We start from the raw sequence: 111,934 nt of genomic DNA on the forward strand, positions 1-111,934 counted from the left end.
GGGGGGGGGGGGGGGGGGGGGGGGGGGGGCCCCGGGGGGGGGGGGGGGGGCCCCCCCCCGGGGGGGGGGGGGGGGGCCGGGGGGGGGGGCCCCGCGGGGGGGGGGGGCCGGCCGCCCCCCCCCCCCCCCCCCGACCCCGTTCTCGCCGGGCGCGGGGCTCAGCCCGCGGTCGGCTCGTCCGTGTGCTCGACGACGTAGCTGCGGCCGTCCGGACCCGTCACGTACTCGAAGCGCGTCTTGAGCTCGCGGTCGCGCTCGGCCTCGGCCGCGGAGACGCCGCGCCCGGGAGAGCCCTGCTTCCCGACCTGGGCGGGGCCGAAGATCGGCAGGAACGTCTCGGTCATGCGCAGGCCCAGGGGGCGTCGTCGCTGCTTGTCGGCCATGCGCCTCTCCTCACGAGAACGGTGCAACTGCATGGTGCACCAATGATTGGTGTACCAAGCATAGGCGAGATCTGGCTACCATGGCGACATGACCACCTCGACCGAGAGCGCCGCAACGCCCGCCCGCAGCGGCCACGACCCCCTCGCTCTTGAGTCGCAGGTCTGCTTCGCGCTGTCCGCGGGGGCGCGTGCCATGGTCGCCATGTACAAGCCTCTGCTCGAGCCCCTGCGCCTGACTCACCCGCAGTACCTCGTGATGCTGGCCCTGTGGCAGGACGCGGCGGCCGGTGAGCGCACCACGGCCACGTCGCTCGCGGACCGGCTCCACCTGGACCCCGGCACGCTCTCGCCGCTCGTCCGCCGTCTGGAGACCACGGGGTACCTCACCCGGTCGCGCAACGAGCACGACGGCCGGGTCGTCGACGTCACGCTGACCCCGGCCGGTCGCGAGCTGCGCGACCAGGCCGAGCACGTCCCGCCCGCGATCACCGCCGCGACGGGCCTGACCCTCGACGAGCTCGTCGAGGTCCACGCGGCGGCCTCGAAGGTCGTGGCCGCGGCCCTGCGGGCGGGTGTGATCTAGCAGGCTCGGGCGGTCGCGCCCTCGGCCTCGCCGCTGCGACCAGGTCCACGGCGTGCCTAGGGTGCGGTGATGAGTGCACCTGCTGTCCCCGACCGTCCGACGCGCGTGAGGACCATGGTGACCGCGGCTCTGAGGCAGTGGCATCTCCATCCCCGATGGGCCATGGCGGTGCGCGGAGCCGTCGCGGCTGCCGCGGCATGGCTCGTGGGGATCGTCATGCCGGAGCCGTTCTCGGACTACCCCTACTACGCCCCGCTGGGTGCGGTCGTCGCGACGACGAGCACCGTCGCCCGGTCCGTCCGGGAGTCCCTTCAGGCGGTGGGCGCGATCCTGGCGGGAGCCGTCATCGCTCGTCTGGCCGACCTGCTCCTCGCCCCCAGCGCGCTGTCGATCGCACTCGTCGTCGCGATCGCGATCCTGGTCGCAGGCTGGGGCGTCCTGGGTGACATGGGTTCGTGGGCCGTCACCTCGGCCTTGTTCGTCCTGATCATCGGCAACGCGGACAAGGTGGGGTACGTCGGGGCCTACGCGGGGCTCGTGGTCGTCGGGGCCCTGGTGGGGATCGGGATCAACCTGCTGTTCCCTCCCCTCCCGCTCGCTGCCTCGGACGTGGCCCTCGGCAGGCTGCGCGAGGCGCTCGCCGACCAGCTCGACCACCTGGCCGACGGCCTCGACCGGGGCGCAGCCCCGTCGCCCGAGGAGTGGGACGAGCGGCGCCTGACGCTGGGGCCCGTGATCGACGTCTCGCGGCAGTCCGCGGCGCGCACGGAGGACGCGTTGCGCGCCAACCGTCGGGCGAGGCGGTACGCCGAGACGTCGCGCACGCAAGGAGTCCAGGCCCAGGCTCTCTCGCTCACGTCGTCGGTCGTGGGAGACCTGACGCGCCTGATCACGAGCTGGGAGACGCAGGACCGGGACGACCTCGCCTTCGGAGAGCCGCTGCGCCCTCTGGCGAGGGACGCCCTGCGCGCCTACGCGGACGCGGTCCGGTCCATGACAGGGGCGGTCGCGGACCCCGAGCGCGTGTCGCGCGTCGAGCGGACTACCGACGCGTTGCGGCATGCGGTCCGCGACGTGCGGAGCGGCTCGGAGGAGGACTACTTCGTCGCGGGAGCGACGGTCCTCGCGATCCGGCGGGGTGTCGCGGTGGTCGCGGGGGAGTAGTCCGTGCGTCAGGCGTCGGTCACGCTGATCGACCCGTCCTGCCCGACGGCGAAGCGCACCTGGTCGAGCCCGCTCGCCCCCGCGTCGGGGGCCACGGCGGCACCGGCGAGCTGCTCGAGCGAGTGCGTGCCCTCGACGACGAGCACCGCGCACCCGGCCGCCCGTCCGGCCGTGACCCCGGCGGGCGCGTCCTCGACCACGAGGCACCGCGACGGGTCGACGCCCAGGCGCTCGGCGCCCAGCAGGAACGGGTCGGGGTCGGGCTTGCCGTGCGTGACGTCGTCGGCCGTGACGACGACCGCGGGCGGCACCAGGCCTGACGCCCCGATGCGCGCCGCGGCGAGCGGCCGCGTGCACGACGTGACGATCGCCTGGCGCGTGGCCGGCAGGGACGCGAACGCGTCGACCGTGCCGGGCAGGATCCGCACGCCCTCGTTGTCGTTGAGCTCGAGGTCGTGGATCCGTTCGTACGCCTCCTCGACCTGGTCGGCCGGCAGGAGCCGCGCGATGAAGGTGCGGGCGGGGGTGCCGTGCTCGATCTGGAACGAGTCGGCGTCCGGCAGCCCGTACTCGTGCGCCCACCGGCGCCAGTTGCGGTCCACGGCGGGCACCGAGTCGATCAGGGTGCCGTCCATGTCGAACAGGATCGCGTCGAACGTGCGCCCGGCGAACGCGTCGCCCGGCGTCGGGAGCGCGGGAGGCTCGGGGAGGTCGGGGCTGGGTACGGGGAGGACGGACATGCCCCGAGGCTACCGGCCGTGCCGGGCTGCCCGACGGGTGTCAGGCGGCCCGACTATCGTGGGCGCGTGAGCACACCCGGTTACTTCATCTCGTTCGAGGGCGGCGACGCCGTCGGCAAGTCCACCCAGTCCCGCCTCCTGGGGGAGTGGCTGGGCGAGCTGACCGGCCGCGAGGTCGTGCTGACGCGCGAGCCCGGGGGCACGGAGCTGGGTGTCGAGCTGCGCCAGGCCGTGCTGCACGGCCGGGACATGGACGCTCGCACCGAGGCCCTCATCTACGCCGCGGACCGCGCGCACCACGTCGCCCACCTGGTCCGCCCCGCGCTCGAGCGCGGCGCGGTCGTCGTGACGGACCGCTACCTCGACTCGTCGGTCGCCTACCAGGCGGGCGGGCGGGAGCTCGGTGTCGACGAGGTCGAGCTCATCTCGCTGTGGGCCGTCCAGGGGCTCATGCCCCACGTGACCGTCCTGCTGGACCTGGACCCGGCCGTCGCGGCCGAGCGTCTCCAGGGGAAGCCGGACCGTCTCGAGAGCGCCGGTCTCGACTTCCACCGGCGCACGCGCGAGGCGTTCCTGTCGCGTGCTGCCGCGGACCCCGAGCGGTGGGTCGTGATCGACGCGACCGCCTCGATCGAGGACATCCAGGCCCAGATCCGGGTGGACCTCGCGGTCCGGCTCGAGCTCACGCCCGTGGTCGAGGAGGCCGAGGACACGGTCGAGGCGCTGCCCGACGACGGGTTCGACGACTCCGACTCCGCGATCGGCTACGCCCCGGACCTCGCGGACCTGCCGGTCACGTCTCCCGTGACGCACCCCGCCCCGGGGCCGGCCGAGCGGACGAGCGCCCCGTGACCGTCTGGGACGACGTCGTGGGGCAGGAGCACGCGGTCGAGCTGCTCTCGGCCGCGGCGACCGACCCCGCGGCCATGACGCACGGCTGGCTCTTGACGGGACCGCCCGGCTCGGGCCGGTCGAACGCCGCGCGGGCCTTCGCGGCCGCGCTGCAGTGCGAGCAGGGCGGGTGCGGGGTGTGCCAGGCGTGCACCACGACCCTCGCGGGCACCCACGCGGACGTGACGATCGTCGCGACCGAGAAGGTGACCATCGCGATCAGCGAGGTGCGTGACCTGGTGGGCGTCGCCAGCCGCCGCCCCTCGCAGGGGCGCTGGCGCGTCATCATCGTGGAGGACGCCGACCGCATGGCCGAGCGCACCACCAACGTCCTCCTCAAGGCCATCGAGGAGCCGCCGCCCCGCACGGTCTGGATCCTGTGCGCGCCCAGCCCGCAGGACGTCCTGGTGACGATCCGTTCGCGGTGCCGCGGCGTGGCGCTGCGGGTGCCGCCGGTCGAGGCCGTCGCCCGTCTGCTCGTCGCCCGTGACGGCGTGGACCCCGTCGTGGCCGAGGCCGCTGCGCGCGCCGCCCAGAGCCACATCGGCCTGGCGCGCCGGCTGGCCCGGGACGGCAAGGCGCGCGAGCGCCGCTCCTCGGTCCTGTCGATCGCGCGTCGCATCCGTGGCGTCGGGGATGCCGTGGTCGCCGCGGGCGAGCTGGTCGAGGTCGCCCAGGCCGAGGCCAAGGCCGCGACCGAGGAGCGTGACGCGGTCGAGAAGGCCGAGCTACTGCGCGCCCTGGGGGTCGAGGCCGGGGGCGTCATGCCGCCCAAGCTGCGCTCTCAGCTCACGGACCTCGAGAAGGACCAGAAGCGCCGTGCGACCCGTCACCAGCGCGACGTCCTGGACCGCGCGATGCTGGACCTGCTCTCGCTCTACCGCGACGTGCTCGTGGTCCAGCTCGGGGCTCACGTGGACCTCGTGAACACCGAGCTCGCGGAGACCGTGCAGGCCCTTGCCGAGGACTCGACCCCCGAGCAGACCGTGCGCCGCATGGACGCGATCGGGGTGGCCCGGGAGCGCCTCGACGGCAACGTGGCGCCGCTGCTCGCGCTCGAGGCCATGGCGATCGCCCTGCGCCCGCAGGGCTGAGCGCCCACCGCTCAGACCGTCGACGCCTCGCGCGCGGCGACGATCCGCTCGCCGTTGGCCTCTGACCAGGCGCGGATCGCGTCGACCGGGCCCAGGAGCGAGCGGCCCAGGCCCGTGAGCGAGTACTCGACGCGCGGGGGGACCTCGGCGTAGACGGTCCGCGTCACGATCCCGTCGCGCTCGAGAGAGCGCAGCGTCTGTGTGAGGACCTTGGGGGTCACGGCGCCGATCTTCTCGCGCAGCTCCCCGAACCGCAGCACGCCGGTCCGCAGCGCCATGAGGACGAGCAGCGTCCACTTGTCCCCGAGACGCTCGACCACGAGCCGCGAGGGGCAGGTCGGGGAGAAGACGTCGGGGACTTCGTCGACCGATCCAACAGTATCCACCAGGTAATAATGGCACGTTGAAGTCATTGGTACCCGTTGGATACCGTCAGGTCTATCGCGACGCACCGGGCGTCGTCGGCGCCCCGTCGGGGCGGGTACGAGGAGGCTCACATGAAGGTTCTGCTGACGGGCGGCACGGGATACATCGGGTCCGCGGTGCTCGCCGCGCTCGTGGCTCGCGGTCACGAGGTGACGGCCCTGGTCCGCAGCGAGGGGTCTGCGCGCACGGTCGAGGCCGCGGGAGCGACGCCGGCCGTCGTCGACCTCACGGACACCACGGCGGTCGCCACGCTCCTCGCGGACGCCGACGCCGCGGTCCACGCCGCAGCCGCGAGCGACGGCTCGAGCCCCACGATCGACGCCTCGGTCGTCGACGCGGTCCTCGCGACGTTCGACGGCACGGCCCGGCCGTTCGTCCACACGAGCGGCATCTGGGTCTACGGGAACGGGGAAGCGATCGACGAGGACTCGCCCCTGGACCCGCCCGCGATCGTCGCGTGGCGCCTCCCGATCGAGGAGCGGCTCCTCGCGGCCACGGCCCAGGGGCGCGTGGCCGGGTCGGTCGTGGTCCCCGGCGTCGTCTACGGCCATGGTGCGGGCATCCCGGGGATCGTCGCGGGTGCGCCGCGCAGCGAGGGGCCCGACGGCGCATCCCTCACCCTCGTGGGCAGCGGCACCCAGCGCTGGGCGACGGTCCACGTCGACGACCTCGCCGAGCTCTACGTGCTCGCGGTCGAGCAGGGCCTGACCGGCCGCCTCCTCGGCACGGCCGACGGGTCTGCTTCCGTCATCGACCTGACGCGTGCGGCGAGCCGTGCCGGGGGGCTGGGTGGCGCCGTCGGGCCAGAGGACGAGGGCGCGACCCGCGAGCGCCTCGGCGCGCCCTTCGCCGACGCGCTGCTCCTCGACCAGCGGGTCGCGCCCGTGACGCGTGCGCGCGCCCTGGGCTGGAGCCCGCGCCGCCCCTCGCTCGTCGAGGAGCTCGAGACCGGGAGCTACGCGCCTGCCGTGTCTGCGCACCGAGACCCGACGGCCGGGGCGATGGACTTCACCCCGGCCTTCCGGGAGGATGTGGCGACCTGCCCCGCGACGAGAGCGAAGCAATGGCCGACAACGGTTCCACCCGGACGACCGACCGACGGGGAGCCGACGGGCGTCACGGCGAGAAGGGCGGCGCTCTTGCGCTGACGGGCGCGGTGATCGCCTGGGGCGTCGCCCTGATCCATCTGGTCAACGGCTTCACCCGGCCGCTCGGGATCATCGATGTGCGGTCGATCTCCCCGACCGGTGCCGCACAGGAGCGCGAGAGCATGTCCGTGAGCGCGGTCGAGGGCACCTCGATGCCATGGACGGACGTCTATCTCCACCGCCCGCTCGACAAGATCGACCTGATCCTGTTCTTCGCGCTCGTCGGGACGGCATGCTTCCTCGGGTACCTGCTGGCTCGCCGCAGGGGACGCGGAGCGCAGGCCGTCCTGGACGGCTCGTCGACCTCCCGCTGGCTCGGGATCGTGCTGATCGCGGTGGGCGTCGTGCCCGCGCTCGCCCAGCAGCAGGGGTCCCTCGCTCGGCTCGCGGACGCCGGGCTCGAGGAGGTCCTCACCCCCGTCGACCCGGAACTCGGCTGGGGGTGGATCGTCGCAGGGCTCGGACTCATAGTCGTGGTGCCGGCCCTGCAGAAGGCGGCGCGGCGGCGTCGGGACTGAGCGCTGGTGGCACTCGACGTTCACCTGATCGTCGGACGGACGGCCCGCAGTGGTCGTCGACGTGTAGCGCGGCAGCGCTAGTGTCGCGAGCGACAAGACACCGGACCACCGGAAAGGGCACTACGACGATGACCCTCACGCTCACGCTCGTCCGCCACGGGCAGACCGTCCTCAACGCACGCCGCCACCTCCAGGGGGCGTGCGACTCCCCGCTGACCCGCACGGGTCGCGCCGGGGTGCGCGTGACCGCGCAGCACCTGGCGCGGCACGACTTCGGCACCGCGTACTCCTCGCCCCAGGGCCGCGCGGTCCTCACGGCCATGGAGATCCTGCGCCACCACCCCGACCTGCCCATCACGGTCGACGCCGACCTGCGCGAGCTGTCGTTCGGCTCGTTCGAGCGGCGTCCCGAGCACGAGCTCGACGCGGTCGTGCCGTGGTCGGTGCTCGTGCCCGCGGTGCTCGCGGGCACGCACCCCGGGGTCGGCGGGGGCGAGCCGGGGGGCGAGTTCATGGCCCGGGTGCGCGGGGTCTTCGGGCGCATCGTGGCCGCGCACGACGACGCCTCGGGGCCGGGGGCGGGCCACGACCGGAACGTGCTCGTCGTCGGGCACGGGCTGACGCTCGGTGCCTACCTCGCGACGATCGACCCGTCGGGGCTCGCGGCGCTGCCGAACGCCTCGGTCTCGACCGTCGAGGTCACGGACGGCGTCGCGCGCGTCGTGGCCGTGGGCGTCGACGTCGCGGGGCACGGCGCTGTCGCGGCGCGGCCCGCACCCGTCTCGGCCTGAGGCCCGCGCCCGCCCGGCCGGCCGGCCGGCACGCGGCGCGTCACGGCGCGTCAGGCTGCTGCGGGCGGGGTCGGGTCCGGCACGACCACCGGTCCGCCGACGATCGCCTCGATCTCGGCGCGGTAGTACCGGCGCTGCCCACCCAGCGTCCGGATCGCGGAGAGCCGCCCGCGCGACTCCCACCGGCTCACGGTCTGAGGGCCGACACGGAAGACGAGCGCGACCTCTGCGGGGGTCATGAGCTGGTGGGGTCGTTCCGGCCGGTCCATCGTGTCTCCCAGGTTCCTGGCGCGCGTCGCGTGCCCGCTCGGTCGGGCCGCAGGTCGGCGACCCATTTCTCCCCGATGCTGGTGCACCACAGGTCCACTCACGTGCCAGGGTCCGTTCGGGTGAGTAGGGCCACGGCGGAATCACGGGGTGCTCAGCAGGCTCCGCCGAAGGCCTGAGTAGCCGGGTGAAGTGCTCGCGCGCAGTCGGTCGGATCCAGCGCCTCGTGGCACCCTGGAGTATTCGGCTCATCGCGACGCACTGGGGGAGTGGTGCTGTGACGACAAGGAACGAGACCGACGGAGATCTCGAGGCGGTGCTCGACGCCGTCCTGCGCGGCGACGGACCGCAGCCCGTCGGTCGCTACGTGCTCGACGTCCCGACGGGGAAGTGGTGGTGGTCGGACGAGCTGTTCGCGATGCACGGGTTCGTCCCGGGCGAGGTCGTCCCGACGACCGAGCTCATGCTCGCGCACAAGCACCCCGACGACCTGTCGCGCGTGCAGGGGGTGCTCGCCGAGGTGACCAGCCGTGGGACGCCGTTCAGCTGCACCCACCGGATCATCGACGCCCACGGCCGCACCAGGACCCTGGGCGTGGTGGGGCAGGGGGACCTCGACGACGAGACGGGGATCGTCACGCGGGTCACGGGGTACTTCATGGACCTGACGGAGACCCACGGCGCGCGCGTCCGGGAGGAGGCCTCGGCCGAGATCAGGGCGTCGGCCTCGCACCGGGCCGCGATCGAGCAGGCCAAGGGCGCGGTCATGGTCCTCTACGGCCTGAGCGAGGACGAGGCGTTCGCGCTGCTGCGCGACCACTCGAGCATCACGAACGAGCCCGTGCGGTCGATCGCTGCTCGACTGATCGCGAGCATGGCGGATCTCGGGGGGAGCACCGCGACGCGGGAGGACCTCGACGCGTTCTTCGCGCCGCCGACCCCGACGCTCCCTGCCGATCTCAGGCTCCCGACGGCGCCGCTCGCCGGGAGCGCGCCACGTCACCGAGGATCACGGCGAGCAGGACACCGTTCGAGATCCAGTTGATCGCGAGCGGGGACAGCACCGGGTAGGTCGCGTAGAGCAGCCCGAGGGCCCCGACCCCCGCGACGTGGGGCAACGACCAGGATCCGCCGGTCGCGCGCCGGAACAGGGTGTTGCCCGCCAGGTAGACCATGCCCGCGCCGCAGATCAGCCCTGCCGTCCACGGGTCGGCGTGCCCTGAGCCCTCGTGGCCGAGCGGGTGCAGCAGCACCAGCTCGTCGGCCACGGCCGTGAGCACGATCCCGACCACGAGCAGGTACGGGACGTACGTGTAGGCGGTCTGGGCGATCATGCCGGTCGAGGCCGAGCCGGCGAAGTACGCGGTCGCGCGCCGTTCGGAACGGTCGAAGTACAGCAGCCACATGAGCACGGTCGAGGCGAATGCCGCGAGGAACGCGAGGACCACGGTCGCGCTCAGCTCGAGGTCGCCGAACGCGGTGCCCGTGACGATGATCGACTCGCCCAGGCTGATGATGATGAAGAGGCCGACGCGCTCGGCCATGTGCTCGCCGCGCACGACCCACGTCGAGGGGTCCGTGGGTCCCAGCACGGGCACCCGGAAGAGCGCCCGCGGTCCGGCGTAGTCGACGAGCACCGCGACGATCCACAGGATCAGGCGCCACGAGTCGTCGGGCACCAGGGCGCCCGCGACCCAGAAGATCCCCGAGGTGACCTGCCAGACCGTGATCCGCACGAAGTTCGTGCCGTTCTCGGGCCAGTGCCGGTGGAGCGCGTACGTGGTCCAGGCCGAGCGCCCCACCTGGATGGCGACGAACGTCCCCGCGAACAGCAGGGCCTTCTCACCGAACGCCTCGGGGATCGCGCTCGACATGAGCAGGCCCAGCAGCATGAGCACGAGGAGCAGGGTCCGCACCGGCAGGCGCTCGGGGTCGAGCCAGTTGGTGACCCAGGTGGTGTCGATCCACAGGTACCAGACCGCGGCCCCCAGGATGAGCGTCTGGACCAGGGTGGTGCCGTCGGGGTGGGCGATGAGCGAGTGCGAGAGCTGGGTGACCGCGAACACGAACACGAGGTCGAAGAACAGCTCGATGTAGCCGACCTTGTCCGAGTCGTGCCCGTGCCCGTGGCGCAGGACGTCGGTGCGCATGCCCCACGTGCCCGGTGTGCGGGCCGTGGGCTGGCCGGTCGGGGGAGCGCTCATGGGCGCGATCCTCGCACGCCGGGCGAGCGGCGTCGCGCGCTCACTCCACGGTGAACGCCTTGCCGGGCCAGTAGGCCCATTCCTCGAAGTCCGCGACGCGGCCGTCGTCCGCGAAGCGCAGGATCCACAGGTCCCGGTACTCCTGAGGTTCGGGGCCGCCGTAGCGGACCTCGAGCCGCACCACGGCCGTCGTGCCCTCGACCGCGACGGGCGCGGCCCGCAGGGTGAACGTCTCCCCGGAGTCGACGAGCCAGAAGTCCCGGATCTCGCCGTGGCCGTGCAGGGGCTCGTCGTAGGGCGAGCGGGCGTAGCGAGCGTCCTCGGTGAACAGGGTCTCGACGGCGCGCAGGTCCTCCTCGCGCCAGGCCGCCTCGTACGCGGCGACCCAGGTCATGACGGCCTCGTGGTCCATGCGTGCCTCCGCTCGTCGGTCCCTCGACCGTAGTCCGGGCCGCGCGCGCCCGCATTCGCCTGGTCGTGCGGGCTCCGCCCCCGGCACAATGGCTCTCGGCGGGCACGATCGTCGCGACGCACGCACGCCACCCGACGACAAGGAGGCCCGGCATGGTCGGCACGGCAGCGGTCCTGGGCATGACGGCGGTCGCCCTGGGCATGGTCCTGACCCCCGGACCCAACATGGTCTACCTGGTCTCGCGCAGCATCAGCCAGGGGTGGCAGGCGGGCATGGTCTCGCTCGCGGGGACCGCGGCCGGGTTCGTGGTCTACATGACCCTGGCGAACGTGGGCCTCGCAGCGGTCTTCGTCGTGGTGCCGTGGCTGTACGTCGGCCTGAAGGTCGCGGGCGCGTGCTACCTCCTCTATCTCGCGTGGAGGACGCTGCGCCCGGGTGGGCGCTCTCCGTTCGAGGCGCAGGACCTCCCGCGCGACTCGCGCGCGACCCTCTTCCGCATGGGCCTGCTCACGAACCTGCTCAACCCCAAGGCCGCGATCATGTACCTCGCGCTCATCCCGCAGTTCATCGACCCGACCGCAGGCAGCGTCATGGGGCAGGGGTTCGTGCTGGGCGGCGTGCAGATCGGGGTGAGCGTGCTCGTCAACGCGGGGATCGTGCTGGCCGCGGGCAGCATCGCGGTGTTCTTGCGCTCGCGCCCCACGTGGATGCGCTGGCAGCGGCGCGCGACCGGCACGCTGCTGGGCGCGGTGGGGGTCAAGCTCGCGATGGACGCGCCTGCCCCGGCGACGGCATGAGGACGCGCCGCGACCGCTCCGTCCTCGTACTCCGCGGACCTCTACGGCCCGTAGGGCGGCGCGCCGATCGTCTCGCTCGCCCACGAGGCGACGTCGTCGGGCGTCCGGGCGACAGAGGGGCGGGTCGCCCAGGTCGAGCGGGTCGGCGGCAGGGACCGGTTGGTCCCCTCACGGAGTGGCACGCCCGCCGCGAGGCCCGACGGCGCCGCTCACCGCACAGGTCGGCCTCACCCGGGTCCTGACCGGGGGAGAGGCGTGGTGACGTGCGGGTGGTGCGCTCCGCCGTCGGGCCGAGGCCCGTGCCCTGACGACGAGCCGCGGGCGCTGGTACGGTCGGCGCGCAGCCGGCACCGTCGCGGGCTCGGGGGCTGGAGGGGGCACGAGATGGAAGAGGCCGATCGGGGGATGTGGACCCGGCTCGCGGTCCTTGCGGTCGTGGTGCTGGGGGCGGCCGTGTGGTGGACGACCTCCGACGCCGCGCTCGTGGCCCGCGGAGGTGAGGAGCTCGATCTGATGTACGACTACTCGTCGCTCGAGGAGCTGGCGGTCGAGACCACGGACGTCGCCGTCGTCGAACCGACCGGGGAGACCTGGACCGAGCACGTCAGCGAGGCTCCCTTCGTCGTGACCGAGCTCAGGGTCGTGAGCTCGGACGACGGCCCGCTGGTCGCCGACGACCTCATCACGATCCGTCAGGACGACGGGCGCTATGTCAACGCCGCGCCCGTCCCGCGCGCGGGGGAGCGCTACGTGATCTTCCTCGACCGGTCCGAGAACGACCCGGGCGGGACGAGGTACGGGATCGTCGGCGCTCAGGCGGTATGGCACCTCGACGGTGCGAGGGGCAAGCTCACGACGCCGAAGAGCTCCTTGCCGCGACGGGTGACGGTGTCAGGTTCTGAGGGTGGGCTGCGCGTCTCGTCGCGGTAGCGGGCTCGTGCAGGGACCGCGACCCCAGCGCGAGCAGCGGTGCCGCGAGCGTCGCCCCGGCGACGAAGAGAGCGACGCCCGTCCACCCCGCGTGGACCCACGCGACGCCCCCGAGCCAGCCGAGCAGGCTCGACGCCGCGTAGTAGAAGACGTTGTAGAGCGACGTCGCCTGCGCCCGCCCCACGACCGCCCGGTGCCCCACCCACCCCGACGCGACCGCGTGCGCCCCGAAGAACGCCGCCGTCAGGACCACAAGACCCAGCAGGATCACGGGCAGCTGCGGGGCGAGCGTCAGGAGCGCCCCCGCGCTCATCGCGGCCCCCGCCGCCGCCAGGACGCGGCGGCGCCCCCACCGGACCGTGAGGCTGCCCGCGAGCCTCGACGAGACCGTCCCGCCCAGGTAGGCGAAGAACACGAGCGACGTGATCGCGGGCGACAGCAGGTAGGGCGGGGCCTCGAGGCGGAAGCCCAGGTAGTTGTAGATGGTCACGAACCCGCCGATGACCAGGGCGCCGTTGGCGTACAGGACGAGCAGGCCGCGGTCGCGCAGGTTGGCGGCCACCAGCGCGCCCACCTCGCGCAGTCGCGCGCCGCCCGGCGAGAAGCCCCGTGCGCGGGGAACCAGCAGCACGAACGCCACGGTCGCGACCGCGCACAGCGCCGACACCGTCGCGAGGCCCACGCGCCACCCCGCGAGCTCGGCGACCGGCGCCGCGAGCACCCGGCCCGCGAGCCCGCCCACCGACGCCCCGCCCACGAACAGCCCCGCGACCACGGCCGTGTGCGCGGCGTGCACTTCCTCGTGCAGCAGCGTGACGGCGAGCGCCGGCACCCCGCCGAGCGCGGCCCCCTCGAGGAAGCGGCCCGCGACGAGCAGCTCGGTCGTGGGCGCGAACGGCACCAGGACGCCCAGGGCGCTCGCGGCCACGAGCGCGGCCCGCATGGCGCGCACGCGCCCGACGCGATCGGCGACCACGGACCAGGGCAGGACCGCGAGCGCGAGGCCGAGCGTCGCGGCCGAGACCGTCAGGGACGCGGTCGGGGCCGAGACCCCGAGGTCGGCCGCGACGACCGGGAGGATCCCCTGAGGTGAGTAGAGCTGCGCGAACGTCGCGACCCCTGCGCACACGAGCGCGACGACCGTCCGGCGGTATCCCCGGGAGCCGCGCCGGTGGCCCGTCCACGCCGCGGGTGGGAGGGGAGCGGGCACCAGGGTCGTGGTCATGCGCTCGACGCTAGGAATCACCGACTCTTGCGTCCAATGCATGTTTGACGGTCAACACATACGCTCGGCGCATGGATGTCACCCTCGACGAGCAGACCCGCCGCCTCCTGCACCTGCTGCCCGCGTTCGTCGCGGTCGCCGAGGTCGAGCAGGTGACGCTCGCCGCCGCGATGCTGCGGGCCCCGCAACCGACCGTGTCCCGGGCGGTCGCCCGGGTCGGGGAGGTGCTCGGCGTCCCGGTCGTCGAACGGCACGGACGCGGCATCCGCCTGACCGACGCGGGCCGCGCCCTGCTGCCCCACGCTCGCCAGGCGCTCGCGGCGCTGGGCGCGGGCGTCGACGCGGTCCGCTCGGCCGAGGCGCTCGCGCGCGGCACCCTGTCGGTCGCGTTCCAGACGTCCCTGGGCGAGTCCGTGGTCCCCGCGCTCATCAAGGAGTTCCTCGCGGGGCACCCCGCGGTCCGCTTCACCATGACCCAGGGCGCGCGCCGGACGTGCCTCGACGCGCTCGCCGCGGGCGAGGCGGACATCGCCCTGGTCTCGCGTCTGGTGCCGGCCCCGGCCGGGCTCGACACCCTCACGCTCTTCCAGGAGCCGCTGGTCCTCATGGTCCCGGCTGGGCACGAGCTCGCGGGGAGGACGGGCGCCACGCTGCGCGACGCGGTGCGCTCGACGTTCATCACGCTCAAGCACGGGTACGGCCTGCGCGGGACCGTCGACGCGCTGTGTGCCGCGGCGGGCGTGCGCCCGACCATCGGGTTCGAGGGCGAGGACCTGCACACCGTCCGGGGGCTCGTGGCCGCGGGCCTGGGCGTGAGCGTCTTGCCGCCCGCGCGCCACCCCGTGCACGAGGGTGTCGAGCTCCGTCTCGACGAGCCCGTCACGACGCGCGACATCGGCGCGGCGTGGTCCCCGCAGAACACGTCGCCCACGCTGGCCGCGTTCGTCGCGATGCTCCGCGCGGGGACGTCGGTCGCGAGGGTGCAGGCGGTGGGAGCGCGGGCCGGTGGGGTGCCCGACGCCGGAGCGTCCGTCCGCTGAGCCTGCGTCCCGGTCATCGGTCGCGAGGGCCGCGCCCGGGTGAACTGCCGCGTGTGATCCGCGTCGCCCCCGGTGTCGCGGGGCAAGAACGACGGGCCTCGCGACATGATGAGGGTGACGGGTGACGCCACCGCGGACCCGCGACGATGCCTCGAAGGAGTACCGCCCATGACTTCCCTGCGCCGCCTCGCCCCCGCCGTCTCTCTCGTCGCGCTCCTGGCGCTCACCGCGTGCGGCACCGACACCGACTCGGGCGGCTCGTCGCCCACCGCCGAGGAGAGCAGCAGCGCCGAGGAGACCACGCCGTCCGAGGAGACGCCCGAGGCGCCTCTGAACGCTGCCGACCTGCCGATCGAGGCGGGGGCCAACGGGGTCGACCTGCCCGACGGGATCGACCCGCCCTCGAACGGTGGCACGGGGGCGGCCTGGACCGCCGAGGACGGCTACCTGTACGTCGTGACGTTCGGGTCGAGCACGTGCCCGACCGTCGCCGAGGGCGAGGCGACCCTCGAGGGGAGCGACGTCGTCGTGACCTTCGAGAAGGTCGAGGACGACAAGCCCTGCACCATGGACATGCGTGGCTGGACCACGGTCGTCAAGGCGCCCGAGGGCGTCGACGAGTCGGCCGACGTGACCGTGAAGCTGGACGAGGCGGGCTCGGTCGTCCTGACCCCGCGTGCGGCCGCGGGCCAGGTCGGCGAGGCCGCGTGGGTCGAGCAGTCCTGACCTCCTGACAGCGCTGGGCGGCGGCACGGGGCGCCGCCCGTGAAGTTCACGTGAAAGGGCTGGGCCCGGAGACCTCGAACGAGGTCCCGGCCCAGCCCGACCCGTTACCGTTGCCGGGTGAAGACGCCCTCCCGCCGCACGTCAGCGCTGTCCGCTGCGACGCTCGCCCTCGCCCTGCTGCTCGGCGCGTGCGCCCCCTCGCCCAAGGTGCAGAGCCCAGCGCAGACTGCGTCGTCGGGTTCGACGGGAACCGGTGAGGAGGTGCCGGTCGAGCTCGCCGAGTTCTACGGCCAGACCCTCCAGTGGGAGGACTGCGGCGGCGGGTTCGAGTGCACGACCGCGATCGCACCGCTGAGCTGGAAGGACCCCGCGCAGGGCACGATCGAGCTCGCGCTCAAGCGGCTTCCGGCCGAGGGCGAGAAGATCGGCTCCCTGCTGACGAACCCCGGAGGGCCGGGCGGGTCGGGCGTCGAGTACATCACGAGCGCCGCCGCCGGGATCGGGGAGCCCGTGCGCGAGGCCTACGACCTCATCGGGTTCGACCCGCGCGGCGTCGGCTCCTCGACCCCCGTGGTCTGCCTCGACGACGCGGCCAAGGACGAGTCGCTCTCGCGCTCGTTCGAGGACAGCGACGAGGGGCGCGCGGCGATGGCCGCCGACCTCGAGGCGTGGGCCGATGCGTGCGCCCAGAACACCGGGGACCTCCTGGGCAACGTCGACACCCAGAGCGCCGCACGCGACATGGACATGCTGCGCGCGGTCCTGGGGGACTCGACGCTCAACTACCTCGGCTTCTCCTACGGGACCCAGCTCGGCGCCACGTACGCGGGCCTGTACCCGGAGAAGGTCGGGCGCATGGTGCTCGACGGCGCGATCGACACCACGCTTTCCTCCGACGAGATCGGGGCGCAGCAGGCCGTCGGCTTCGAGAACGCCCTGCGCGCCTACGTCGAGGACTGCCAGGGCGGCAAGGACTGCCCGCTCACGGGGACCGTCGACGAGGGCATGGCGCAGATCCGGGCGTTCCTGGACCAGGTGGGCGAGCGGCCCCTCAGGACGAGCAGCGACCGTCGCCTGACGCAGACGCTCGCGTTCTACGGGATCGCGCTGCCGCTCTACAACAACGAGAACTGGTACGCCCTGACGGCGGCACTCGACGCCGCGATGAACGGCAACGACGGCACCATGCTGCTGAGCTTCGCGGACCTCTACAACAGCCGCAACGCCGACGGCACCTTCAGCGACAACTCGGCCGAGGCCTTCCGGGCCGTCAACTGCCTCGACGCGCGCGGCAACCCCGACCCTGAGTTCATGAAGGAGCAGGCCGCCCAGATCGAGGAGGCCGCCCCGACCATGGGCTCGTTCTTCACCTACGGCGGCATGGCGTGCGTCGACTGGGCCTACCCGGTCGCGGACCAGGAGTTCGACCTGCACGCCGAGGGCGCCGCGCCCATCGTCGTGATCGGGACCACGAACGACCCCGCGACCCCGTACGTCTGGGCCGAGGGCCTGGCCAAGGCGCTCGACTCGGGCGTGCTGCTCACGTGGGAGGGTGAGGGTCACACGGCCTACGGCCGCTCGAACGCGTGCCTCGAGGACGCCGTGGACGCGTACCTGGTCGACGGGAAGGTCCCCGAGGACGGGAAGGTCTGCTGAGCGCCGGCCGCGTCCGGCGGCGGGTGCGGCCGGCTCGGGGGGCGTCCCCTGCGGCCTCCGGCGGGCTCTGACGGGCTCCGTGAGGAACCTGCCCGACGCCGTCACGGAGGTCGGTTTGTCTCGACGCCCTCGCGTTGGGTACAGTAGCGACGCTTGCTGAAACGGAGCGCCGCAAGGCGAGACGTCCAGTACGCGCCGCCTTAGCTCAGTCGGTAGAGCGTCTCACTCGTAATGAGAAGGTCAACAGTTCGATTCTGTTAGGCGGCTCAGACAAGAAGGCCCGGAACCTCGATGGTTCCGGGCCTTCTGCGTCGTCCGGGTGAGAAGCCGATGGCCTGCTCGAACTACAGGCAGCCGCCCGCGACCCAGTCGGAGTTCGCGGTCGCGAAGTCGGGGTCGGCCGTGGGGGACAGGACCCGCATGAGGATGACCTGCTCGGGTGTCCCGGCCGGCTGCAGCCCGTCCTTGTCGCCCTGGGTCTCGAAGACCAGATAGCCGTCGGGGCCGGCGAGCCACCAGACGTTCGACACCGGACCAGGGGTCCCCGCGACCAGGTTCGGGTAGGTGGCCTGCAGCGTCGCCAGGTCCGTGCCGATGCCGACGCCCTCGGCGGTGCGCGGTCCAGCCTGGAGGACGTCGATCCAGACGACCCCGGAATCGGTGACCTCGACGGCCATCGGATACCCGCCGTCGGCCCCGGGGTAGGTCGTGACCCATCGGCCGGGGTCTCCGTCGCCCATGTCCGCGCACTCGTCGGGCGACCACCGGATCATCGCAGCCCCGGGGTTCGACTCCGGAGGGACGCCGATCGCGAGAGGGCCGAGGCCCGAGGTGCTGACGACGAGGTCCTCGAACGCAGGAAGCGCTTCGGCAGCGGGTGCCTCGGTCGATGCCGGGGCATCGGCGCTCTTCGGGGCTTCCGCCGTCGGTGTGGGGGTCACGTCGCGCGGTGTGGTGGCGCTCTGGGACGGGGCGCTCGACGAGGGGTCTTCTGCCGGGGAGGGGCTCGCGCAACCGGCAAGCACCAGGGCAACGACCGCCGCGCTGACGAGAGCTCGATCGCGGAACCTCATGTCGCACCACCCTTGACGCTTCCACGTTCAGCGTACGCGCAGCGCTCGGCCGCGCGACGGAACGATGCAGGATCGCAACCTCGGGTGGTGCGCGAGGTGCTCCGGCTCCCGTGGTCGTGCACGGCATCCTCGGTAGGAGCGGAGTCTCGGACCGACCCCCGCGAGCCACCACCTAGGCTTGTCCCATGTTCACCTTCGGCCGTCGTCGCCCTGTCACCTACGTCCTGGGCCAGCCGGTCAAGAGCTTCCCGGAGATCGCTCCCCAGGTCGAGCGGGGCAACATCCTGCGCATCACCGAGATCGGCGAGCCCGTCCTGCACACCCCGTGCCGTGAGGTGACCGAGTTCGGCACTCCCGAGCTCGCGCAGCTCGTCGACGACATGTTCACCACGATGTTCGTCGCGGAGGGCGTGGGCCTTGCCGGGCCGCAGGTCGGCGTGGACCTGCGGATCTTCGTCTACGACGTCGAGGACGAGAACGAGGACCGCCACGTCGGGCACGTCGTCAACCCCGTGCTCGAGGTCTTCGACGGACCGGGCGACGAGATCGAGGAGAGCGACGAGGGCTGCCTCTCGATCCCCGGCGCCTACTCGCCGCTGGCCCGCCCGGTGAAGGCGGTCGTCCGGGGTCTCGACCAGCACGGCAACCCCGTCGAGCTCGTGGGCACCCACTTCTTCGGCCGGGCCCTCCAGCACGAGGCCCAGCACCTCGACGGCACCCTCTACTTCGACCACCTGGCGCCCGCAGCCCAGGAGGCCGTGATCGCCGAGATGCACCAGGAACGCCCCGGCGTCCTCGAGGAGCGACGCGAGCTGTCCGACGCGCTGGGCAAGGCGCCCGCCGAGTACCCGGCCGAGCCCCTGCGCTGAGACAGGGCTGGCCGGGCGGGCGCCGCCCAGGTCGCTCGGCCGGTCGGGCCCACCCCGCCCTGGACCCGAAAGCACGAGAGCCCCCGCCCGGGAGCCGCAGCAGGTGCTCTGCGGACGGCTCCCGGGCGGGGGTCTTCGTACGTTCGAGGTCAGCCGCGCTGCGCGCGACGGCTGACGAGCACCGCGCCGACGCCGGCGGCGAGCAGTGCCGCGGCGCCGACGGCGATGAGCATCGCGTTCGAGCCCGTGGCGGCCAGGCCGTCCTTCTCGGCGGCGACGGTGTTCGAGACGGCCACTGCGCCCTCGACGGTCACGGGATCGGTGCCCGCAGGACTCTCGGCGCCCTCGGGGACCGTGGTCTTCGGCGTCGTATCGGGCACCACGGTCGTCGGGTTCTCGGCGTCGTCGCCGCTTGCCGGAGGCGTCTCGACGGCTTCGTCCGGACCCCTGGGGGTGCCGGGGACCGCGGGGGTCTCCTCGTCGGTAGGGAGCTCGGCACCCGGGACCACGGGGACAAACGGGGTGCCGGGCGTCTCGGGTGTCGACGTGGTCGGCGTGCACACGGGCTTCTGCCCGCCCTCGCCGAAGTGCTCGTCGTACTCGGCGACCTGGACCCAGGTCACGCAGTAGCCGTCGGGGAACGCGGCAGCGGCACCGCTGAAGTCGTAGAAGCTCGTGCCGATGTACTTGCCGGACGGCTGGTTGTTGAGCGACTCGAAGTGGGTGCCGAAGCTCCGGGCCCCGGTCCCGTCGAGCGCGGTCGCACGGTAGTTCACGTGGCCGCCGTCGACGTAGGCGGTGCCCGTCGGCAGGGTCACGCCCCCGGCGGTCACGGTGTAGGGGGTCGGGGCGTCGGAGCCGCCGGCGGACGCGATCGCGGGGGTGGTCGCGAGGATCGCTGTCGTCAGGAGGGCGACGGGTACTGCGCGCATCAAGGAGGACCTTTCCGGGGGAGGGGTGCCCTCGGCTCAAGGGTGCGAGCGGGGCTGGCCAGATAGTGAACTGGACGGTTGTTCAGTTCACCGTACTCTTCCGACATGCCTGTCTCCACCACCCAAACCGGACATGTGAGCGCTAAACGTACCGCCCTCCGGGTGAATGTGGAAGCGCTACCAAACTGTTGCCAACCCTTCCGGTTCCAGGCCCTTCGCCGCCGACGCGGAGGTGGTCGAGACCGGGGTGCCGCCGCGTGCGGGACGGCGGCCGCGCCGTCGGGCAGGTGCTCCGGATCCTCCCGGTAGCGGCCCGCAGCGAGCGACCGGTCACCCCCGCGCGGGGCGGCTCAGAGCGTCGCCAACCACTGCACGACGGCGTCGCTCACCGCCGCGTGGTCGTTCCGGACGTCGTGCGCCCCGGGCAGGCGTACCTGCGTGACAGGGCCGGGGATCGCGGCGACGTGCTCGTCGAACTCCTCGGGCGAGCCGAACGGGTCGGTCGTGCCCGACACGAACAGCACGGGGACCGTGAGCTGCGGGAAGTGGTCGACGCGCAGCTTGTCGGGCTTGCCCGGCGGGTGCAGGGGGTAGCTCAGCAGCACGAGCCCGGCCGCAGGCAGCCCCTCGGCCACGGCGATCGAGCACATGCGCCCGCCGTACGACCGGCCGCCGAGCACGAGCCGGTCCGGCGCGAAGCCCTCCTCGGCAGCGAAGCGCCCGGCCTCCTCGACCAGGTGCGCGACGGCGACCGGCGCACGGTCGGGCATGCGCTTCCCGGCGATCCGGTACGGGAAGTCGACCCGCCGCACGGGCAGCGGCGCCACGGCCTCCTCGACCGCGACGAGCGTCGGGTGGTCGCGCCCGGCCCCGGCGCCCGGGGTGAGGAGGAGCCCGCCGACCGCTGGAGCTGGGGATCGCGTCATGGGTCCAGTGTTGCAGCGGCGGGCTGGTCGGTGCCGAGCATGCGGTCGCCGTTCCTCGAGCATGCGGTTGTCGTCCGTCTCCTGGGGATTTCGGACGACAACCGCATGCTCGGCCATGAAGGGCGGGGCTGCCGACGACCACGAGGTTCCGTGCGGTCGAGCACGAGGTTGCGGTCGCGGACGTGCTCAAATCGACCGCAACCTCGTGCTCGGCACCCGTGGCCGGTGCGCAGCCAGGCGCTCGGCACCCAGCAAGCGCCGCCCCGCGGCCGCCTACAGCCCCGCGAGCAGCTCCTGCATCTCAGCGATCTCGGCCTCCTGCGCGTCGATGATGGCCTGCGCCAGCTCGCGCGCCTCGGGGTTCTCGCCGTCGGCGAGCTCGGCCTCGGCCATGTCCACGGCACCCTGGTGGTGCGCGATCATGCCCTCGAGGAACAGTCGCGAGACCGTCGTGGCGTCTGCGTCCTCGAGCGCCTGGATCTCCTCGTCGGTGAGCATCCCGTCCATGGAGTGCCCCGAGTGGTCGCCTGTCGACCCGGCTCCCCACTCCTCGAGGAACCCGTTCATGCGCTCGATCTCCGGCGCCTGTGCACCCTCGATGCGGGTTGCGAGGTCGACGACCGCTGGGTCGACACCGTTGGTGTCGAGCACGATCCGTGACATCACGAGCGCCTGCTCGTGGTGCGGGATCATCATCTGCGCGAACATCACGTCCGCGTCGTTCGCCGAGGCGTCGGCTCCTGCGTCCGGCGTGCCCTGCGAGGTGTTCTCGCCCATGTCGTGGCCCTCCATGTCTCCCGTTGCGCCGTCGCCCCCGTCGGTGCAGCCCGCGAGGAGCAGCGTCGAGCCGAGCGTCAGACCGATCGTGGCCCTGGTCAGGGTGTGCTTGTTCATCAGTGGTCCTTCAGGTGTGTCGGTGTGCCGCGAGCCCTCGCGGCGGTGATGGCGTGCTGCGGCCCCGTCCGGGCCGAGCTCCTATCTCCGACTGATCCCGAGCGCGACGAGAGACGGCGGACGCAGCGCCCACCCGGGCCGCGACCAGGGTGCGACGACGCGCGCGAGGTGCGTGACGCCGTCGGGCAGGCGACGCCACAGCGCCGGGCCTGCGAGCGACACGAGCGCGACGAGCACCATGAGGCACATCGCCTCGAGCTCGCCGTGCCCCGTGCCCGACGGCGCCCCCTCCTCCGCGCCGACGTCGCCCACCGTGTGGCTCGCCGGGCTCGTCGTGCCTGCGGCGGCCGTGTGCGTCGTGCCGTGCGTCACGGGGCTGCCCGACATCTGGTGCATCCCGACGAACCCGCCGAGCAGCACCAGCATCCCGAGCAGCACCGCGAACCGCCGGACGGGGCCGGAGGTTCGCGGGGGCCGCAGCGCGGACGACAGGACGGGCACGGGGCTCAGGACGCGGCCACGCGAGCCGGGTCGAGGTCCAGCCGGCGCAGGAGCTGCGCGTTGAGGGCCACGATCACGGTCGACAGGGACATGAGCAGCGCGCCCACGGCCATGGGCATGACGAACCCGACCGGGGCCAGGACTCCCGCCGCGAGCGGCACGGACACCAGGTTGTACCCGGCGGCCCACCACAGGTTCTGCTTCATCTTGCTGTAGCTCGCCGTGGACAGCTCGATCACGGACAGGACCGATCGAGGGTCGTCGCTCGCGAGGATGACCCCTGCCGACGCGATGGCGACGTCGGTGCCCGCGCCGATCGCGATGCCCACGTCCGCCTGCGCGAGCGCCGGGGCGTCGTTGACGCCGTCGCCGACCATCGCGACCTTGTGCCCACGGGCCTGGAGCTCGGAGACCTTGGCGCCCTTGTCTCCCGGGCGCACACCGGCGAAGACCTCGTCGATGCCGAGCTCGTCCGCGACCGACTGCGCCACGGCCTGGGCGTCACCCGTGATCATGACGACGCGGATGCCGCGACGGTGCAGGGCGTCGATCGCCTCGCGGGACTCGGGCCGGATCTCGTCGGCCAGGGCGAACGCGCCGAGGATGACGGCGCTGCCCGCGGACCCGCCGGCTGACCCGTCCGAGAGGGCGAGCGCGTGCAGGACCGTCGCGCCCTCGCTCTCCCACGCGGCGACGTCGGGCAGGGGAGACAGGCCATGCTCGCGCAGGAGCGAGGGGCCACCGACCGCGATGCGGCGACCGTCCACCAGGCCCGAGACGCCCACGGCCGTCGACGACCGGAAGTCCTCGGCGCGCGGGACCCGCACGCCCCTGTCCGCGGCAGCGCTCACGATCGCGCGGGCCAGCGGGTGCTGAGAGTCGGCCTCCACGGCCGCGGCCAGCGCGAGCAGGTCCTCCTCGGTGCCCGACGCCACGGTCACGTGCGTCACGACGGGCTCGCCCTTGGTCAGGGTGCCGGTCTTGTCGAACAGGACGGCGTCGACCGTGCGCATCTGCTCGAGCGCCATGCGGTCCTTGACGAGCACGCCGGCCTTGGCCGCGCGCTCGGTCGAGATCGACACGACGAGCGGGATCGCGAGACCCAGCGCGTGGGGGCACGCGATGACCAGGACCGTGATGGTCCGGATCAGGGCGTCCTCCGGTGTGCCCCAGATGCTCCACGCGACCAGGGTCAGGACCGCGGCGCCCAGCGCGAACCAGAAGAGCCAGCCCGCGGCACGGTCGGCGAGGCGCTGGGCGTGCGACGACGAGGCCTGAGCCTCGGCCACGAGGCGCTGGATGCCCGCGAGGGCCGTGTCGTCGCCGACCGCGTCGACCTTCACGCGCAGCGCCTGGTCGGTCGCGACCGTCCCGGCCACGACGTGGTCGCCGACCGTCCGGCGCACCGGGCGCGACTCGCCCGTGATCATCGACTCGTCGACGTCCGCGGTGCCCTCGGAGACCACGCCGTCGGCAGGCACGCGCCCGCCAGGGCGCACGACGACGACGTCCCCCACCACGAGGTCCGTCGGCGACACCGTGGTCACCTGGCCGTCGTCGCCCACGCGCTCGGCCTCGTCGGGCAGCAGAGCCGCGAGCGACTCGAGGGCCGACGACGACTGCGCCAGCGAGCGCATCTCGATCCAGTGGCCCAGCAGCATGATGACGACCAGGAGCGCGAGCTCCCACCAGAAGTCGAGCTCGTGCGACAGGATCCCCAGGCTCGCGCCCCACGACGACACGAACGCGACCGTGATCGCGAGCGCGATGAGCAGCATCATCCCGGGCTTGCGGGCCCTGAGCTCGTCGACCGCGCCCGTGAGGAACGGCCTGCCGCCCCAGACGAACATGATCGTGCCGAGGACCGGTGAGACCCAGGCGATGCCCGGGACGTCGGGCAGCGAGTAGCCGATGATCGACGCGAACATCTCGCTCGCGAGGACCGTGGGGACCGCGAGGGCCAGCATGATCCAGAACAGGCGGCGGAACATCGCGACGTGGCCCGAGTGGCCGCCGTGGCCTGCATGACCTGCGTGACCTGCGTGACCTGCGTGGGCCGCACCATCGGTGCCGGGCATCGCGGTCATGTCGTGGCCGGCGTGTTCCGAGCGGTCGGTGTGCGTGCCGGTCACGTCGTGGCCCGCGTGGCCCGCGTGCTCGTCGTGGTCCATGGGATTCATCGTCCCGTCCTTCCTCGTATCGCGCCGGGCGAGCCTTCGCGCGGCAATACCCCCCTGGGGTATCGATAACTCATGATCCTGCCGCAGCATTCCCGGTCCGTCAAGAGGAGGACCGCACCCCGTCGGTTGCCGAGCACGAGGTTGCGGTCGCTCTGAGCTCGAGAACGACCGCGACCTCGTGCTCGGCACCCAGAGGTCAGCCCCGTCCCACGATTCATAGCCTCCCCATAGGTTCGTGACAGCACGACCCCAGTACCGCTCCCTACCGTCGCCCCCAGTGACCGCCGCGCCCTCGTGCGCGCAGGACGTGAGGGAGAACATGAGTCAGCTGCTCAGACGCACGAGCACCAGGACGCGGGTGGTCGCCGGGGCGCTCGTCCTGGTGCTCGTGGCCGGTGCCGTCTACTGGTTCGTGCTCCGCCACCCCTCGTCGGCCGCTGCCGCTCCCGAGGCGACCACGCAGTCGGTCGCCGCGAGCCTCAGCACGGTCCAGCAGAGCGTCACGACGACCGCGACCCTGACGCCGAGCATCCAGGAAGAGGTCGCCTTCGCCGGGTCGGGCACCGTGACGGCCGTCGACGTCCAGGCGGGCGACACGGTCGAGGAGGGACAGGCGCTCGCGACGATCGACACCCTCCAGCTCGACGCCGCGGTCCTGTCCGCGCGGGCCGACCTCGCCGAGGCGCAGGCGACGCTCGCCGACAGCCAGGACGCGTCCGACGGATCGGCCGCCGACCTCGCGCGCATCAGCGCGGACCAGGCGCAGGTCGAGGTCGCGCAGTCCGCGGTCACCGCGGCCGAGGCGGCGCTCGCGGGCGCGACGCTCACCGCTCCGGCTGCGGGACTCGTGACCGAGGTCAACGTGTCGGTCGGGCAGGCCGTCACCGGGTCGACGTCGAGCGCGTCGGGTTCCGGCAGCAGCGGCGGCACCGCCGGCACCGGCTCCGGCGCGACGGGCGGGACCGGCGCGAGCGGGGCCGCACCTGGCGCGACGAGCAGCGCCACGACCACGTCGTCGGGCGCGGCTTTCGTGATCGTGGGCACCGACGCCTGGGAGGCGATGGCCACGGTGGGCGACGCCGACCTGCCGCACCTCGCGGTCGGCAACCAGGTCGAGCTCACGGTCGACGGGCTCGAGGACACGGTCTTCGGGACGGTCGCGACGATCGGCCTGCTGCCCTCGACGACGTCGGGCACCGCGACGTACCCGGTCACGATCTCGGTGACGGGCTCGCCCGAGGGCCTGCACGACGGCGTGAGCGCCGACGCCGAGATCATCTACGAGCGTCGCACCGACGTGCTCACGGTGCCGACCGCCGCGGTCCGCACGGTCGACGGCGAGTCGGTCGTGACGCAGGCGGGCGAGGACGGCGAGGAGGTCACCACGGTCGTGACGGTCGGCGAGACGACCGGGAGCCTGGTCGAGATCACGAGCGGCCTCGAGGAGGGCGACGAGGTCCTGGTCCAGGTGGTCCAGCGGACCGAGACCGGCACGGGCGGCGACGAGTCGGGCCAGACCGGGCAGATGCCCGGCGGCGGGAGCTTCGACCCGAGCCAGCTCCCCGAGGGCTTCGACCCGAGCCAGATGGGTGGCCCGGGCGGCCAGGGCGGGGGACCGCGCAATGGCTGACCTCTCCGGCCCGACGGCGTCGCTCGCCCTGGGTGCCTGGTCCCACCACCGCGAGGGCGAGCCGCGGGAGGCCGGGAGCGGCGTCGTCGGGCAGAGGCCTGTCATCGAGCTGCACGCCGCGGGCAAGACCTACCGCACGGGCTCGGTCGAGTTCGAGGCGCTGCGCGGCGTGGACCTCGCGATCCGTCAGGGGGAGTACGTCGCGATCATGGGCCCCTCGGGGTCCGGCAAGTCGACGCTCATGAACATCCTGGGCTGCCTCGACGTCCTCACGACCGGGCAGTACCGCCTCGCGGGCGACGACGTGGGCGACCTGGACGAGGAGGACCTGGCCGCGATCCGCAACCACCAGATCGGCTTCGTGTTCCAGCAGTTCCACCTGCTGCCCTCGCTGTCGGCGTGGCGCAACGTCGAGCTCCCGCTGACCTACCGGCGCGTCCCGGCCGACGAGCGCCGCGCACGGGCGACCGCCGCGCTCGAGCGCGTGGGCCTGGGCGACCGGCTCGCGAACCGGCCCGGCGAGCTCTCGGGCGGCCAGCAGCAGCGCGTCGCCGTGGCTCGCGCGTTGGTGGGCGAACCGGCGATGATCCTCGCGGACGAGCCGACCGGGAACCTCGACTCGGCCTCGACCGAGGATGTCCTGGGGCTGTTCGACGACCTGCACGCGCAGGGCCGCACGATCGTCCTCATCACGCACGAGCTCGAGGTCGCCGAGCGCGCGCGCAGGATCGTGCGCGTCCGGGACGGCCTGATCCAGAGCGACACCCTGACGTCGGGGGTGGTCGCATGACCTGGCGCGAGACCCTCCTCACGGGCTGGACCGCGGTGCGGTCGCACGCGATGCGCTCGCTCCTGACCGTCCTCGGCATCCTCATCGGGATCGCCGCGGTGATCCTCACCGTGGGCCTCGGGCTGGGGACGCAGAAGGACGTGAGCGAGCAGATCAGTGCGCTCGGCTCGAACCTCCTGATCGTCACGCCCGGATCCAGCACGGACAGCGAGGGGATGCGCGGCGGGTTCGGGTCGGGCGCGACCCTCACGCGCTCGGACGCCGAGGCCCTCGCCTCGGACGTCAACGCGCCCGACGTCGCCGGGGTCGCCCCCGAGAAGACGTCGTCGCTCTCGGTCGAGACGAGCGAGACCAACTGGACCACCCAGGTCGTCGGGACGACCGAGGACTGGACCGACGTCCGCTCGCGCGACCTCGCCCTGGGCGAGTTCTTCATGGCGGAGGACGAGGCGGACCAGGCCACGGTCGTGGTGCTGGGTGCCGAGACCGCGACCGAGCTGTTCGGGTCCCCCGACGCCGTCGGGCGCAGCGTCACGATCGAGGGCACGGTCTTCTCCGTCGTCGGTGTCCTGGCCGAGGCCGGGGCGGACTCGTCGAGCGACCTCGACGACATGGCCGTCATCCCGCTGAGCACCGCGGCCAACCAGGTCATGGGCGGCACGTCCCGCTCGTCGGTCTCGACCATCTACCTCAAGGCCGCCTCCGAGGACGTCCTGTCCGCGGCCTACCAGGAGGCCGAGGCGGTGCTGCTCAACCTGCACGGCATCACCGACGCCGACTCGGCCGACTTCTCGATCAACAGCCAGGACGCCCTGGTGTCCACGGCGACGTCGGTCTACCGGACGCTCACGGTCCTGCTCACGGGGATCGCGGCGCTCTCGCTGCTCGTCGGCGGGATCGGCGTCATGAACATCATGCTCGTGTCGGTCACCGAGCGGACGCGCGAGATCGGGCTCCGCAAGGCGCTGGGCGCGCCGCCGTGGGCGATCCGCCGCCAGTTCCTGGTCGAGGCGTCGATCCTCGGCCTCGCGGGCGGGGTGATCGGCGCGGCCCTGGGGATCGTCGCGGCCAAGGCCCTGCCCGGCGTGCTGGGCACCTCGATCGTGGTGCTCCCCGCCGCGGTCGTGGGGTCGATCGTGGTCGCCCTGGTGATCGGCGTCGTGTTCGGCGTCTACCCCGCCGTCCGGGCGGCGCGGCTCGCGCCCATCGACGCCCTGCGGTCGGAGTGACCGTGCCGCTCCCGTCCGTGCTTCGTCCCAGCGCTCGTCCGGCCACGCCGTGCCGTCCGGGCGCCCTGAATCCGTCCGTCCCGCGCGTCGTCGCGGAACCGTCGAGGAGAGACTCATGAACACCACCACCGTCCGCACGAGCCCTGCGACCCGGTCGACGCGCTCGCGCCGCCTGCTTGCCGCCCCTGCGGTCCTCCTGGGCGCGAGCCTGCTGCTGAGCGCCTGCTCGGGCGGAGACGCGGGCAGCGCCTCGGACGCCGAGAGCACCGCGACCGACAGCGCGCAGGACGGAGCCAGCCGCGGAGGGCAGGGCGGCCAGAGCGGGCCCCGGGGGATCTCCGGCGAGATCGCGGCGATCTCCGACGGCGTGCTCCAGGTCCAGTCCTCCGACTCACAGACCGCGGTCGCGTACTCCGCCGACACGACGGTCTCGCGGACCACGACCACGACGCTCGACGCCGTGACCGAGGGGTCGTGCGTGTTCGTTGTCACGGGGAGCGCCGACGGCTCGGCAGCGGCCGCTGCCACGAGCGTGGCCGTGACCGCGCCGGTCGACGGTGAGTGCTCGGGCGGGTTCGGCGGGGGCGGTCAACGCCCCTCGGGCGATGCCCCGGCAGGGGAGGACGCTGCGGGCGACGCGGGGGATCGCCCCGAGCGCCCGGAGGGCGCCCCGACCGACCTGCCCACGGACATGCCCGACGGCGCCGATCGCCCGAGCGGAGGCGGGTTCGGCGGGATCGTGGTCGGGAAGGTCACGGCCGTGGCCGGTACCGAGATCACGGTCGAGTCGAGCGGCTCGTCCGGACCGGGGGCGGGCGACGGGGCGAACGACGCGTCGACCGCCGGGCCGACGAGCTCGACCGTGACCGTGGACGGCTCGACCACCTACACGACGACCACAGCGGCGGACACCTCGGCGCTCGCTGTCGGGCTGTGCGTGAGCGTCGGGACGCAGCCGGCGGGAGGTACGTCCGGCGGCTCGTCCGACGGCTCCACGTCGGGGGCGGCGACCGACACCTCGGGCACCGTGACCGCGACGAGCCTGACCCTGTCCGACGCCGTCGACGGCGAGTGCTCGACCGGCTTCGGTCGTATGGGCCAGGGCGGCCCCGGTGGCGACGGCGGGCCCGGACAGGGCGGTGGCCGCGGCGGGCAGGACACGTCGAGCGAGAGCGGGAACGACGATGCGTGAGCCGACGCCGCGTGCCCGCCGGGCGGACCGGGGCACGACCGAGCGGGGCGTGGCCGACCAGGACCCGACGGCCGCGACCGAGGCAGCCGTGACGGCCGACGAGCCGGTGCGGACCTCTGCCTCGGTGCGGCGGGCAGCCAAGCGTCGCCGCAAGCTCGTCGTGTCGGGGGTCTCGGCGGTCGTGGTCGTGAGCCTCGTCGGGGCGGGGGCGGCCTTCGCCGCGAACCGGGGGAGCGCCGGGACCTACCGGACCGCGACCGCGGCCACAGGAGAGGTCACCCAGACCGTGGACGCGGCCGGGACCGTCGCGTCGGCCGCGCGGGCCGACGCCGCGTTCTCGGTCGCGGGCACGGTCGCGACCGTGGCCGTCGGCGTGGGGGACTCCGTGAGCGCGGGCGACGTGCTCGCGACGCTCGACCTCACCGAGCTCGAGGACGCGGTCGAGTCCGCGCAGGAGACCCTGGCGCGGGCCGAGCAGACGCTCGAGGACGACCTCGCGTCGCAGACGTCGTCGAGCAGCACGGCGGCCGGCCTGTCTTCCAACGCGTCCTCTTCCACCGGCACGTCGACCCGGACGTCCGGCACCTCGGCGTCGATCGCCTCGACCTCGTCCGCCGGCACGTCCGGGGTGTCGCAGGCCGTCGCGAGGGTGACGGGTTCGCCCACGGTGGTGACGCAGGCCGTCGCGACGACGACTCCGTCAGCGGCAGCGACCTCACCGTCGCCGGGAAGTGCGTCACCTTCGGCCGAGGTCGCACAGGCGCTCGAGGCCGTCGAGCTCGCCCAGCAGGCACTGCTCGACGGGTACGACGCCGCGACCGCAGCGCTCGAGTCGAGCTCGACGAGCGTCGTCGGCTCGCAGGAGGCGTGCGCGGCGTTCCTCGCGGCGACCGACGAGGACCTCCCGTCCGCTCCGGCCGGGGGCGAGGCCGACGATGCCGACGACGACACAGGCGCAGGGGCACCCGCCCAGGACGAGACCTCAGCAGCAGGCGTCGACCTCGCGGCCGCGCTCACGACCTGCCAGGAGGCCATCACCGCGGCCCTCGGTGCGCAGACCGACGTCGACGGCGCCCAGCACTCGCTGCTCGACCTCGCGGCCCAGCTCGACGCCGCGATCCAGACGGCGCAGGAGGCGCTGGCCGCCGACCAGGCGGGCGGGTCCGAGGGGCAGACTCCGGGCAGCAGCGGTGACAGCGGCACCGGAAGCGGCGGCAGCGGCACGAGCGGTGGATCCTCTGGCACTCCGGCAGGCCCCTCGAGCGGCGACGGAAGCTCAGGCTCCGGCGGCTCCGGCGGCTCCGGCGCGACCGGCCCCGGCGGCGCGAGCGGGACAGGAGGCAGCGGGTCGGGCGCCACCGGCCCCACCTCGGGCGGCAGCGCGACGAGCCAGCAGGCCGCGTCGGCCCAGCAGGTCCTGGCGGACCGTGCTGCGATCGACCTCGCCGAGGCCCAGGTTGCGATCGCCCAGGCCGACGCGCAGCGCTCGACCCTGACGAGCCCGATCGCAGGCACGGTCGCGCAGGTCGCGCTCGCGGTGGGCGACCAGGTCGAGGCCTCGTCGACCTCTGCCGTCATGACGGTCCTGGGCGCCGACGGCTACGTCGTCGAGACCACGGTGCCGTTGACCGCGGTGGTGAGCCTCGCCGTCGGGCAGGAGACGGCCGTGACCGTGTCCGACGACCCGACCGTGCGCACGGGCACGGTCAGCAGCATCGGGGTGCTCAGCACGAGCACGTCCTCGACGCCCGAGTACCCCGTGACGATCGCGCTCGACCCGCAGGACGAGACCCTGTACGAGGGGTCCTCGGCGCAGGCGTCGATCACGGTCGCGGGTGGAACGGACGTGCTGGTCGTCCCGACGTCGGCCGTGCGCGCGACGGGGACCGCGCGCACCGTCGCGGTCCTGCGCGACGGGACGGTGACGGACGTGACCGTGGAGGTCGGCGCCGTCGGGCAGGAGACCACCGAGATCACCTCGGGGCTCGAGGCGGGCGACGAGGTGGTCCTCGCGGACCTGACCCAGGAGATCGTGACCGACGAGGAGTCCTCGACGGGCCTCACGGGCCTCGGGAACAGCGGCAGCACGCAGCAGCGCGGCCAGATGCCGCGCGGCGGGGGAGGTCAGTTCCCCGCCGGGGGCACGGGAGGGCCGCCGAGCCGGGGCTAGCCGGCCGCGGGCACGGGTGTCACTGCGCCGCGGGCACGCTCGTCACTGCGCCGGGGGCACGCTCGTCACGGTGGTCAGGAGGAACGCCGAGTCCTCGAGCGCCGTGACGGCGTGCCGCTCGTGCGTGATCACGCGCAGCTCGCCCGTCCCGACCTCCTCGTCGCCACCCAGCGCGGTGACCCGCACGCGCCCGCGCAGGACCTGGATGCTCGCGGCCGGGGGAGCGTTGTGCTCGCCCAGCTCGATGCCTGCGAGGATCGCGATGATGGTCTGGCGCAGGACGCCGTCGTGCAGCACGACCTCCGCGCTGCGGCCGTTGTCGCCGTCCCGGGCGCGGGTGAGGTGCGCGTCCGTGAGCAGCTCGAGGTTCGTCATGAGGGGCTTCCGTTCGGGTGGGGGACGGGTGTCGGGGGCCCTCCCATCATGGCCGCAGGGCGTCCGGTTCGCCCGGTGTGCGTGAGTGCCCGACGGCGTCGCGCGCCTCGTGCGGGCGTCGCGCCCGGGCTTGCCCCCGTGCCGTGCTCCGCGCCGGCACCTGCCTGTGACGGCCGTCACTCGATGCCCGACCGGCGTGCGCTCGGGCGGCGGGTACCTGAAACTGGGTGGATGCACGCTCCCACCTTCGTCGACGTCTGGCAGCTCCTCGACGACGCCGACCGAGCACGACTGGCCGAGATCGACGAGACGCAGAGCGAGATCCTGACCTTCCTGCGGACGACGCCCATCGAGGACGTCGACGCGCCCATGTTCTCCGAGCTCCAGGTCGAGCGGCTGCGGGTCTACCGGGGCGCGCTCGAGCGCTCGGGAGCCGCGGAGGAGGACACCGAGGACGCTGCGTCGGCCTAGCCGACCGCGAACCGGCGACCCCGCTGGCCGAGGTCAGAGCCCGAGCGGTCGGTCGTAGTACACGTTCAACCGCACCTCGTCCCCCGCCACGGTGACGTTAGAGCAGACGCGGCGCGCGGTGATCCAGCTTCGTCCGGTGCACGTCTGGCCCGCGGGGGCTGCACTCGCGGCGAGGTCGGCGGGTGACTGCCCCGGCGGGCCGGACAGGGTCAGCTCGCGCCAGCAGCCACCCGAACCGCACCCCATCCCGTCGGTCGTGATCGTGACACCCTGCGGGAGCGCGGGGACCGCGGAGGCGGGCGGGATCCCTCCCTCGTCGGACTCGGCCAGGAGGATCGCCCCTGCCTCGTAGGTCAGCGCGAGACCCACGAGCGTGACGCACGCGACGACGACGGCCTTGGTCCGGGACACCTGAGCATCGTAGGGCGCGCTCCCCGACGACTGCGTGAGGGCCGGCTCGGTCAGGCGGTCGAGGCGCCGGGCCCATGGGCGAGCGCCCCCGCCCGCGGCGAGCGTGTCCGCCTGCGCCCCCTCCCGGTGCGCGGGAGAGTAGGGGGCATGCAGATCCTCTCCTCGATCGCGACGGCGCTGTTCACGGCCGTCGCGACGATCGTCATGGTCCTCCTGCTCGCGGCGACGGCCCGCAGGGTCCTGGGGGTCCCGGTCGGGTGGATCCGCTCGATCCTCATGACGGTCTTCGTGGTCTCGATCGGGTCGTGGGGGCTCACCGAGGGGTTCCAGCAGCTCGGCGTGCAGGAGGCCGACGGGTCGCTCACGGTCCATCCCGGGGTCGTGCTCGTGATCATCGTCCTCGCGTGGGCGTGGTCGTTCGTGATCGGCCTCGGGCTGCTGCTCGTCCTGGAGCTCCTGGTGCCGACGGGCAGCATCCCGACGCCCTGGCGCGCTGTCGTCGAGCTCCGCAGCGGGTCCAAGGACATGTGGCGCTACGCGCAGATCATGGGGATCATGCTGCGGCACGGGCTGGGCGGGTTCTTCGGCCGCGGGGCGCGCCGGCGCAGCCACCAGCGGACCACGGACACCGAGGAGCGGGCCGTGGCCCGCGAGCTGCGGGCCGCACTGAGCGACGCGGGCGTGACGTTCGTGAAGCTCGGCCAGATGCTCTCGACGCGCGCGGACCTCCTACCCGCGGTGTACGTCGAGGAGCTGTCCCGGCTCCAGAGCCAGGTCCCGCCCGCCCCCTGGGCGCAGATCGAGGGCATGGTCACGCGGTCGATCGGCGCCCCCGTGGACACGGTGTTCGCGCACTTCGACCCGGACCCGATCGCGTCGGCGTCGGTCGGCCAGGTGCACTGCGCGACGCTCCTCGACGGCCGCGAGGTGGTCGTCAAGGTCCAGCGGCCCGGGGCCCGCACCCAGGTCCTGGGCGACCTGCGGATCGTGCTGCGGATCGCGCGCCGGCTCCAGCGCGACACGTCCTGGGGTCCGTCGCTGGGCATCATGGACCTCGCCGAGGGATTCGCGGCCTCGTTGCGCGAGGAGCTCGACTACACGACCGAGCTCGAGAACACGCTCAACGTGCAAGGGGCGCTCGCGACCGTCAGGCGCTCGCGGCGGCACCCGCTGCCCGGCCTGCACCAGGGCGAGGACCCCGACGCGAACGTGCCCCTCGTCGAGATCCCGCGCGTCTACCCGGAGCTGTCGAGCTCGACGCTCCTGGTCATGGACCGCCTCGACGGGACGCCCGTCGGGGACGCGGCCGAGCTGCTCACGACGTTCGACGACGACGCGCGCCACGACATCGCGGCCCGCCTGCTGCGCGTCACGCTCGACCAGATCGTCGTGACCGGGGTCTTCCACGCCGACCTGCACCCGGGCAACGTCCTGCTGCGCGACGACGGCTCGCTCGGGCTGCTCGACTTCGGGTCGGTGGGCCGGCTCGACGAGGCCGAGCGGGTCGCGCTCGCGGCCGTGCTGCTCGCGGTCGAGGCGGACGACTCGATCGCGGCGACCGACGCGCTCATCGAGCTCCTCGACCAGCCCGAGAGCTTCGACGAGCGCCGGTTCGAGCGCTCGGTCGGCCAGCTCATCCTGCGGTTCCGCGGCGGAGGGGCCGCGAACAGCGGGTCGCTGTTCGCCTCGATGGTCCGGCTCGTGAACGACGCGGGCATGGGCGTGCCGCCGCAGGTCGCCGCGGCGTTCCGCACCATCGCGTCGCTCGACGGGACGCTGCACGTCCTGTCCCCGTCGTTCGAGCTGGTGTCCTCGGCCCGCGACGAGGGCGAGGAGCTGCTGCGCAACATGGTGAGCCTGCGCAAGATCCGGGCCAAGGCCGGGTCGCAGCTCCTGGCCTTCGCTCCCTCGATCGAACGCCTGCCCCGGCGCCTCAACAAGATCACGTCCGACCTCGAGGCGGGGAGGTTCACGGTCAACGTCCGGGCGTTCTCCGACCCCGGTGACAGGAAGTTCGTCACGAGCCTCGTGCAGCAGGTCATCTCGACGATCATCGCTGCGGCGAGCGTCGTCGGCGGGGTCTTCCTCCTGATCGCCGAGAACGGGCCTCAGCTCACGAACGACCTGAGCTGGTACTCGGTCTTCGGCGCCGTGATGCTGTTCGTCGGCGCGGTGCTCAGCATCCGGGTCCTGATCTACGCGTTCCGCGGGGCGCCGGGGGACCGAGGTGCCAGGGACTGGTAGGTCGCGGACCGGCGGCCCGGGGCTCCGCGGGCGGGAGACGTCGTGCTGATGCGTCCCCGGGCGGCTAGCGTGCGCTCATGTCCCGCCGCGAGCTCGTCGTCCTCGGCACCGCCAGCCAGGTGCCCACCCGGACGCGCAACCACAACGGCTACGTCCTGTTCTGGGACGACGAGGCCGTCCTGTTCGACCCGGGCGAGGGGACGCAGCGGCAGATGCTCCGCGCGGGGGTGTCGGCGACGGACCTGACGCGGATCGCGATCACGCACCTGCACGGCGACCACAGCCTGGGGCTGGCCGGCGTCGTGCAGCGGATCAGCCTGGACGGCGTGCCGCACACGATCCCGGTGTCGTTCCCGGCGTCGGGCGCGGCGTGGGTCGACCACCTGATCGACGCGACGTCCTACAACCACCGTGCGGACCTGGAGCTCCAGCCGCTGGCCGAGGACGGGGTCGTCTGGCCCGTGCGCCCGGAGCAGGTCTTCACGCTGCGCGCCGAGCGGCTCGAGCACGGTGTCGAGGCGTTCGGTTACCGGCTCGACGAGCCCGAGGGGCGGCGCATGGTGCCCGAGCTCCTCGCCGCGGCCGGCGTCTCGGGCCCCGAGGTCGGGATGCTCCAGCGCGAGGGGACGGTGGTCACGGGCGACGGGCGGACCGTCCGGCTCGAGGACGTGAGCGCCCGGCGCCCGGGGCAGTCGTTCGCGTTCGTCATGGACACGCGCCTGTGCGACGCGGTGTTCTCGCTCGCGCGCGGGGTCGACCTGCTCGTGATCGAGTCGACCTTCCTCGACCGGGACCGCGACCTCGCGCACGCCTTCGGTCACCTGACCGCGCTGCAGGCGGCCACGGTCGCGGCCGAGTGCGGCGTCCGGTCGCTCGTCCTCACGCACTTCTCGCAGCGCTACCAGGACGCGGGGGAGTTCTGGGCCGAGGCCAGGACCGTGTTCGACGGCGAGCTCACGGTCGCCGAGGACCTCGACCGGGTGCAGGTCCCGCCGCGCGTGCACTGAGCGACGGTGCGGTGCCCCTGGCAGGTACCCGTGACCGCTACCCTCGGACGGTGCCCGACCTGCCTGGAGTGCCCGACGACGACCGCACGCCCCGCCGCATCGGCTGGGGCTGGTTGGCGCTGTCGGTGCTGGCGGCGGTCGTGGCCTTCCTGGCTGTCGCGGTCCAGGTGCGGCGGTGCGTCGAGGACCCGTCCGGTGGCGAGGCCCTCTGCACGACCGGCCCGGCGCTGGGTACGGGCGGCTGGATGGTCGGTCTCGCGGGCGCGTGCCTGGCCGTCTACTGGTTCCGCCGGGCGTTCTCGCGTCGCTGACCCGCCGCGCGGCCCCCGACGGACGGGACGAGCACGGGACCGAACCTCGTCCTCGAACCCGGACGAGGCGCCGGCCGTCTCCGCGAGCGCACCCGTTCCCGGTCGACCATGCTGGGAGCACATCGACCGGGCGGTGCGTGGCGCTGGTGCGGTCGGCAGGGCGGGCGCTGGGGGGCGACGTGATGGGGGCCGAGCTGTCAACTGCTGTCCTGACGGCCGAGACGGAGCTGTGGGCGCGTGTCCAGGCCGGGGACGAGGAGGCGTTCGCACTCCTCTACCGGCGACACTCCGCACGGGTCCTGCGGCGTTGCCGGGGGTTGATCGTCACGGACGGCAGGCACGACGACGTCGCGGGGCGGAGCGAGGACCTCGCGTCCGGGGCGTTCCTGCACGCGTGGCGTCGGCGCGGCGACATCGTCGTCGAGTCGTCGATCCTGCCGTGGCTTCTCGCCACGGCGGCCCACCTCCACGCGAACGACCGTCGGGCGAGGATCCGCGCCCACCGGCTGCTCCGACGCGTCGCGGGGCTGCGGGAGACCCTGGGCGGGGCTCAGCACGAGGTCGAGACCGCCGCCCAGTCGAGCGTCTTCGTCGAGCGCGTCCGTGCCGCGGTGAGGACGCTGGCCCCGCCCTACCGCTCCGTCGCCGACCTGTGCATCCTGCGGGACCTGTCGGTCCGGGACGCGGCGACCAGGCTCGGCGTCCCGGAAGGGACCGTCAAGTCCAGGCTCCACCACGCGCGGGGACGCCTCCGGGCAGCGCTCGGCTAGGCACAGGCGCCGCCGTCGGCGTCGTCGGTGCCTCCCGGTACGGTCGCTCGCATGGCTGATCAGGCGCACGGAGACCCCACCCCGCCCACCGACTCGTCGGTCGACCGCGAGGACTGGTACGGGCGTGATCTCGACGGCGAGACGTTCGAGCGCGTGGCGTTCGGCGACTGCGACTTCTCGGAGATCACGACGACGGGCGCCACGTTCACCGGGTGCACGTTCCGCAACGTGCGCTTCAACGCGTCGACCCACACCGACTCGGCCTTCGCGAACTGCACGTTCTCGCGGTGCTCGTTCTTCGACACCACCTTCACGCGCTGCAAGGCGGTCGGTTCGGTGTTCACCGAGTGCAGCTTCGACCTCCTGAAGGTCGTGGGCGGCAACTGGTCGTTCGTGGGTCTCCCGGCAGCCGACCTGCGCAGCGCGACGCTGACCGGCGCGCGGTTCCGCGAGGCGGACCTGACGGGTGCGCGCTGCCAGGGCGCGGTGCTGCGAGACCTCGACCTGTCGGGTGCGTGGCTGCACAAGGCCGACTTCACGGGGACGGACCTGCGGGGCAGCGACCTCCGGTCCCTCGACCCGCTGTCGAGCACCGTGCAGGGCGCGATCGTCGACCCGGCCCAGGCGCTCGTCCTCGCCGAGTCCCTGGGGCTGGACGTCCGGACCCACTGACCGGTCGCCGGCCGCAGCACCGGGATCCCGCTGAGAGACACGTCACCGTCGCGTCATGATCGCGTCCCGGGCGTGTCTCTCTTCGTGACGGGCACCTCGTGGCAGGCACGGGGCGCCCCCGATCGTGCGCCCGGCGTCATCCCGGGACGCCGGAAGGACGCCCATGGCGACGACGAGCGAGCAGAACCTCGAGGCACTGGCCGACGAGGAGCTCGTCGACGCCGTGCGCCAGGGCTCGCGGGACGCCTACGGGGTCCTGTGGACCCGGCACGCGGGCGCCGGTCGCGGCGCGGCCCGCCGGGTCACGTCGTCGTTCGACCCGGACGACCTGGTCCAGGAGTCGTTCGCGCGCATCCTGAACGCGATCCAGGGCGGGCACGGGCCGACCGGTCCGTTCCGGCCCTACCTCTACCAGACGGTCCGCAGCGTCGCGATCTCCTGGTCGCACGCGCCGCACCCGATCGCCGTGGAGGAGGTCCCGGAGGTCGCGGACCCGGTCGACATGGCCGACGGGGTGATCGAGGGCTCGGTCACCGTCACGGCGTTCAAGGCGCTCCCCGAGCGGTGGCAGGCGGTGCTCTGGTACACCGAGGTCGAGGGCATGGACCCCCGGGAGGTCGCCCCGCTGCTCGGGCTGAGCGCGGGGTCCGTCTCGGCGCTCGCGTACCGGGCGCGCGAGGGCCTGCGTCGGTCGTGGCTCCAGGCGCACGTCAACGCCGCCGCGGTGCCCGAGGAGTGTCGCTGGGCCGTCGAGCTGATGGGCGACTACAACCGCGGTGCCCTGAGCGCGCGTCAGAAGGACCGGTTCGAGGAGCACCTCACGGGGTGCCTGTCGTGCTCGATCCTCGTCGAGGAGGTCGACCAGGTCGCCTCCCGCCTGGGCCTGCTGCTGGTCCCGCTGGTCCTGGGGGTCCCGGCGGTCCTGGGCGGAGGCTCGTTCGCGCTGGGCGGTGCGGCGAGCGCGGCACCGGTAGGGACGTTCGTCGGCCCGACGGCGGAGCTCGCCTCCTCAGGTCCCACCGGCTCGGGCGGAGCGTCGGGCGGGTCGGGCCCGCTCGGTGCGGCGGCCTCGGGGGCCGGGGCGACCGCGGGTGGCTTCTCGGGCGGGCTCGTGCTCGCCCTGGTCGGTGCGGGCGTCGCGGTCGCGGCCGGTGTGCTGGTCGTCGCGCAGCCCTGGGCCGCGGCGCCGCCGGCGGTCGCCGAACAGCTCATCGCCGAGAGCGACTCGCCAGGATCGGCCGACGGGCCGACCGTCGGCACCCCCGGGACGACCGACCCCGCGGACATCCCGGACGACGGGGCGGCCGAGCCCCCCGAGGCGGGCCTGCCCGAGGTCCTGGGCCAGGGGCCCTCGGGTGGGACCGGCTCGTCAGGTTCCCCCGGGACGGGCTCCTCGCAGCGACCTCAGGGCGCCGGCGCCGGACCCGAGGCGCCTGTCGTCACCGAGCCGCCCGTCGGGCCCGTGCCACCCGACCCGGTGGACCCTGTGGATCCGGTCGACCCCGTCGACCCCGTCGACCCCGTCGACGTCCCGCCCGTCGCGCCGACCCTCGTCGCCCCGACGCCGGGCGAGCTGGTCTTCCTGCCCGAGCTCTCGGGCACCGGGGAGGCCGGTGCGACGGTCACCCTGACCGGCACCGACCCGACCGGGGCGTCCTCGGTCCTGGCCACCGCGGAGGTCTCGCCGGCCGGAACGTGGCACGCGACGCCGTCGGGCAGCGGGGGAGGCTGGGACAGCCTCACCGTGACCCAGGAGCGCGGCGGGCTGGCCTCCGAGCCCACCACCGTCCAGGGGCCGTTCACGTTCGCGCTGCCCACGATCCTCACGCCCGCCGACGGGTCCGTCCTGGACTGGGCGCCGTCGATCGACGTCCGGATCGAGGGACGTGCCGGGATGACCCTGCAGGTCTTCGTGGACGGAGACGCCACGGGCAACCTGCACGGCGCGAACGGCCGCCCGCTCGACCGCGTCGTGTCGGGGCTCGCGCCCGGCGAGCACTCGATCGGGCTGCGCTACGTCCGGGCGAACGGTGGCAGCGTGGTCGAGGCAGGGCCGACCGTGACCTCGACCTTCACGATCGCGGGCTGACCCGCCTCAGGACTCCTCGGCGGGGCGACGCACGACCGTCACCGGGCACGACGCGTACTCGACGGCCTGCCGGCTGACCGAGCCGAGCAGCAGCCGGTCGAACCCGCCCGTGCCACGGTTGCCCACGACCAGCCGCTCGGCGCCGCGGGCCGCGTCGATCAGGCCCTTGGCGGGCTGCGCGTGCACGACGCTGCGGCGCAGCTGGTCCTCGGGGAGGTCCGCGCCCGCGGACTCGAGCGCGCGGTCGAGCTGCTCGCCCGCGAACTTCTCGTAGTCGTCGATCGGTGGGGTCCAGCCCCACGAGTCCGGCAGCGGGGCGAGCGTGACGATCTGCCAGCAGAACACGGCATCGAGCACGGCGCCCGTGCGGCGGGCGACCTCGAGGCCGTGACGCAGCGCGTGCACCGAGGTGCGCGAACCGTCCACGCCCACGACGACGCGCGGCACGCTGCCGTCCGTCTCGGGGGCCTCGTCCTCCTCGTTCGACCGGACGACCGTGACCGGGACCTGAACGGCCCCCTGCACGACGGCCGAGGACACCGACCCCAGCACCAGCCGTCCCAGGCGTCCCAGCCCGCGACGCCCGACCACGAGCATCTCGGCGTGCTCGGCCCGAGCCAGCAGCGCGGCAGCGGGCGACCCCTGGACCTGCTCGGCGTGCGTGATCGTCTCGACCCCGGTCCGGTGCCGGGCCTCGTCCAGGAGGGTCAGGACCTGCTCCTGCTTGAGGTCCGCGAGGTGGCTGAAGTCGGAGGGCTCCGACGGGCGCGGACCGTCCTGCCACGAGGGCTCCCACGCGAGGACCGCGGTGAGCGGCACCCCTCGTGAGCCCGCCTCGACCAGGGCCCAGTCGAGGGCCTCCTGCGACTGGACCGACCCGTCCACACCGACGACCACGTCACGCATCGACGTCACCTGCTCTCTTGCTCGACGACCGTCCAGTGCGACTGTGCACCGTCCGCACCACCCATCTTGGTCGTTCCCGACGGCCACGTCACGCCTGGGCGTGTCTGCTTGATCACGCCTCGGCGTCAGCACCGGACGACGGGCGCGGACGGGTCAGAACCGAGGCCCGTCGTCGCCGTGCAGGAGGTTGCGGATCGGGGCCGTGGAGATGTCCAGACGGTCCACGAGGTCGGTCGGGCCGGAGACGATCACGGCCCGGTCGCCGATCGGGACGTACACCGCGACCGTCCCCCGGACCGCGACCCGCACGCACGGGTGCGAGACGTCGTCGAGCACGAAGGCCGTGCGCTGCAGCGCCGCGAGGTCGACCTCCTCGACGATCGCCCGCATCGCCGAGCGGTAGTCCTGGTAGGCGTCCGCGAAGTCCGCCCCCGTCGGCCCCTCGGCACCCTCGGGGACGTCGTTGTGCAGGGGCGAGGCCAGCGCCCCGCTGAGCGCGGCGCGCACGATGTCGTCGATCTGCTCGGGGTCGTCGGTGCCGACGCGGAGCGTCTCGACGTCGACCGCCTCGCCCACGAACGACACGTAGGCGCGCAGGAACCGCTCCTCGGTGGGGTCGCGGTCGTCACCCGTCCCGGTGACGGTCTCCTCCTCGAGGTCCAGCCCCCACGTGAGCGGGTCGGAGATCTCGCCCACCACGCCGCTGAAGCGCGCGAAACGGGCGACGATCTGCTCCCACGACTCATGGGCGCCTGCTGGTTCGTCCGGCTTGTGCATCGTCCTCCCTCGGACTGGCGGGTGCCCCTGCCACGAGCCTGCCCTCGCGGTGCTCCCGGGTCAACGATGCTGGCGGCGCGCCGGGAACGCACGTCGGGGACCGGGTGAGTCCACCGGCCGGGACGCCTGGTCCGCCCGCCGGGACGTCCCCCTGGGCTGCACGGACGCGTGCCAGTCTCTGGGCATGACCCAGGGGAGCACGCGACCTGAGCGGCGTCCGGCAGGACGTCGACGACGCCGCGGCCCGGGCTGGGTCCCCGACCAGCACGGCGCGTGGGCGATGCTCGCGGTGCCGCTGCTGGTCGGCCTCGTGCTCGGCGGTCCGGCCTGGGTGCACGTGCCGCTCACCGTCCTGTGGTTCGTGGGGTACTTCGCGTTCTTCGCCGCGGGCCTGTGGCTCAAGTCGCGCTTCAGGGCGCGCTACCTGCCGCTCGTGCGGGCGTACGGGATCGCGACGGTCGTCCCAGCCGTCGCGGTCCTGGCCCTGCGGCCCGACCTCCTGGTCTGGGTCCCGCTGTTCCTGCCGCTGCTCGGGGTGAGCCTGTGGTGCTCGTACCGGCGGCGCGAGCGTTCGCTGCTCAACGACGGGGCCACGGTGCTCGCGGCGTGCCTCATGCTGCCGGTCGCGTTCGTGGCCGGGACGGGTCCGGCGCCGGACCTGTGGCCGGGTGTCTCGCTGCCCGACGGCGTCACGGGCCTCGCGGGGATCGGCTGGCCCCAGGTGTGGGCCGTCTTCGTGCTCGTGCTGGCCTACTTCGCGGGGACGATCCTCTACGTCAAGACGCTCGTCCGGGAGCGCGGCGAGCGCTCCTACCTGGTCGCGTCGGTCGTCTACCACGTGGCCGCAGGGGTCGCCGTGAGCGTGACGCTCGCAGCGGCCGGGCTCGCGTGGTGGCCCGCGGTGCTGCTGTTCGCCGGCCTGACCGCCCGGGCGGTGTGGGTACCGAGGACCGGGGCGAAGCCCCTGCAGTTCGGGATGGGAGAGGTCGCCGCGAGCGTTCTCGTCCTGGTGGTCGCGCTCTGGCTGCCCTCGACCCTGGCGGTCGCGGGCGCCGCCTGACCTGGCCCGACGCCCCTGGAGACGAGGGCCCGAGGGGCGTGGCGCCGTCGGGCCGGACGCCCCGCGGGGGTCTGTCCAGGCTCCCCTCCGAGGCTCGGCCGAAGGTCACGGAGCGACCCCCTCGTCACGCCCCTGGCGAACAAGGGCATATCCGTGGGGTCGGCCCCGTTGGTCACGGATAGAGTCGTTGCGGTCAGGCCTGAGCACCACCGGTGCGGGTGTACGCCGCTCGTGAGGAGCAGCACATGTTCGAGAGATTTACCGACCGAGCCCGTCGGGTCGTCGTCCTTGCCCAAGAAGAGGCACGGATGCTCAACCACAACTACATCGGCACCGAGCACATCCTGCTCGGCCTCATCCACGAGGGAGAGGGAGTCGCAGCCAAGGCGCTGGAGTCCCTGAACATCTCCCTCGACGGTGTGCGCTCGCAGGTCACCGAGATCATCGGCGAGGGCCAGCAGGCCCCCAGCGGGCACATCCCGTTCACGCCGCGCGCCAAGAAGGTCCTGGAGCTCTCGCTCCGCGAGGCCCTTCAGCTCGGCCACAACTACATCGGCACCGAGCACATCCTGCTCGGGCTCATCCGCGAGGGAGAGGGTGTCGCAGCCCAGGTCCTCACCAAGATGGGTGCCGACCTCAACCGCGTGCGCCAGCAGGTCATCCAGCTGCTGTCCGGGTACCAGGGCAAGGAGCCCGTCGCTGCGGGCGGCCCCGCCGAGGGCCAGCCGTCCGGCTCGGCCGTGCTCGACCAGTTCGGCCGCAACCTCACGCAGGCCGCACGCGAGGGCAAGCTCGACCCGGTCATCGGACGCACCTCGGAGATCGAGCGCGTCATGCAGGTCCTGTCGCGCCGCACCAAGAACAACCCCGTCCTCATCGGCGAGCCCGGTGTCGGCAAGACGGCCGTCGTCGAGGGCCTCGCCCAGGACATCGTCCGTGGCGACGTGCCGGAGACGCTCAAGGACAAGCAGCTCTACACGCTGGACCTCGGCGCCCTGGTCGCCGGTTCCCGCTACCGCGGTGACTTCGAGGAGCGCCTCAAGAAGGTCCTCAAGGAGATCCGCACGCGCGGCGACATCATCCTCTTCATCGACGAGATCCACACGCTCGTCGGTGCGGGTGCCGCCGAGGGCGCGATCGACGCGGCGAGCATCCTCAAGCCGATGCTGGCCCGTGGTGAGCTCCAGACCATCGGTGCGACCACGCTCGACGAGTACCGCAAGCACATCGAGAAGGACCCGGCCCTGGAGCGTCGCTTCCAGCCGATCCTCGTCTCGGAGCCGAGCCTGCCGCACGCGATCGAGATCCTCAAGGGTCTGCGCGACCGCTACGAGGCGCACCACCGCGTGTCCATCACGGACGCCGCACTGGTGGCCGCCGCGACGCTGGCCGACCGCTACATCAACGACCGGTACCTGCCGGACAAGGCGATCGACCTGGTCGACGAGGCCGGTGCGCGTCTGCGCATCCGTCGCATGACCGCACCGCCGGAGCTCAAGGAGCTCGACGAGCAGATCGGCGAGGCGCGTCGCGACAAGGAGTCCGCGATCGACGAGCAGGACTTCGAGAAGGCCGCGCGCCTGCGCGACACCGAGAAGCAGCTCACGCAGCAGCGCGCCGACAAGGAGAAGGCCTGGAAGGCCGGAGACCTGGACACCGTCGCCGAGGTGGACGAGGACCTGATCGCCGAGGTCCTGGCCATGTCGACCGGCATCCCGGTGCTCAAGCTGACCGAGCAGGAGTCCGCACGCCTGCTGAAGATGGAGGACGAGCTGCACAAGCGCGTCGTCGGCCAGGAGACGGCCATCAAGGCGCTCTCCCAGGCGATCCGTCGCACGCGGGCAGGCCTCAAGGACCCCAAGCGTCCGGGTGGTTCGTTCATCTTCGCCGGCCCCACGGGTGTCGGTAAGACCGAGCTGGCCAAGGCGCTCGCCGAGTTCCTCTTCGGGGACGAGGACGCGCTCATCCAGCTCGACATGTCCGAGTTCTCGGAGAAGCACACGGTCTCGCGTCTCTTCGGCTCGCCTCCCGGCTACGTCGGTTACGACGAGGGTGGCCAGCTCACGGAGAAGGTCCGTCGCCGTCCGTTCTCCGTGGTCCTGTTCGACGAGGTGGAGAAGGCGCACGCCGACATCTTCAACTCGCTCCTGCAGATCCTCGAGGACGGTCGCCTGACCGACTCGCAGGGACGCGTGGTCGACTTCAAGAACACCGTCATCATCATGACCACGAACCTCGGTACGCGGGACATCGCCAAGGGCCTCCAGACCGGCTTCAACGCCGGTGGCGACCTGGTGACGAGCTACGACCGCATGAAGGCCAAGGTCAACGACGAGCTGAAGCAGCACTTCCGCCCGGAGTTCCTCAACCGCGTCGACGACGTGGTGGTCTTCCCGCAGCTCTCGCAGAAGGAGATCGTCCAGATCGTCGACCTCATGGTCGCCAAGCTGGACAAGCGTCTGCAGGACAAGGACATGGGCATCGAGCTCACGGACGCGGCCAAGACGCTCCTCTCCGAGAAGGGCTACGACCCGGTCCTCGGTGCTCGTCCGCTGCGCCGCGCGATCCAGCGCGACATCGAGGACGTGCTCTCCGAGAAGATCCTGTTCGGCGAGCTCAAGGCCGGCCAGGTCGTCCTGGTCGACGCCGAGGGCGAAGGCCTGCTGGGCGAGTTCACGTTCCGCGGCGTCTCCAAGGACGACCACGAGCGTGGCCCGGTGAGCGTGGCCGCGACCGCGGCGCTCAACGCGCCGACGGGCATCTCCACGGCCGACCTCCCGCCGACCGGCGAGCTGCGAGCCGGAGCCGAGTGATCCTTACGGCAGCCACCGGCTGTCGATCCCCGGTCGTCTGACGCCGACCGGACGAAGGGCCCCGATCCTCACGGATCGGGGCCCTTCGTCGTCTCCGAGGTCGGTCGGGCCAGGGGCACCGGGACCGGAGGCGACCGGACCGAGGAGACCTAGTCGTGCCCGGCGAGCGAGGCGAGCGCGGTGCGCCAGAGCTCCTCGGAGTGCTCGACCGCCTCGGGGGTGTCGTTGTTGTCCTGCCGGATCGTCACGCGCGTGCCCTTGGGGTCCGGGGCGAGCGTGATCGCGACCTCGTGGTGGTTCTCCGGGACGTCGGGCACGCCGCTCGCGGGGGAGTAGTGCGTGAAGCGCAGTGTCTTCGGCCGGTCGACCTCGAGGACCGTGCCGTGGTCCTCGAAGTGCCTTCCCTGGTACTGGCCCTCGAACGTGATGGTGCTGCCCGGCTGGTAGTCCGTCTCCACGTTCGCGCCCAGCATCCAGGTCGCGGACGGGTGGACGAGCTCGGCCCACACCCTCTCGGGGCGGGCAGCGATGTGGATCGAGGCGGTGGCGACGAGTCCGGTCATGGGACCTCTCCTCCTTGAGCGGTTTCCTCGACCGTAGCGCCTGGGGTCAGGTACGGCATGGTGGCGCGCAGCGCTCCGGGATCGCGGCAGGCCGTCCGGGGTCGGTGCGCCGCCCGTCAGCGGACGCCGGTCAGCCCTGGCCGCGCTGCGTGACGAGCCTGTCGAGGAGGTCGACGAGACGGCGGCGGTCGCGGTCGTCGAGCGGAGCCAGGAGGTCCTCCTGGGCTGCGGCGAGCACCGCTCCGAGCTCGTCGAGACGCTTCGCTCCCGTGGCGGTCAGGGTGATGATGTTGCGGCGACGGTCCGAGGGGTCGGGGTTCCGTTCGACGTGGCCGTCGGCGACCAGGCGGTCGACCAGCGCGACCATGTCGCTCCGGTCGATCCCGCACCGGCGGCCGAGCGCGGCCTGGCTCGCGGGCCCGAACTCCTCGAGAGTCGTGAGCACCGCGAAGTGGGACCGGTGGGCGCCGACCCCGGCGAGCCTCTCGGCCACCCGCCGGGAGGCCTCGAGCGCGGCCTGGGCGAGGAGCCAGCTCGGCAGGGTGCGAAGGCGCGTGGGGGCGGTATCGATCTCCATCCCCCGATCCTATCGTTCGTGGGGCCGCCCTATTGTGGGTGGCGCCAACAATCTGTATCGTTGGCCTCACCAACGAAAATCGTCGACGAGGTCAACTTCCCCCGGAGGTCAACATGTCCACGCCCCACCCTGCCGCAGCCAGCGGAGCGGCCCCGCTGGACGAGCTCGCTCGTTCGCTCCGAGCGCTGGTCGATCGTGACGAGATCACCCGCCTCGTCTTCCGCCTCGGGTACGCCCTGGACGCCGGTGACGCCGAGCAGCTCCGCGACCTGTTCGTCGAGGACGCGACCGCGCGCACCCCTGGGGGGACTGCCGAGGGGGTCGAGGCAGTGGTGAGGCAGGCCGCACGCAACCATCGTCCGGAGGACGGCATCCAGCATCACGTGAGCAACGTGCTGGTCGACCTCGACGGTGACCAGGCCACGGTGCGCTCGAACCTGCTCGTGACGTTCGCCCAGAGGGAGCCCGTCGCCGACAAGCCCGTCACCCTGGGGGAGGTCTACAGCTTCGAGGTTCGCCGGACCGTCGACGGGTGGCGCTTGGCGAGCGTCGTCGTCGAACCGGTGTGGGCCTCGCGCTCTCCGGTCACGCTCCTGCGTGCCGGGTGAGCCGAGCACAGCACTAGCGCACCCCGAGCGCGGCCCGCTGCCCCCGGTGGAGGCGTTCGATCACGGTCGAGTAGGCCGCGATCATCCGCGTGTGGCTGAACCGCGGTCGGCTGCGCAGGAGCGCGAGGCCCAGCTCGTCCCGTCGTCGGGCCGCCTCCTCCCACGCCGCGCAGATCGCGGCGGGGTCCCTGGACGTGACCAGGCCGATCCCGTCGACGATCGACGCGGCGTCGCCCACGTCGGTCGTGACGGGCACGGCCCCGCACATCGCGCCCTCGATGAGGCACAGCGGGGCCGCCTCGCCGAACGACGAGGTGAGCGCGACGACGTCGGCCGCCGCGTAGACCGACTCCATGTCGCGGCGCACGCCCAGGAGGTGGACCCGCGCGAGCAGGTCCGGGCGATCCGCGAACGAGGCCCGCAGGTCCTCGAGCAGGGCCGGGTTCGCCGGGCTCATCCCCGCGCCGCACATCAGCACGTGCCGTGTCGTCGCCCGCGCGAGGAACGCCCGGGCCGCTCGCACGAACAGGGCCACGTCCTTCATCTCGTCGTAGCGCGCTGCGAACGCCACGACGGTCGCGTCGAGCGGCACGCCGAGCATCCCGCGCCGGGCGGCGCGACGGCGCGGGGCCAGGGGACGGAACCGTGCGAGGTCCACCCCGTTGGGGATCACGTGGAGGAGCGAGGCGGGCACCCCGGCGGCACGGTAGGCGTCCCGGGTCGACTCGGCACAGCAGACCGCGCCGACGAGCCGTCCGTTCTCGACGGTCGCGAGCAGGTCGTCGAGGGCAGGTCCCTGGTGCTGGGGGTCGGACCGGTGCAGGCACGCGATCACGGGCCGCTCCGGGAAGCCGTCCTGGTTCACGAGCCGCAGCGGTTGCTCCTTGAGCGAGAGGACCACGTCGGACTGCGCGGCGAGATCCGCCGCCGTGGACAGCTCCGCCTCGGTGAATCCTCGCGGCGCGGCCGCGCCTGCGGGAGCCCCCGGGCGCCGGCCCAGCGAGGCGACCTGGATGCCCGCTGCGCGGAGCGCCTGGTACCTCGGGTCCTCGGTCATGGGTTGGAGCAGGCCCTCGCGCAGGACCGCGTGGTGGATGCTCAGGACGGAGTGCGTCTGCCGGCCCCCGCCGTGCAGGCCGGTGATGACCGCGCTGTGCAGCACTCGTGCCCCGCCGCTGAAGAAGCCCTCGTAGATCGACTGGACCCGCAGTCCGTCTCCTGCTGACATGGCGTCACCTCCGTCGCCAGGATCGGGCACCACGATGTCCGACGCGTGGCGATCCTGTGACATCGGCATGACGCGTGCCGTGCGGCTCCGGGGACGAGGTGAGGGGTCAGCGGACGCTCTCCCATGCCGCCGCGAACCGCGGCAGGCTGGCCTCGAGGGTCTCCAGGCTCGCGGTGAGCGAGATGCGGAAGCGGCCGGGGGTCTCGAAGTACTTGCCGCCCAGGACCAGGACGTCGTGCTCGGCCAGGAGGGACTCGAACGCGCGGTCGTCGGGCACGGGCGTGCGGGGGAAGAGGTAGAACGTGCCCTCGGGCGAGTGCACGTCGTAGCCGATCTCGCGCAGCCCGGACACCATGAGGTCCCGCTTGCGCTCGTAGAGCGCGACGTCGAACGGGATCCGCTCGAGCAGCGGCAGCGCGTGCTGCAGCACCGCGTTGGGGAACGCATACCCGATCGCGATCTGGAGCGCCTCGATCGCGGGACGCAGCTCCTCGCGGCCGGGCAGGGTCGGGGGGACGGCGAGGTACCCGATGCGCTGGCCCGGCGCGAGCAACGTCTTGCCGTAGCTGTACGCGAGCAGCGACCAGGGGTACACCTCGGTGGGGCTGTGGAACGTGGTGCCGTCGTAGACGATGCGGTGGTATGGCTCGTCCGAGACCACGAAGATGCGGCGTCCGGTGCGTGCCGACGCCTCGTCGAGCAGCGCCGCGAGGCGCCGCAGCTGCTCGACCGGGTAGACGCGACCCGTCGGGTTGTTGGGCGTGTTGACCAGGACGACGCGGGTCCGCGGGGTGATCGCGCCCGCGATCGCATCGAGGTCCAGGTCGAACGTCTCGGGGACGATCGGGACCTTGACGGGGACCAGCCCGGCCTCGCGCACGATCACCTCGTACGCGAACCACGGCGGGATGCTGAAGACCACCTCGTCGCCGGGGTCGGCGACGAGCTTGAGCGCGAGCGCGAGGGCCGTGAAGCCACCCGTGGTCAGGTGGACGTCGTCGGGCTCGAACGCCACGCCGACGACGCCGCGCAACGCGTCGGCCGCCGCCGCGCGGGCAGCGGGCTCGCTGACCTTGTAGCCGAACCAGTGCTCGTCGCGCGGGACGGCGCTCGCGCGCAGCGCCTCGACATACTCGGCCGGGGCGGGGTCGTGCGGGTTCCCGAACGTGAGGTCGAGGACGCCGGGCCGGGCGCGCCGCTCGGGGTAGACGTGCGCGAAGAACCCGAGCAGGTGGTCGAACGGGGTGGACCGCGCGAGGTCCGCCGCGCGTCGGGAGATCGTCTCGTCGGCCATGGGAGCTCCTCGCTCGGGCGACGGCAGTGCCGGGACGTGGGTCGCCAGGGCGGTGGTCGGCTGGCGACAGGGTGGCCGGAGGCCACGCGGGACAGGCGATTCCACGCTAGCACCGGGCCGGCGGACCGGCCGGGGGACGGGGAGGCCCGACGGCGCCGCTCACCCTGCGGCAGGCAGCGTCCCTCGCGGGGACCGCGCTCGGGCAGGAGGTCGATCACGGGCACGCGTGCCGTCAGCGCGTGCTGGACTCTCGCGCCGTGCTGGTGCGCGCCCGGTCGAGCAGGTAGTCCTGCTCCACCGTGTTCTGCGTGCGGGCCGCTGCCGAGCGGAAGGCGACGGCCGCGTCGGCATGCCGGCCCAGGTCGTCGAGCAGGTGGGCGCGTACCGCGGGCTCTCGCGCGCCTGCGAGGGGGTCGTCGGCGAGCCCGTGCTCGCGGTCGAGCGCGTCGAGCAGGTCGAGCCCGCGCTGCGGGCCGAATGCCCGCGCGACGGCCACGACGCGCGACAGGCGGACCGGGCCGGTCGGTGCGAGGCGCTCGAGCCAGAGGTAGAGCGCGGCGATCTGCGGCCAGTCGGTGCCGGCGTCGCTCGTCGACGTGGCGTGGACGGCGGCGATCGCGGCTTGCGCCTGGTACGGCCCGACGGCCCGGAGCGGCCACACGGCATCGATGATCGCGCGGCCCTCCTCGATCATCCGCTGGTCCCAGCGCGACCGGTCCTGGTCCTGGAGGGGCACCAGGTGGTCGTAGGCGTCGGTCCGGGCGTCACGTCGCGCCTCGGTGAGGAGCATGAGGGCGAGGAGCCCGGCGACCTCGGGGTCCTGGGCGCTGTGGGACCGGGCGAGCCGGGTGAGCCGGATGGCCTCGTGGGAGAGGTCGACACGGCCGAGGCTCGTCCCGGAGGAGGCCGTGTAGCCCTCGTTGAACACGAGATACAGCACCCGCAGCACGGAGGCGAGGCGTGCGTCGCGGTCGGCCGAGGTGGTGGGGACGAAGCGGGTCCCTTCCCGGCGGAGCTGCTGCTTCGCACGACTGATCCGCGTCCCCATGGTCGCCTCGCTCACGCCGTAGGCATGGGCGACCTCCGCCGTCGTCAGGCCGCCCACGGCGCGGAGCGTCAGCGCGACCTGCGAGGTCGGGCTGAGGGACGGGTGGGCGCACAGGAGCAGCAGGGTGAGGCTGTCGTCGTCGTCGATCACCTCGCGGCCCGACGCCTGCTCTGCGAGCGCCGCTTCCCCGACCGTCCGCTCGCGGCGATGGCGCGCCTGCTCGGAACGCAGGAGGTCGATCATCCTGCGGTACGCCACCCGCACGAGCCAGGACCTGGGCTCGACCGGAACGCCCTCGACGGGCCACCGGGTGCTCGCGACGAGCAGCGCTTCCTGGACGGCGTCCTCGGCGACGTCGAACCGGCTGAACCGGCGCACGAGCGCACCGAGGACCTGGGGTGCCTCGGAGCGCAGCAGGTCCTCGATGCTCGGATTCACACGCGGGTCCACCTCTGGTGAGGGCGTCATGGGCGTCAGGCCGCGAAGTCGTCGCCCATGATCGGTCGGATCTCCATGGGCTCGCCCAGGACCGCGACCATGCGGCTGACGACCTCGACGGCCCGCTCGTGGCTCGCGCAGTCGATGACGGCAAAGCTCGCGAGGACCTCCTTGAGCTCGGCGAACGGGCCGTCGGTCGCGACGACGCCGGAGTCGGTGCGGCGCACCGTCGTGCTCATCGCGGGATGGCCCAGGCCCTCGCTCGACACGAACTCTCCGGTCCGGCGAAGCTCCGCCTCGAACTCCTGGTAGGCCGCGAAGGCCGCGAGGGCCTCGTCGGACGGCGTGTCGGCGGAGCCGGCGTCCCATGCGGCGGTCGGGGTGTATCCGAGCAACAGGTACTTCACGTGGTTCTCCTTCGAAGGTTCGCTGGTCGGCTCGAGACCAGACTCTCAGCCGAGGGCACGGGCCCGCAGCCGCAGGGCGAGGACCGTGGTCCAGGTGAAGGCGATCAGCCCGTTGGCCGCGACCTGGAGGCTCGCGGTCTCGGGCGAGACGGGTACGAGCAGCACCAGGCCCACGATCCCGTGGCCGATCGCAGCCGACACCTGACGGGCACGCACCGCACGGACCGTGAGGACCACGGCCGCGGCGGCGAGCGCGGTGAAGGCGACGGCGGCGGCCACCGAGTGGGCGACGCCGTGCCACGACACCGAGTCCGCCGGTCCGTCGGGCGTACCGACGGGAAAGCCGTTCTCGGGGTCCATGACGAAGACACCCGCGAGCACGAAGCCCACCCCGGCGATCCCCAGCAGCACGGGGACGGCGCGCCGTCCGACTCCCTCGGTGACGATCCGTCGGTGCGTCACCGCCAGGGCGAGGAGCCCGAGGCCGGTCAGGGCGAAGGTGAGGATCTGGACCCAGCCGAGGTCTCCGGTGGAGAGCTGGCTGAGCGGGTGGACCCGCAGGTCGAAGCCCTCCCGGGCGACGGACTGCACGCCTGCGGAGACGACGAAGAGCGGACCCGCGGCCGCGGCCGCGACCAGCAGGCGTCGGGTGCTCGAACGGTCCGCCGCCGCCGTCTGCGTGCGGTCGGCGCCGAGCGTCGGTGGCTTCGGGGACGGTGGGAGCGGGATCTGCCGTGACATGAGGTTCTCCTTCGGTGGCGGGGCGGTTCACGGCTACCTCGTGACCGCAGCCCGGGCCTTGACACCCTTGAACTGTGATGTGCATCACAGTCTCCGGATGTCGAAGCGTGCGGAGGCGTGACGAGGTCTCCACGACTGCGGCCGACCGGACGTGGCGCCGAGACGAAGGAGAACGACCATGGACAGCACGAGCACCCCCGCCGAGACGACGGGCGCGAGCGCGACCGTCCCGACCGGATCAGCGGAAGTCGACGCCTACGGGCTCGACGGCCAGGCGCCGCCCAGCGCAGGGCTCCGCGCCCTGGAACGACTCGTCGGGACCTGGCGTGTGACCGGCGGCGCCGAGGGCGAGGTCACGTACGAGTGGATGGAGGGTGGGTACTTCCTCCTCCAGCGCGTGCGACTCGACCAGTTCGGGCAGGAGATCAAGGGACTCGAGGTGATCGGCAACCTCCACCCGTTCGGCGAGCCCGTCGGTGTGGACGTCGTGTCCCGCTTCTACGACTCCCTCGGCAACACGCTCGACTACGTGTACGACCTCACCGGCGACACCCTGACCATCTGGGCAGGGGTCAAGGACAGCCCCGCGTTCTTCGAGGGGACCTTCGACGCCGACGACCGTGTGCTCGTCGGCGAGTGGGTCTATCCGGACGGAGGCGGCTATCCGTCGACGATGACCCGGCGCTGACATCCGCGTCCGCGCGGCCGCGGTGGTGGTCGCGCGGACGTCGGTGGTGAGTCCTCGTGGGGGAACTCACACCGCTTCCTGACGTGCTGACACGTTAAGATGGTCCGTCTGTCCGACTTCGAAGTTGGGGCGGTCGAACGGTCCGGCACCTCGCGGACGCGTCTCGATCCGGGCTGGAAACCCCACGATCCCCGCTGCGTCCCCGAAGGTCGGTCATGCCCGCTTCTCCTCCCTCCACCACTGCGCCCTCGGCCCAGGTGGTCCCTCCCTCGGCCGAGCCCCATGGTTCGGCGTCGGCCGAGCACGACGCGCCCGGCGCGTCGGGGCCTCGTCGCTGGTGGATCCTGCTCATCCTCGCGCTCACGCAGCTGCTCGTGGTGCTCGACGGGACGATCGTGAACATCGCCCTCCCGCAGGCCCAGCTCGAGCTCGGCCTCACGGACACCCAGCGCCAGTGGGTCGTCACGGCCTACGCGCTCGCGTTCGGGGCTCTCCTGCTGCTCGGCGGGCGCATCGCGGACTACTGGGGGCGCAAGCGCACCTACCTGCTGGGGATGGTCGGCTTCGGCGTCGCGTCGTTGCTCGCGGGCCTCGCGCGCAACGGCACCGAGCTCATCGCGATGCGTGGTCTCCAGGGGGTCTTCGCAGCGCTGCTCGCCCCCGCGGCCCTCGCGCTGCTCACGGTGTCCTTCCCACGCGGCAAGGACCGCAACACGGCGTTCGCCGTGTTCGGTTCGGTCGCGGGTGTCGGGGCCGCGGTCGGCCTGGTCCTCGGTGGCGCGCTCACCGAGTTCGCGGACTGGCGCTGGTGCCTGTGGGTCAACGTCCCGGTCGTCGTGGTCGCGCTCGTCGCGGGGGCGCTCCTGATCCGTGAGAGCAAGGCCGAGGGGGACAACAGGTACGACGTGCTGGGCACGGTCGTGGTGGTCCTCGGGCTCGGTTCGCTCGTCTACGGCTTCACGCTCGCCGAGCACAGCTGGGTCGCGCCCGAGACCATCGGGTGCCTGGCCGCCGGCGTCGTGCTCATCGCGCTGTTCGTCTGGATCGAGTCCCGCGTCGCGCAGCCGCTCCTCCCGCTGCGCGTGCTCACGAACAAGGTCCGGGCCGGCGCGTTCCTGCTGCAGGCCATCTTCGGTGCGCTCATGATCGGTGCGCTGCTGTACCTCGCCCTCCACCTGCAGATCGTGCTGGGCCTCTCGCCCCTGCACGCGGGCCTGGGCACCCTGCCCATGACGATCATGACGCTCGTCCTGGCCCCCGTGATCACCCAGCTCCTCCCGCGCTTCGGCCCCCGTCCGCTCATGATCGGCGGGCCCCTGGTCGCGGCCGCTGCGCTGCTCTACCTGAGCCGCATCACGGTCGGCGGGTCGTACGCGGTCGAGATCCTGCCCGCCCTGATCGTGCTCGGCGTGGGCATGGCGATGGTCCTGGTCCCGCTCCAGAACGTGGCCCTCTCGGGCGTCGAGCCGCACGACGCGGGCGCCGCGAGCGCGACCGTCAACGCCTCGATGCAGATCGGCGGCTCGATCGGCCTCTCGGTCTTCACGACCATCTACGCGGGCGTCGTCGCGGGGGCGGTCGTGACGGACGAGGCGTCGCAGCTCGCCGCGTTCGTCGACGGCTACTCGGCGGCGTTCGTCGCGACGGCCGTCACCCTGGTCGTGGGCGCCGTCATCGCCGCGGTGCTGATCCGCGGTCCCAAGGAGCAGCTCCTGCCGCAGGGCGACCAGGTCGCCGTGCACCTGGGCTGAGCGCGTCCCCGGAGCCGGGGACGCGGTTCCGGAGCACGTCCAGGCCGCCCGCTGACGCCACGCGCGTCGTCGGGCGGACTTCGTGTCGGGTCTCCGTCCCCTTCCGGCAGCACGCGCCCCGTGCGGTCGCGTCGCACGGGGCGTCCGGTGCCCGACGGCGTCGCGCGCCCCGGGCGGTCGTGGCTCCTCTCGCGGAGCTCGGGTCAGCCCGCGAGGAGCGCGCGGACGTCCCTCTCGGCCTGCCCGGGCGACGCGGTCCGGCAGCCCTTGTCGACCCAGCCCTGGACGAGCCGCGGCTCGTCGCGCAGCAGCCCCCAGCCGCGGCGCAGCAGCGTGAGCGGGGGCTTGCGCGACTCCCCGAGGTCGCGCAGGAGCCGGAACCAGAACGTCATGACCCGTGGGCGTCGCAGGCAGATCGCGTCGGCCAGGATGCCCTCGGCCCGGCAGGCCTCGACGAGCTCGGCCGCGAAGATCCCCTCGGCGATGACGATGCGCGAGCCCGTGACGTCGAGGTGGGTCGTGCCCGTGCGGCGCGAGGTCGGGATGTCGTAGACCGGGACGTCCGAGTGGCCCGTCGTGGCGAGCGAGAGCAGCGCGTCGAGCGCACCGGCCGCGTCCCAGCTCCCGGGCGAGTCCCAGTCGACGATGCCGAACCGGTGCGGCATGTCCGGGTGGTCGACGTCGTGGTAGAAGTCGTCGAGCGCGACGACCGGGAGCCCCAGTCGTCGGGTCAACGACGTCTTGCCCGAGCCCGACGGACCCGTCAGCAGGACGATCCGTCGGGGTGGGACACGCGTGCCCTCGGGCAGGTCGAAGAGGCCGTTCGTCACCCGACCATTCTCCCAGCCCGCGGACGCACCCTGGTGCGTGGCGCCGTCGGGCCGGTGAGACGTACGCCCGGGCGCCTGGGTTCGTGCGGGAATCACGTACGTAGCGATCGTGTGGCAGACCCTGATGTGAGGCCTCGGGCCCCGGCCTAGCGTGGCCGCACACGATGCTGCGGCAACGGTGCCGCAGCCGTGCTGGGGAGGGTCGATCATGCAACGAAGCAGACGGTCCGTGAGTCGATGGCTCGCAGCAGCCGCCGCCACGGCAGCAGTGGCAGTGCCCCTGACGGTGCAGGTGCCCGCGGCGCTCGCGGCAGAGGCGTGCGCGCCCGCCTGGGCGGCCTCGTCGGTGTACACGGGCGGTGCGACCGCGTCGCACGCCGGCTCGAACTACAAGGCGTCGTGGTGGACCCAGGGCGAGGTCCCCGGGACGCAGCAGTGGGGCGCGTGGAAGGTCGTCGGGCCGTGCGGGACGGTCGACCCGACGGGGACGGACCCGACGGGGACGGACCCCACGGGGACCGACCCGACGGGGACCGATCCGACGGGGACGGACCCCACCGGCACCGACCCCACCGGCACCGACCCCACGGGGGACCCCACCGGCGGGGACCCGGGCACGCCCATCTCGACGAACCCCCAGGAGAAGTGCCGTCCTGACGGGCTGGCCGTCAACAAGACCGTCGACGTGCCCTACTGCGACGTGTACGACGAGGCCGGCCGCGAGAAGCTGCCGAACGGCCTGGACCGGCGCGTGATCGGCTACTTCACCTCGTGGCGCACGGGCGAGGGAGGGACGCCGGCCTACCTGGCGAGCGACATCCCGTGGACCAAGCTGTCGCACATCAACTACGCGTTCGCGCACGTCGGCCCGGACTCGAAGATCTCGGTGAACGCCGAGTCCGCGACGAGCGAGGCGACGGGCCTGACGTTCGCGGGGGCGGAGAACGCGCTCGACCCGACCGTCCCCTACAAGGGGCACTTCAACCAGCTGACCAAGTTCAAGAAGCAGCACCCCGGCGTGCGGACGCTCGTGTCGGTCGGCGGCTGGGCCGAGACGGGCGGCTACCTCGGGGCCGACGGGAACAGGGTCGCCTCGGGCGGCTTCTACACCCTGGACACCCAGGCCGAGTACGACGCGTTCGCGGCCTCCGCGGTCGCGATGGTGCGGACCTACGGGTTCGACGGGATCGACATCGACTACGAGTACCCGACCTCGAACGTCAAGGCCGGGAACCCGGACGACTTCGCGATCGCCGACGCCCGACGCGGACAGCTCTGGAAGAACTACGAGCAGCTCATGAAGACCACGCGCGAGGCCCTCGACAAGGCCGCGGCGCAGGACGGCGAGTACTACATGCTGACGATCGCGGCCCCCGCCTCGGGGTGGCTCCTGCGAGGCATGGAGGTCTTCCAGATCATGCCGTACCTCGACTACGTCAACGTGATGTCGTACGACCTGCACGGGACGTGGAACGACTTCGTGGGTGGCAACGGCGCCCTGTTCGACGACGGCAAGGACGGCGAGCTCGCGGCCGCCGGGGTGTACGGGGCCTACGACGGGATCGGGTACCTCAACGCCGACTGGGCCGCGCACTACTTCCGCGGAGCAGTGCAGGCCGGGCGCATCAACATCGGCGTCCCGTTCTACACGCGCGGCTGGACCAACGTGCAGGGTGGGACCAACGGACTGTGGGGCAAGGCCGCGCTGCCCGACCAGACCAAGTGCCCGCCCGGCACCGGGCCCTCGCTGGGCGGCACGTCCAAGTGCGGCAACGGGGCGGGCGGGATCGACAACGTCTGGTACGACGTCGACAAGGCCGGGGCGAAGATCCCCGCGGGCGGCAACCCGATCTGGCACATGCTCAACCTGCAGAACGGCAAGGTGGGATCGTACGCGGCTGCGTACGGCGCGCCGACCGGTCCGCTGACCGGGACCTACCAGCATCACTTCGACCTGGTCACCAAGACCGAGTGGTGGTGGAACGCGCAGACGAAGTCGTTCATCTCGGGCGACTCCGACCAGGCGATCCAGGCCAAGGCCGACTACGTGGTCGCGGGCGGCTACGGCGGTCTGATGATCTGGGAGCTGGCCGGGGACTATGGCCTGGACGCGGCGAGCGGCGAGTACGGCATGGGCGACAGCCTCGTGACGCGGATGCACTCGACGTTCGCGACCGCGGCACCGTACGGCGCCGCCAAGTCGAAGTCCGCGACGCCCGCCGAGGCGATCGACCTGGGGGTGTCGTTCTCGGAGTTCGCGCTCGGCGACAACAACTACCCGATCAACCCGCGGGTGACGTTCGCCAACAGGTCCTCGGCCGCGATCCCGGCCGGAGCCACGATCTCGTTCGACTTCGCGACGACCACGTCCGCGACGATCGGCGAGCAGAACGGCTGGGGCATCACGACGGTCGCGGGCCACACCGGCAACAACGTGGGCGGGCTCGAGGGGGACCTGCACTCGGCGACGCTCAAGGTCCCGTCCGGGGGCATCCCGGCGGGCGGCTCGGCGTCCACCAAGCTGTCGTGGCGCCTGCCCATGGCGCAGATCTCGAACGTCCGCGTGACGATCGGGGCCACCACGTACGCCACGACGTACGACCACCCGCGCGGCGTCATGGTCGTGAACCCTGTGGTCTCCGGTGGGACGACGGGTGGGACGCCCGGGGGGAACACGGGAGGGACGACCGGTGGTGCCGGTTGCTCGGCCGCCGCGTGGCTCGCCGGGACGGCCTACAACGGTGGCGCACAGGTCACGCACGCGGGCCACAGGTGGTCTGCCCGGTACTGGACGCAGGGCAACGCTCCCGTGGTCAGCGACTGGGGCCCGTGGAAGGACGAGGGGGCCTGCTGACCCCCTGACGCCTGCGTCGAGGTAGAGGGTTCGCGTCGAGGTAGAGGGCTGGAGCCCTCTACCTCGACGGCACCCCTCTACCTCGCGGCGCGTCCCGGCGGTCGTAGGCTTCCGGGGTGACCTCCGCCGAAGCCCTCGCCGCCACCGCCCTCGACTCGATCCGGTCCTGGGCGCCGCTCAGCCCTGCACAGGCCGCGCTGCGCGAGGAGTACGTGGCGTTCGTCGAGGAGGGCCAGGGGGACGTGATCTTCCGCGGTGGCCCCGAGCACCTGACCGGGAGCTGCTTCGTGCTGACCCCGGACCTGCTGCACGTGCTGCTGTGCTTCCACCGCAAGGGGCAGTTCTGGGTCCAGGTCGGCGGGCACGTCGAGCCGGGGGACCGGAGCCTCGCGGCAGGGGCGTTCCGTGAGGCCCGCGAGGAGAGCGGGATCGAGACGCTCGAACCCTTCGAGCCCGACGGCGCCCCCGTGGACCTGCACCGGCACGCGCTGTCCTCCCGCTTCGGTACGTGCCTGGTCCACTGGGACGTGGGCTACGTCGCGTTCGCGGACCTCGAGGCGCTGCCCGTCGTGAGCGACGAGAGCGAGGCCGTCGCGTGGTTCCGGGTGGACCGGCTCCCGCCCGACACGCCCGAGGACTTCCCCGTGCGGCTCCGGACGGTCCTCGAGGAGATGACGCACCGCCGTCGGGCCTCCGCCTGACGGGGCGCCCCGCGCCCATGTGTACGCTTGTACACATGACCTTTCCCGACCCCTCCGACCAGCGCCCCATGCGCGAGCGCATGCTCGCCGGCGACCTCTACCTCGCCGACGACCCGCAGATCGCCGCAGACTCGGCGCGCGCTATGTCGCTCAGCCACCGTTTCAACTCCCTGGACCCCACCGAGGGCGCAGCCCGTCGCGAGGTCCTGACCGAGCTGCTCGGCGCGTTCGGCCAGGACAGCGACATCCGCCCGCCGTTCCGCTGCGACCTGGGCTACCGGACGACGATCGGCGCACGTGTGTTCGTCAACTTCAACCTCGTGTGCCTCGACGTCGCGCCCGTCACGATCGGTGACGACGTGCTGATCGGCCCCAACGTCCAGCTCCTGACGCCCACGCACCCGATCGAGCCCGGCCCGCGCCGCGACAAGTGGGAGGGGGCCCAGCCCATCACGATCGGTGACAACGTGTGGCTCGGCGGCGGCGTGACCGTGTGCCCGGGCGTGACGATCGGCGAGAACACCGTGGTGGGCGCCGGGTCCGTCGTGACGCGCGACCTGCCCGCGAACGTCGTGGCCGTGGGTAACCCCGCGCGGGTCCTGCGGCACATCGACGCCGAGGGTGCCGAGAGCGCCGCGAGCACCCAGGGGGCCGAGGGCACCGCCGGTGCCGCTGCCGGCGGCGACCCCGCGTGACCTCGACGCCGCGCCGCGTCGATCCAGACCGCAAGGCCCGGATCGTCGACGCGGCCCTCGACGTCATCGCCGAGCACGGTGTCGCGGGCACCACGCACCGCGTGGTCGCGGCGGCCGCCGACGTGCCGCTCGGGTCCATGACGTACCACTTCGAGAACCTCGACGAGCTGCTGCGGCTCGCGTTCGAACGGCACGCGGTCCAGGCGGCTGCGCGCTTCGAGGCCGCCATGGCGACCGTCCCCGAGGGCGGGGACCCGGTCGAGGCGATCGTCGGGCTCGTGTGCGACGAGTCGGGGAACTACCGACGGGACCTGCTCGTCGCGCTCGAGCTCTACGTCCTCGCGGCGCGCAAGCCCGCCTTCCGCACCGTCACCCAGCGGTGGATGGCCGCGAGCCGGGCCGCCCTGCGGCGGCACGTCGACGCGGAGGTCGCGCCCGACGTCGACGCGCTCATCGAAGGGCTCGTGCTGCATGCGGCGCTCTCGACGGGGCCCGACGGCCGACCGCTCGACCGGCCGCTCGACCCCGAGCGCGTGCGCCGCGCGGTGCGGCGCCAGGTGGGCTGAGCGCCGGCCGCTGGTGCCGAGCATGCGGTGGCCGACCGCATGCTCGGTAGCGAGCGTGTGCTCAGCCCAGCAGGATCACGTGCAGCGTGCGCGGCCCGTGCACGCCCTCGACGCGCGAGAGCTCGATGTCGCTCGTGGCGCTCGGCCCCGAGATCCACGTCTGCGGGCGCGTGGGGTGCGCGGCGAGGATCGTCACGGCCTCGGGCAGCGTGTGCACGACGTGCTCGGTCCGCACCACGCACACGTGCAGGTCGGGGACCAGGGTGATCGCCCGGCGCCCCTGGTCGTCCTCGCCGTCCAGGACGATCGTCCCGGTGTCCGCGACGGCCAGCCGGGACGCGGTCAGGACGGCGTCGACCTGGTCGAGCTCGGCCGCGGTCCGGCGGTCCTCGCGCGAGTCCTGCACGACGGCGGTCGCGTCCCCGAGCCCGCCGGTCCAGCCCGGGGGCAGCGCGGGGGGCACGACGACGGAGCGAGCGTCCGCGAGCAGCTCGCCCACGGTGCGGGCCAGGTCCTCCTCGGTCGCGGCCCGGTGCACGATCGCCCGGTAGTCGACGAGCCGGTCGACGAGGACCTCGATGGCTGCGGGGGACCCGGGGGAGTGCTCGCCCGTGGTCCGGTACCCGCGCGAGACGGGCGCCTGCTCGGCCACGGCGTCACCGAGGTGCGCGCCGTCGTTGATGACGGCCGCGCGCACGCGGGCCAGGATGTCGTCGCGAGCGCTCATCGGGCGTCTCCGGTGGTCTCGGGGGAAGCGGGGGAGGGCGGCGCCTCCGGGGTGACGTGCTCGTCAGCCCACCACTCGCGAAAGCTCTGCCGGGGCAGCACGGGCAGGTCGCGCGCGTCGGTCCACTTCGAGCCCGGGAACGGCAGCGACGTGATGCGGCCCTTGCTGCCGCCCAGGACGCGGGTCACGCCGCCGGCCTTCTCGGCGAGCTCGAACCGCCCGGGCGTGGCCATGACGAACGACGCGGCCTTCATGGCGGCGCCCCAGGCCGTGGGGCGGCCCCGGTCCTGGTCGACCTCGCGCGCCCGCAGGTGCACGAGCAGCGACGGGATGTCGATCTTCACGGGGCACACGTCGTAGCACGCGCCGCACAGCGTCGAGGCGTACGGCAGCGAGTTGTTGGGGTCGGACCTCCCCGTCGACCCTGTGAGCTGGGGCGTGAGGACCGCGCCGATCGGGCCCGGGTAGACCGAGCCGTACGCGTGCCCGCCCACGCGCTCGTAGACCGGGCACACGTTGAGGCACGCCGAGCAGCGGATGCAGTGCAGGGCAGCGCGGCCCACGTCGTCGGCCAGGGCCTTGCTGCGACCGTTGTCGAGCAGGACCAGGTGGAACTCCTGCGGGCCGTCGCCCGGTGTGACGCCCGTCCACAGCGACGTGTACGGGTTCATGCGCTCGCCCGTCGACGACCGGGGCAGGAGCGCCATGAAGACCTCGAGGTCCTGGTACGTGGGGATGAGCTTCTCGATGCCCATGACGGTGATGAGGGTCTCGGGGAGCGTGAGGCACATGCGGCCGTTGCCCTCGGACTCGACGACCGCGAGGGTGCCCGTGTCCGCGACGGCGAAGTTCGCGCCGCTGATCGCGACCTTCGCGGAGAGGAACTTGCGGCGCAGGTGCGCGCGGGCCGCCATGGCGAGCTCGCGCGGCGCGTCGGTCAGGTCGGGCGGTGCGTCGCCCATGCGCTCGAGGAAGATCTCGCGGATCTCCGAGCGGTTGCGGTGGATCGCGGGCACCAGGATGTGGGACGGCATGTCGTCCGCGAGCTGCACGATGAGCTCGGCGAGGTCGGTCTCGAACGCCGCGATGCCCTCCTCGGCGAGCGCCTCGTTGAGGCCGATCTCCTGCGTGACCATCGACTTGACCTTGACGACCTCGGTCTCGCCCGTGGCCTTGACCAGGTCCGTCACGATCCGGTTGGCCTCGGCGGAGTCCCGGGCCCAGTGCACGACGCCGCCGCGCGCGGTCACGTTGCGCTCGAGCTCTTCGAGGAGGTGCGGGAGGTCGCTCATGACGTGGGCCTTGATGGTCGAGCCCGCGTCGCGCAGCTCCTCCCAGTCGGGCACCTCGCCGACGACCGCCGCTCGCTTGGCACGGATGGTCGAGGTCGCGTGGGCCAGGTTGCGCCGCAGCTGAGTGTTGCCCAGCGCCTGCTTGGCGGCCTCGGGGAACGTCGCGCCCCAGCGCAGCGGGGCGTCGGGGTGGGGCACGTCGTCGGCCCAGCCGGGCTCCGCGCTGGTGCCGGGCGCGCCGTGGTGCGTGCCGCCGTCGGGCAGGGCCTTGGCGCCGCGCCGGGTGGGGAAGCCGAGGAAGGTGCTCATCGCGCGGCCCCCGCCGACGAGTTGTCAGAGCTGGGGCGATGGATATCCCGGTGTGCTTCTGACAACGGATCTGTCTCTGACGAGTTGTCAGAGCTGGGCCGGGGGATACCCCGGTGTGCTTCTGACAACGGATCCACGCCCCGATCAGGGGCCTCGGCGGAGGCGCCCCGCGACGAGGACGCGGGCGTCGCGGCATCGGGGTCCACGAGCGTGGGAGCCGACTGCGTCGAGGCGAGGATCTCCGCGAGGTGCATGGTGCGCACCCCGGAGCGCAGCTTCGAGAGCCCGCCGCCGATGTGCATGAGGCACGAGTAGTCGCCCGCCGTGACGACCTCCGCGCCCGTCGACTTCACGTTCGACATCTTGTCGCTGAGCATCGCGGTCGACGTCTCGGAGTTCTTGAGCGCGAACGTCCCGCCGAACCCGCAGCAGCTCTCGGCCCCGGGCAGCTCGACGAGGTCGATCCCGTCGACCGCCCGCAGGAGCTGGAGCGGCTTGTCGCCCACGCGGATCATGCGCAGCGAGTGGCACGTGGGGTGGTAGGTGACGCGGTGCGGGAAGTGTGCGCCGACGTCGGTCACGCCGAGCACGTCGACCAGCAGCTCGGACAGCTCGTAGGTCTTGGCGGCGAGGGCCTCGGCGGTCGCGCCCAGCTTCTCCTGCCCCGCGCGGCGGCACACCATGGCCTGCTGGTGGCGGATCGAGCCGGTGCACGAGCCCGACGGCACGACGATCGCGTCCCACTCGCCGTCGAGCGCGGGAGCGAAGGTCTCGACGTGGTTCCTGATGACGGGCACGGCCTCGTCGAAGTAGCCCGTGTTGACGTGCATCTGTCCGCAGCACGTCTGCTGCTCGGGGAAGTACACCTCGTGGCCGAGGCGTTCGAGGAGCTGGACGGTGGCCCGGGGGGCCTGGGGGAACATCGCGTCGGCGATGCAGGTGGCGGCGAGGGCGATGCGCACTGGGGACTCCAGCCGGGCAGGGGGCGGTGGGATTCAGTCTGGTCCCGGCGGGCGGCGAGTGCCCGTCGGAGGTACCGCGCGGCCCTCCCGGCCCCTGCTCGGCGCCGAGCAGGCTGTGGTCTGACCACACGATGTCCGAGCCACTGTAGACCATCGAGGGCGTGTGGTCAGACCACATGCGGACGGCGTGTCAGAACGCGGCTGGTCCCCCGAACGCCAGGGCGGAGCCGAGCATGCTGCGAAGTGGCCCCCGTCACACAGGAAGGCCTCTTATCCTGCGGATTGCCGGCCCGCCGTGGGCTGAGTCGACGAGCCCGCCATCCTCGGGCTCGCGCTCTTCTCGTTGCTGGAGGTTCATCTCGTCATGCCTGTCCCGACACCGACACCCCCGCGTTCTCGGAGGCTCGTCGTCGGCGCCGTCGCTGCACTGACCGTCCTCGTCGCCGCGACCGGAGGGCTCGCGGCGACCGCACCGGTCGCCACCGCGGCATCCACCACTGCCACCACTACCGATGACGGGCTCGCGGTGACCGCACCGGTCGCCACGGTCGACGCTCCGGCGTCCCCCGTGGGCGAGTTCTCTGCCGCCATGTGCCCTGGCGCCACGCACCACGACCCGAGGTGGTCCGGGCCCGAGTACTACACCGACCTCACGCTCGTCTCCGGCGAGCGGCTGGAAGCGTACAACGCGGGACGGCTCGTCCCGCTCTACGACGTCGACGGGACGGCCGACGCCGACTCGCACCCGCCGCTGTGCGCCGTCCGGTACGACGCCGCGACCGGCGGCCCGGTCTCCGAGTGGGCGTTCTGCACCGACGCCCTGCTGAACACGTGCAACAACCTGCTGCCGGGTGGTGTGCTCGCGGAAGGGGACGTCCCGATCCCGTTCCCCACCCTGGCCAGACCGCAACGTCTGAACGAGCAGCAGCTCGCCGCTGTCGACACGATGATCCGCGACGGCTACACGTCCCCCCTGGGCCTCGTCGGCCGAGCTGACGGGGCGGTGCCGGAGCGGCTCATGCTCCAGTCGATGATCTGGTGCGTCACCGACGGGATCAACTGCGACATGTTCGGACTGGACCACGCGGAGATCGCCTGGCTCGCGGACATGGGCCGCGAGTGGGTCGACGTGACCGCGACGAACCCGACGGTCTTGCCCGGGCAGGAGATCTCGTGGGACCTCAGGACCACTGCCTTCGGGAGCCCCATCGCCATCAGCTCGGACGTGCCCGTCCGGGTGTGCGAGGAGTCCGCCGGGCACGCGGAGCTCGCGACGGACGGCGTCCTCGTCATTCACGACGCCCCCACCTACCCCGCGGAGGTCAGGCTGTGTGCTGACGCCGTCGCTGACGAGGGATCCGTCATGCTGACGGCGCGCGGCGGTGGGGACGGCACGTCCTACCATCAGAGCGACGTCACGAGCACTCCCCTCGGCGAGGACTGCCAGATCTACGCGACGTGGGAGCAGGCGCCGTTCAAGGACAGCGAGACGGTCACGGTCTCGTCGGAGCCGTCGGAGCCGTCGGAGCCGTCGGAGCCGTCGGAGCCTCCGACCGACGAGCCGGCTGACGAGCCGGCCGACGAGCCGACCGCCGACGCACCGGGCGACGGGTCGAGCACGGGCTCGTCGACGGGCACCTCGACGTCCGGCGCGACGACGGAGGGCGAGCCCTCCACGGCGTCGGTCCCGTCGTCCGCCGACGGGGCCCGGGAGTCGCAGAAGCCCGGCCGGCTCGCCACGACGGGAACCGCGCTCGGAACGGCGGTCGGCGCGGCGGCGCTGCTCGTCGTCGGCGGAACGGTCGTCCTGCTCCTGCGGCGCGGGCGCCTGACACCGACTGACTCTGCCTGACACCGACTGACGCCAACTGACGCCAACTGACGCCCCAGCCGGTCTCCCGCAGGGCGTCGTCAGGACGAGCGTGACCGAGCTGCCGTGCTCGTCCTGCCGACGCCCCACGGCACTACGCTGACCTCGTGCGCACCCACGAGATCGTCCTCGCCCGCATCGAGGCCGACCTGGCCGCAGGCCGCTGGGGCCTCGGCGAACGGCTCCCGGCCGAGCGTGCGCTCGCCGAGGAGCTCGGCGTCTCGCGCCCTTCCGTCCGTGAGGCGCTGCGCGTCCTGGAGGCCATGGGCATCGTGCGCACCGCGGTCGGTTCGGGGCCCGACGCCGGAGCCACCGTCATCGACCGGCCCGCCGCGGGCCTGGGGGCGGCCGTGCGTCTGCACGTCGCCTCCGGGACGCTCGTGGTCCGCGACGTCGTGGAGACCCGGGTGCTCCTGGAGACCTGGGCGGTCGGGCAGGCCGCCACGACCGCCGGCGGCGCGGGACTGTCCGAGGCCGTCGCGCTGCTCGACACCATGGACGATCCCTCGCTCGACCCGGCCCGCTTCCGCGAGCTCGACGCTGCGTTCCACGTGGCCCTCGTCCGGCTCGCGGGCAACGTCCTGGTGGAGGCCGTCATGACGGGCCTGCGGGGCGCGATCGAGTCCTACGTCGAGGCCGGCACGGAGCGGTTGGAGGACTGGCCCCGCACCGCGGTGCGCCTGCGCGCCGAGCACCGCGCGGTCCTCGACGCGGTCGCGCGCGGCGACGGTGCCGGGGCTGCGGACGCGGTGCGCGAGCACATCGAGGGCTTCTACCGCGAGGCGGGGTTGTGAGCTGCGCCCCACGGCCCGCGGCCCACAGGTAGCGAGGTAGAGGGTTGCCGTCGAGGTAGAGGGCTGGGGCCCTCTGTCTCGATGCCGACCCTCTACCTCGGTGACGACCCTCCACCTCGACGACGCCCCGCCCGGGGAGCCCCCGACGTAGGGTTCCCCTGAGCCCACCGGCTGCGCTCGCTCGCCCTGCCCGGTGGACGGCGCTCGACCTCTTGCCGCACCACCAGTCCTGGAGGACCCATGATCATCGACCACCTGGACGTCCTCGCCGCGGCCCAGCGCATCGCGGGGCAGGTGCGGCCGGTCGCGCTCGCGCCCATGGACCCTGGTGCCCTCGGTGCCGCGACGGGCGTCTTCGCGCTCGAGCTCATGCAGCACACGGGCTCGTTCAAGGCCCGGGGTGCCCTGAACTTCGTGGGTGCGCACCTCGACGCCGGCACGCTGCCCGAGGCCGGGATCGTGATCGCGTCGGGCGGGAACGCTGGCATGGCGAACGCGTGGGCAGCGCGGGCCCACGGGGTCCGGGCGACCGTGTTCGTGCCCGAGTCCGCGCCGGCGGTCAAGGTCGCACGCCTGCGCACGCTCGGCGCCGAGGTCCACCAGGTGGGGTCCGAGTACGCCGAGGCGCTCGACGCCGCGCAGCGCTTCGCGACCGAGACCGGCGCCCTGGCGTCGCACGCCTACGACAACCCGCTGATCGCCGCGGGCGCGGGCACGCTGCTCGAGGAGATCGTCGCGGCGCGGAGCGATGTCGACACCGTGGTCGTCGCGGTCGGAGGTGGCGGGTTGTTCAGCGGCGTGGCCGCTGCGGCGCACCCGCGCGGGATCAGGGTCGTGGCGGTCGAACCCCGCGGGGCCCAGGCCCTGCACGCCGCGCTCGCGGCGGGCGAGGTCGTCGACGTCCCCGTCGCGTCGGTCGCGGCCGACTCGCTCGGCGCCCGCCGCACCTCCGAGATGGCGCTGTCGCTCGCGCAGAGCGACGGCGTGCGCTCGGTCCTGGTCACCGACGAGGCGATCGTCGCCGCGCGCCGGCACCTGTGGGACGAGCGGCGGCTCGTCGTCGAGCACGGTGCCGCTGCGGCGCTCGCCGCGCTCGAGTCGCGCGCCTACGTGCCCGAGCCGGGCGAGACCGTCGCGGTCGTGCTGTGCGGGGCGAACACGGACCCCGCGGACCTCGTGCGCTGATCGCTGCCCGGCCTGCCTTCCGTCGGGCCGCCGTCAGCAGGCCCGCCCTGTTCCGTTCCGGGCGTGTCACGCGCCCCTGGCGAACGCGCCCGACCGCGGCGCCCTGCCACCTGTTGCGCCCCGCGGCGCCCTGCCACCTGTTGCGCCCCGAGGGGCCCCGTCCCACCCTGGAGGGGCGCGACGTGCCGCCCGGACGCACCCCGTCCGGACGGCCGCCCGCCGACGTTCCCCCAGGAACCGGGGCGGTTCTCGCGCGTTCAGGTCACGTCCCGCCGATCGTCGGACGCGAGCGCCCGACGGTCCCCAGCGCCCACCGGCCGCCAGGAAGGACCCTGCGATGAGCGACACCGCGCGACCCACGACCCAGGCCCCGGGCGAACCCGAGCTGGTGCTGTCCAAGGGCACGGTCTACGTGATCTTCAGCGCCCTGCTGGCTGCGATGTTCCTGTCCGCGCTGGACCAGTCCGTGGTGGGCACGGCGCTGCCCACGATCGTGGGGGACCTCGGTGCGGCCCAGGACGAGGGGTGGATCATCACGGCCTACCTCCTCGCGATCGCGATCGTGATGCCGATCTACGGCAAGATCGGCGACCTGCGGGGGCGTCGTCTGCCGTTCCTCGTCGCGATCGCGATCTTCGTGGTCGGCTCGACGGGTTCGGCGCTGTCGTCGTCGTTCGTGGACCTCGTGGTGTGGCGCTCGGTCCAGGGGCTCGGGGCCGGGGGCCTGGTCATCCTGAGCCAGGCGATCATCGCCGACATCGTCTCGGCCCGGGACCGCGGCCGGTACATGGGTCCCATGGGGGCGGTGTTCGGGATCGCCACGGTCGCGGGACCGCTGCTGGGCGGCTGGTTCACGGACGGGCCGGGGTGGCGCTGGTGCTTCTGGCTCAACGTCCCGATCGGCCTGATCGCGTTCGGGATCGCCTGGTTCAAGCTCCGGCTCCCGTCGCGCACGCCGAGCAAGCGGTTCGACGTCGGGGGCGCGCTCCTGATGGCGGTCACGACCGCGGGCATCGTGCTCCTCACGAGCTGGAGCTCGATCACGAGCGCGAAGAAGTACGACTGGAGCAGCCCGGCCCTGCTCACGGTGCTGGTCGTGACGGTGCTCGCGCTGATCGCCTTCCTCGTCGTCGAGACCCGCGTGGCCGACCCCCTCATCCCGCTCCACCTGTTCCGGAGCCGGACGTTCTCGGTCTCGGTCTCGATCGCCCTGATCCTCGGGATGACGATGTTCGCGGCGCTGTCGTTCCTGCCGACCTTCCTGCAGATGGCCCACGGCTACGGCGCGACCGAGTCGGGGCTGCTCATGCTGCCCATGACGGTGGGCCTGATGATCACGGCGATCGGCTCGGGTCTGCTCATCGCGCGCAGCGGGAGGTACAAGATCTACCCGATCCTCGGGATGGGGATCGCGACGGTGGGGCTGGTCCTGCTCACGCAGCTCACGGCCGACATCTCGATGCTGACGTTCGGCGCGATGATCTTCGTGCTCGGGTTCGGGCTGGGCCTCGTGCTGCAGACCATCGTGATCGCGGTGCAGAACTCGGTCGCCCCCGAGATGGTGGGAGTGGCGACGTCCACCAACAACTTCTTGCGCGAGATCGGGGCCGCGGTCGGCACCAGCGTGTTCTCGACCGTGTTCACCTCGAGGCTGACGTCCAACCTGGCCGACGCGACCAAGGAGCTGCCGGCGAGCGAGATGCCCAAGGACTTCGGTCCGGACGCTCTCACACCGGATGCCGTCAAGGAGCTGCCGGCGGCGCTGCACGACCTCGTCGTCAACGCCTACACCGACGCGCTCGCGCCGGCCTTCTGGTACCTGGTCCCGCTCGGGGTGCTGGGCTTCGTCATCGCGTTCTTCATGAAGGAGCTCAAGCTCTCCGACCAGGCGGGTCTGGTGGCGAGGGGCGCAGCGGTCGCGAAGTGAGGCCCGCCGGTCACCGGCCCGGGTCGCCCTGACGTCCGACGGCGGAGCGCACCCAGGTACGTGGGTGCGCCCCGCCGTCGGGCACCTCTCAGTGGGGGTAGCGGTTCGCCCCCGGGAACTCTCCCAGCTGCTCGGGGAGGGCGCCGATCGCAGCCACCTGCGCCGCGGGGGTCTGCATGGCCCAGTTCATCCACCCGGGGATGAACGAGTTGCCGGCGACGACGGCGCCGGTGTGGGTGATGTGGATGTGGCCCACGACGCAGAGCGTCATACCGCCGAACTGGACGAACGTGTACGCGTACCGGGTGTCACGGGCAGTCGACGTGTTGACGAAGACCGACGCCGCGAAATCTGCGGCGTGGACCAGGTTGGTCGCGTCGGCGTTGGTGAACGGGACGGGAAAGCCGTTGACGCACTTGTTGGGATCCCAGGGCATGGTTCTCTCCTTCAGTCGGGTCGATCGAGTGGTTGGTCGGGTGGAGCTCGTGCTGAGGTAGGGGCCCGTGCGGTGCGTCAGCCGACCGCACCGGTGCCGCGCTCGACCGCGCGCGTGGCGCCCGGCCACACCCCGTAGAGGTCGATGATGATCTGGCCGTTGGGGAACTGGCCCACGGGCGACGGCCAGTTGAACCGGTGCTTCTCGTCGTCGAACATCCCCTTGAAGGCCAGGTCGAGCTGGAGGCCGGTCGCGTTCACGGGGATGGGGTTCATCGCTGTCGCCCGCCCGCCGGAGACGGACGCGCTGGACGAGTGCTGGACGCCGTCGACCGTGTAGGTGGCGGTGGCGTCGACGATGTACGTCCCGCTGTGGGAGTCGTCGAGCAGGATCGAGATCCCCGAGAGGTTGTTGGTCCAGCCCAGTACCGGGGTCTGTCCCACGAACGACGCGAACTGGTAGGCGACGGGCATCAGGGTGGTCGCGACGACGTTCGGGTCGGCCGGCCACAGGTGCTGCTCGAACGAGCTGCTGGACTTCGTCTGCGCGTAGGAGCCCTTCGCGTCGCCGCCTGCGTTGCCCGCCATGGCGTTGGTGGCGCCGACCGATCCCGTGATCGAGAACGACGAGTTCGAGGACTGGGCCCCGAGGTTGAGCCCGCTCACGGCCATGAGGGCCTGCGTGATGATGCCGAACCCCTGCGTGATCTGCCCGTTCTGGTACATCCCGGCGCTCTTGGCCTGCGCGACGAGCCAGTCGTGGTGCGTGCCGATCTGGCTCAGGGGGGACGCGAGGTAGGACTGGTTGGCGAGCAGGAAGGTCGAGCTCAGCGAGCCCTCGTGCCCGAACTTCCAGGTCAGCTCGAGACCGGCGTCGACCTTGGTCCCGGTGTCGGGGTCGACGACGGAGCCGTTGAGGTTGACGGCCGCAGAGGTCGTCGAGACGTCCGACGACTGGACCTTCCACTCGTTGGACGGTGACGTCGTGGTCGCGATGTCCGCACTCGGGAGGGTCGAGACGTACTGGAAGGCGCCCGTCGTCGGGGTGACGATGCCGACGGCCCCCGCCGCGACGTGCGCGTCCAGGCTCCAGTTGCCCCAGTAGGACGGTTGGGTGTTACGCAGCATCTGGGTGAATCCCAGGTTCCAGTTGGTGCTCATCAGGTCCTCCATCTCATTGCAGGACGGCGCCGGGCGGCGCCGAGAACCTCCTCATCGGAGCAGGGCCGGCGCACCGGGCGGCACGGTCGGACGTCGCCCGGCCGACGGGTGCGGCGGGCGTCACCGCACGGCGTCGGCTTCGCGACGAGCGGTCGCGTGACCGCGCCGCACGCGGGCGTCCCGGGCGCGCACGGGAGGTCGTCGTGAGTCCGGGCGCTGCCCCGCGCGTCGCCGCGGAGGGCGGACCGGACCCGTCCGGACGCGCGGTTCGCGGCGTGCGGAGCGGACCGATCCCCTCGCCGGACGTCGTCCTGGCGCACCACGGGCGACGAGCGCCGTGCGTCCGCCACGCGGTCCGCGAGGTCGGGCGCTGCCTGCTGTGCGGGGAGCGACGGCTGGAGGACCCCCGGGCGTCACGGACCCGCACCGCCAGGTTCAGAGAGAATGTCCTCCGATCGCCGCCTACCATGCGTCTATGAGTCCTGAGCCCGCTCGCGACCATGCTGTCCCCCCGAAGATCGGGGCCGAGTGAGTTCGGCGGACTCCCAGCGCGTGCGGCGCGAGTTGCGGGTGATCGGGCCGTTCCAGGTGCGCGTGGACGGACAGGTGCGCCCGATGCCGCACAGCGCGGAGCGGGTGCTCGCCGTCGTGGCGCTCGTGGGTCCGCTCGCCCGGTCGCGCGCCGCGGCCCTGCTCTGGCCCGATGCGAGCCCGTCCCGCGCCGGCGCCAACCTCCGCGCAGCGCTCTCCCGGCTCGGCGACGTCGCGGAGGGGTTCGTCCACCTCTCGGGTGAGGTGCTCGCGCTCGCGGAGGAGGCATCGGTCGACCTCGACACCGCCTTCGCATGGATCAACGCGACCATCTACGACGACGTGCTGCCGGCAGCCGGTGCACCGCCCGCGTGGATCGGTCGGACTCTGCTCCCTGGGTGGGGGGACGGCTGGCTCACCGGTCCCAACGAGCGGTTGCAGATGCTCGAGGCGCAGGCGCTCGGGAGCGCCGCGGAGCGGCTCCTTGCCGCAGGGCACCCCGACGGCGCCCTGCCGTACGCCCTCTCGGCGGTCGAGGTGCAGCCGTGGTCGGAGAGCGCCAACCGGCTCACGATCGAGATCCATGCCCGCAGGGGGGACCCGAGCAACGCCCTGCGGCACTACCGTCGCTTCCGGCACGCGCTCGGGCTGGAGCTCGGCGTCGAGCCCGGCCCCGACATCCGGGCGGCGATCCGGCAGCTCTACCCGTTCGGCAACCCGCTGGTCGAGGCCGTCGACCCGCAGGCGGCGCGCAGGTGAGCTGCCGGTCCCCGGTCGCCCTGATGCCCGACGGCGGAGCGCACCCAGGTACGTGGGTGCGCTCCGCCGTCGGGCATCAGGGCAGGAGGGTCAGCCGAAGATCTCGTCCTCGAGCAGGACCACGCCCTCGAGGCGGTTGCGCACCGACGTCACACGCCAGCGGTCCGGGAAGAGCGCCAGGTACTCGCCGTCCTCGCGCTGGAGGACCTCGACGCCGGGCTGCTCGTTGAGCTGCGCGACCCAGTCCTTCGTGGTCCGCAGCGCCATGGAGTAGCCCAGGCGGTCGAGCGACACGGGCGCGTTGAACTCGGTCGCCATGCGGTGCTCGGCGACCTCGAACTGCATGGGGCCCACCACGGCCAGGACCGGCGCCTGGTCACCGCGCAGGTCGGAGCGCAGGACCTGGACGACGCCCTCGGCGCCGAGCTGCATGACGCCGCGCTGGAACTGCTTGTAGCGCGAGACGTCCTTGGCGCGCATGACCGCGAAGTGCTCGGGGGCGAACGTCGGCAGCGGCGGGAACTCGACCTTCTTGTCCAGGTAGAGCGTGTCGCCCACGCGCAGGCCTGCCGCGTTGACGAGCCCCACGACGTCGCCCGGGTAGGCCGTGTCGACGATGGTGCGCTCGCGACCGAAGACCTGCTGCGCGTACTTGGTCGCGAACGGCTTGCCCGTGCGGGCCGAGCTCACGACCATGCCGCGCTCGAACACGCCCGAGCAGATGCGCGCGAACGCGAGCCGGTCGCGGTGCGCGGTGTCCATGCCGGCCTGCATCTTGAAGACGAACGCGCTGAAGGGCGCCTCGACCGGGCGCGTGTCCTCGGTGACCGTGACGCGGGGCGACGGCGAGGGCGCGACGTCGACCAGGACGTCGAGCAGCGCGTGGACGCCGAAGTTCTGCACGGCGGACCCGAACAGGACGGGCGTCGTCTGCCCGGCCAGGAACGTCTCCTGGTCGTGGTCGCCGTTGGAGTCGGCGAGCAGCTCGGCCTCCTCGACCGCGGTGGTCCAGGCGTCGCCCTCGCGCGCCACGGCCGCGTCCGGGTCCATGACCTCCTCGGGGGCGATCGTGGTGCCGCCGGCGGTGCGCGTGTAGTGCACGTACTGACCCGTGCGGCGGTCCAGCACGCCCCGGAAGTCGCCGCCGACACCCACGGGCCACGTGAGGGGCGTGGGGACCAGGCCCGTGCGCTCCTGGATCTCGTCCATGAGCTCGAGCGCGTCCTTGCCCGGACGGTCCCACTTGTTGATGACCGTGATGAGCGGGATGCCGCGGTGCTTGCAGACCGCGAAGAGCTTCATGGTCTGGACCTCGAGGCCCTTGGCGGCGTCGACCAGCATGACCGCGGCGTCGACCGCGGACAGCACGCGGTACGTGTCCTCGGAGAAGTCCGCGTGCCCCGGGGTGTCGACCAGGTTGATCATCGCGTCGCGGTAGGTGAACTGGAGGGCCGCGGACGTGATCGAGATGCCACGGTCCTGCTCCATGTCCATCCAGTCGGACACCGTGCGCCGGCCCGCCTTGCCGTCGGCGCGGCCCGCCTCACGGATCGCGTTGGCGTGCAGCGCGAGCGCCTCGGTGAGCGTCGACTTGCCGGCGTCGGGGTGGCTGATGACCGCGAACGAGCGGCGGCGCGAGGCCTCCGCGAGGACGGTCGCCTGCTCCTTCGCCGGGCTCGCCGGGGTGGTGGTGCTGGAGGGCGTGGTGGGCTGGTCCGCTGAGGGCACTGGAACGTCCTGTGGCTTCCTGCAGTTTCCTGCGCGATCGAGGGCAAGGGGGCGGGGCGCATCCGCGCGGGACGCAGCACCCAGCTCTCCATTCTCCCGCGAGATCGAGCCGGCCGTGACCACGTCGGCGACGGCTCACTCCGGGGCGGGATCACCGCGGCTCAGCCGGATCTCCTCGAGGTCGAGCCGGGCCTGCACCTGCCGCAGGACGGTGTCGTCGATCGCCCGCTGGTCGCGCAGGCGCACGACCGTCTCGCGCTTGCGAGCGAGCAGCGCGAGGCGCAGCTCGGTGTACTCGTCGTCGAGGAGCACCGCGGGGTCGGGGTCGTCCCCCTCGCCGTCCCGGGCGCGGAGCAGCGTGAGGTGCTCCTCGTACTCGCCACGCAGCCGGTCGACGACCGACGGGTCGGTGCCGAGCGACGCCGCGACGTCCGGGAGCGCGTCGAGGGCCTCCTGCGCCGCGGTCTCGTCGGCGAGCCGACGTTCGCGAGCCAGCCCGTCGTCGTCGGGCAGGCGCGCCCACCGGATCGTCGGGGCCAGCAGGAGCCCCTGGACGACGAGCGTCGTCGCGACCACGCCGCACGTGATGAAGACGATGAGGTCGCGGTCGGGGAAGGGCGCGCCCGAGCTCAGGTGCGTGGGCACCGCGAGCGCCGCGGCCAACGAGACCGCGCCCCGGAAGCCCGCGACCGTGCTGACCGCGCGCGCCCGGTTCGTGACGCGCCGCCCGCGCTGGGACGGACGCCGGTCGACGAGCCGGATCGTGTAGGCCGAGAGCACGAGGAACGCGAACCGCACCACGAGGATGACCACGCACACGACCGCGACGCCGACGATCGCCGTGACGAGGTCCTCGGACACCAGGTTGCGCACCGCGGACTGCGCCTCGAGGCCCACGAGCACGAACAGCGACGCGTTGATGAGGTAGGTCGAGACCGACCAGAACGCGACGGTCTGCTGCCGCGTGGCCGCGCGCCCGATGCGCGGCCCGACCTGGCTCATGACGAGACCGCACACGACCACGGCCAGCACGCCGGACGCCTCGATCAGCTCGGCGAGCAGGTATGCCGTGAACGGGATGAGCAGGACGACCACGTTGCCGAGCAGCGGGTCGTCGATGCGGCGCCGGGCGAGGACCGCGAGCCACGCGACGAGCAGGCCCACCGCGATCCCGCCGCCGTACGCGAGCACGAACAGCCAGGTCACGTGCCCGGCGCCGAGCGTCTCCTCGCCCACGGTCACGCCCACCGCGACGCCGTAGAGGACGAGCGCGGTGCCGTCGTTGACGAGGCTCTCGGCCCGCAGGACCGTGACCGTGCGCCGGGGCAGGGCGCGTGCGAGGACGCCGACGGCGGTCGCGTCGGTCGGGGCGACCGCCGCACCCAGGACCCACGCGGGACCCCACGGCAGACCCAGCGCGTGGGCGGCGGTCGCGACGGCCGCCGCGGTGACGACCACGAGCAGCGTGCTCGTCAGGACGATCCCGCGCAGGGTCGCGCGGATCTCGCGCAACGAGATGGTGATGGCCTCCCAGTAGAGGAGCACGGGGAGGAAGACGAGCAGCATGAGCTCGGGAGGCAGGTGCACCTGCCGCAGGGCGGGCACGAACCCGAGGACGATCCCTGCGACGAGCAGCAGGATCGGGTCGGCGACCCGCGTGCGGCGAGCGAGGATCCCGCACACCACGATGACCACGCCGAGGACCACGACGAGCTCGAGGCCGATCACCGCTGCCTCCTGGGGGGTCTCGTGCGCCCGGCACGCCTGGGCGGCCGGTGGTCAGGGTGCTGGGCCCGTGGCACGGGCCCAGCGCCGCTCGTGGCTACTTCGCCGTCGGGATCGGGTGGCCCTCGGAGGCCTGCACGACGACGATGCCGCGACCCGTGAGACCGAGCTGGTACGCCTCGCCCGACCCGCGGCCGATCGCGGCCGAGAGCTTCGCGGTCTTGCGGATCGTGGACGTGAGCGAGCTCGACCACAGGACCGCGGCCTGCATGTCGACGTACGTGGGCTCGTCGACGTCGAGGACCACGGGCGTCCCGTACGCCGTCACGGCGAGCGCACCCGTGCCCGTGAACGTGGTGTTGAAGAGCCCGCCGCTCATCATGGACGCACCCTCGACGCGGTTGATGTCCCACGTGAGGGTGCTCTCGAACGCGAGGACGTTCGAGCCGTTGACCGTGACGGACTCGCCCTCCAGGTGCAGGACGAACACCTGGTCCGCGTCCTGGGCGAGGAACACGTCGCCGCTGCCCGAGACCTTCATGAGGGACATGCCCTCACCCGTGAAGGCCTTCTTGAACATCTTGGCGACACCGCCCGAACCCTCGTACGCGAAGTCGACGTCGCCCTGGTACGCGACCATGGAGCCCTGCCGGGCGTAGAAGAAGCCGCCCGTGCCCGCGAGGTCGACCTTGAGCATGCGGTCGTTCTGCAGCTGGAAGCTCCCCGGCTCGCCGGGCTGTTCGGTGTGGTGCATGAGTGTGCTGCGCATGGCACCGATCATCCGGCACACGGGGAGCCGCTGCACTCGCGAGGACACCGGGCACGACCTAGGTCGCCGCGATGAACCCGGTCGAGAACAGGGCGGCGACGACCGCCCCGGCCGTCACGACCACGAACGTCACGAACACCAGACGCTCGACCCCGGGGCTGCGGGACCACGCCTGTCGGCGGGCGACGAGCAGGAGGACCAGGCTTGCGACGACGACGCCCGCCGACACCGTCGCCGCACCCGTCCGGGTGCTCTGCGCCGGGCAGGGGGGCAGCATGTCCAAGGAGCCGTCCGTCCCGCTCCCCACCGCGGCGCACACGACCTCGAGCGTCGCGCTCCACACGAGCACCACCAGCGCAGCGGCGGCCAGCAGCACGGCACGACGGACCGGGTGGACCGGAGCACGCGGGTGCCCGGTCTCGTGGGGGCTCGTCGCGACCTCGTCGTCGGGCATCGCAGCAGTCTGGCAACTACCGCGCCTTCCCGCCAGCCCCGCCGGCTCGCCGACCCGGACCAGGCCGCACCCGACCACGGCTCGCAGCGCGCCCACCGGCGCGCCGCCGCTGCCCACAGGTTCCCGGGGAGACGATGGCCCGATGAGCGCGCAGAGCGAGACCGTCGGTCGGGTGCAGGTCGAGACGAGCCATGGCGCGGTCGAGGGGACCGTCGCCCACGGCGTCGAGCGGTTCTTCGGCGTCCCGTACGCGGCTCCGCCGTTCGGCGCGCGCCGCTTCGCGCCTCCCCGTCCGGTCGAGCCGTGGGACGGCGTCCGGGACGCGACGCGCCACGGGGCCACGGCGCCCCAGTCGCCCTACCCCGGGGCGCTCGGGGCCCTGCTGCCGACCGTGACGGTCGCGGGGGACGACGTCCTGCACGTCAACGTCTTCACCCCGGCAGACCGAGGCGCCGACCTGCTCCCCGTCGTGGTGTGGGTGCACGGCGGCTCGCTCGCGCACGGGTCCAACGCGCTCGCGGGCTACGACGGCACGCGGTTCGCCCAGGACGGCGTCGTGCTCGTCGGCGTCAACTACCGGCTCGGGGCCGAGGGGTTCTCGGTGCTCGACGGCGCTCCCCGCAACCTCGGCCTGGCCGACCAGCTCGCCGCGCTGCGCTGGGTCCAGGACGAGGTCGCGGCGTTCGGTGGCGACCCGCGCCGGGTGACGCTCGCAGGCCAGTCGGCCGGGGGCAACACGGTCTCGGCGATCCTCGCGCACCCCTCGGCCCCCGACCTGGTCGCCCGGGCGATCGTCCAGAGCGGCCCCCTGTCCGCCCAGCCGTCCGCGAGGGCGGGGCGCATCACGCGCGCCATGGGCAAGGACCTGGGGGTCCCGACGACGCGTGCAGGCTTCGCGACCGTCCTGCCCGAGGCGCTCGTCGCCTCGCAGGACCGCGTGACCGCTGGGGCCACGCCGCTCACGGGAGGGCCCGGGTTCGCGCTCGTCCTCGACGACGACCTGGTGCCCCGCACGCCCCAGGACGCGCTCGTCGCGGGCGCCGGGAGCACGATCCCGCTGCTGATCGGGGCCACGACCGAGGAGTACCGCCTCTGGTTCGTGCCCACGGGGCTGCTGAGCCGGTTCCGGTGGTGGCACCTGGCCGTGGCGCGGCGCAAGGTCGGCATCTCGGCCCGGGCCGTCCGCCTGTTCCGGCGCAACCGCCCCGGGGCGACCGCGGGGGAGCTCCTCGGGGCGCTCGCGACCGACGTCCTGCTGCGCGTCCCGCTCCAGCAGGTCGCCGACGCGCGCCGGTCCGCCGGCGCGGAGACGTTCGTGTACGAGTTCGCGTGGCGCAGCCCGGTCCAGGACCTCGGTGCCGCGCACGCGGTCGAGCTCGGGTTCGTGTTCGACGGTCTCGCGACGCCCGACTCCGTCGCGCTCGCGGGCCCCGACGCCCCGCAGTCGCTCGCGACCGCGATGCACGGCGCGTGGGTCGCGTTCGCGACCTCGGGCGACCCGGGCTGGCAGCGCTGGGACGAGACCCGGCCCGTGCGGGTCTTCGACGGCGAGGGCGACCCCGTGGTCCTCGCGCCGCGCGACGACGAACAGGCCGCGCTCGACGCGCCCTGAGATTTTCAGGAGAGGTCGCGCAGGGCGAAGATCTTCCCGTGCACAGCAGCCGCCCCGACACCGACGTCCTCGACGCCTCGTCCTCCGTACCGCCCGCCCGACCGTCCACCGCCGCGGACCCGCTCACCGGCCGGACCGGCCCCAACGCCTGGAGGCTCTACCGGGCCACGGGTCCCATCCGGGACGGCGCCGCCGCGCCCGGCCCGCAGTCGCCCGTGCAGCCCCCGCCCGTGCTGCTCCTGCACGGCGTGACCGACTCGGGGGAGTGCTGGCCCGGCACGGTCCGACACCTCGTCCGCACGCGCGACGTCCTGACGCTCGACGCGCGCGGCCACGGAGGTTCCGAGCTGCCCGACGAGCCGTTCACGCTCGCGGCGCTCGCGGACGACGCGGCCCGCGCGGTCCGGGACGTGCTCGGGCGCCCGGCGGTCGTCGTCGGGCACTCGATGGGCGGCCTGACGGCGCAGGAGCTCGCGCTGCGCCACCCCGACCTGGTCCTCGGCCTGGTCCTGGAGGACCCGGCGTGGGGCGTGCTCGACGCCCAGCACGACGAGGGCGGGCGGCCGCTCTTCCTCGCGCCCGGCATCGAGGCGGCCCGCGGACGCCCGACGGCGGAGCTCGCGGCGGACTTCCGCGCCCGCTTCCCGCAGTGGTCGCCCGAGGAGTCGGAGCCCTGGGCCCGCGCCCAGCGAGCGGTCTCGCCGCGCCTGCTGGAGGTCCCGCACGAGTGGACCGCGCGCGACTGGCCCGTCGCGTTCGACGGGCGGGTGCCGGTCGTGGTCGCGGCGGGCGAGGCGTCGAGCTACTCGCTCGTGCCCGACGACGGCGCGCGCCGAGCCGAGCAGGTCCTCGCGGGCAGGGGCCGGGTCGTGCGGGTCGCCGGGGCGGGGCACTGCGTGCGGCGTGACGACCTGGGGACGTTCCTGGGCCTGGTCGACGAGCTGCTGGCCGAGGTCGAGGGCTCGATGATCGGGGGGTGAGCGGGACCTCGGTCGCTCGGTGCTCGTCCGGCCCCGCACCGACCGGGCCCCGTACACCCTCCGGGGCCCGGTCCCGCGCCGGCGCAGCCGGCGGACGTCTACGCGAGGACGAGCTTGTCGCCGTCCGTCGGGTGGTCGGCGAGCGCGACGCTGCGGACCGCCGGGTCCTCGTAGGTGTTCCAGTAGTAGGTCGTGGTCCGGGAGGAGAAGAGCCCGGTGTAGATCGTGATCTCGAACTCGCCCGACCCCATCGCAGCGCACCCGTCGACCATCGCGACCTGCTGCAGCGTGTGGAACGCCCGGCTGACGTTCTCCTCCTCGGTCCCCTTGGCCCGGTAGTGGTTGTTGACGTACGCGGCGCGGACGAACCGGGAGGGCGAGTAGTAGTCCCCGGGGATCCCCCGCATGTGCGAGCCCGAGCCGAACGGAGTGAGGTGCGCGCTGCCGAGCACGGTGTCCTGGGGGAACTCGGGCGAGGTGTTGAGGTAGTTGCGCAGGTTCTCGTGGTGCCAGGAGAACCCGGGCTGGTTCGTCAGGACGTCGACGTCGTCGTGGAAGACCTGCATGCCGTCGCTCGTGTACTCCACGACGATCGAGCGGTGCGCGTCGCCGATGAACCAGTGGAGCAGCGAGCTCGGGTACTTGTCGTTGATCGGCTTGTCGACGATCGCCACGTCCTTGAGCGCGGCCTCGACCTCGTCCACGTTCGCGAACTGCGACGCCACCCACAGCGGGAACTCGTAGGCGGCGACGTTGACCGCGCCGTCGACGGGGCCGGTGGCGTACTCCGCGTACCCCGGGAAGTTGAGCCCCGCGACGGCCAGGCCCGCGTCGTTGCCGGCGTCGAAGTAGAGCGGGGTGTCCTCCTCGACGATGCCCATGCCGATGACAGCGTGCTCGATGCTGGGCACCGCGCCGAACGGTGACCTCGGTGCGTACCCCGTGGGAGTGACCACCACCTGCTCCCCGTACCCGCTCGTCCAGTCGAGGTTCCGTGCGAGGTAGACGTTCCCCTGCCCGTCCGAGAACCTGATTCCCGTGCACATAGCTGTACCCCTGTCGTCGTCGATGCAAGGCGAGGCGGACGCGGTCCGCCGTGCCCCGCGTCGTGCCCCCGTCCTTCCATGGTCGTCTCTGATCGACGGTCGTGCTCAGCGAGACCGCGAGCATCGAGCGCTCCAGGGCCGGGGCCACGCCCCCGCGCGCCTCGTCCCACGAGGTCGTCCAGGTCCCGCAAGAGGTCGGGCGCACGGACCGGCGACTTGGTCGATCCGCCCACCCGGGGGAATGATCGACCCATGCTCACCCTCACCGGAGCCGCCGGCTCGCGCATCGTCGGGATCGGCCACCACCAGCCCGAGCGGACGCTCACCAACGACGACATCGCTCAGCTGGTCGAGACCAACGACGAGTGGATCCGGTCGCGCACCGGGATCGTGACGCGTCACGTCGCGGCCGAGGACGAGACCGTGGCCGACATGGCGACCGCGGCGGCGCGCCACGCGCTCGAGGACGCCGGCATCGCGGCGAGCGCGGTCGACATGGTCATCGTCGCGACGGCCACGGCGCGCGACCGCTCGCCCAACACCGCGGGCCGGGTGGCGTACAACCTGCGCACGGGTGTCATGCCCGGCCAGTCCACGCCCGAGGAGGAGGACGCACCCGACCTGCGCGGCGTCGTCGGGCCCGTGATCCTGGACGTCAACGTCGCGTGCTCGGGCTTCGCGCACGCCCTGGGCCTCGCGGACCAGGCGATCCGCACGGGAGCCGCGACCACGGCCCTCGTGATCGGCGCCGAGAAGCTGACCGACTTCACCGACTGGACCGACCGCGTGACGTGCATCCTCACGGCCGACGGCGCGGGGGCGTTCGTGGTGCAGGGCACCGACACCCCGGGGATCGGGCCGGTCGCGTGGGGCTCGGAGCCCGAGCTGACCCCGGCCGTGCTCATCGAGGCCCCGGACGAGAAGTTCGTGCAGGACGGGCGCGCGGTCTTCCGCTGGGCCATCACGCGCGCGGCGGACCGGGCGCGTGCCGCGGTCGAGAAGTCGGGCCTGACGCTCGACGACATCGAGGTGCTCGTCGCGCACCAGGCGAACCTGCGGATCATCGAGCCGCTCGCCAAGGCGCTGGGCCTCGAGGACAAGGTCGTCGTCACGGACATCACCGAGTCGGGCAACACCTCGGCCGCGAGCATCCCGCTGGGCCTGTCGAAGTGGTGGCACTCGGGCAAGATCCCCGCGGGCGTGCCCGCGCTGCTCATCGGCTTCGGCGGAGGCTTCGCGTGGGCCGGGCAGGTCGTGGAGACGCCCTCGCGCTGATCCGCCCGCCGTCGACCGGTGGACCGCGGGCTGCCCGCTGCCCGCCGAGACGGCCGGACCGGCCCGCGGGGCGGGTCCCGCCGAGACGGCCGGACGACGGCGTGCCACGCTGGGCGCATGGCTCGTGACGTGCGCGTGCGCCGCCTGCGCCGCGAGGCGTGGGGGTTCGTCGTCGGGTCGGCGTGCTTCCTGGTCGGCGCGGTGCCGTTCTACGCCCAGGCCGTAGGACCCGTCGCGGTGGGCGTGACGTTCTGCGTCGGCTCGGTCTTCTTCACGCTCGCCGCGGCGATCCAGCTGAGCCTGAGCGGACGCCGGGTGCCCCGCAGGGGGACCCTCCCGGCCGACCGCTGGGACTGGTGGGCCGCGGCCGTCCAGCTCGCCGGGACCCTCTTCTTCAACATCAGCACGGCGGCCGCGCTGGGCGCGGCGATCGCCGACCCCACGCGCCTGGGCGCGGGCTGGCGGCCCGACGCCTACGGGTCGGTCGCGTTCCTCGTCTCGAGCGCGTTCGCGGTCGTCGCGACCCGGGACCGCGGTCACCTGTGGGACGCGGACGCGCGCACGTGGCACGGGACGTGGCTCAACCTGGTGGGCTCGGTCGCGTTCGGCGCGTCGGCCGTGGGTGCGTACGTGGTGCCGCAGACGGACTCGCTCGTGAGCGCGTTCTGGGCCAACCTCGGCACGCTGCTCGGCGCGGTGTGCTTCCTGGTCGCGGCGCTGCTGTCGCGCCGCACGATCGGCGAGGACGCGCCGCCCGCCGCGTCGTGAGCCGGCTACCGCGCGGTGCGGACGCGCGGCGCGGCCACGGCGTCCATGCCCTGCACGACGACGGCGCACCGGTCCTCGTCGTGCGCCGCGCCGTCGGCGGCGCGCTCGAGGAGGCGCCGCAGGGTCGCGCGGTCCGCGGGGTCGAGCCACGCGAGCAGGTCCTCCTCGGCCGCCGCGACGCGCGCGTCGAGGTCGGCGAGGACCGTGCGCCCCTTGCCGGTCGCGACGATGCGCCGGGTCCGGCGGTCGGTGGGGTCGGCCTGGCGCTCGACGAGGTCGCAGTCGACGTACTTGTCGATCAGGTAGGTCATGACGGTCCGGTCGATCCCGAGCCGCGCCGCGAGCGCGGCCTGGCTGGGCGGGGTGTCGTGCACGACGGCGGAGAGCACCTGGTAGCCGCGCGTCCCGTCGGGCAGGTCCTGGGCGAGCGCGTCGACGCGAGTGCTCCACTCGCGCAGGAGCGCGGTGAGCGACCAGCCGAGAGGGCTGGGGGAGCGGGAGGTGTCCGGCGTCGCGAGGGTCACGCCCCCAGGATACAACGGAATGATCTAGAGAGAAGATGAGTTGCTGGTGATATCGTCTGTAACTCAGACGACCTTGGAGACGACCGCCGCTCTCGCGGCACACGGAGCGCGCACGCATGACGGACTACGGCCACGACCTCATCCTCGGTACCTTCCACACCCCGCAGAACCGCGACCCGCAGGCGCCCGTGCGTCTCGCGCAGCTCGCCGAGAACGCGGGCCTGGACCTCGTGACCTTCCAGGACCACCCCTACCAGCCGGCCTTCCTCGACGCCTGGACCCTCATGACGTGGGTCGCCGCGTCGACCGAGCGCGTGCAGGTCGCGGGCAACGTCCTCAACCTGCCGCTGCGCCCGCCGGCCGTGCTGGCCCGTGCCGGGGCGAGCCTCGACCTGCTCTCGGGCGGCCGGTTCGCCATGGGCCTGGGGGCCGGCGCGTTCTGGGACGCCATCGAGGCCATGGGCACGCCGCGCCTCGCGCCGGGCGAGGCCGTCACGGCGCTCGAGGAGGCCATCGACATCATCCGAGGCATCTGGGACACGAGCGACCGGACTCCCCTGCGCGTGCACGGCACGCACCACCAGGTCGACGGCGCCAAGCGCGGCCCCGCCCCGGCGCACGACGTCCCGCTGTGGATCGGGGCGGTCAAGCCCCGCATGCAACGGCTCATCGGCCGCAAGGGTGACGGCTGGCTGCCCTCGCTGTCCTACCTCCAGCCCGGCGACCTGGCCAAGGGCAACGCCGTGATCGACGAGGCCGCTCTCGCCGCGGGCCGCGACCCGAGCGCGGTGCGCCGCATGCTCAACGTCAACGGCAAGTTCTCCACGAGCAGGCTCGGCTACCTCCAGGGTCCGCCCGAGCAGTGGGTCGAGGAGCTCGGCGCGCTCGCGCTCGAGGACGGCGTCTCGGGGTTCGTCCTCGCGACCGACGACCCGCGCGAGATCCAGGTCTTCGGCGAGGAGGTCGCGCCCGCGCTGCGCGAGCTCGTCGCGACCGCGCGCCGGTCCGCCGGCACGGCGCCCGCCGCACGTCGCCGCGGGGCCGCTGCCCTCGCTGCGCGACGCGAGGGCATCGACTACGACTCGCTCCCCGCCGCCCTGGGCGAGCGCGCGGTCGAGCCCGGGGACCGTGCGTACGACGCGGTGCGGCACACCTACATGCGCTCGGGGGCCCCGGGCGTCGTGCTCCGTCCGCGCAGCGCGGACGAGGTCGCCGAGGCCGTCGTCTGGGCACGTGAGCAGGACGTACCGCTCGCGGTGCGGTCGGCCGGCCACGGCATCAGCGGGCGCTCGACCAACGACGGAGGGGTCCTGCTCGACGTCGGCGCCCTGGACCAGGTCGTCGTGCCCGACGACGGGTCGCGCCGCGTGCGGCTGGGCGCCGGTGGGACCTGGGGTCAGGTCGCCGAGGTCCTCTCGCCCCACGGGCTCGCGATCAGCTCGGGGGACTCCGGGGGCGTGGGGGTAGGAGGGCTGGCCACGACGGGCGGGATCGGCCTCATGGGCCGCAAGCACGGCCTGACGATCGACCACGTCGTCGCGGCCGAGGTCGTCACGGCGGACGGGCGGGTGCGCGTCGTGGACGCCCGGAACGAGCCCGAGCTCTTCTGGGCGCTGCGCGGAGCGGGCGGCAACATGGGCGTCGTGACCTGGGTCGACGTCGAGGCGACGCCCGTGACGGACCTCGTCTACTCGATCATGGTGCTCGACGCCTCGGACACCGCCGGCCTGCTCGAGCGCTGGGCCGCGACCGTCGAGGCCGCGCCGCGCGAGCTCACGAGCTTCCTGCACATGAGCGCGGGCCGGGGCGGACGCGGGCCCATGGCCCAGCTCATGACCGTGTGGGCCGACGACGACACCGACGCCGCGATCCGCGCGCTCGAGAGCCTCGCCGACTCGGCGCCGCTGCTCGACCATCAGGCCGTGCTCACCCCGTACTCGGGGATCGTGCGCCGGGCCGACGCCCAGCACTCGGGCGGCGGAGAACCGGGATCGCGCTCGGGGCTGCTCGAGCACGTCGACCAGGCCACGGCCCGCGACCTCGCCCGCTTCCTCGGGAGCGGCGCGGCGCAGCTCCTCCAGCTCCGCGCGGTCGGCGGCGCGGTCAACGACGTCGCGGCCGACGCGACGGCCTATGCGCACCGCACCCAGAACTTCTCGGTCGCCGCGTTCGGGTCGCGGGGAGGCGCAGCGGGGATCGACGGCGTGTGGGACGACCTGGTGCACCCGCACACCGACGGGCTCTACCTGTCGTTCGAGACCGACGCGCGCCCCGAGCGGCTGCTCGAGGCGTTCCCCGAGCCCACGCTGACGCGCCTGCGCCAGGTCAAGCGCCAGGTGGACCCGACCAACCTGTTCTCGGCGAACTTCCCGATCCCGCCGGCCGACGCCTGACCGGTTCCCACGGCGGACGACGCAGGGTCCCGAGCCGCCCCCTGACGGCTCGGGGCCCTGTGTCGTCGGCCGACGTCCTCGACCCCGCCCCGACCTGGTGGGCCGCCGCGGGGTCGAGCTCGGGTCAGCCGACCAGGTTGAAGTCCTCGTCGAGGACCGTCCCCCGGTGCGGCTTGTAGAGGTCGTAGCCGCGCGGGTTGCACTGCAGGCCGCCGTTGATGCACTGCTTGACGAGCGCAGCCAGGACGTCCGGCTCCCAGGCGTTGATGAAGTCGTAGTGCCACGACTGGTCCGAGCCGCTGGCCAGCCGCACGTCCGACATGTCACCGCTCACGGGCCAGGCGATCTTGAACTCGAGCATGGGCACCGCGACCGGGTGGGTCATGGGGCACTGCCCCGCGACGGGGTAGGCCATGTGCGTGCCGTGCCCCATGTGCGAGGCGGCACCGGGCGTCAGGTGCTTGCCGTCCCAGCAGCTCGGCGACTGGTAGCGCAGGTTGAGCTGGCTGCCGGGGGCACAGCTGTCCGGGATCGACCAGCTCTTGGAGATCTCGCCGCACTCCCAGCCCTCGACCGCTCCCGGAGCCGTGCGGAACGAGTCGACGGTCGCCATCATGTCGCCCGCCACGAACTCCAGGCCCGCGGGGAACGGGACGACCTTGGTGTAGTCGTCGATCCCGGACTTGTAGTAGATCGTCATGGGGATGTCCGGCGCGATCGGGGTGTCCCCGCGGTAGAGCGCGGGGAACCAGTACGACGAGTGGTCCTGCGGCACGGTGCACGTCGAGTCCGTGCTCGCGAAGAGCGACTCGGGCGTCGTGAAGGCGTCGGTCGACCGGTTGCCGACGAACGTGTGCAGGTGCGAGGCGCCGGGCTGGCCCGGGAAGACGATCGGGTCGTCCTTCTCGAAGTGCGAGAACGAGCAGTTCGCCTGGAACTCGTGGTGCGTGACCTCGTCGTCGAACCCCGGGGTCTCGGGCACCTCGACGGGCGTGCCGTCCCCGAAGACCTCGAGCTCGTACAACGAGTAGCCGTAGCCCGTGGCTCGCTGGGTCCCGACGAGCTGGACGTAGCGACCCGTCGCGTCGACGTCGAGCGTCTGGCGCCCGCCCGTGCCGGCCGTGACGGTCGCCGCGGTGGTCCAGGTCGCGGCGTCGTCGGACACCTGGATCGTGAACGCCTTGCCGTACGCGGCCTCCCAGTCGAGGACCACCGTGTCGAGCGCGAACGAGTCGCCCAGGTCCACGCGGAACCACTGGTCGTCGCCCGGGGAGCTGGCCCACCGGGTGGACCGGTCGCCGTCGACCGCGAAGCGCGGGCCGAGCCCGCCGGACTCCGAGCTCGAGGCCTCGGTCAGCGCTCCTTGCGAGAGCAGGGTGCCCGGTGCGGCGCTCGCCGCTCCGGCCGCGCCGATCGCGATCGCGGACGAGGTGACCAACGCTGCGACCGAGAGCGAACCCACCAGGGCGCGGGTCCGTCGTCGGGCACGCGGCCTGCCGTGGCGCTGCGGGGCGTCCCCGGGCGCTCGGCGGGACGTGAGAGTGGTGCGGTGCATGCTTCCTCCAGTGACGTCGTTGTCGGGAGGCCGCGCCGGAGCGCGACGCGCCCACCACCGAGCGGTGGCCCCCGGGCGCGGGTCCGGGTGGGAGCGGGGCGCCGCTCCCACCCGGGGTCTCGTCAGCGCGCGTAGACGCCGAGCTCGAAGAGCGAGTAGCCCCACTCGGTGCCGCGCTCCGTGAGGTTCAGTCGCACGTAGCGCCCGGACCCCGCGACGTCGATGTCGTCGACGCCGCCGTTGCCGCCCGTGACGGTCTTGACGGTCGACCACGTCGAGCCGTCGTCCGAGGTCTGGACCTCGTACGACTTCCCGTAGGCCGCCTCCCACACGAGCTGGAGGTGGTCGAACGACCGGACCGAGCCCAGGTCGACCTGGAACCAGGCCGTCGGGCCCCACTGGCTGGCCCAGCGCGTCCCCAGGTCGCCGTCGACCGCACGGGCGGCCGAGTAGTCGCCGTTCCACGGGTCGAAGCTCGACGCGGTGGCGGGCTTGCCCAGCGCGAGGTTGGTGCCCTGGACCGCGGGTGGGACCACGCGCAGCGACCTGGTCTCGACGCCCACGTTGCCCTGGCCGTCCTCGGCGAACACGTAGACCTTCCACACGCCGAGGCGCTCGGGCGCGGTGACCGTGAACTTCCCGGGAGCGGTCTGCGTGAGCGCGGTCCAGGCGAGCCCGCCCGCCCCGTCGATGTACTTGCTGTTGAAGAAGGCGACGTAGTTGATCGGGTCACCGTCGGGGTCGGTCGCGGTCAGGTTCAGGTTCACGGAGGACCCGGCGACGACGCTCGTCGAGCCCGGCACGTCCATGCTCTGGATGCGGGGCGGGGTGTTCATGGCGGACGTGTCGACGCCCCACGCCCTGGCGATCGAGTAGTAGCCGAGGCGCTTGTTGTCGCCCGGGATCACGTTGAACCAGACACCACCGAAGTCGCCCTCGGTGCCGTAGTGGAAGAACGTCGCGCCGAGCGCCTTGCCCTCGTGCTCCATGAGGCACTTCCAGGACGAGACGTACGCCGCGCCCTTCTCGATGTCGGTCGGCTCGTCGGGCACGCCGTTGACGTCGTCCGGCACCTCCCACTCGCCGGCCGCGCCGCCCTCGGTCAGCAGGTAGGGCTTGTCGTAGCCGCCGGCCTCCCAGTTCTCGCGGATGTTGCACACGTCGCCGTAGGCGTTGATCGAGAGCAGGTCGAGGTCCGGGGCGTTGGCCTTGAGGTACGGCCAGGCGCCGGCCCAGGCGTCGGTGTTGGTCGTGGGGTGGTTCGGGTCGATCTGGTGGATCGCGACGCTGACCTCGTTGACGAACGCGGCGTACGCGTTGCGCTCGGCCTCGAGGACCGTGCCCGAGAAGCAGTTCTGCAGGCCCAGGATCGCCTCGTTGCCGATGTTCCACATCAGGACGCCCGGGTGGTTCTTGTAGGTCTCGACCCAGCGGAGGATGTCGGCCTTGGTCGTCGACTTGTAGCCGGCGTCGGTCGTGTAGTTGATGCACCCGCCCGAGCCCGGTCCGCCGCCCGGCAGGAGCCAGAAGCCCATGACCACGCGGACGTCGTGAGCGGCCGCGGAGTCGAGCAGCTGCTTCGTGTCGGCCCCCGTGCCCCACGTGCGGACCGTGTTGGCGCCCATGGCGACGAGCGGACCCATGTAGTGGTCGGCCGAGGCGAACGCCGGTCCCCAGGTGAAGCCCTTGACCGTGTACGGCTTGCCGTCGACCTGCAGGTCCCAGTCGCCGCTGCTGCCCACGACCTTCACGGTGCTCGGACCCGAGTCCGGCACGGGCACGTTCGGGTGGCCCGGGTTCACGTAGTCGGGGTCGACGGGATCGACAGGGTCGACGGGGCCGGCGCCCGGCGTCCCGAAGACCTTGAGCTCCCACAGGGAGCTCCCGTAGCCCGTGGCGCGCTGCGTCGCGAGGAGCCGGACGTAGCGGCCGGCGCCCGTGACGGCGAGCGTCTGGTCACCGCCGGTCGAGCTCTGCGTCGAGTAGACGTCGGTCCAGGTCGTGGCGTCGTCCGAGACCTGGATCTGGTACGCCTTGGCGTGCGCCGACTCCCACTGGAGCTCGACGCGCTCGATCGTCGAGCGCTGCTGGAGGTCGACCTGGATCCACTGGGGATCCGACCAGGCGCTGGCCCAGCGCGTGCCGGGGTTGCCGTCGACTGCTGCCGAGGCGGGCGTGTAGTCGGGGTTCTCGACCGACGACGCGGTGGCCGGCTTGCCCTGGGACAGCAGGGTCGGGGCCGCCTCGGCGGCTCCGACGGGTACCAGGGTCGCGGACGCGACGAGCAGCGACAGGGCGAGCGCGGTCAGGCTGCGCCGCCTCCGGTGCTGCGGTCTGGCAGGGGTGTGCGGGGGTCTCATGTTCTACCTCTCGGGGGAGACAGGAGTCCTGGCCGTCGTCGGCAGGCTCCGGGAGTCAGTTCTTCGTCGAGCTGGATCCATCCGGGAGAGCGCTCTCATCCGAATTCGGAGTATTCCGGCGTTCGGGAGGGCTGTCAAGGGAACGGTTCCCACGTTCGTGCGGCCGGGGTGAAGTTCCCGGAGCCGGCGCGGGTGCTGGAGGGGTCCAGGAAGCCAGTGATTGCCTTGCTTCTGGGCGTTGGCGTGTCTGCGGAAGCCGGGAAAGCGCTATCCCATCAGTGCTAGCGTCACCCCTGTGACAGCACCTCGTCCTTCCGCCGGTCCGACGCTCGACGACGTCGCGCGCGTCGCGGGTGTCTCGCGTGCGACCGCGTCGCGCGTCATCAACGGCAAGCGCAAGGTCGCGCCCGCTCTCCAGGAGCTCGTGCAGAGCGCGGTCGCCGAGACGGGCTACGCCCCGCACCGGGCGGCCCGCACGCTCGTGACGCGCCGGACGGGGAGCGTCGCGCTCGTGATCTCCGGGACGGACCCCGAGACGGATCCCGTGACCGACCCCGGGTCGGGCGGGAGCCGCTACGCGGGCCACGTGTTCGACGACCCGTTCTTCGGGCGTATCGTCGCGGGCATCGTCCGGGCCCTGCGCCCGCACGACGTGCACCCGGTCCTCATGCTCGCCGAGGACGACGCGGCCCGGGCGCAGGTCGTCTCGTACGTCCGGCAGGGCAACGCCGACGGCGTCCTGCACGTCTCGACCCGCGCCGACGACCCGCTGCCCGCCCTCCTGGTCGAGGTCGGGCGCCCCGCCGTGCTGTTCGCGCGCCCGACCGCGCCGCTCCCGATCAGCTTCGTCGACCTGGCCAACCGGGACGGGGGAGCGCTCGCGGCGGAGCGGTTCGTGGCCGACGGCAGGTCGGCCCCGGCCGCGATCTCCGGCCCGCTCGGCGTGCTCGCGGCGAGCGACCGGCTCGCCGGGTTCCGCGACGCCCTCGCGCGGCGAGGTCACGCCTACGTGCCGTCGGTCGAGGGGAACTTCACGATCGAGAGCGGTGACGCCGCGATGCGGACGCTGCTCGAGCAGATGCCCGGGGTCGACGCGGTCTTCGCAGGGAACGACCTCATGGCCCAGGGGGCGATCGACGTGCTGCACGAGGCCGGACGACGCGTCCCCGAGGACGTCGCGGTCATCGGTTTCGACGACACGGCGCTCGCGCAGCGGGCCCGCCCGGCCCTGACGACCGTGCATCAACCGGTCGAGGAGATGGCGGGCGAGATGGTGCGGCTCCTCCTCGAGCGCATCGAGGACCCGACGCTCGCGGTGCGCTCGGTGCTGTTCGAGCCCGCGCTCGTGGTGCGCGGCTCGGCCTGAGGTGCCGGCCGACGGCCCGCCCGGGTCCGCGACGTCGTGTCGCGGACCCGGGCGGGCCGGTCGGTCACCCGGTCAGGAGGTCAGCAGGTCCTCCCGTCGAACGTCGCGGGCACGACCGTCGTGACGGCCTCCCCGTCGACCGTGCCCGTCGCGGTCACCGAGGTGCTGCCCGCCGCGACCGCAGCCGCCCGGGCGTTGAAGCTCTGCGCCGCGAGCTTGCCCCCCGCCACCTGGGAGAACGACTTGGTGCCGTACGGCGTGGCGAGCGCGACGTCGACCGGCGCACCCTCCTTGTTGGTCGCCGTGACCGCGAGCTGGACCTTGCCGGCCACGCAGCGCGTGACGGCCGTGGCCTGCACGTCGAGCGCCGGGGCGGGCGTCACGTCGACACCACCGTAGAAGGCGACGTAGCTCGGGATGGTGTCCGGTCCGTCGGCGCGCGGGCCGACCCCGTTGATGACGGCCTCGAAGATGCCCTCACCGCCGAGCGAGACGACGAGCATGTTGTGCATCTTGACGCCGGCCACCTGGGGGACCTCGAAGCCGCCGTCGACGACGATCTCGGTCTCCTCGGTGTCGGAGGTGAAGTTGGAGTAGGAGCCCAGGCCCCAGGCCTCGTGGTTCTTCACGCCGTCCGCGACCTTGTAGGCCGCCCACCCTCGGGTGTCGCCGTTCTGCCAGGCCGCCTGGTCCGGGACGTCGTACGGCAGCTCGTTCTGGTAGAACACGGTCTTGCCCCGCTCGCCGTTCCACAGGGTGTTGTACTTCTGGTAGTGCTCGACGAACAGGCCGTACGCCGAGACGTCGTCCCCGTTGACCACGAACCCGTAGTCGGACGTGTTGAGGTCCCAGCCGATGCCCTCGCCGTGGTCACCGCGCCACGACCACACGTGGTCGACGATGGTGTCGTCGGCGTTGATGATCATGGCCGCGTCGACCTTGCCCGCGACGGCCCCGCCCACGCGCATGAACACGTCGTGCAGGACGATCGGGTCGTCCGAGTGGTCGGTGTGGACGCCCTCGTCGCCGACGACGAACAGCGCCGGGGACTCGGTGACCGCGGCGTCGAACAGGATGCCGGCGACCGTGATGCCGTCCTCGTCGGCCACGTGCATGCCGACGCCCCCATGCTCGGGGATGATCGTCGCGTAGCCCAGGCCCAGGACGACCGTGCCGGGCCGGTCGACCTGGATCGTCTGGTCCACGCGGTAGACGCCCGGGGTCATGAGCAGGTTCTTGCCGGCGGCCAGGGCTGCGTTGATCTCGGCCGCGGTGTCGCCCTCCTTGGCCACGAAGAAGTCGTCGAGCGGGACCGACGTGCCGGCCGTGTGGCCGTTCTTCCAGGTGGTGCCCGTCGTGCCCTCGCGCAGCTCGGGGACGAACACGGCCCACTCGTCGCCGTCGAGGTAGAGGTAGGGCTTCTCGCGGACGGTGCCCGTGGTGTCGAGCCGGGTCACCGGGGGCTCGGGCCACGTCGCGGCCGTGGGCAGCGTGCCCTCGACGCCCGAGTAGACCATGTTCCAGACGCCGCCCTTCCACTCGCCGACCGAGCTGTCGCGGGCGTACCACTGCTGCTGGGTCCAGGACTCGACCACGCCGGTCACGTTCGTGTCGGCGATGTAGCCGCCCGAGGACCAGCCGTAGGCCGACGAGTCGAGCTGCAGGCCGCCGTTGACCTGGATGCGACGGAACGGTGCCGCCTGCGACGTGGCCCAGCGGGCCATGCCGTCGTCGGGCGTGATCGACAGGTTCTCGGCCGAGCGCCAGAAGTTCTGGGTCGCGTTGCCGCCGAACCACTGCGCGTCGACCCAGTCGCCGCCCTTCACGGTCACGTCGGTCGGGTCCTGGCCGACGCCCGAGAGCGAGGTGTAGAAGCCGATGCGCGCGTCGACCTCGTACTCACCGGGCGTGAAGAGGAACTGGTACCGGCCGGGGCCGAACTGGTCCTGCTCCTGCTGGGCGAACACGGTGTCGATCTGGTGCTGGATCGCGGAGTCCGGCATCGAGGGGTCGAACACGAGGACGTTCGGGCCGAACAGGTCGGTCGTCGGGTCGATCGAGGCGCCGGGGGTCAGGACGCGGAACTCGTACATCGAGTACCCGAACGTCGTCCCGCGGGCGACGCCCTGCCAGCGCACGTAGCGCGCCGAGGTCGTGTCGAACGTGACGACGTCGGTCCCGCCGTCCTGGTTGCGCGCCTGCGCGGCGGAGGTCCACGTGGAGCCGTCGGTCGAGAGCTCGATGTCGTAGTCCTTGCCGTACGCGCCCTCCCAGAGGATGCTCACGCCACAGACCTCGTTGGCCTCGCCCAGGTCCACCTGGAGCCACTCGTCGTCCTGGCCCGTCCACGTGGTCGTGTCGAGCACCGAGCCCCAGCGGGTGCTGGTGTTCTGGTCGACGGCCTTGGCCGGGGTCGAGTCGCCCTGCTGCGACGAGGCCGTCGCGGTGGCTCCCGCGGTCACGTCGGTCAGGCAGGCCGTGGGGTTGGTGGGATCGACCGGGTCCACGGGGTCCACCGGGTCGACCGGTCCGCCCGCGGGCTCGCCGAACACGCGGAACTCCCACAGCGAGTAGCCGTACCCCGTACCGCGGACGTCGCCGAGCAGGCGGACGTAGCGGCCGGCGCCGTCGACGTCGAGCACGTCCGCCCCGCCGTCGCCGTTCGTCACGGTGCTCAGGGTGGTCCAGCTCGTGCCGTCGTCGGAGGTCTGGATCCGGTACCCCTTGCCGTAGGCGCCCTCCCAGTCGAGCTCGACCCGGTCGATCGTGGCCCGCTGGCCCAGGTCGACCTGGATCCACTGCGGGTCGGCCGCCAGGCTCGACCAGCGGCTGCCGCCGTCGCCGTCGAACGCCTCGCCGGCCTGGTAGCCGTTGGGCGACTGCGTCGAGGACGCCGTCGCGGGCTTGCCCTGGGACAGGAGCGTGGGGCCGTCGGCCGCTGCCGCGGGGACGAGCGGGACCGCGAGGCCTGCCGCCGCGACCGCCAGGGCGAGGGCCGCTCCGGCTCCTCGGCGGGACGGGCGTCTCCGGCGCTGCGGGACGGGTGCCGCAGGCGGCACGGTGGGAAGGGGCGAGAAGGGCATCGGTTCTCTCCTAGGTCGTCGTCGACCGCGTCCAGGCTCTACGCCGAGCAGGACGCACGTCGTGAGAGAGCGCTCTCTCACGATGTCGGCCAGTATTCAGGGGAGCGGGTCCGGCGTCAAGAGAGCGCTCTCCCGCGATCTTCGCGACAGCCGGGCGCGACCCGACGTGCGGGGCCGCGCTCCGCCGTCGGGCCCGGGGCTGTCCCAGGAGCGCGCTCCGCGCTGCTAGCCTCGCCCCATGCGTGAGGACGGCCGAGTCTCGACGCCCCCGACGCTCGAGGACGTCGCCCGGGTGGCGGGAGTCTCGCGCGCCACGGTGTCCCGGGTGATCAACCAGAAGCGCCAGGTCGCGCCCGACCTCAAGGCGGTCGTCGAGAAGGCGATCGTCGAGACGGGGTACGTGCCCAACCGCGCGGCCCGGTCGCTCGTCACGGGCAGGACGGGCACGGTCGCGGTCGTGATCTCGGGCGTGGACCCGGAGATCGAGGGAAACCAGATGACCGGTCAGGTCTTCGCGGACCCGTTCTTCGGCCGCATCGTCGCCGCGTTCGTGCGCGCCCTGCGCCCCCACGACCTGCACCCCGTGCTCATGCTCGCCGAGACCGACGACGCGCGCGCCCAGGTCATGACCTACCTCCGCCAGGGCAACGCCGACGGTGCGCTCCTCGTCGCCGCGCAGGCCGACGACCCCCTGCCCGGCATGCTCGTCGAGGCCGGCCAGCGCGCGGTCCTGTTCGCGCGACCCGAGCCCGCGCTGCCCATCAGCTTCGTCGACGTCGCCAACCGCGACGGCGCGCGGCTCGCGGCCAAGCACCTCATCGAGCGCGGCTGCGACGAGCTCGCCGTCATCTCGGGGCCCTCGGGCCTCTACGCGGCCGAGGAGCGCCTCGCGGGCTTCCGTGACGAGGTCTCGCGGCACGGGCGCGCGTACGTCCCCGAGGTCTCGGGCGAGTTCACGCTCGAGGGCGGCGAGGCCGCGATGGAACGCCTCCTCGACACCGTCCCCGGGCTCGACGGCGTGTTCGCCGCGAACGACTACATGGCCCAGGGTGCCGTGCACGCGATCCAGGCCCGTGGCCTGCGCGTCCCCGAGGACGTCGCCGTGGTCGGGTTCGACGACAGCTCGATCGCGCCCCTGTGCCGCCCGGCCCTGACGAGCGTGCGCCAGCCCGTCGAGGAGATGGCGGCCGAGATGGCGCGGCTCCTCATCGGGCAGATCGCCGAGGGTGACCGCCAGGTGCGCTCGGTCGTGTTCGACCCGACCCTCGTGGTGCGCGACTCGGCCTGAGAAAGCCGGAGACCCCGGCCGGGCCCGGGGTGCAGAATGGCAGCATGCCTCTTGCACCCCGCTACCTCGCTGCCGACGACCGCTACGAGTCCATGACGTACCGGCGCTCCGGTCGCAGCGGACTCGCCCTCCCCGCACTGTCGCTGGGCCTCTGGCACAACTTCGGTGACGTCAACCCGTTCGACAACCAGCGCGCGATCCTGCGCCGCGCGTTCGACCTGGGGATCACGCACTTCGACCTCGCGAACAACTACGGCCCGCCCTACGGCTCGGCCGAGGAGAACTTCGGGCGCCACCTCGCGCGCGACCTGCGCCCCTACCGCGACGAGCTCGTGATCTCGAGCAAGGCCGGCTACGACATGTGGCCCGGCCCCTACGGCGACGGCGGCTCGCGCAAGTACCTGCTGTCCTCGCTCGACCAGTCGCTCGCCCGCATGGGCCTCGACTACGTCGACATCTTCTACTCGCACCGGTTCGACCCCACGGTCCCGCTCACCGAGACCATGGGCGCGCTCCACACGGCCGTGGTGAGCGGACGCGCGCTGTACGTCGGCGTGTCCAACTACTCGCCGTCGCAGACGCGCGAGGCCGCGCAGATCCTCGCCGACCTGGGCACCCCGCTGCTCATCCACCAGCCCAGCTACTCGATGTTCAACCGGCACGTCGAGCTGCCCGAGGCCGGGCACGACGACGGCGAGAACCTGCTCGACGTCGTCGAGGACCTCGGCGTCGGCACCATCGTCTTCTCGCCGCTCCAGCAGGGCCTGCTGACGGACCGCTACCTCTCGGGCGAGGTGCCCGCGGACTCGCGCGCCGCCGTCGGGCACTTCCTCAAGCCCACCGCGATCTCCGAGACGTACCTCGAGCGTGCCCGCGCGCTGAACGAGATCGCGGCCGGACGCGGCCAGTCGCTCGCGCAGCTCGCCCTGAGCTGGGTCCTGCGCGACGAGCGCATCACCTCGGCGCTCGTGGGCGCGAGCAGCGTCGCGCAGCTCGAGAACAACGTCGCCGCGCTCGAAGCCCCCGCGCTCACGGCCGAGGAGATCGCGGCGATCGAGCCGTTCGCGGTCGACGGCACGACGCGCTGAGCACGGTGTCCTGACGGTCGGTCGGGCGGCGTCGAGCCGTCCGACCGGCCGCGGGTCCCGCGCTCCGGGGGGCCCGGAACCGGGCCGCTCCGCTCAGCTCCAGCGCTGGACCGCGAGCGGGGCGGCCTCTGCGAGCTCACGGACCACGGGGTGCTCGCTCTCCGCGAGGACCTGCTGGAGCGGGCCGGACTCGACGAACTCCCCGTCGACCAGCAGGTGCGCGGACGTCGTCATGCGGTGCACGAGCTCGAGGTCGTGGGACACGAGCAGCACGCCCGTCCCGAGATGTGCCGCGGCGTCCTTGACGCGCCCGGCGATCTCGCCGCGCATGGTCGGGTCGAGCGCGGTGAGCGGCTCGTCGAGCAGCAGGATGTCCGGGCGCGTCGCGAGGGCCCGGGCCAGGGCCACGCGCTGGCGCTCGCCCCCGGAGAGGGTGCGCAGCGGGCGGTCGGCGTAGCGGTGCTCGAGCGCGACCAGGTCGAGCAGGTCCTCGATCGACTGGCCCGAGGGGCGCCCGCCCTTGCGCGCGTCGGTGAGCCCGGACTTGAGCACGTGCGTCACGGTGCTCGCGGGGTCGATCCCGGGCAGGCCGTCCTGCGACACGCGCCGCACGGCGGCCTTGAACGTCTTCTTGTCGCGACGGCCCAGGCGGGTCACGGTGCGCCCGCCCCACGTCACGGTCCCGCTCGAGGGCTTGATCTCGCCGAGCAGCGCGCTGATGAACGTCGACTTCCCGACGCCCGACGGGCCCACGATCCCTACGGGCTCCTGGCCCGCCGAGAGCTCGATCGAGACGCCGCGCAGGACGTCGGCGCCGCCGTGCCCGGCCCAGAGGTCGCGCGCCTGGAGGGTGTGGGTCGTCGTCATGCGCGGTCCTTCCGAGGGTGGGTCAACCGGTGCGGGGGCGTGGGTGTCCCCGATGGTCCAACGAACGACGGTACCCGCGTTCTCCCGGTCTCCGGTGCGGCGCAGGTCACACCCGCGCCGCACCGCGCGCGCGACGGGCGTGCGTCAGTCGCTGGTCGTCCACGCCGACGGCGCCGCGACGACGTCCCGCAGCACCGTCCGCGCGCCGCCGATCATGGCCGCGTGCCCGGCCACGAGCGCGGGCCGCAGGTCGAGCTCGGTCCACGGCGACGCGAGGACGCGCGTCGTGAGCTCGGCCGTCAGGGGCTCGCGCAGGTGCGGCAGCAGGTCGGTGTAGATCCCGCCGAGCAGCACGGTCTCGATGTCGATGAGGTTGACGAAGTTCGCGAGCGCGCGCCCCAGCGCGGTCCCGGCCGAGGCGGCGGCGTCGAGGGCCGACGGCGTGCCCTCCTCGAGCGCGTCGAGGAACCTCTCGACGGGGGCGTCGAGGGGGATGCCGGCCGCGCGCAGCATGGCGTCCTTGCCCGCGTACTGCTCGAGGCAGCCCGTGGCCCCGCACAGGCACCGGGGCCCGTGCGGGTCGACCACGACGTGCCCGATCTCCCCGCTCCAGCCCCGGTTGCCCAGGAAGAGCTCGCGGTCGATCACGATCGCGGAGCCGATGCCCACCTCGCCCGAGACGTACAGGAACGACGACGGCACGGGGGGAGCGACGTCGTCGGGCCCCGGGTGCGGCATGCGTGCGATGGTCGAGCCCGCGCGCGGGTCCCCCTCGCCCGGCGAGGCCGGGGCCACGAGCTGTGCGAGCCCCGCGAGGTTGGCCTCGTTGGCGATCTCGACCGGCAGCCGCTCGGGCAGGCCGAGCAGCGGGACGGGCAGGAACGAGGACCAGCCGAGGTTGGGGGCGACCTGGAGGCGACCTGCGCGCGCGTCGACCAGGCCGGGCAGGGCGAGCCGTGCGCCCGCGACCTGCATGTCCTGGGCCTCGACCTCCTCGACGAGGCGGCGGGCCAGGGCGCCCAGGCGCCCGAGGACCTCGGCGGGGTCGCTGCCGTGCAGGTCGCCCGGGACGACCTCCTGCGCGACGACCTGACCGGTGAGGTCGAGGACCGTGCCGCCCAGGTAGTCGACGTTGACCTCGAGCCCCAGCCCGACGACGGTCCGCTCGGCGGGCGTGAGCGGGACGGCGGGGCGGCCTGCCCGCAGTGGCGTCGCGGGTGGGAGCTCCCGTACGAGCCGTGCCTCGATGAGCTGGTCGACCAGGACGGACACCGTGGCGCGGGTCAGGCCCGTGCTCCCCGCGATGTCTGCGCGCGACCTGGGGGTCGTGGCGTCGAAGATCGCCTGCGAGACCAGGGCGAGGTTGTACTCGCGCAGGGTGTGCTGGCGGGCGGCCGTGGAGCGCCCCCTGGTGGGCGTCCTGACGCTGGTCGAGGACTCGTCGCGGTTCACGTCTTGACCTTACCGACAGGACCGCATAAGTTCATCCATACAACAAATGGCGGCCTGCTCGAGGAGCCGGCCCATCTCGACGAGGAGACTGTCGTGGCTGACGCGACCGAGCAGAACATCAACTTTTCCTTCGGCCTGTGGACCGTGGGGTGGACCGGCCAGGACCAGTTCGGCGGAGCCAGCCGCCCCCACCTCGACCCGGCCGAGTCCGTCCGCAAGCTCGCGGACCTCGGTGCGTGGGGCTTCACGTTCCACGACGACGACGTCGTGCCCTTCGGCTCGGACGACGCGACGCGCGAGCAGCTCCTCGGCGAGGTCAAGAAGGCCGCCGACGAGACCGGCCTGACCATCGAGATGGTCACGACCAACCTCTTCAGCCACCCCGTCTTCAAGGACGGCGGCCTGACCTCGAACGACCGCGGCGTCCGTCGCTACGCGCTGCGCAAGGTGCTGCGCAACGTCGACCTCACCGCGTCGCTCGGCGCCAAGACGTTCGTCATGTGGGGTGGCCGCGAGGGCACCGAGTACGACGGCGCCAAGGACCTCCACTCCGCGCACGAGCGCTACGCCGAGGGCCTCGACCTCACCGCCGCGTACATCAAGGACCAGGGCTACGACATCAAGATCGCGCTCGAGCCCAAGCCCAACGAGCCCCGCGGCGACATCTTCCTCCCGACGATCGGGCACGCGCTCGCGCTCATCGCGCAGCTCGAGCACGGCGACATCGTGGGCCTCAACCCGGAGACGGGCCACGAGCAGATGGCGGGCCTGAACTACACGCACGGCCTCGCGCAGGCGCTGTGGGCCGGCAAGCTCTTCCACATCGACCTCAACGGCCAGCGGTCCATCAAGTTCGACCAGGACCTCGTGTTCGGTCACGGCGACCTGCTCTCCGCGTTCTTCACGGTCGACCTCATCGAGAACGGCTTCCCGAACGGCGGACCCCGCTACGAGGGCCCCCGCCACTTCGACTACAAGCCCTCGCGCACCGAGAACGAGGTCGGCGTCTGGGACTCCGCCAAGGCCAACATGGAGACCTACTCGATGCTCGCGCGCAAGTCCGCCGAGTACCGGGCCGACCCCGAGGTCCAGGCCGCGTTCAAGCACTCGGGCGTGTTCGAGCTCGGCGAGAGCACGCTGGGTGCGGGCGAGTCCGTCGCCGACCTGCTCGCGGACCGCTCGGCCTACGAGGAGTTCGACGTCGAGGCCGCCGCCGAGCGTGACTTCGGCTTCGTGCGCCTCAACCAGCTCGCGCTCAAGCACCTGATCGGCTGATGAGGGGCGCAATCGTGCCGGCCGCTGACACGCGCGGGGGTGCAGCATGAGCGGCGGTCTCGTCGCGGGGGTCGACTCGTCGACGCAGTCCTGCAAGGTCGTCGTCCGTGACGCCGTGACCGGGGCGCTCGTGCGCTCCGGCTCGGCGTCGCACCCGGACGGCACCGAGGTCTCGCCCGACGCCTGGTGGACGGCGTTCGGGACCGCGGTCCGCGTCGCGGGCGGGCTCGACGACGTCGCGGCCCTGGCCGTGGGCGGGCAGCAGCACGGCATGGTCGTGCTCGACGCCGACGGCGAGGTGATCCGTCCCGCGCTCCTGTGGAACGACACCCGCTCGGCCCGTGCCGCGGTCGACCTGATCCGTGAGCTCGGTGCCGGGGACCCCGGCGCCGGCGCCAAGGCATGGGCCGAGGCCGTCGGCTCGGTGCCCGTCGCGTCGCTCACGGTCACCAAGCTGCGCTGGCTGCGCGACGCCGAGCCGGAGAACGCCGCGCGCGTCGCGGCCGTCGCGCTCCCGCACGACTGGCTGACGTGGCGGATCGCCGGTTACGGCCCGCGGAGCGAGGGCCTCGAGCCCGACCTCGGCGCGCTCGTGACCGACCGTTCCGACGCGTCGGGGACGGGCTACTTCGACGCCTCGGCCGAGGACGGGCGCGGTGCGTACCGCACCGACCTGCTCGAGCTCGCGCTCGGACGCTCCGACGTGGTGCTGCCCCGGGTCCTCGGCCCGGGGGAGGACGGCGGGGTGGCCTCGGCCACCGTCGCCGGTGCCGCGGTGAGCGGCGGGGCCCTGATCGGGCCCGGTGCGGGCGACAACGCGGCCGCGGCTCTGGGGCTCGGCATGGGCGCCGGCGACGTCGCGGTCTCGATCGGGACCTCGGGCGTCGTCTCGGCGATCGCCACGTCGGCCACGGCCGACGCGAGCGGGCTCGTCAACGGCTTCGCCGACGCCACGGGCAACTACCTGCTGCTCGGGGTGACCCTCAACGCGAGCCGCGTCCTCGACGCGACCGCGCGGGTGCTGGGCGTGGACCACGCGGGCCTGTCCCGGCTCGCGCTCCAGGCACCCGCGGGGGCCGACGGGCTCGTGCTCGTCCCGTTCCTCGAGGGCGAGCGCACGCCCAACCGTCCCGACGCGAGCGGCACGCTGCACGGCATGCGGCTGTCCACCATGACGCCCGAGCACCTCGCGCGGGCGTCGGTCGAGGGCATGCTGTGCGGTCTGGCCGACGGCCTCGACGCCCTGCGCGAGCAGGGGGTCCGGGTCGAGCGGCTGCTGCTGATCGGCGGCGGCGCGCAGTCCGAGGCGGTCCGGCGCATCGCGCCGCAGGTCTTCGGCCTGCCCGTCTCGGTCCCCGAGCCGGGCGAGTACGTGGCCGACGGCGCCGCTCGCCAGGCAGCCTGGGTGCTGTCGGGTGCGGCGGAGGCCCCGAGGTGGGAGACGTCGTCGAGCAGCGACTACGACGCGGCTCCCGAGCCCGGGACCCGTGCGCAGTACGCGGCGGTGCGCGACCTGACCTGAGGTCGGGTGCCGTGGCCGGAAGGGCCGTCGTTCCGCCAGGAACGACGGCCCTTCGTCCGTCTCGTGGCTCACCGCCTCCGTCGGCGGACCCACCAGGTGCCCGTCGCTGCCGCCGCGAGCGTCGACGCACCCACCACGGCGAGCGTCTGCGACAGGCTCGCGCCGCCACCTGCGGAGGCGACCGGCTGGGCCGGCCGCGGGACGAGCGTCGCGCTGGTCGCGACGAAGCTCGGTGCGGGATGCGCTGCGGAGGGATCGACGTCGACCCAGTCGGTCGAGCCCTCGGTGCAGGTCTGCGTCGTCGGGAACACGAAGGCCTGGCCGACGTCGCCCGTGATCGTGGCGACGAGCTCGAACCGCGCGGCCGTGCCGTCCTCGACCGGGGTCCCGGACCAGCGCAACGAGGCCCCGTCCTGGGTCGAGGACCAGCCGTCCGGCTGTGTCGTCGAGATCGCCTCGACCCCGTCGGGCAGCGAGACGTCGAGAGCCGTGGTGGGCTGCCCGTCGCACCCGTGCTCGAACGAGAAGGTGAGCGTGGTCGTGCCGTCCCCGTTCGGCGCCGCGGTCTCGAGCAGGACGTGCGCCGAGGCTCCGTGGGCCCCGGACACGCAGAGCAGAGCGCTCAGACCGAGGACCGCGGCCGAGCGCGCCACGAGGCGGGCGGACGAGGACCGCGGCCGACCGGTGCGCGTCACGAGACGACCTCCACGGGGAGCGAGACGACCGGGTTGTCGTACGTCGACGTGCGGACGCTGACGGCCACGTCCCACGTCCCGGCCAGCGGGAGGTCGATCGAGGCGAGGTACGTCCCCGGACCCGTGCGGGTCAGGGTCGGGGTGAACGGTCCGATCCCCAGCTCCGCCTGGGTCGTCCGGACCTCCGGCAGCGCGACGGGCTCGAGCGGGGCGCCGTCGGCGTCGAGCAGCGTCAGCTCGAGCGAGTTGATGCCCAGCGCGCCCGGGGTGACCCTGGCCTGGAGCGACCCGGTCCCCAGAGGTTCGTCGAACACCTGCGACCGCGGTGCAGCGGACTCCGGCGGCGTCGCGCTCGCCGGGACCGGGCTCTGCGAGACGAGCACCCCGGTCACCCCCAGGAGGACGACGAGCAGCACGGCCTCGGTCGCGACGGTCCGGCGCAGGCGCCCCAGGCCGACGGGGTCGGAGGTGATGTGCGGGACGAGCAGGTACCGGTTCCACGCGGCGATCACCACGAGGACCAGCGCGAGGCCGACCTTGACCAGGAGCGTTCGTCCGTACCCCGTGGTCAGCAGGGCGTCGAGCGAGCCGAGGATGCGCCAGGCGAGGAGGATCCCGGTCAGTGCGAGCGCGAGGACGAGCCAAGCGCCCACGCCCGAGAAGCGCACGACCGTGCGGGCGGCGCGCTGGGCCGACGCGCCCGAGGACCTGGACAGCAGGAGGCAGAGGCCCACGATGCCGCCGAACCAGACTGCTCCGACGACCACGTGCAGGAAGTCCGCGCCGAGCACGAGCCAGACGGGACCGAACGTGCGGGTGTGTCCCACGACCGAGAGCGAGGTCACCGCCAGCGCGGCGCCGCCGAGCGCCGCGGGGAGCGGCCATCGCGCGCGCGTCGCACTCCCCGCCCGGGGACACGCCAGGACGGCCACTGCTAGGCCCGTCAGGCCGAGGAAGGCGGCCAGCGCCGACTCGGACGTCAGCGCCGCACGCCAGAACGACGAGTCGACCAGGGCGCTCGCGCCCCGGCCGCCCTGCCACAGCGCCGTGACGGGGACGGACACCAGCAGGGCCGCTCCGGCGCAGGTCGCGAGCAGGCGACGGGTCCGCTGGAGCCGACGGCGGAGCGTGGGCATGGCCCCGGGAGTCGCGTCGAGCAGGAGGAGCTCGAACGCCACGAGTCCGCCCACCCCGAGCGTCCCTGCATAGACGACGGCCTGCGCGACCTGACGCAGGACGGTCACCGCGGGCGAGGCCGGGTCGGCAGGGGCGGCTGCGACGCTGGTGCTGGGGGCGCCGACCGAGAACGTGAGAGCGCCCGCGACCGGGTGGGTGTCACCGGACGTGACGCGCCAGCTCACGACGTACGTCCCGTCGTCGAGATCGCCGGGCACCGCGATCTCGACACGGGAGTCGACGGCGCCGGCCGTGATGGGGATCGTGCTGCCTGCGGCGTCGAGCAGGGCGATGCCGTCGGGGACGACCTGGACGGGCTCGTTGAAGGTCAGGGTCAGCCGGGCCGGGGGCTCCTCGAGGACGGTGCCGTCCCGAGGATCGGTGTCGACGATCACGGCGTGGGCCGTGGCCGGGGTGGCCGATGCGAGCATCAGCACCACCCCGGCCACGGCCGCCACGACGAACGCCACCGCCCCGCGCACAGCGCGGGAGAGGTCCATGGCCGATCTCAGCCCTGGCTGCGGCGGCCGCGCACGAACGCGGCCCCACCCAGGGCGAGCCCTGCGGCGCCGAGGACGACGGCGACCCACGACAGGACGAGGGGCGTCGAGGACGGTTCGGCGGGCGCCGCCGCGGCCTCGACGGTCGCGGACTCGTCGGAGACCGTCTCGGTCTCGCCGTGCGCGGCCTCGTCCTTCGCAGCCGTGACGGTCAGGACCGGTGCGGGCAGGTCGAGGTCGTGAGGGTCCTCGCCCTCCGCCGCGACCTGCACCCAGGCGGACTCGCCCTCCTGGCAGGTCTGGACGGTCGGGAAGACGAGGGTCTCGCCGACCGTGTCGGGGAGCTTGGTCGAGAGGACGAGGGCGTCCCGGTAGCCGTCGGGCAGCGGGGACCTCGCGGTGTAGACGATCTCGCCCACGCGCTCGGTGAGCTGGCCGCCATGACCGTCGTCGATCGGGGTCGCGAGCGTCACCATGACCTTCTCGACGTCCCAGCCGGGGTTGACCGTGGGGGTGACGCTCGTGATCGGCTCGGGGATCTGGATGGACACCTTCGTGGTCGCGGACTCCCCGCAGCCGTGCGGGACGCCGAAGGTCAGCAGGGCGTAGGAGCCCGCGGTGGTCGTGTCGGGGTCGACCGACACGTGGGCGGACGCGCCGCTCGCACCGAGCGCGAGGAGCGTGGTCGTCGCCGCGGCGACGGTGAGGAGCTGGAGTGGACGCTTCATGATCTGAGGCACAGGCCTTCCGTGGTGGGACGCAGGGTCGCTCGGGGCGCCGCACGGACGAGAGCCGTCGCGGCGCCGGCCGTCGCCGGGCACGTGCCCGGGCGGCAGGGAGCGGATCGCGGCTGGGCCGCGATCGAGGTCAAGGTGCTGCTGCGAGGACCACGACGGGAGGGGCTCTGCCCCGGACCGACCCACGGCCCGGGGCCGTGAGGACGGGAACGACCAGAGGGAGGAAGAGGGGGTTGCGCCCGCGGGCGAGAGGGAGAGGCACGGCCCTGGGGACCGAGCGCATCGTGAGCCACGACCACAGTGCCCACAGCACGCGGTCGGCGTGGGTCAGGAACACCGAGACCACGAGCGTCGCCACCACGTGGGCGGCCAGCATCACCTCGGGGCGGTCCGAGGCGTGCGCGTGCGCCGGCGCGGAGGCGCTCGAGAGCAGGGCGCACTGCTCGAACGTGTAGTGGAAGGCGAGCTGGCCCAGACCCAGGACGCCCAGGAGGTACGGGAGCGCCACCCGACGCCCGACGAGCGAGCGGAGCAGCACGGCCGTGACCATCACGAGCACGACCACGGGAACGGCCCCCGGGGGCGCACCGCCGGCCAGCCCGTGCGAGACCAGGGACAGCCCGACGACCGCGGTGGCGAGCAACCCTGCTCGAACCCCGCGCAGCAGACCGACACCCGGCGACAGCACGCGACGACTGTAGCGGGCGGATCGCCGGAGAGGGACCCCTTGTCCACGAACGTCCGTACCGACGGCCGCACGGTCGTCCCGGCTGTCCGCGAGCGTCCGGACGCCCCGCCGTCGGGCCGTCCGGACGCGACCGGCTCTAGAGCCCGGTCATCGCCTGCATCGCCTTGTTGTAGCGCGCCCCGGCGACGCCCAGGCGCGTGGCGGCCTCGCCCAGCGCCGCGAGGTCGGCCGCGGGAAGGTCGAGCGTGGTCGCGCCGAGGTTCTCCTCGATGCGCGACAGCCGACGCGTGCCCGGGATGGGGACGATGTCCGGCCGCTGGGCCAGCAGCCAGGCCAGCGCGACCTGGGCGGGGGTCGCGCGGTGGGCCGCGGCGACCTCCTTGACGAGGTCGACCAGCGCCTGGTTGGCGGCCCTGTTCTCCTCGCTGAAACGCGGGATCAGGGTGCGGACGTCGCCCGGGGTGAACTCGGTCGAGGTGTCCACGGTGCCCGTGAGGAACCCCTTGCCGAGCGGGCTGAACGGCACGAGCGAGATGCCGAGCTCGTCGAGGGTCGGCAGGATCTCGGCCTCGATCTCCCGGGTCCACAGCGAGTACTCGCTCTGCAGCGCGGTCACGGGGTGCACCGCGTGGGCGCGGCGGATCGTGCCTGCGCCGGCCTCCGAGAGTCCGAAGTGCGCCACCTTGCCCTCGGCGACGAGCTCCGCAACGGTGCCCGCGACGTCCTCGATGGGCACCGTGGGGTCGACGCGGTGCTGGTAGAACAGGTCGATCCGGTCCGTGCGCAGGCGAGCGAGCGACGCGTCGGCGACGCGGCGGATCTGCTCGGGACGGCTGTCCACCCCGACCGACCTCCCGTCGCGGATGTCGAAGCCGAACTTGGTCGCGAGGACCACCTGGTCGCGCAAGGGCTCGAGCGCCTCGCCCACGAGCTCCTCGTTGACGTACGGCCCGTACACCTCGGCCGTGTCGAAGAACGTCACGCCCCGCTCGACGGCGCCGCGCAGCACCGCGATCATCTCGTCCCGGCCACCGGGGTTGGGCCCGTAGCTCTGGCTCATGCCCATGCAGCCGAGCCCGAGCGCGGACACCTCGAGCCCCTGGCCCAGCGTTCGCTTCTCCATACCGTCCTCCTGAGGTCGTGCTGACGATCGGTCCACCTCGACGCTACGGGCACCGGTCGGAGGCAGGGAGTTCCTGGCGGTACCTCCCTGGCGCGCGGCGTCCGCGGGGCAGCAGGCGTCAGCGACCGTCAGCGAGGACCACGAGCTGCTGGGTCGCGCGCGTCATCGCGACGTAGCGGTCGACCGCTCCCTCGATCCCCTCGCCGAACGACCCCGGGTCGACCAGGACCACCAGGTCGAACTCGAGCCCCTTGGCGAGCACCGGGGTCAGCGAGCGGACGCGCGGCGTGCCCGCGACCGTGGGGGAGCCGATCACGCACGCGGTGCCGTCGTCGTGCGTGGCGAGCCAGGTCGCCAGGATCGAGTCCAGGTCTGCCGTGCGCCCGTGCACCACCGGGACCCCGGAGCGACGGACCGACGTGGGCACGTTGGCGTCGGGGAGCGCGGCCCGGATGACCGGCTCGGCCTCCGCCATGACCTCCTCCGGGGTCCGGTAGTTGATGCTCAGCGAGGCCGAGCGGACCCGGTCGAGCCCGACCCGTGCGAGCCGTTCGTCCCACGACTCGGTGAACCCGTGCCGGGCCTGCGCGCGGTCGCCCACGATCGTGAAGCTCCCTGAAGGGCAACGCAGGCGCAGCATCTGCCACTCGGCGTCCGTCAGCTCCTGCGCCTCGTCCACCACGACGTGCGCGAACGGTCCTGCGAGCAGGTCCGGTGGCGCGGTCTCGAGCGCGGAGGGGTCGACCAGCGCGCCCTGGAGGTCCTGCCCGCGCAGCATCGACATGACGTGCAGCTCGGAGTCGTCGGTCGCGATCAGGTGGTCGACGACGTCGGCCATGCGTGCGCTCTCAGCCGCTGCGGCGGCCCGGTTCCGGCGTCGTCGGCGCGACTCCTCGGCGTCGCCGAGGCGCTGGCGCGCCGCGTCGAGGAGCGGCAGGTCGGCGACGGTCCAGGCCTGGGCGTCGTCGCGCTGCAGGGCCCGGGCCTCCTGGGGCGTGAGCCAGGGCGCGCACATGCGCAGGTAGGCCGGCACCGACCACAGGTCCGCGACGAGGTCCGTCGCCTCGATGAGCGGCCAGGCCCGGTTGAACGCCGTGCCCAGGTCCCTGTTCTGGCGCAGCGACCGGCGGACCTGCTCCTCGGGCACGTCCTCGGTCTCGTCGGTGTGCTTGTCGACGAGGATCGTCAGGAGCGCCTCCCAGACCTCGTCGCGCGCGTCGTTGTGCGGGGTGCCGGGGTCCGGGGACGCGAACGCCTCCGCCCAGTCGGCCGTGCTGAGCCAGACGTCGGCCCACGGGGTCCCGACCTCCATGCCCTCGGTCGGTGGTCGTTCGGAGAACCGCACCGCGGGCTCGACCGCCGCGACCATGCGCGCCGACGCCTTGAGCCGGGCCACCTCGGGGTCGGTCTCTGGCACCGCCGCCGCCCCCTCAGGGACGAGGTCGCGCAGCGTGCACGTCTGCACGCCCTCCTCGCCGAGGCTCGGCAGCACGTCGGCGACGTACGCGAGGTACGGCTCGTGCGGTCCGACGAACAGCACGCCGCCGTGGTGGTGCCCCAGACGCGGGTCGGAGTAGAGGAGGAATGCCGCGCGGTGCAGCGCGACGACCGTCTTGCCCGTGCCCGGGCCACCGTCGACGACCAGGGCACCGCGCGAGTCGGCCCGCACGATCGCGTCCTGGTCGGACTGGATGGTGCCCAGCACGTCCCGCATGCGGGGAGACCTGCTGGTCCCGAGGCTCGCGATGAAGGCCGACTCGTCGTCGAGCGCCACGCTGTCGTCGTGACCGTCCGCGGCGAACGACTCGTCCCAGTAGTCGCTGATCCGTCCGCCCGTCCAGCGGTACCGGCGGCGGCTCGCGAGCCCCATGGGGTGCGCGCGCGTGGCCGCGAAGTACGGTTCGGCGGGCTGCGACCGCCAGTCGACCAGCAGGCGCCGGCCGGCGGCGTCGGTCAGGCCCAGGCGCCCGACGTAGACGGGCTCGGACCCGTCGGCCGGCACCAGGCGTCCGAGGCACAGGTCGATCCCGTACCTCTGCAGGAGTCGCAGCCGGGAGCTGAGCCGGTGGATCTCCTGGTCCCGTTCGAGCGCCTCGGTGCCGGACCCGCCCGGTGCCCGGCGCGCGGCGTCGAGGCGTCCCGACAGGTCGGCGACCGAGTGCTCGAGGGTCGCGCCGATCGCGGCGAGGTGCCGCTCGTCGGCGGCGATCAGCGCCGGGTCGGCCTTCGCGGAGAGGCGCTCGGGAAGGTCGAACGGGCTGTCGTCCTGGGAGGGCACGTGGAAGGCTCCGATCGGGTTCGTGAGGGTGCGGGGCGACCGGGAGACTGACGAGGAGGCGCGCATGACCGAGGTTCTCCATCCCACTGCTCGCGGCTGAGATCGACCATTCTGCGGGAGGACCGGGGCCTTGCCGCAAGGCCCCCCGTGCGCTATATCTTGAGAGTGGAAGGGGTGAACGCTCCCCGTTCCCGGACCCTCTCGCCCGCAGCGCTCTCCCTCTGCCAGGATGCACGGATGGTGCATCCCATCGAGCTGGTCCCCGTCGACGCCGAGACCTTCGACGACCTCGATCCGGGCGAGGACTCCCCGGCCACGGAGACGGCTGAGCCCGCGCCCCCGAGGCCCCGCGGTCGCCGGGTCTTCCCCCTCCTGGCGGTCGGGATCCTGCTGGGCGGGGTCTCGTACGTGCTGAGGATCCTGGCCCAGGTGTTCCAGGCGCACGCGGTCGACAGGTTCGGCAACCAGGACCTCTCGACGTGGCAGTACGCTGCCGGCAACGGTGCGGCCACGGCGCACGTCCTGACCGCCGCAGGGGGAGCCGCGGTGCTGACCGTGACGGTGCTCCGAGCAGCGCGCGCCCTGGACGCCCTGGGGCGGTCCGACGCTGGCGGGTCCCACCAGCGCCCCGGTTCCCGGTGGCTCGTCGTCGTGGTGGCCTGCGTCGTCGTGGTGGCCGTCATCGTCGCCAACGCCTTCCCGCAGGTCGGCGCACCGGGTCGAGTGATCGTCCAGGACGTCCAGTCCGGTCAGCTCTCGATCGTCGGCGGCTGACCCGTCGAGCCGTTCCTCCTGGCGACCTGACCGAGTCCCGCGGGTCAGACCCCGCCGGCGAACCCCGTCTGGCGCCATGCCTCGTAGATCGCGATCGACGCGCTGTTCGTCAGGTTGAGCGACCGGCGCCCGGGCAGCATGGGGATCTTGACCTGGTCGGTGATGCGTGGGTGGTCCAGGACGTCGTCGGGCAGGCCCGTGGGCTCGGGTCCGAACAGCAGCACGTCGCCCGTGCGGTACTCGACGTCGGTGTGCCGCGTCGTGGCCTTGGTCGTGAACGCGAAGACGCGGGCCTCGGGCATCGACGCGAGGGCGGCCTCGAGGTCGGCGTGCACCTCCATCGCGGCGAGGTCGTGGTAGTCCAGGCCCGCCCGGCGGAGCTTGGGCTCGTCGAGGTCGAAGCCCAGTGGCTCGACCAGGTGCAGGCGGGCGCCGGTCACGGCCGCGAGGCGGATCGCGTTGCCCGTGTTGCCGGGGATGCGGGGCTCGAAGAACACGAGGTGGGGGAGCGTCGGGGCCGGGCGCTCGGCGTCGGTGCCGAGGTGCGGTCGCCAGTCATCGGCACCGGTGACCCCGGGCGAAGGTGCGGGCGCGGAAGTGCTGGGTGCGTCGTCGGGCATGGTCTCGATTCTCCCACCGCCGCGGGGGACCAGTTGTCAGAAGTGAGCCGGTGTAGGGCCCGGCTCACTTCTGACAACCAGTCGGTGCGGCACCACGTTGTCAGAAGCGGAGCGGGGTATGCCCCGGCTCGCTTCTGACAACCGATCGGGGGAAGGACCTCAGCCCGTCCGCGTGAGCGCGGCCGCGTCGACCTCGTGCTGCAGCGGTTCGCCCGCGAGGAAGCGCCCGATCTCCTCGACCACGATCGCCCCCTGGCGCAGCCGACCCTGGACCGTCGCGGCCGCGTGGTGCGGCGTGAGCAGCACGTTCGGCAGGGTCCGCAGCGGGTGGTCGACGGGCAGCGGTTCGGCGTCGAACACGTCGAGCGCCGCGTCGATCCGTCCGCTCGCGACCTCGCGCAGCAGCGCGTCCTCGTCGGTCAGCCACGACCGGGCGGTGTTGACGAGACCGGCGCCGTCGGGCATGAGCGCGAGCTCGCGCGCCCCGACCAGGTGGTGCGTCTCGGGCAGCGTGGGCGCGTGGACCATGGTGATACGGCTCGTCGAGAGCAGGTCGTCGAGGCTCACCAGCGCGACGCCCAGGGCCCGGGCGTCCGCGGCCGACAGCGTCGGGTCCGCGACCACGACCTCGGCCCCGAGCGCGCGCAGCATGGTGATCGCCGCCCGCCCGGTCCGGGACGCGCCGATCACGCCGACACGCGTGGCGGCGATCTCGTACCGCGGTGGCGCGTCCTCGGCGTCCTCCCACGAGGCGCCCGACGCGAGACCGTGGTGGAACCGCGGGAGCTGGTGCAGCAGGGCCATGGCGAACACGACCGACACCTCGCCGACCGACTGCGCCATGCCCTGCCCGGCCTGCGTCACGCGCACGCCGCGCGCGAACAGCTCGGGCGTGACGAACGGCTTGACGCTCGCGCCCGTGTGCGCGACCAGCCGCAGGCCCGGCATGCGGTCGAGCAGCGCGGCGTCGAGGCGCGGCGTGCCCCACGAGATGACGAGCACCTCCGCCCGCGAGGGGCCCGACGACGCAGCGCCCGTCCGGGCGTCGAGCGTCGCCCCCAGCGTGGCCGGGTCGTCGACGAGCAGGACGTCGGTCAGCGTGCCCAGCGTCTCCCACGCCGCGGGCGAGAAGAACTCGGCCCGCAGCGCGGGGGAGACGCTGACGACGCTCGCGGTGCGGCTCATCGGGGAATCATGCCAGCCACGCGTCGAGGTGCTCGGCGATGAACGCGTCGTCCGACGCGCCGAGCCACGGGTACGCGGCCGTGACGCGCGTGAGCTCGTCGGCCTGCCCGGGCGACAGCGTCTCGGCGGGGTCGAGGCACCAGATGCCCTCGAGCAAGCCCTGGCGTCGCAGCACCTCGTGCACCCCGGCGATGACCCCCGCGAAGTCGTTCGTGGAGTCGAACACCGCGGCGTTGGCGTCGGTGAGCCCGGTCTGACGGGCGACCAGGAGGCGCAGGGCCGCGTCGTCGGGCACCGTGAGCGTGCCGTCGGACGTGACGCCGCGCGCGGCCTGGGCGAGGCGCAGGGTCTCGACCGCGCCGCGCGTCCACACGGCCCACTGGCCGAGCAGGCCGCCCACGAAGCGTGCGGTGTACGGGCTCGCGCTCCCCGCGACCGGGACGTCGACCTCGGAGACCAGGTCGGCGATGATCGCGTCGTCATTGCCCGTGTAGAGCGAGATCTGGTCGGCGCGGCCGGACTCGGCCACGCCGCGCAGCACGTCGATGGTCCGGTACCGGTTGAACGGCGCGGCCTTGACGGCCACGACGGCCTCGATCGCGGCGAACTCGCGCCAGAAGTCGACCGAGAGCCGCGGCCCGCCGATCGCCTCCTGGAGGTAGAAGCCGATCACGGGCAGGACCTCGCCCACGGCCCGCGCACGGTCGAGCAGGTAGCGCTCGACCTCCTCGCGCGTGCCGCTCAGCCCCGCGACACGCGGTGCGAGGAGCACCGCGTCGTAGCCGAGCTCCGCGGCGACC

Annotated in this window: 100 protein-coding genes, 1 tRNA gene and 1 pseudogene (1 of these 102 cut by a window edge); 52 read left to right on the forward strand and 50 right to left on the reverse strand. The window is 73.0% G+C overall.

Going from position 1 to position 111,934, the window contains the following annotated elements:
• Nucleotides 1–158: 158 nt before the first annotated feature.
• The gene (locus ACIPWA_RS00005; protein WP_056762982.1) at nt 159–383 is read right to left on the reverse strand and encodes a hypothetical protein; all 225 of its coding nucleotides are present in this window, start codon (nt 381–383) and stop codon (nt 159–161) included.
• 88 nt (nt 384–471) lie between these two features.
• On the opposite strand from ACIPWA_RS00005, the gene ACIPWA_RS00010 reads away from it, so the two are divergent.
• Nucleotides 472–966, forward strand: a complete 495-nt coding sequence (locus ACIPWA_RS00010; protein ID WP_400287501.1) for a MarR family winged helix-turn-helix transcriptional regulator — start codon at nt 472–474, stop codon at nt 964–966.
• Nucleotides 967–1,035: 69 nt separating this feature from the next.
• On the forward strand, nt 1,036–2,130 hold the full coding sequence (locus tag ACIPWA_RS00015; RefSeq protein WP_400287503.1) for an FUSC family protein: 1,095 nt from the start codon (nt 1,036–1,038) through the stop codon (nt 2,128–2,130).
• Between the two features lie 8 nt (nt 2,131–2,138).
• Here the strand turns inward: ACIPWA_RS00015 and ACIPWA_RS00020 are convergent, their stop codons facing one another.
• The gene (locus ACIPWA_RS00020; protein WP_400287505.1) at nt 2,139–2,870 is read right to left on the reverse strand and encodes an HAD-IA family hydrolase; all 732 of its coding nucleotides are present in this window, start codon (nt 2,868–2,870) and stop codon (nt 2,139–2,141) included.
• A gap of 66 nt (nt 2,871–2,936) precedes the next feature.
• Between ACIPWA_RS00020 and tmk the strand changes: the two genes are divergently transcribed.
• Complete coding sequence (gene tmk, locus ACIPWA_RS00025; protein ID WP_082608778.1) at nt 2,937–3,722, forward strand: dTMP kinase; 786 nt, start codon at nt 2,937–2,939, stop codon at nt 3,720–3,722.
• Nucleotides 3,719–4,855, forward strand: a complete 1,137-nt coding sequence (locus ACIPWA_RS00030) for a DNA polymerase III subunit delta' (protein ID WP_056649385.1) — start codon at nt 3,719–3,721, stop codon at nt 4,853–4,855. The genes tmk and ACIPWA_RS00030 overlap by 4 nt, the downstream gene beginning before the upstream one ends.
• 11 nt (nt 4,856–4,866) lie before the next feature.
• Here ACIPWA_RS00030 and ACIPWA_RS00035 read toward each other — a convergent pair whose 3' ends face one another.
• The gene (locus tag ACIPWA_RS00035) at nt 4,867–5,268 is read right to left on the reverse strand and encodes a winged helix-turn-helix transcriptional regulator (RefSeq protein WP_068707544.1); all 402 of its coding nucleotides are present in this window, start codon (nt 5,266–5,268) and stop codon (nt 4,867–4,869) included.
• 84 nt (nt 5,269–5,352) lie between these two features.
• Here ACIPWA_RS00035 and ACIPWA_RS00040 point away from each other — a divergent pair, with 84 nt between their 5' ends.
• The 3 genes from ACIPWA_RS00040 (at nt 5,353) to ACIPWA_RS00050 (ending at nt 7,738) form a co-directional block, all read left to right on the forward strand.
• Complete coding sequence (locus tag ACIPWA_RS00040; RefSeq protein ID WP_400287509.1) at nt 5,353–6,429, forward strand: NAD-dependent epimerase/dehydratase family protein; 1,077 nt, start codon at nt 5,353–5,355, stop codon at nt 6,427–6,429.
• A gap of 8 nt (nt 6,430–6,437) precedes the next feature.
• Nucleotides 6,438–6,947 (forward strand): hypothetical protein, encoded by a 510-nt coding sequence (locus ACIPWA_RS00045; protein WP_400287511.1) that lies wholly within the window; start codon nt 6,438–6,440, stop codon nt 6,945–6,947.
• Between the two features lie 128 nt (nt 6,948–7,075).
• Nucleotides 7,076–7,738, forward strand: a complete 663-nt coding sequence (locus ACIPWA_RS00050; RefSeq protein WP_400287514.1) for a histidine phosphatase family protein — start codon at nt 7,076–7,078, stop codon at nt 7,736–7,738.
• Nucleotides 7,739–7,788: 50 nt separating this feature from the next.
• On the opposite strand, the gene ACIPWA_RS00055 is transcribed toward ACIPWA_RS00050, so the two are convergent.
• Nucleotides 7,789–7,977, reverse strand: coding sequence for a helix-turn-helix domain-containing protein (locus ACIPWA_RS00055; RefSeq protein ID WP_331709588.1), 189 nt, complete (start codon nt 7,975–7,977; stop codon nt 7,789–7,791).
• A 305-nt stretch (nt 7,978–8,282) separates the two neighbouring features.
• Between ACIPWA_RS00055 and ACIPWA_RS00060 the strand changes: the two genes are divergently transcribed.
• Nucleotides 8,283–9,050 (forward strand): PAS and ANTAR domain-containing protein, encoded by a 768-nt coding sequence (locus tag ACIPWA_RS00060; protein WP_400287516.1) that lies wholly within the window; start codon nt 8,283–8,285, stop codon nt 9,048–9,050.
• Here the strand turns inward: ACIPWA_RS00060 and ACIPWA_RS00065 are convergent.
• Both ACIPWA_RS00065 and ACIPWA_RS00070 read right to left on the reverse strand, forming a co-directional pair.
• The gene (locus ACIPWA_RS00065) at nt 8,965–10,209 is read right to left on the reverse strand and encodes a low temperature requirement protein A (protein WP_400287518.1); all 1,245 of its coding nucleotides are present in this window, start codon (nt 10,207–10,209) and stop codon (nt 8,965–8,967) included. The genes ACIPWA_RS00060 and ACIPWA_RS00065 overlap by 86 nt on opposite strands.
• Nucleotides 10,210–10,249: 40 nt before the next feature.
• Nucleotides 10,250–10,621 carry a YybH family protein gene (locus tag ACIPWA_RS00070; protein WP_068627260.1) on the reverse strand — a complete coding sequence of 124 codons (372 nt, stop codon included), beginning with the start codon at nt 10,619–10,621 and terminating at the stop codon, nt 10,250–10,252.
• A 152-nt stretch (nt 10,622–10,773) separates the two neighbouring features.
• On the opposite strand from ACIPWA_RS00070, the gene ACIPWA_RS00075 reads away from it, so the two are divergent.
• Together ACIPWA_RS00075 and ACIPWA_RS00080 are read left to right on the forward strand one after the other, a co-directional pair.
• The gene (locus ACIPWA_RS00075) at nt 10,774–11,418 is read left to right on the forward strand and encodes a LysE family translocator (RefSeq protein ID WP_056649407.1); all 645 of its coding nucleotides are present in this window, start codon (nt 10,774–10,776) and stop codon (nt 11,416–11,418) included.
• A 384-nt stretch (nt 11,419–11,802) separates the two neighbouring features.
• On the forward strand, nt 11,803–12,348 hold the full coding sequence (locus tag ACIPWA_RS00080) for a hypothetical protein (protein WP_400287521.1): 546 nt from the start codon (nt 11,803–11,805) through the stop codon (nt 12,346–12,348).
• On the opposite strand, the gene ACIPWA_RS00085 is transcribed toward ACIPWA_RS00080, so the two are convergent.
• On the reverse strand, nt 12,269–13,573 hold the full coding sequence (locus ACIPWA_RS00085) for an MFS transporter (RefSeq protein WP_400287523.1): 1,305 nt from the start codon (nt 13,571–13,573) through the stop codon (nt 12,269–12,271). The genes ACIPWA_RS00080 and ACIPWA_RS00085 overlap by 80 nt on opposite strands.
• A 71-nt stretch (nt 13,574–13,644) precedes the next feature.
• Between ACIPWA_RS00085 and ACIPWA_RS00090 the strand changes: the two genes are divergently transcribed.
• The 4 genes from ACIPWA_RS00090 (at nt 13,645) to ACIPWA_RS00105 (ending at nt 17,262) form a co-directional block, all read left to right on the forward strand.
• The gene (locus tag ACIPWA_RS00090) at nt 13,645–14,613 is read left to right on the forward strand and encodes a LysR family transcriptional regulator (RefSeq protein ID WP_400287525.1); all 969 of its coding nucleotides are present in this window, start codon (nt 13,645–13,647) and stop codon (nt 14,611–14,613) included.
• Between the two features lie 168 nt (nt 14,614–14,781).
• Nucleotides 14,782–15,339: a hypothetical protein gene (locus ACIPWA_RS00095; RefSeq protein WP_056649418.1), complete on the forward strand. Its 558-nt coding sequence runs from the start codon at nt 14,782–14,784 to the stop codon at nt 15,337–15,339.
• A 117-nt stretch (nt 15,340–15,456) separates the two neighbouring features.
• Nucleotides 15,457–16,995, forward strand: a complete 1,539-nt coding sequence (locus ACIPWA_RS00100) for an alpha/beta hydrolase (protein ID WP_400287528.1) — start codon at nt 15,457–15,459, stop codon at nt 16,993–16,995.
• A gap of 194 nt (nt 16,996–17,189) precedes the next feature.
• Nucleotides 17,190–17,262: transfer RNA gene (locus ACIPWA_RS00105), tRNA-Thr, on the forward strand.
• A 77-nt stretch (nt 17,263–17,339) separates the two neighbouring features.
• Here the strand turns inward: ACIPWA_RS00105 and ACIPWA_RS00110 are convergent.
• Nucleotides 17,340–17,936, reverse strand: a complete 597-nt coding sequence (locus ACIPWA_RS00110; RefSeq protein ID WP_400287530.1) for a hypothetical protein — start codon at nt 17,934–17,936, stop codon at nt 17,340–17,342.
• 317 nt (nt 17,937–18,253) lie between these two features.
• On the opposite strand from ACIPWA_RS00110, the gene def reads away from it, so the two are divergent.
• A complete protein-coding gene (gene def, locus ACIPWA_RS00115; RefSeq protein ID WP_400287532.1) occupies nt 18,254–18,937 on the forward strand; it encodes a peptide deformylase in 684 nt (227 codons plus the stop codon).
• A gap of 149 nt (nt 18,938–19,086) precedes the next feature.
• Here def and ACIPWA_RS00120 read toward each other — a convergent pair whose 3' ends face one another.
• From ACIPWA_RS00120 to ACIPWA_RS00140, 5 genes are all read right to left on the reverse strand, one after another.
• Nucleotides 19,087–19,869 carry a hypothetical protein gene (locus ACIPWA_RS00120; protein ID WP_400287534.1) on the reverse strand — a complete coding sequence of 261 codons (783 nt, stop codon included), beginning with the start codon at nt 19,867–19,869 and terminating at the stop codon, nt 19,087–19,089.
• 350 nt (nt 19,870–20,219) lie between these two features.
• Complete coding sequence (locus ACIPWA_RS00125; protein ID WP_400287536.1) at nt 20,220–20,795, reverse strand: alpha/beta hydrolase family protein; 576 nt, start codon at nt 20,793–20,795, stop codon at nt 20,220–20,222.
• Nucleotides 20,796–21,068: 273 nt separating this feature from the next.
• The gene (locus ACIPWA_RS00130; protein WP_400287538.1) at nt 21,069–21,689 is read right to left on the reverse strand and encodes a DUF305 domain-containing protein; all 621 of its coding nucleotides are present in this window, start codon (nt 21,687–21,689) and stop codon (nt 21,069–21,071) included.
• A gap of 81 nt (nt 21,690–21,770) precedes the next feature.
• Nucleotides 21,771–22,190, reverse strand: a complete 420-nt coding sequence (locus ACIPWA_RS00135) for a DUF6153 family protein (RefSeq protein WP_400287540.1) — start codon at nt 22,188–22,190, stop codon at nt 21,771–21,773.
• Between the two features lie 5 nt (nt 22,191–22,195).
• A complete protein-coding gene (locus ACIPWA_RS00140; protein ID WP_400287542.1) occupies nt 22,196–24,370 on the reverse strand; it encodes a heavy metal translocating P-type ATPase in 2,175 nt (724 codons plus the stop codon).
• 319 nt (nt 24,371–24,689) lie between these two features.
• Here ACIPWA_RS00140 and ACIPWA_RS00145 point away from each other — a divergent pair, with 319 nt between their 5' ends.
• The 5 genes from ACIPWA_RS00145 (at nt 24,690) to ACIPWA_RS00165 (ending at nt 31,381) form a co-directional block, all read left to right on the forward strand.
• A complete protein-coding gene (locus ACIPWA_RS00145) occupies nt 24,690–26,000 on the forward strand; it encodes an efflux RND transporter periplasmic adaptor subunit (RefSeq protein ID WP_400287544.1) in 1,311 nt (436 codons plus the stop codon).
• Nucleotides 25,993–26,790 carry an ABC transporter ATP-binding protein gene (locus ACIPWA_RS00150; protein WP_400287546.1) on the forward strand — a complete coding sequence of 266 codons (798 nt, stop codon included), beginning with the start codon at nt 25,993–25,995 and terminating at the stop codon, nt 26,788–26,790. Before ACIPWA_RS00145 ends, ACIPWA_RS00150 begins: the two co-directional genes overlap by 8 nt.
• Nucleotides 26,787–28,019 carry an ABC transporter permease gene (locus tag ACIPWA_RS00155; RefSeq protein ID WP_400287548.1) on the forward strand — a complete coding sequence of 411 codons (1,233 nt, stop codon included), beginning with the start codon at nt 26,787–26,789 and terminating at the stop codon, nt 28,017–28,019. The genes ACIPWA_RS00150 and ACIPWA_RS00155 overlap by 4 nt, the downstream gene beginning before the upstream one ends.
• Before the next feature lie 115 nt (nt 28,020–28,134).
• Complete coding sequence (locus ACIPWA_RS00160) at nt 28,135–29,211, forward strand: hypothetical protein (RefSeq protein ID WP_400287550.1); 1,077 nt, start codon at nt 28,135–28,137, stop codon at nt 29,209–29,211.
• Complete coding sequence (locus ACIPWA_RS00165; protein WP_400287552.1) at nt 29,204–31,381, forward strand: permuted SH3 domain-containing protein; 2,178 nt, start codon at nt 29,204–29,206, stop codon at nt 31,379–31,381. Before ACIPWA_RS00160 ends, ACIPWA_RS00165 begins: the two co-directional genes overlap by 8 nt.
• 42 nt (nt 31,382–31,423) lie before the next feature.
• Here the strand turns inward: ACIPWA_RS00165 and ACIPWA_RS00170 are convergent, their stop codons facing one another.
• Nucleotides 31,424–31,756 carry a cupin domain-containing protein gene (locus ACIPWA_RS00170; RefSeq protein WP_400287554.1) on the reverse strand — a complete coding sequence of 111 codons (333 nt, stop codon included), beginning with the start codon at nt 31,754–31,756 and terminating at the stop codon, nt 31,424–31,426.
• A gap of 231 nt (nt 31,757–31,987) precedes the next feature.
• On the opposite strand from ACIPWA_RS00170, the gene ACIPWA_RS00175 reads away from it, so the two are divergent.
• The gene (locus ACIPWA_RS00175) at nt 31,988–32,227 is read left to right on the forward strand and encodes a hypothetical protein (RefSeq protein ID WP_056649455.1); all 240 of its coding nucleotides are present in this window, start codon (nt 31,988–31,990) and stop codon (nt 32,225–32,227) included.
• A gap of 33 nt (nt 32,228–32,260) precedes the next feature.
• On the opposite strand, the gene ACIPWA_RS00180 is transcribed toward ACIPWA_RS00175, so the two are convergent.
• Nucleotides 32,261–32,638 (reverse strand): hypothetical protein, encoded by a 378-nt coding sequence (locus ACIPWA_RS00180; RefSeq protein WP_400287557.1) that lies wholly within the window; start codon nt 32,636–32,638, stop codon nt 32,261–32,263.
• Between the two features lie 147 nt (nt 32,639–32,785).
• On the opposite strand from ACIPWA_RS00180, the gene ACIPWA_RS00185 reads away from it, so the two are divergent.
• The 6 genes from ACIPWA_RS00185 (at nt 32,786) to ACIPWA_RS00210 (ending at nt 39,731) form a co-directional block, all read left to right on the forward strand.
• Nucleotides 32,786–34,882 carry an ABC1 kinase family protein gene (locus ACIPWA_RS00185; protein WP_400287559.1) on the forward strand — a complete coding sequence of 699 codons (2,097 nt, stop codon included), beginning with the start codon at nt 32,786–32,788 and terminating at the stop codon, nt 34,880–34,882.
• Nucleotides 34,883–34,959: 77 nt separating this feature from the next.
• On the forward strand, nt 34,960–35,889 hold the full coding sequence (locus ACIPWA_RS00190; protein ID WP_400287561.1) for a ribonuclease Z: 930 nt from the start codon (nt 34,960–34,962) through the stop codon (nt 35,887–35,889).
• Between the two features lie 50 nt (nt 35,890–35,939).
• The gene (locus ACIPWA_RS00195) at nt 35,940–36,200 is read left to right on the forward strand and encodes a hypothetical protein (RefSeq protein WP_400287563.1); all 261 of its coding nucleotides are present in this window, start codon (nt 35,940–35,942) and stop codon (nt 36,198–36,200) included.
• Between the two features lie 182 nt (nt 36,201–36,382).
• A complete protein-coding gene (locus ACIPWA_RS00200) occupies nt 36,383–36,970 on the forward strand; it encodes an RNA polymerase sigma factor (protein WP_400288425.1) in 588 nt (195 codons plus the stop codon).
• 51 nt (nt 36,971–37,021) lie between these two features.
• Nucleotides 37,022–37,642: a pentapeptide repeat-containing protein gene (locus ACIPWA_RS00205; RefSeq protein ID WP_400287565.1), complete on the forward strand. Its 621-nt coding sequence runs from the start codon at nt 37,022–37,024 to the stop codon at nt 37,640–37,642.
• Between the two features lie 163 nt (nt 37,643–37,805).
• Nucleotides 37,806–39,731, forward strand: coding sequence for a sigma-70 family RNA polymerase sigma factor (locus tag ACIPWA_RS00210; protein ID WP_400287567.1), 1,926 nt, complete (start codon nt 37,806–37,808; stop codon nt 39,729–39,731).
• 6 nt (nt 39,732–39,737) lie between these two features.
• Here ACIPWA_RS00210 and ACIPWA_RS00215 read toward each other — a convergent pair whose 3' ends face one another.
• Together ACIPWA_RS00215 and ACIPWA_RS00220 are read right to left on the reverse strand one after the other, a co-directional pair.
• Nucleotides 39,738–40,637: a universal stress protein gene (locus tag ACIPWA_RS00215; protein WP_400287569.1), complete on the reverse strand. Its 900-nt coding sequence runs from the start codon at nt 40,635–40,637 to the stop codon at nt 39,738–39,740.
• A 153-nt stretch (nt 40,638–40,790) separates the two neighbouring features.
• On the reverse strand, nt 40,791–41,414 hold the full coding sequence (locus tag ACIPWA_RS00220; RefSeq protein WP_400287571.1) for a hypothetical protein: 624 nt from the start codon (nt 41,412–41,414) through the stop codon (nt 40,791–40,793).
• Between the two features lie 184 nt (nt 41,415–41,598).
• Between ACIPWA_RS00220 and ACIPWA_RS00225 the strand changes: the two genes are divergently transcribed.
• Together ACIPWA_RS00225 and ACIPWA_RS00230 are read left to right on the forward strand one after the other, a co-directional pair.
• Nucleotides 41,599–42,474: a YwiC-like family protein gene (locus ACIPWA_RS00225; protein WP_400287573.1), complete on the forward strand. Its 876-nt coding sequence runs from the start codon at nt 41,599–41,601 to the stop codon at nt 42,472–42,474.
• Between the two features lie 245 nt (nt 42,475–42,719).
• A complete protein-coding gene (locus ACIPWA_RS00230) occupies nt 42,720–45,287 on the forward strand; it encodes an ATP-dependent Clp protease ATP-binding subunit (protein ID WP_056649482.1) in 2,568 nt (855 codons plus the stop codon).
• 149 nt (nt 45,288–45,436) lie between these two features.
• Here ACIPWA_RS00230 and ACIPWA_RS00235 read toward each other — a convergent pair whose 3' ends face one another.
• Nucleotides 45,437–45,850, reverse strand: a complete 414-nt coding sequence (locus ACIPWA_RS00235) for an SRPBCC family protein (RefSeq protein WP_400287576.1) — start codon at nt 45,848–45,850, stop codon at nt 45,437–45,439.
• Between the two features lie 130 nt (nt 45,851–45,980).
• Nucleotides 45,981–46,427, reverse strand: coding sequence for a MarR family winged helix-turn-helix transcriptional regulator (locus ACIPWA_RS00240; protein WP_400287578.1), 447 nt, complete (start codon nt 46,425–46,427; stop codon nt 45,981–45,983).
• Nucleotides 46,428–46,540: 113 nt separating this feature from the next.
• On the opposite strand from ACIPWA_RS00240, the gene ACIPWA_RS00245 reads away from it, so the two are divergent.
• Nucleotides 46,541–47,035 carry a nuclear transport factor 2 family protein gene (locus ACIPWA_RS00245; RefSeq protein WP_400287580.1) on the forward strand — a complete coding sequence of 165 codons (495 nt, stop codon included), beginning with the start codon at nt 46,541–46,543 and terminating at the stop codon, nt 47,033–47,035.
• Nucleotides 47,036–47,048: 13 nt separating this feature from the next.
• Here ACIPWA_RS00245 and ACIPWA_RS00250 read toward each other — a convergent pair whose 3' ends face one another.
• From ACIPWA_RS00250 to ACIPWA_RS00270, 5 genes are all read right to left on the reverse strand, one after another.
• A complete protein-coding gene (locus ACIPWA_RS00250; RefSeq protein ID WP_400287582.1) occupies nt 47,049–48,263 on the reverse strand; it encodes a glycosyltransferase in 1,215 nt (404 codons plus the stop codon).
• 106 nt (nt 48,264–48,369) lie between these two features.
• Nucleotides 48,370–49,557 (reverse strand): aminotransferase class I/II-fold pyridoxal phosphate-dependent enzyme, encoded by a 1,188-nt coding sequence (locus ACIPWA_RS00255; protein WP_400287584.1) that lies wholly within the window; start codon nt 49,555–49,557, stop codon nt 48,370–48,372.
• A 232-nt stretch (nt 49,558–49,789) separates the two neighbouring features.
• The gene (locus ACIPWA_RS00260; protein ID WP_400287586.1) at nt 49,790–51,043 is read right to left on the reverse strand and encodes an RNA polymerase sigma factor; all 1,254 of its coding nucleotides are present in this window, start codon (nt 51,041–51,043) and stop codon (nt 49,790–49,792) included.
• 35 nt (nt 51,044–51,078) lie between these two features.
• Nucleotides 51,079–51,450, reverse strand: coding sequence for a YciI family protein (locus ACIPWA_RS00265; RefSeq protein WP_056649501.1), 372 nt, complete (start codon nt 51,448–51,450; stop codon nt 51,079–51,081).
• Nucleotides 51,451–51,495: 45 nt separating this feature from the next.
• The gene (locus tag ACIPWA_RS00270; protein ID WP_400287589.1) at nt 51,496–52,191 is read right to left on the reverse strand and encodes a DUF998 domain-containing protein; all 696 of its coding nucleotides are present in this window, start codon (nt 52,189–52,191) and stop codon (nt 51,496–51,498) included.
• 178 nt (nt 52,192–52,369) lie between these two features.
• On the opposite strand from ACIPWA_RS00270, the gene ACIPWA_RS00275 reads away from it, so the two are divergent.
• Nucleotides 52,370–52,879, forward strand: coding sequence for a hypothetical protein (locus tag ACIPWA_RS00275; protein WP_400287591.1), 510 nt, complete (start codon nt 52,370–52,372; stop codon nt 52,877–52,879).
• A gap of 215 nt (nt 52,880–53,094) precedes the next feature.
• Nucleotides 53,095–54,630 (forward strand): MFS transporter, encoded by a 1,536-nt coding sequence (locus ACIPWA_RS00280; protein ID WP_400287593.1) that lies wholly within the window; start codon nt 53,095–53,097, stop codon nt 54,628–54,630.
• A gap of 203 nt (nt 54,631–54,833) precedes the next feature.
• Here ACIPWA_RS00280 and ACIPWA_RS00285 read toward each other — a convergent pair whose 3' ends face one another.
• Nucleotides 54,834–55,460 carry a uridine kinase family protein gene (locus ACIPWA_RS00285; protein ID WP_056649507.1) on the reverse strand — a complete coding sequence of 209 codons (627 nt, stop codon included), beginning with the start codon at nt 55,458–55,460 and terminating at the stop codon, nt 54,834–54,836.
• A gap of 229 nt (nt 55,461–55,689) precedes the next feature.
• Between ACIPWA_RS00285 and ACIPWA_RS00290 the strand changes: the two genes are divergently transcribed.
• The 4 genes from ACIPWA_RS00290 to ACIPWA_RS00305 all read left to right on the forward strand — a co-directional run bounded on the left by ACIPWA_RS00290 (nt 55,690) and on the right by ACIPWA_RS00305 (nt 60,276).
• Nucleotides 55,690–58,314 (forward strand): glycosyl hydrolase family 18 protein, encoded by a 2,625-nt coding sequence (locus ACIPWA_RS00290; RefSeq protein ID WP_400287596.1) that lies wholly within the window; start codon nt 55,690–55,692, stop codon nt 58,312–58,314.
• Between the two features lie 116 nt (nt 58,315–58,430).
• Complete coding sequence (locus tag ACIPWA_RS00295) at nt 58,431–59,015, forward strand: NUDIX hydrolase (protein ID WP_400287598.1); 585 nt, start codon at nt 58,431–58,433, stop codon at nt 59,013–59,015.
• 35 nt (nt 59,016–59,050) lie between these two features.
• Nucleotides 59,051–59,710 carry a sugar O-acetyltransferase gene (locus ACIPWA_RS00300; protein ID WP_400287600.1) on the forward strand — a complete coding sequence of 220 codons (660 nt, stop codon included), beginning with the start codon at nt 59,051–59,053 and terminating at the stop codon, nt 59,708–59,710.
• The gene (locus ACIPWA_RS00305) at nt 59,707–60,276 is read left to right on the forward strand and encodes a TetR/AcrR family transcriptional regulator (RefSeq protein ID WP_400287602.1); all 570 of its coding nucleotides are present in this window, start codon (nt 59,707–59,709) and stop codon (nt 60,274–60,276) included. The genes ACIPWA_RS00300 and ACIPWA_RS00305 overlap by 4 nt, the downstream gene beginning before the upstream one ends.
• A 61-nt stretch (nt 60,277–60,337) precedes the next feature.
• Here the strand turns inward: ACIPWA_RS00305 and ACIPWA_RS00310 are convergent, their stop codons facing one another.
• From ACIPWA_RS00310 to ACIPWA_RS00320, 3 genes and pseudogenes are all read right to left on the reverse strand, one after another.
• Nucleotides 60,338–61,003, reverse strand: coding sequence for a LutC/YkgG family protein (locus ACIPWA_RS00310; protein ID WP_400287604.1), 666 nt, complete (start codon nt 61,001–61,003; stop codon nt 60,338–60,340).
• Nucleotides 61,000–62,604, reverse strand: a complete 1,605-nt coding sequence (locus tag ACIPWA_RS00315) for a LutB/LldF family L-lactate oxidation iron-sulfur protein (protein ID WP_400287606.1) — start codon at nt 62,602–62,604, stop codon at nt 61,000–61,002. Before ACIPWA_RS00315 ends, ACIPWA_RS00310 begins: the two co-directional genes overlap by 4 nt.
• Nucleotides 62,605–62,780: 176 nt before the next feature.
• Nucleotides 62,781–63,566, reverse strand: a pseudogene (locus tag ACIPWA_RS00320) ((Fe-S)-binding protein); the annotation flags it as partial.
• Nucleotides 63,567–63,930: 364 nt separating this feature from the next.
• On the opposite strand from ACIPWA_RS00320, the gene ACIPWA_RS00325 reads away from it, so the two are divergent.
• The 4 genes from ACIPWA_RS00325 to ACIPWA_RS00340 all read left to right on the forward strand — a co-directional run bounded on the left by ACIPWA_RS00325 (nt 63,931) and on the right by ACIPWA_RS00340 (nt 69,342).
• Nucleotides 63,931–65,418 carry a hypothetical protein gene (locus ACIPWA_RS00325; RefSeq protein ID WP_400287608.1) on the forward strand — a complete coding sequence of 496 codons (1,488 nt, stop codon included), beginning with the start codon at nt 63,931–63,933 and terminating at the stop codon, nt 65,416–65,418.
• Nucleotides 65,419–65,543: 125 nt separating this feature from the next.
• Nucleotides 65,544–66,230 carry a FadR/GntR family transcriptional regulator gene (locus tag ACIPWA_RS00330; protein WP_056763063.1) on the forward strand — a complete coding sequence of 229 codons (687 nt, stop codon included), beginning with the start codon at nt 65,544–65,546 and terminating at the stop codon, nt 66,228–66,230.
• Between the two features lie 243 nt (nt 66,231–66,473).
• The gene (locus ACIPWA_RS00335) at nt 66,474–67,415 is read left to right on the forward strand and encodes a serine/threonine dehydratase (RefSeq protein ID WP_400288427.1); all 942 of its coding nucleotides are present in this window, start codon (nt 66,474–66,476) and stop codon (nt 67,413–67,415) included.
• A 337-nt stretch (nt 67,416–67,752) separates the two neighbouring features.
• The gene (locus tag ACIPWA_RS00340; protein WP_056649534.1) at nt 67,753–69,342 is read left to right on the forward strand and encodes an MDR family MFS transporter; all 1,590 of its coding nucleotides are present in this window, start codon (nt 67,753–67,755) and stop codon (nt 69,340–69,342) included.
• A gap of 88 nt (nt 69,343–69,430) precedes the next feature.
• On the opposite strand, the gene ACIPWA_RS00345 is transcribed toward ACIPWA_RS00340, so the two are convergent.
• Entirely contained in the window at nt 69,431–69,778 is a 348-nt protein-coding gene (locus ACIPWA_RS00345) for a hypothetical protein (RefSeq protein ID WP_068625844.1), read from the reverse strand.
• A gap of 77 nt (nt 69,779–69,855) precedes the next feature.
• Nucleotides 69,856–70,938: a hypothetical protein gene (locus ACIPWA_RS00350; protein WP_068625879.1), complete on the reverse strand. Its 1,083-nt coding sequence runs from the start codon at nt 70,936–70,938 to the stop codon at nt 69,856–69,858.
• 615 nt (nt 70,939–71,553) lie between these two features.
• Here ACIPWA_RS00350 and ACIPWA_RS00355 point away from each other — a divergent pair.
• Nucleotides 71,554–72,228, forward strand: a complete 675-nt coding sequence (locus ACIPWA_RS00355; RefSeq protein ID WP_400287612.1) for an AfsR/SARP family transcriptional regulator — start codon at nt 71,554–71,556, stop codon at nt 72,226–72,228.
• Between the two features lie 90 nt (nt 72,229–72,318).
• Here the strand turns inward: ACIPWA_RS00355 and ACIPWA_RS00360 are convergent, their stop codons facing one another.
• The 4 genes from ACIPWA_RS00360 to ACIPWA_RS00375 all read right to left on the reverse strand — a co-directional run bounded on the left by ACIPWA_RS00360 (nt 72,319) and on the right by ACIPWA_RS00375 (nt 76,904).
• Nucleotides 72,319–73,956 carry a peptide chain release factor 3 gene (locus ACIPWA_RS00360; protein ID WP_056763067.1) on the reverse strand — a complete coding sequence of 546 codons (1,638 nt, stop codon included), beginning with the start codon at nt 73,954–73,956 and terminating at the stop codon, nt 72,319–72,321.
• Nucleotides 73,957–74,091: 135 nt separating this feature from the next.
• Complete coding sequence (locus tag ACIPWA_RS00365) at nt 74,092–75,684, reverse strand: Na+/H+ antiporter (protein WP_400287615.1); 1,593 nt, start codon at nt 75,682–75,684, stop codon at nt 74,092–74,094.
• Nucleotides 75,685–75,778: 94 nt separating this feature from the next.
• Complete coding sequence (locus ACIPWA_RS00370) at nt 75,779–76,450, reverse strand: AIM24 family protein (RefSeq protein ID WP_400287617.1); 672 nt, start codon at nt 76,448–76,450, stop codon at nt 75,779–75,781.
• A gap of 58 nt (nt 76,451–76,508) precedes the next feature.
• Entirely contained in the window at nt 76,509–76,904 is a 396-nt protein-coding gene (locus ACIPWA_RS00375; protein WP_400287619.1) for a hypothetical protein, read from the reverse strand.
• A 142-nt stretch (nt 76,905–77,046) separates the two neighbouring features.
• Between ACIPWA_RS00375 and ACIPWA_RS00380 the strand changes: the two genes are divergently transcribed.
• Together ACIPWA_RS00380 and ACIPWA_RS00385 are read left to right on the forward strand one after the other, a co-directional pair.
• Nucleotides 77,047–78,516 carry a carboxylesterase/lipase family protein gene (locus tag ACIPWA_RS00380; RefSeq protein WP_400287621.1) on the forward strand — a complete coding sequence of 490 codons (1,470 nt, stop codon included), beginning with the start codon at nt 77,047–77,049 and terminating at the stop codon, nt 78,514–78,516.
• Between the two features lie 38 nt (nt 78,517–78,554).
• Nucleotides 78,555–79,496, forward strand: coding sequence for an alpha/beta fold hydrolase (locus ACIPWA_RS00385; protein ID WP_400287623.1), 942 nt, complete (start codon nt 78,555–78,557; stop codon nt 79,494–79,496).
• 98 nt (nt 79,497–79,594) lie between these two features.
• Here ACIPWA_RS00385 and bsh read toward each other — a convergent pair whose 3' ends face one another.
• Complete coding sequence (gene bsh / locus ACIPWA_RS00390; protein WP_400287625.1) at nt 79,595–80,542, reverse strand: choloylglycine hydrolase; 948 nt, start codon at nt 80,540–80,542, stop codon at nt 79,595–79,597.
• Between the two features lie 252 nt (nt 80,543–80,794).
• Here bsh and ACIPWA_RS00395 point away from each other — a divergent pair, with 252 nt between their 5' ends.
• Both ACIPWA_RS00395 and ACIPWA_RS00400 read left to right on the forward strand, forming a co-directional pair.
• The gene (locus ACIPWA_RS00395; RefSeq protein ID WP_056649554.1) at nt 80,795–81,817 is read left to right on the forward strand and encodes a beta-ketoacyl-ACP synthase III; all 1,023 of its coding nucleotides are present in this window, start codon (nt 80,795–80,797) and stop codon (nt 81,815–81,817) included.
• A gap of 117 nt (nt 81,818–81,934) precedes the next feature.
• A complete protein-coding gene (locus ACIPWA_RS00400) occupies nt 81,935–82,585 on the forward strand; it encodes a hypothetical protein (RefSeq protein ID WP_400287628.1) in 651 nt (216 codons plus the stop codon).
• A gap of 5 nt (nt 82,586–82,590) precedes the next feature.
• Here the strand turns inward: ACIPWA_RS00400 and ACIPWA_RS00405 are convergent, their stop codons facing one another.
• Nucleotides 82,591–83,109: a MarR family winged helix-turn-helix transcriptional regulator gene (locus ACIPWA_RS00405; protein ID WP_400287630.1), complete on the reverse strand. Its 519-nt coding sequence runs from the start codon at nt 83,107–83,109 to the stop codon at nt 82,591–82,593.
• A 116-nt stretch (nt 83,110–83,225) separates the two neighbouring features.
• Between ACIPWA_RS00405 and ACIPWA_RS00410 the strand changes: the two genes are divergently transcribed.
• Nucleotides 83,226–85,502, forward strand: coding sequence for an LLM class flavin-dependent oxidoreductase (locus tag ACIPWA_RS00410; RefSeq protein WP_068623670.1), 2,277 nt, complete (start codon nt 83,226–83,228; stop codon nt 85,500–85,502).
• Nucleotides 85,503–85,626: 124 nt separating this feature from the next.
• Here the strand turns inward: ACIPWA_RS00410 and ACIPWA_RS00415 are convergent, their stop codons facing one another.
• A complete protein-coding gene (locus ACIPWA_RS00415; RefSeq protein WP_400287632.1) occupies nt 85,627–87,057 on the reverse strand; it encodes a DUF1996 domain-containing protein in 1,431 nt (476 codons plus the stop codon).
• Between the two features lie 122 nt (nt 87,058–87,179).
• On the reverse strand, nt 87,180–89,417 hold the full coding sequence (locus ACIPWA_RS00420; RefSeq protein WP_400287634.1) for a discoidin domain-containing protein: 2,238 nt from the start codon (nt 89,415–89,417) through the stop codon (nt 87,180–87,182).
• A gap of 295 nt (nt 89,418–89,712) precedes the next feature.
• Here ACIPWA_RS00420 and ACIPWA_RS00425 point away from each other — a divergent pair, with 295 nt between their 5' ends.
• Entirely contained in the window at nt 89,713–90,783 is a 1,071-nt protein-coding gene (locus ACIPWA_RS00425; RefSeq protein ID WP_400287636.1) for a LacI family DNA-binding transcriptional regulator, read from the forward strand.
• Nucleotides 90,784–90,863: 80 nt separating this feature from the next.
• Here ACIPWA_RS00425 and ACIPWA_RS00430 read toward each other — a convergent pair whose 3' ends face one another.
• Nucleotides 90,864–93,866 carry a discoidin domain-containing protein gene (locus tag ACIPWA_RS00430; protein WP_400287638.1) on the reverse strand — a complete coding sequence of 1,001 codons (3,003 nt, stop codon included), beginning with the start codon at nt 93,864–93,866 and terminating at the stop codon, nt 90,864–90,866.
• 238 nt (nt 93,867–94,104) lie between these two features.
• Here ACIPWA_RS00430 and ACIPWA_RS00435 point away from each other — a divergent pair, with 238 nt between their 5' ends.
• Both ACIPWA_RS00435 and mgrA read left to right on the forward strand, forming a co-directional pair.
• Nucleotides 94,105–95,154, forward strand: coding sequence for a LacI family DNA-binding transcriptional regulator (locus ACIPWA_RS00435; protein ID WP_068623677.1), 1,050 nt, complete (start codon nt 94,105–94,107; stop codon nt 95,152–95,154).
• Between the two features lie 44 nt (nt 95,155–95,198).
• On the forward strand, nt 95,199–96,242 hold the full coding sequence (gene mgrA, locus ACIPWA_RS00440) for an L-glyceraldehyde 3-phosphate reductase (RefSeq protein ID WP_400287641.1): 1,044 nt from the start codon (nt 95,199–95,201) through the stop codon (nt 96,240–96,242).
• A 93-nt stretch (nt 96,243–96,335) separates the two neighbouring features.
• On the opposite strand, the gene ACIPWA_RS00445 is transcribed toward mgrA, so the two are convergent.
• Entirely contained in the window at nt 96,336–97,109 is a 774-nt protein-coding gene (locus tag ACIPWA_RS00445; RefSeq protein ID WP_400287643.1) for an ABC transporter ATP-binding protein, read from the reverse strand.
• Nucleotides 97,110–97,253: 144 nt separating this feature from the next.
• Complete coding sequence (locus ACIPWA_RS00450; protein ID WP_400287645.1) at nt 97,254–98,561, reverse strand: ROK family protein; 1,308 nt, start codon at nt 98,559–98,561, stop codon at nt 97,254–97,256.
• Between the two features lie 93 nt (nt 98,562–98,654).
• On the opposite strand from ACIPWA_RS00450, the gene xylA reads away from it, so the two are divergent.
• Together xylA and xylB are read left to right on the forward strand one after the other, a co-directional pair.
• The gene (gene xylA, locus ACIPWA_RS00455; RefSeq protein ID WP_056649586.1) at nt 98,655–99,836 is read left to right on the forward strand and encodes a xylose isomerase; all 1,182 of its coding nucleotides are present in this window, start codon (nt 98,655–98,657) and stop codon (nt 99,834–99,836) included.
• 46 nt (nt 99,837–99,882) lie between these two features.
• Nucleotides 99,883–101,358: a xylulokinase gene (gene xylB / locus ACIPWA_RS00460; protein ID WP_400287648.1), complete on the forward strand. Its 1,476-nt coding sequence runs from the start codon at nt 99,883–99,885 to the stop codon at nt 101,356–101,358.
• A 68-nt stretch (nt 101,359–101,426) separates the two neighbouring features.
• Here the strand turns inward: xylB and ACIPWA_RS00465 are convergent, their stop codons facing one another.
• The 6 genes from ACIPWA_RS00465 to helR all read right to left on the reverse strand — a co-directional run bounded on the left by ACIPWA_RS00465 (nt 101,427) and on the right by helR (nt 108,555).
• A complete protein-coding gene (locus ACIPWA_RS00465) occupies nt 101,427–102,053 on the reverse strand; it encodes a DUF1775 domain-containing protein (protein ID WP_400287650.1) in 627 nt (208 codons plus the stop codon).
• The gene (locus ACIPWA_RS00470; RefSeq protein ID WP_400287652.1) at nt 102,050–103,729 is read right to left on the reverse strand and encodes a copper resistance CopC/CopD family protein; all 1,680 of its coding nucleotides are present in this window, start codon (nt 103,727–103,729) and stop codon (nt 102,050–102,052) included. The genes ACIPWA_RS00465 and ACIPWA_RS00470 overlap by 4 nt, the downstream gene beginning before the upstream one ends.
• An 8-nt stretch (nt 103,730–103,737) precedes the next feature.
• The gene (locus ACIPWA_RS00475) at nt 103,738–104,457 is read right to left on the reverse strand and encodes a YcnI family copper-binding membrane protein (RefSeq protein ID WP_068623830.1); all 720 of its coding nucleotides are present in this window, start codon (nt 104,455–104,457) and stop codon (nt 103,738–103,740) included.
• A gap of 139 nt (nt 104,458–104,596) precedes the next feature.
• On the reverse strand, nt 104,597–105,154 hold the full coding sequence (locus ACIPWA_RS00480) for a hypothetical protein (protein ID WP_139107608.1): 558 nt from the start codon (nt 105,152–105,154) through the stop codon (nt 104,597–104,599).
• Nucleotides 105,155–105,290: 136 nt separating this feature from the next.
• Entirely contained in the window at nt 105,291–106,277 is a 987-nt protein-coding gene (locus tag ACIPWA_RS00485) for an aldo/keto reductase (RefSeq protein WP_068623687.1), read from the reverse strand.
• 118 nt (nt 106,278–106,395) lie between these two features.
• Entirely contained in the window at nt 106,396–108,555 is a 2,160-nt protein-coding gene (helR, locus tag ACIPWA_RS00490; protein ID WP_400287655.1) for an RNA polymerase recycling motor ATPase HelR, read from the reverse strand.
• 237 nt (nt 108,556–108,792) lie between these two features.
• Between helR and ACIPWA_RS00495 the strand changes: the two genes are divergently transcribed.
• Nucleotides 108,793–109,329, forward strand: a complete 537-nt coding sequence (locus tag ACIPWA_RS00495) for a hypothetical protein (RefSeq protein WP_068623689.1) — start codon at nt 108,793–108,795, stop codon at nt 109,327–109,329.
• 44 nt (nt 109,330–109,373) lie between these two features.
• Here the strand turns inward: ACIPWA_RS00495 and ACIPWA_RS00500 are convergent, their stop codons facing one another.
• From ACIPWA_RS00500 to ACIPWA_RS00510, 3 genes are all read right to left on the reverse strand, one after another.
• Complete coding sequence (locus ACIPWA_RS00500) at nt 109,374–109,949, reverse strand: tRNA (cytidine(34)-2'-O)-methyltransferase (protein WP_400287658.1); 576 nt, start codon at nt 109,947–109,949, stop codon at nt 109,374–109,376.
• Between the two features lie 159 nt (nt 109,950–110,108).
• Nucleotides 110,109–111,134: a hydroxyacid dehydrogenase gene (locus ACIPWA_RS00505; RefSeq protein WP_400287660.1), complete on the reverse strand. Its 1,026-nt coding sequence runs from the start codon at nt 111,132–111,134 to the stop codon at nt 110,109–110,111.
• Between the two features lie 7 nt (nt 111,135–111,141).
• Nucleotides 111,142–111,934, reverse strand: the 3' portion of a protein-coding gene (locus tag ACIPWA_RS00510) for a dihydrodipicolinate synthase family protein (protein ID WP_400287662.1). Its footprint extends 362 nt past the window's final position; the window shows 793 of its 1,155 coding nt (coding positions 363–1,155); the start codon falls outside the window, past its right edge — the gene reads right to left on this strand; it ends in the stop codon at nt 111,142–111,144.

It is taken from the genome of Oerskovia enterophila (genome assembly GCF_044748475.1).
Classification (GTDB): Bacteria; Actinomycetota; Actinomycetes; order Actinomycetales; family Cellulomonadaceae; genus Oerskovia; species Oerskovia enterophila.

What these genes read in the sequence shown, in the direction of transcription:
- ACIPWA_RS00005 (WP_056762982.1), bottom strand. Translation starts at nt 383, where the DNA reads ATGGCCGACAAGCAGCGACGACGCCCCCTGGGCCTGCGCATGACCGAG.
- ACIPWA_RS00010 (WP_400287501.1), top strand. Translation starts at nt 472, where the DNA reads ATGACCACCTCGACCGAGAGCGCCGCAACGCCCGCCCGCAGCGGCCAC.
- ACIPWA_RS00015 (WP_400287503.1), top strand. Translation starts at nt 1,036, where the DNA reads ATGAGTGCACCTGCTGTCCCCGACCGTCCGACGCGCGTGAGGACCATG.
- ACIPWA_RS00020 (WP_400287505.1), bottom strand. Translation starts at nt 2,870, where the DNA reads ATGTCCGTCCTCCCCGTACCCAGCCCCGACCTCCCCGAGCCTCCCGCG.
- ACIPWA_RS00035 (WP_068707544.1), bottom strand. Translation starts at nt 5,268, where the DNA reads ATGACTTCAACGTGCCATTATTACCTGGTGGATACTGTTGGATCGGTC.
- ACIPWA_RS00040 (WP_400287509.1), top strand. Translation starts at nt 5,353, where the DNA reads ATGAAGGTTCTGCTGACGGGCGGCACGGGATACATCGGGTCCGCGGTG.
- ACIPWA_RS00050 (WP_400287514.1), top strand. Translation starts at nt 7,076, where the DNA reads ATGACCCTCACGCTCACGCTCGTCCGCCACGGGCAGACCGTCCTCAAC.
- ACIPWA_RS00055 (WP_331709588.1), bottom strand. Translation starts at nt 7,977, where the DNA reads ATGACCCCCGCAGAGGTCGCGCTCGTCTTCCGTGTCGGCCCTCAGACC.
- ACIPWA_RS00065 (WP_400287518.1), bottom strand. Translation starts at nt 10,209, where the DNA reads ATGAGCGCTCCCCCGACCGGCCAGCCCACGGCCCGCACACCGGGCACG.
- ACIPWA_RS00070 (WP_068627260.1), bottom strand. Translation starts at nt 10,621, where the DNA reads ATGGACCACGAGGCCGTCATGACCTGGGTCGCCGCGTACGAGGCGGCC.
- ACIPWA_RS00075 (WP_056649407.1), top strand. Translation starts at nt 10,774, where the DNA reads ATGGTCGGCACGGCAGCGGTCCTGGGCATGACGGCGGTCGCCCTGGGC.
- ACIPWA_RS00080 (WP_400287521.1), top strand. Translation starts at nt 11,803, where the DNA reads ATGGAAGAGGCCGATCGGGGGATGTGGACCCGGCTCGCGGTCCTTGCG.
- ACIPWA_RS00085 (WP_400287523.1), bottom strand. Translation starts at nt 13,573, where the DNA reads ATGACCACGACCCTGGTGCCCGCTCCCCTCCCACCCGCGGCGTGGACG.
- ACIPWA_RS00090 (WP_400287525.1), top strand. Translation starts at nt 13,645, where the DNA reads ATGGATGTCACCCTCGACGAGCAGACCCGCCGCCTCCTGCACCTGCTG.
- ACIPWA_RS00095 (WP_056649418.1), top strand. Translation starts at nt 14,782, where the DNA reads ATGACTTCCCTGCGCCGCCTCGCCCCCGCCGTCTCTCTCGTCGCGCTC.
- def (WP_400287532.1), top strand. Translation starts at nt 18,254, where the DNA reads ATGTTCACCTTCGGCCGTCGTCGCCCTGTCACCTACGTCCTGGGCCAG.
- ACIPWA_RS00120 (WP_400287534.1), bottom strand. Translation starts at nt 19,869, where the DNA reads ATGCGCGCAGTACCCGTCGCCCTCCTGACGACAGCGATCCTCGCGACC.
- ACIPWA_RS00125 (WP_400287536.1), bottom strand. Translation starts at nt 20,795, where the DNA reads ATGACGCGATCCCCAGCTCCAGCGGTCGGCGGGCTCCTCCTCACCCCG.
- ACIPWA_RS00130 (WP_400287538.1), bottom strand. Translation starts at nt 21,689, where the DNA reads ATGAACAAGCACACCCTGACCAGGGCCACGATCGGTCTGACGCTCGGC.
- ACIPWA_RS00140 (WP_400287542.1), bottom strand. Translation starts at nt 24,370, where the DNA reads ATGAATCCCATGGACCACGACGAGCACGCGGGCCACGCGGGCCACGAC.
- ACIPWA_RS00145 (WP_400287544.1), top strand. Translation starts at nt 24,690, where the DNA reads ATGAGTCAGCTGCTCAGACGCACGAGCACCAGGACGCGGGTGGTCGCC.
- ACIPWA_RS00150 (WP_400287546.1), top strand. Translation starts at nt 25,993, where the DNA reads ATGGCTGACCTCTCCGGCCCGACGGCGTCGCTCGCCCTGGGTGCCTGG.
- ACIPWA_RS00155 (WP_400287548.1), top strand. Translation starts at nt 26,787, where the DNA reads ATGACCTGGCGCGAGACCCTCCTCACGGGCTGGACCGCGGTGCGGTCG.
- ACIPWA_RS00160 (WP_400287550.1), top strand. Translation starts at nt 28,135, where the DNA reads ATGAACACCACCACCGTCCGCACGAGCCCTGCGACCCGGTCGACGCGC.
- ACIPWA_RS00165 (WP_400287552.1), top strand. Translation starts at nt 29,204, where the DNA reads ATGCGTGAGCCGACGCCGCGTGCCCGCCGGGCGGACCGGGGCACGACC.
- ACIPWA_RS00170 (WP_400287554.1), bottom strand. Translation starts at nt 31,756, where the DNA reads ATGACGAACCTCGAGCTGCTCACGGACGCGCACCTCACCCGCGCCCGG.
- ACIPWA_RS00175 (WP_056649455.1), top strand. Translation starts at nt 31,988, where the DNA reads ATGCACGCTCCCACCTTCGTCGACGTCTGGCAGCTCCTCGACGACGCC.
- ACIPWA_RS00185 (WP_400287559.1), top strand. Translation starts at nt 32,786, where the DNA reads ATGCAGATCCTCTCCTCGATCGCGACGGCGCTGTTCACGGCCGTCGCG.
- ACIPWA_RS00190 (WP_400287561.1), top strand. Translation starts at nt 34,960, where the DNA reads ATGTCCCGCCGCGAGCTCGTCGTCCTCGGCACCGCCAGCCAGGTGCCC.
- ACIPWA_RS00200 (WP_400288425.1), top strand. Translation starts at nt 36,383, where the DNA reads ATGGGGGCCGAGCTGTCAACTGCTGTCCTGACGGCCGAGACGGAGCTG.
- ACIPWA_RS00205 (WP_400287565.1), top strand. Translation starts at nt 37,022, where the DNA reads ATGGCTGATCAGGCGCACGGAGACCCCACCCCGCCCACCGACTCGTCG.
- ACIPWA_RS00210 (WP_400287567.1), top strand. Translation starts at nt 37,806, where the DNA reads ATGGCGACGACGAGCGAGCAGAACCTCGAGGCACTGGCCGACGAGGAG.
- ACIPWA_RS00215 (WP_400287569.1), bottom strand. Translation starts at nt 40,637, where the DNA reads ATGCGTGACGTGGTCGTCGGTGTGGACGGGTCGGTCCAGTCGCAGGAG.
- ACIPWA_RS00220 (WP_400287571.1), bottom strand. Translation starts at nt 41,414, where the DNA reads ATGCACAAGCCGGACGAACCAGCAGGCGCCCATGAGTCGTGGGAGCAG.
- ACIPWA_RS00225 (WP_400287573.1), top strand. Translation starts at nt 41,599, where the DNA reads ATGACCCAGGGGAGCACGCGACCTGAGCGGCGTCCGGCAGGACGTCGA.
- ACIPWA_RS00230 (WP_056649482.1), top strand. Translation starts at nt 42,720, where the DNA reads ATGTTCGAGAGATTTACCGACCGAGCCCGTCGGGTCGTCGTCCTTGCC.
- ACIPWA_RS00235 (WP_400287576.1), bottom strand. Translation starts at nt 45,850, where the DNA reads ATGACCGGACTCGTCGCCACCGCCTCGATCCACATCGCTGCCCGCCCC.
- ACIPWA_RS00240 (WP_400287578.1), bottom strand. Translation starts at nt 46,427, where the DNA reads ATGGAGATCGATACCGCCCCCACGCGCCTTCGCACCCTGCCGAGCTGG.
- ACIPWA_RS00245 (WP_400287580.1), top strand. Translation starts at nt 46,541, where the DNA reads ATGTCCACGCCCCACCCTGCCGCAGCCAGCGGAGCGGCCCCGCTGGAC.
- ACIPWA_RS00250 (WP_400287582.1), bottom strand. Translation starts at nt 48,263, where the DNA reads ATGTCAGCAGGAGACGGACTGCGGGTCCAGTCGATCTACGAGGGCTTC.
- ACIPWA_RS00255 (WP_400287584.1), bottom strand. Translation starts at nt 49,557, where the DNA reads ATGGCCGACGAGACGATCTCCCGACGCGCGGCGGACCTCGCGCGGTCC.
- ACIPWA_RS00270 (WP_400287589.1), bottom strand. Translation starts at nt 52,191, where the DNA reads ATGTCACGGCAGATCCCGCTCCCACCGTCCCCGAAGCCACCGACGCTC.
- ACIPWA_RS00275 (WP_400287591.1), top strand. Translation starts at nt 52,370, where the DNA reads ATGGACAGCACGAGCACCCCCGCCGAGACGACGGGCGCGAGCGCGACC.
- ACIPWA_RS00280 (WP_400287593.1), top strand. Translation starts at nt 53,095, where the DNA reads ATGCCCGCTTCTCCTCCCTCCACCACTGCGCCCTCGGCCCAGGTGGTC.
- ACIPWA_RS00300 (WP_400287600.1), top strand. Translation starts at nt 59,051, where the DNA reads ATGACCTTTCCCGACCCCTCCGACCAGCGCCCCATGCGCGAGCGCATG.
- ACIPWA_RS00310 (WP_400287604.1), bottom strand. Translation starts at nt 61,003, where the DNA reads ATGAGCGCTCGCGACGACATCCTGGCCCGCGTGCGCGCGGCCGTCATC.
- ACIPWA_RS00315 (WP_400287606.1), bottom strand. Translation starts at nt 62,604, where the DNA reads ATGAGCACCTTCCTCGGCTTCCCCACCCGGCGCGGCGCCAAGGCCCTG.
- ACIPWA_RS00325 (WP_400287608.1), top strand. Translation starts at nt 63,931, where the DNA reads ATGCCTGTCCCGACACCGACACCCCCGCGTTCTCGGAGGCTCGTCGTC.
- ACIPWA_RS00340 (WP_056649534.1), top strand. Translation starts at nt 67,753, where the DNA reads ATGAGCGACACCGCGCGACCCACGACCCAGGCCCCGGGCGAACCCGAG.
- ACIPWA_RS00345 (WP_068625844.1), bottom strand. Translation starts at nt 69,778, where the DNA reads ATGCCCTGGGATCCCAACAAGTGCGTCAACGGCTTTCCCGTCCCGTTC.
- ACIPWA_RS00350 (WP_068625879.1), bottom strand. Translation starts at nt 70,938, where the DNA reads ATGAGCACCAACTGGAACCTGGGATTCACCCAGATGCTGCGTAACACC.
- ACIPWA_RS00355 (WP_400287612.1), top strand. Translation starts at nt 71,554, where the DNA reads ATGCCGCACAGCGCGGAGCGGGTGCTCGCCGTCGTGGCGCTCGTGGGT.
- ACIPWA_RS00370 (WP_400287617.1), bottom strand. Translation starts at nt 76,450, where the DNA reads ATGCGCAGCACACTCATGCACCACACCGAACAGCCCGGCGAGCCGGGG.
- ACIPWA_RS00375 (WP_400287619.1), bottom strand. Translation starts at nt 76,904, where the DNA reads ATGCCCGACGACGAGGTCGCGACGAGCCCCCACGAGACCGGGCACCCG.
- ACIPWA_RS00380 (WP_400287621.1), top strand. Translation starts at nt 77,047, where the DNA reads ATGAGCGCGCAGAGCGAGACCGTCGGTCGGGTGCAGGTCGAGACGAGC.
- bsh (WP_400287625.1), bottom strand. Translation starts at nt 80,542, where the DNA reads ATGTGCACGGGAATCAGGTTCTCGGACGGGCAGGGGAACGTCTACCTC.
- ACIPWA_RS00395 (WP_056649554.1), top strand. Translation starts at nt 80,795, where the DNA reads ATGCTCACCCTCACCGGAGCCGCCGGCTCGCGCATCGTCGGGATCGGC.
- ACIPWA_RS00400 (WP_400287628.1), top strand. Translation starts at nt 81,935, where the DNA reads ATGGCTCGTGACGTGCGCGTGCGCCGCCTGCGCCGCGAGGCGTGGGGG.
- ACIPWA_RS00410 (WP_068623670.1), top strand. Translation starts at nt 83,226, where the DNA reads ATGACGGACTACGGCCACGACCTCATCCTCGGTACCTTCCACACCCCG.
- ACIPWA_RS00415 (WP_400287632.1), bottom strand. Translation starts at nt 87,057, where the DNA reads ATGCACCGCACCACTCTCACGTCCCGCCGAGCGCCCGGGGACGCCCCG.
- ACIPWA_RS00420 (WP_400287634.1), bottom strand. Translation starts at nt 89,417, where the DNA reads ATGAGACCCCCGCACACCCCTGCCAGACCGCAGCACCGGAGGCGGCGC.
- ACIPWA_RS00430 (WP_400287638.1), bottom strand. Translation starts at nt 93,866, where the DNA reads ATGCCCTTCTCGCCCCTTCCCACCGTGCCGCCTGCGGCACCCGTCCCG.
- ACIPWA_RS00435 (WP_068623677.1), top strand. Translation starts at nt 94,105, where the DNA reads ATGCGTGAGGACGGCCGAGTCTCGACGCCCCCGACGCTCGAGGACGTC.
- mgrA (WP_400287641.1), top strand. Translation starts at nt 95,199, where the DNA reads ATGCCTCTTGCACCCCGCTACCTCGCTGCCGACGACCGCTACGAGTCC.
- ACIPWA_RS00445 (WP_400287643.1), bottom strand. Translation starts at nt 97,109, where the DNA reads ATGACGACGACCCACACCCTCCAGGCGCGCGACCTCTGGGCCGGGCAC.
- xylB (WP_400287648.1), top strand. Translation starts at nt 99,883, where the DNA reads ATGAGCGGCGGTCTCGTCGCGGGGGTCGACTCGTCGACGCAGTCCTGC.
- ACIPWA_RS00470 (WP_400287652.1), bottom strand. Translation starts at nt 103,729, where the DNA reads ATGGACCTCTCCCGCGCTGTGCGCGGGGCGGTGGCGTTCGTCGTGGCG.
- ACIPWA_RS00475 (WP_068623830.1), bottom strand. Translation starts at nt 104,457, where the DNA reads ATGAAGCGTCCACTCCAGCTCCTCACCGTCGCCGCGGCGACGACCACG.
- ACIPWA_RS00485 (WP_068623687.1), bottom strand. Translation starts at nt 106,277, where the DNA reads ATGGAGAAGCGAACGCTGGGCCAGGGGCTCGAGGTGTCCGCGCTCGGG.
- ACIPWA_RS00495 (WP_068623689.1), top strand. Translation starts at nt 108,793, where the DNA reads ATGGTGCATCCCATCGAGCTGGTCCCCGTCGACGCCGAGACCTTCGAC.
- ACIPWA_RS00500 (WP_400287658.1), bottom strand. Translation starts at nt 109,949, where the DNA reads ATGCCCGACGACGCACCCAGCACTTCCGCGCCCGCACCTTCGCCCGGG.
- ACIPWA_RS00505 (WP_400287660.1), bottom strand. Translation starts at nt 111,134, where the DNA reads ATGAGCCGCACCGCGAGCGTCGTCAGCGTCTCCCCCGCGCTGCGGGCC.